Origin of the sequence: Microbulbifer sp. GL-2 (assembly GCF_007183175.1) — a bacterium.
GTDB lineage: Bacteria > Pseudomonadota > Gammaproteobacteria > Pseudomonadales > Cellvibrionaceae > Microbulbifer.
Genome location: NZ_AP019807.1, coordinates 519,045 through 633,324, shown reverse-complemented (window position 1 = coordinate 633,324; position 114,280 = coordinate 519,045). Strand labels below are relative to the sequence as shown.

General features: G+C 49.1%; 123 protein-coding genes, 1 tRNA gene and 3 pseudogenes (2 of these 127 only partly in view). 82 read left to right on the top strand and 45 right to left on the bottom strand.

The window, feature by feature from the left end:
• The 4 genes from GL2_RS02855 to GL2_RS02840 all read right to left on the bottom strand — a co-directional run.
• Positions 1–1,690, bottom strand: partial view of a TonB-dependent receptor gene (locus GL2_RS02855; protein ID WP_143729210.1) — the 5' portion only. It extends 911 nt beyond the left edge of the window; only the first 1,690 of its 2,601 coding nucleotides appear in the window; its start codon is at positions 1,688–1,690; the stop codon falls past the left edge of the window.
• A gap of 281 nt (positions 1,691–1,971) precedes the next feature.
• Positions 1,972–4,839 (bottom strand): TonB-dependent siderophore receptor, encoded by a 2,868-nt coding sequence (locus tag GL2_RS02850; protein WP_232053747.1) that lies wholly within the window; start codon positions 4,837–4,839, stop codon positions 1,972–1,974.
• Positions 4,840–4,943: 104 nt separating this feature from the next.
• Positions 4,944–6,005, bottom strand: a complete 1,062-nt coding sequence (locus GL2_RS02845; RefSeq protein WP_143729209.1) for a FecR domain-containing protein — start codon at positions 6,003–6,005, stop codon at positions 4,944–4,946.
• Positions 6,006–6,288: 283 nt separating this feature from the next.
• Complete coding sequence (locus GL2_RS02840; RefSeq protein ID WP_143729208.1) at positions 6,289–6,807, bottom strand: RNA polymerase sigma factor; 519 nt, start codon at positions 6,805–6,807, stop codon at positions 6,289–6,291.
• Positions 6,808–7,040: 233 nt separating this feature from the next.
• On the opposite strand from GL2_RS02840, the gene dnaX reads away from it, so the two are divergent.
• The 10 genes from dnaX to GL2_RS02790 all read left to right on the top strand — a co-directional run bounded on the left by dnaX (position 7,041) and on the right by GL2_RS02790 (position 15,784).
• A complete protein-coding gene (gene dnaX, locus GL2_RS02835) occupies positions 7,041–9,032 on the top strand; it encodes a DNA polymerase III subunit gamma/tau (protein WP_143729207.1) in 1,992 nt (663 codons plus the stop codon).
• Between the two features lie 60 nt (positions 9,033–9,092).
• Complete coding sequence (locus tag GL2_RS02830; RefSeq protein ID WP_143729206.1) at positions 9,093–9,437, top strand: YbaB/EbfC family nucleoid-associated protein; 345 nt, start codon at positions 9,093–9,095, stop codon at positions 9,435–9,437.
• A gap of 30 nt (positions 9,438–9,467) precedes the next feature.
• On the top strand, positions 9,468–10,076 hold the full coding sequence (gene recR / locus GL2_RS02825) for a recombination mediator RecR (RefSeq protein WP_143729205.1): 609 nt from the start codon (positions 9,468–9,470) through the stop codon (positions 10,074–10,076).
• Positions 10,077–10,081: 5 nt separating this feature from the next.
• Entirely contained in the window at positions 10,082–11,212 is a 1,131-nt protein-coding gene (gene rnd / locus GL2_RS02820; RefSeq protein WP_143729204.1) for a ribonuclease D, read from the top strand.
• Entirely contained in the window at positions 11,209–11,496 is a 288-nt protein-coding gene (locus GL2_RS02815) for a YcgL domain-containing protein (RefSeq protein WP_143729203.1), read from the top strand. The genes rnd and GL2_RS02815 overlap by 4 nt, the downstream gene beginning before the upstream one ends.
• An 8-nt stretch (positions 11,497–11,504) precedes the next feature.
• Positions 11,505–11,954 carry a YcgN family cysteine cluster protein gene (locus GL2_RS02810; protein ID WP_143729202.1) on the top strand — a complete coding sequence of 150 codons (450 nt, stop codon included), beginning with the start codon at positions 11,505–11,507 and terminating at the stop codon, positions 11,952–11,954.
• Between the two features lie 55 nt (positions 11,955–12,009).
• Positions 12,010–12,390, top strand: a complete 381-nt coding sequence (locus tag GL2_RS02805) for a hypothetical protein (RefSeq protein ID WP_232053746.1) — start codon at positions 12,010–12,012, stop codon at positions 12,388–12,390.
• A 445-nt stretch (positions 12,391–12,835) separates the two neighbouring features.
• Complete coding sequence (locus GL2_RS02800) at positions 12,836–13,516, top strand: YEATS-associated helix-containing protein (protein ID WP_143729201.1); 681 nt, start codon at positions 12,836–12,838, stop codon at positions 13,514–13,516.
• A 139-nt stretch (positions 13,517–13,655) separates the two neighbouring features.
• A complete protein-coding gene (locus tag GL2_RS02795; RefSeq protein WP_143729200.1) occupies positions 13,656–14,501 on the top strand; it encodes a MoxR family ATPase in 846 nt (281 codons plus the stop codon).
• Between the two features lie 101 nt (positions 14,502–14,602).
• On the top strand, positions 14,603–15,784 hold the full coding sequence (locus GL2_RS02790; RefSeq protein WP_143729199.1) for a VWA domain-containing protein: 1,182 nt from the start codon (positions 14,603–14,605) through the stop codon (positions 15,782–15,784).
• Positions 15,785–15,851: 67 nt separating this feature from the next.
• Here GL2_RS02790 and GL2_RS02785 read toward each other — a convergent pair whose 3' ends face one another.
• A complete protein-coding gene (locus tag GL2_RS02785) occupies positions 15,852–17,345 on the bottom strand; it encodes a peptide MFS transporter (protein ID WP_143729198.1) in 1,494 nt (497 codons plus the stop codon).
• Positions 17,346–17,494: 149 nt separating this feature from the next.
• On the opposite strand from GL2_RS02785, the gene hrpA reads away from it, so the two are divergent.
• From hrpA to GL2_RS02750, 7 genes are all read left to right on the top strand, one after another.
• Positions 17,495–21,409 (top strand): ATP-dependent RNA helicase HrpA, encoded by a 3,915-nt coding sequence (hrpA, locus tag GL2_RS02780; protein WP_143732768.1) that lies wholly within the window; start codon positions 17,495–17,497, stop codon positions 21,407–21,409.
• Between the two features lie 237 nt (positions 21,410–21,646).
• Complete coding sequence (locus GL2_RS02775) at positions 21,647–21,970, top strand: hypothetical protein (RefSeq protein ID WP_143729197.1); 324 nt, start codon at positions 21,647–21,649, stop codon at positions 21,968–21,970.
• Positions 21,971–22,108: 138 nt separating this feature from the next.
• Positions 22,109–22,906 carry a DUF692 domain-containing protein gene (locus tag GL2_RS02770; RefSeq protein ID WP_232053870.1) on the top strand — a complete coding sequence of 266 codons (798 nt, stop codon included), beginning with the start codon at positions 22,109–22,111 and terminating at the stop codon, positions 22,904–22,906.
• Positions 22,887–23,672, top strand: coding sequence for a DUF2063 domain-containing protein (locus GL2_RS02765; protein WP_143729195.1), 786 nt, complete (start codon positions 22,887–22,889; stop codon positions 23,670–23,672). Before GL2_RS02770 ends, GL2_RS02765 begins: the two co-directional genes overlap by 20 nt.
• Before the next feature lie 172 nt (positions 23,673–23,844).
• Positions 23,845–24,750 carry a VacJ family lipoprotein gene (locus GL2_RS02760; RefSeq protein ID WP_232053745.1) on the top strand — a complete coding sequence of 302 codons (906 nt, stop codon included), beginning with the start codon at positions 23,845–23,847 and terminating at the stop codon, positions 24,748–24,750.
• A 38-nt stretch (positions 24,751–24,788) separates the two neighbouring features.
• Positions 24,789–25,967 carry a PP2C family protein-serine/threonine phosphatase gene (locus tag GL2_RS02755; protein WP_143729194.1) on the top strand — a complete coding sequence of 393 codons (1,179 nt, stop codon included), beginning with the start codon at positions 24,789–24,791 and terminating at the stop codon, positions 25,965–25,967.
• A 210-nt stretch (positions 25,968–26,177) separates the two neighbouring features.
• Entirely contained in the window at positions 26,178–26,696 is a 519-nt protein-coding gene (locus tag GL2_RS02750) for an STAS domain-containing protein (RefSeq protein ID WP_143729193.1), read from the top strand.
• 95 nt (positions 26,697–26,791) lie between these two features.
• On the opposite strand, the gene GL2_RS02745 is transcribed toward GL2_RS02750, so the two are convergent.
• From GL2_RS02745 to GL2_RS02725, 5 genes are all read right to left on the bottom strand, one after another.
• Positions 26,792–27,253: a TerB family tellurite resistance protein gene (locus GL2_RS02745; RefSeq protein WP_143729192.1), complete on the bottom strand. Its 462-nt coding sequence runs from the start codon at positions 27,251–27,253 to the stop codon at positions 26,792–26,794.
• On the bottom strand, positions 27,234–28,229 hold the full coding sequence (gene tal / locus GL2_RS02740; RefSeq protein WP_143732766.1) for a transaldolase: 996 nt from the start codon (positions 28,227–28,229) through the stop codon (positions 27,234–27,236). The genes GL2_RS02745 and tal overlap by 20 nt, the downstream gene beginning before the upstream one ends.
• A 55-nt stretch (positions 28,230–28,284) precedes the next feature.
• On the bottom strand, positions 28,285–29,262 hold the full coding sequence (gene dusA, locus GL2_RS02735; RefSeq protein ID WP_143729191.1) for a tRNA dihydrouridine(20/20a) synthase DusA: 978 nt from the start codon (positions 29,260–29,262) through the stop codon (positions 28,285–28,287).
• A gap of 1,272 nt (positions 29,263–30,534) precedes the next feature.
• A complete protein-coding gene (locus GL2_RS02730; protein WP_143729190.1) occupies positions 30,535–31,743 on the bottom strand; it encodes a glycerol-3-phosphate dehydrogenase/oxidase in 1,209 nt (402 codons plus the stop codon).
• Complete coding sequence (locus GL2_RS02725; RefSeq protein WP_143729189.1) at positions 31,727–32,419, bottom strand: glycerophosphodiester phosphodiesterase family protein; 693 nt, start codon at positions 32,417–32,419, stop codon at positions 31,727–31,729. Before GL2_RS02725 ends, GL2_RS02730 begins: the two co-directional genes overlap by 17 nt.
• Positions 32,420–33,001: 582 nt before the next feature.
• Between GL2_RS02725 and GL2_RS02720 the strand changes: the two genes are divergently transcribed.
• Complete coding sequence (locus GL2_RS02720; protein WP_143729188.1) at positions 33,002–33,685, top strand: fimbria/pilus periplasmic chaperone; 684 nt, start codon at positions 33,002–33,004, stop codon at positions 33,683–33,685.
• Positions 33,686–33,773: 88 nt separating this feature from the next.
• Here GL2_RS02720 and GL2_RS02715 read toward each other — a convergent pair whose 3' ends face one another.
• Genes GL2_RS02715 through GL2_RS02705 form a run of 3 tightly spaced genes read right to left on the bottom strand, consistent with a single transcriptional unit; the run spans position 33,774 to position 37,818 of the window.
• Positions 33,774–34,733 carry a hypothetical protein gene (locus tag GL2_RS02715; RefSeq protein ID WP_143729187.1) on the bottom strand — a complete coding sequence of 320 codons (960 nt, stop codon included), beginning with the start codon at positions 34,731–34,733 and terminating at the stop codon, positions 33,774–33,776.
• Positions 34,720–37,239: a TcfC E-set like domain-containing protein gene (locus GL2_RS02710; RefSeq protein WP_143729186.1), complete on the bottom strand. Its 2,520-nt coding sequence runs from the start codon at positions 37,237–37,239 to the stop codon at positions 34,720–34,722. The genes GL2_RS02715 and GL2_RS02710 overlap by 14 nt, the downstream gene beginning before the upstream one ends.
• Before the next feature lie 54 nt (positions 37,240–37,293).
• On the bottom strand, positions 37,294–37,818 hold the full coding sequence (locus GL2_RS02705; protein ID WP_143729185.1) for a hypothetical protein: 525 nt from the start codon (positions 37,816–37,818) through the stop codon (positions 37,294–37,296).
• A 279-nt stretch (positions 37,819–38,097) separates the two neighbouring features.
• Between GL2_RS02705 and gltX the strand changes: the two genes are divergently transcribed.
• Positions 38,098–39,573: a glutamate--tRNA ligase gene (gene gltX / locus GL2_RS02700; protein ID WP_143729184.1), complete on the top strand. Its 1,476-nt coding sequence runs from the start codon at positions 38,098–38,100 to the stop codon at positions 39,571–39,573.
• Between the two features lie 161 nt (positions 39,574–39,734).
• Positions 39,735–39,810, top strand: a tRNA-Ala gene (locus GL2_RS02695).
• Between the two features lie 132 nt (positions 39,811–39,942).
• Here GL2_RS02695 and GL2_RS02690 read toward each other — a convergent pair.
• The 14 genes from GL2_RS02690 to GL2_RS02625 form a co-directional block, all read right to left on the bottom strand.
• Entirely contained in the window at positions 39,943–41,166 is a 1,224-nt protein-coding gene (locus GL2_RS02690; protein WP_143729183.1) for a tyrosine-type recombinase/integrase, read from the bottom strand.
• Positions 41,167–41,197: 31 nt separating this feature from the next.
• On the bottom strand, positions 41,198–41,443 hold the full coding sequence (locus GL2_RS02685) for a hypothetical protein (RefSeq protein ID WP_143729182.1): 246 nt from the start codon (positions 41,441–41,443) through the stop codon (positions 41,198–41,200).
• On the bottom strand, positions 41,436–42,368 hold the full coding sequence (locus tag GL2_RS02680) for a hypothetical protein (RefSeq protein WP_143729181.1): 933 nt from the start codon (positions 42,366–42,368) through the stop codon (positions 41,436–41,438). The genes GL2_RS02685 and GL2_RS02680 overlap by 8 nt, the downstream gene beginning before the upstream one ends.
• Positions 42,365–43,093, bottom strand: coding sequence for a hypothetical protein (locus GL2_RS02675; RefSeq protein ID WP_143729180.1), 729 nt, complete (start codon positions 43,091–43,093; stop codon positions 42,365–42,367). Before GL2_RS02675 ends, GL2_RS02680 begins: the two co-directional genes overlap by 4 nt.
• Positions 43,093–43,539 (bottom strand): hypothetical protein, encoded by a 447-nt coding sequence (locus GL2_RS02670; protein ID WP_143729179.1) that lies wholly within the window; start codon positions 43,537–43,539, stop codon positions 43,093–43,095. Before GL2_RS02670 ends, GL2_RS02675 begins: the two co-directional genes overlap by 1 nt.
• Positions 43,526–43,783: a hypothetical protein gene (locus tag GL2_RS02665; protein WP_143729178.1), complete on the bottom strand. Its 258-nt coding sequence runs from the start codon at positions 43,781–43,783 to the stop codon at positions 43,526–43,528. The genes GL2_RS02670 and GL2_RS02665 overlap by 14 nt, the downstream gene beginning before the upstream one ends.
• Before the next feature lie 248 nt (positions 43,784–44,031).
• Positions 44,032–44,298: a hypothetical protein gene (locus GL2_RS02660; protein WP_143729177.1), complete on the bottom strand. Its 267-nt coding sequence runs from the start codon at positions 44,296–44,298 to the stop codon at positions 44,032–44,034.
• 90 nt (positions 44,299–44,388) lie between these two features.
• Positions 44,389–45,072, bottom strand: coding sequence for a hypothetical protein (locus GL2_RS02655; protein ID WP_143729176.1), 684 nt, complete (start codon positions 45,070–45,072; stop codon positions 44,389–44,391).
• 31 nt (positions 45,073–45,103) lie between these two features.
• Entirely contained in the window at positions 45,104–45,550 is a 447-nt protein-coding gene (locus GL2_RS21805; protein ID WP_232053744.1) for a phage antirepressor KilAC domain-containing protein, read from the bottom strand.
• Positions 45,550–45,858, bottom strand: a complete 309-nt coding sequence (locus tag GL2_RS02645) for a DUF6378 domain-containing protein (RefSeq protein ID WP_197736515.1) — start codon at positions 45,856–45,858, stop codon at positions 45,550–45,552. The genes GL2_RS21805 and GL2_RS02645 overlap by 1 nt, the downstream gene beginning before the upstream one ends.
• Entirely contained in the window at positions 45,855–46,157 is a 303-nt protein-coding gene (locus GL2_RS02640) for a hypothetical protein (protein ID WP_143729175.1), read from the bottom strand. Before GL2_RS02640 ends, GL2_RS02645 begins: the two co-directional genes overlap by 4 nt.
• Positions 46,154–46,345, bottom strand: a complete 192-nt coding sequence (locus GL2_RS02635; RefSeq protein WP_143729174.1) for a hypothetical protein — start codon at positions 46,343–46,345, stop codon at positions 46,154–46,156. Before GL2_RS02635 ends, GL2_RS02640 begins: the two co-directional genes overlap by 4 nt.
• Positions 46,342–46,680: a LuxR C-terminal-related transcriptional regulator gene (locus tag GL2_RS02630; RefSeq protein ID WP_143729172.1), complete on the bottom strand. Its 339-nt coding sequence runs from the start codon at positions 46,678–46,680 to the stop codon at positions 46,342–46,344. The genes GL2_RS02635 and GL2_RS02630 overlap by 4 nt, the downstream gene beginning before the upstream one ends.
• Before the next feature lie 197 nt (positions 46,681–46,877).
• Positions 46,878–47,498 carry a helix-turn-helix domain-containing protein gene (locus GL2_RS02625; RefSeq protein ID WP_143729171.1) on the bottom strand — a complete coding sequence of 207 codons (621 nt, stop codon included), beginning with the start codon at positions 47,496–47,498 and terminating at the stop codon, positions 46,878–46,880.
• A 164-nt stretch (positions 47,499–47,662) separates the two neighbouring features.
• Between GL2_RS02625 and GL2_RS02620 the strand changes: the two genes are divergently transcribed.
• The 33 genes from GL2_RS02620 to GL2_RS02465 all read left to right on the top strand — a co-directional run bounded on the left by GL2_RS02620 (position 47,663) and on the right by GL2_RS02465 (position 77,246).
• On the top strand, positions 47,663–47,932 hold the full coding sequence (locus GL2_RS02620) for a Cro/CI family transcriptional regulator (RefSeq protein ID WP_143729170.1): 270 nt from the start codon (positions 47,663–47,665) through the stop codon (positions 47,930–47,932).
• A gap of 271 nt (positions 47,933–48,203) precedes the next feature.
• A complete protein-coding gene (locus tag GL2_RS02615) occupies positions 48,204–49,241 on the top strand; it encodes a PriCT-2 domain-containing protein (RefSeq protein WP_143729169.1) in 1,038 nt (345 codons plus the stop codon).
• On the top strand, positions 49,238–50,992 hold the full coding sequence (locus GL2_RS02610) for a DUF5906 domain-containing protein (protein ID WP_143729168.1): 1,755 nt from the start codon (positions 49,238–49,240) through the stop codon (positions 50,990–50,992). The genes GL2_RS02615 and GL2_RS02610 overlap by 4 nt, the downstream gene beginning before the upstream one ends.
• 331 nt (positions 50,993–51,323) lie before the next feature.
• A complete protein-coding gene (locus tag GL2_RS02605) occupies positions 51,324–51,782 on the top strand; it encodes a hypothetical protein (RefSeq protein ID WP_143729167.1) in 459 nt (152 codons plus the stop codon).
• Between the two features lie 197 nt (positions 51,783–51,979).
• Positions 51,980–52,357, top strand: a complete 378-nt coding sequence (locus GL2_RS02600; RefSeq protein ID WP_143729166.1) for a D-Ala-D-Ala carboxypeptidase family metallohydrolase — start codon at positions 51,980–51,982, stop codon at positions 52,355–52,357.
• Complete coding sequence (locus GL2_RS02595; protein ID WP_143729165.1) at positions 52,357–52,725, top strand: 3TM-type holin; 369 nt, start codon at positions 52,357–52,359, stop codon at positions 52,723–52,725. The genes GL2_RS02600 and GL2_RS02595 overlap by 1 nt, the downstream gene beginning before the upstream one ends.
• Entirely contained in the window at positions 52,722–52,925 is a 204-nt protein-coding gene (locus GL2_RS02590) for a holin (protein ID WP_143729164.1), read from the top strand. Before GL2_RS02595 ends, GL2_RS02590 begins: the two co-directional genes overlap by 4 nt.
• Positions 52,922–53,659, top strand: a complete 738-nt coding sequence (locus GL2_RS02585; protein WP_143729163.1) for a hypothetical protein — start codon at positions 52,922–52,924, stop codon at positions 53,657–53,659. Before GL2_RS02590 ends, GL2_RS02585 begins: the two co-directional genes overlap by 4 nt.
• Before the next feature lie 96 nt (positions 53,660–53,755).
• Positions 53,756–54,277 carry a hypothetical protein gene (locus tag GL2_RS02580; protein ID WP_143729162.1) on the top strand — a complete coding sequence of 174 codons (522 nt, stop codon included), beginning with the start codon at positions 53,756–53,758 and terminating at the stop codon, positions 54,275–54,277.
• Positions 54,249–56,246: a terminase gpA endonuclease subunit gene (locus GL2_RS02575; RefSeq protein ID WP_172621035.1), complete on the top strand. Its 1,998-nt coding sequence runs from the start codon at positions 54,249–54,251 to the stop codon at positions 56,244–56,246. The genes GL2_RS02580 and GL2_RS02575 overlap by 29 nt, the downstream gene beginning before the upstream one ends.
• Complete coding sequence (locus GL2_RS02570; protein WP_143729159.1) at positions 56,247–56,462, top strand: primosomal replication protein PriB/PriC domain protein; 216 nt, start codon at positions 56,247–56,249, stop codon at positions 56,460–56,462.
• On the top strand, positions 56,462–57,943 hold the full coding sequence (locus GL2_RS02565; RefSeq protein ID WP_143729158.1) for a phage portal protein: 1,482 nt from the start codon (positions 56,462–56,464) through the stop codon (positions 57,941–57,943). Before GL2_RS02570 ends, GL2_RS02565 begins: the two co-directional genes overlap by 1 nt.
• 9 nt (positions 57,944–57,952) lie before the next feature.
• Positions 57,953–59,995, top strand: coding sequence for a ClpP-like prohead protease/major capsid protein fusion protein (locus GL2_RS02560; protein WP_143729157.1), 2,043 nt, complete (start codon positions 57,953–57,955; stop codon positions 59,993–59,995).
• 93 nt (positions 59,996–60,088) lie between these two features.
• Positions 60,089–60,460, top strand: coding sequence for a DUF2190 family protein (locus tag GL2_RS02555; RefSeq protein WP_143729156.1), 372 nt, complete (start codon positions 60,089–60,091; stop codon positions 60,458–60,460).
• Between the two features lie 7 nt (positions 60,461–60,467).
• Entirely contained in the window at positions 60,468–60,764 is a 297-nt protein-coding gene (locus GL2_RS02550) for a hypothetical protein (protein WP_143729155.1), read from the top strand.
• Positions 60,765–60,964: 200 nt separating this feature from the next.
• Entirely contained in the window at positions 60,965–61,843 is an 879-nt protein-coding gene (locus GL2_RS02545) for a hypothetical protein (protein WP_143729154.1), read from the top strand.
• 92 nt (positions 61,844–61,935) lie between these two features.
• Positions 61,936–62,097, top strand: a complete 162-nt coding sequence (locus tag GL2_RS21395) for a hypothetical protein (protein WP_172621034.1) — start codon at positions 61,936–61,938, stop codon at positions 62,095–62,097.
• Between the two features lie 28 nt (positions 62,098–62,125).
• Positions 62,126–62,344, top strand: a complete 219-nt coding sequence (locus GL2_RS02540; RefSeq protein ID WP_143729153.1) for a hypothetical protein — start codon at positions 62,126–62,128, stop codon at positions 62,342–62,344.
• A 490-nt stretch (positions 62,345–62,834) separates the two neighbouring features.
• Positions 62,835–63,077, top strand: coding sequence for a hypothetical protein (locus GL2_RS02535; protein WP_143729152.1), 243 nt, complete (start codon positions 62,835–62,837; stop codon positions 63,075–63,077).
• A gap of 16 nt (positions 63,078–63,093) precedes the next feature.
• Complete coding sequence (locus tag GL2_RS02530; protein ID WP_143729151.1) at positions 63,094–63,912, top strand: BRO family protein; 819 nt, start codon at positions 63,094–63,096, stop codon at positions 63,910–63,912.
• Between the two features lie 241 nt (positions 63,913–64,153).
• Positions 64,154–64,498, top strand: a complete 345-nt coding sequence (locus GL2_RS02525) for a DUF6864 domain-containing function (protein ID WP_143729150.1) — start codon at positions 64,154–64,156, stop codon at positions 64,496–64,498.
• Positions 64,498–64,818: a hypothetical protein gene (locus tag GL2_RS02520; RefSeq protein ID WP_143729149.1), complete on the top strand. Its 321-nt coding sequence runs from the start codon at positions 64,498–64,500 to the stop codon at positions 64,816–64,818. The genes GL2_RS02525 and GL2_RS02520 overlap by 1 nt, the downstream gene beginning before the upstream one ends.
• Positions 64,819–64,906: 88 nt before the next feature.
• Positions 64,907–65,314 (top strand): hypothetical protein, encoded by a 408-nt coding sequence (locus tag GL2_RS02515; RefSeq protein WP_143729148.1) that lies wholly within the window; start codon positions 64,907–64,909, stop codon positions 65,312–65,314.
• Between the two features lie 26 nt (positions 65,315–65,340).
• Positions 65,341–65,754: a phage tail tube protein gene (locus tag GL2_RS02510; protein ID WP_143729147.1), complete on the top strand. Its 414-nt coding sequence runs from the start codon at positions 65,341–65,343 to the stop codon at positions 65,752–65,754.
• A gap of 2 nt (positions 65,755–65,756) precedes the next feature.
• The gene (locus GL2_RS02505) at positions 65,757–66,182 is read left to right on the top strand and encodes a hypothetical protein (RefSeq protein WP_143729146.1); all 426 of its coding nucleotides are present in this window, start codon (positions 65,757–65,759) and stop codon (positions 66,180–66,182) included.
• A complete protein-coding gene (locus tag GL2_RS02500) occupies positions 66,182–66,448 on the top strand; it encodes a phage tail assembly protein T (protein ID WP_143729145.1) in 267 nt (88 codons plus the stop codon). The genes GL2_RS02505 and GL2_RS02500 overlap by 1 nt, the downstream gene beginning before the upstream one ends.
• A gap of 3 nt (positions 66,449–66,451) precedes the next feature.
• Positions 66,452–68,674: a phage tail length tape measure family protein gene (locus GL2_RS02495; protein ID WP_143729144.1), complete on the top strand. Its 2,223-nt coding sequence runs from the start codon at positions 66,452–66,454 to the stop codon at positions 68,672–68,674.
• 4 nt (positions 68,675–68,678) lie between these two features.
• Positions 68,679–69,074, top strand: a complete 396-nt coding sequence (locus tag GL2_RS02490; protein WP_143729143.1) for a hypothetical protein — start codon at positions 68,679–68,681, stop codon at positions 69,072–69,074.
• A 2-nt stretch (positions 69,075–69,076) separates the two neighbouring features.
• A complete protein-coding gene (locus GL2_RS02485) occupies positions 69,077–74,614 on the top strand; it encodes a hypothetical protein (RefSeq protein WP_143729142.1) in 5,538 nt (1,845 codons plus the stop codon).
• 8 nt (positions 74,615–74,622) lie between these two features.
• Positions 74,623–75,006, top strand: a complete 384-nt coding sequence (locus tag GL2_RS02480) for a hypothetical protein (protein ID WP_143729141.1) — start codon at positions 74,623–74,625, stop codon at positions 75,004–75,006.
• 199 nt (positions 75,007–75,205) lie between these two features.
• Positions 75,206–76,546, top strand: coding sequence for a hypothetical protein (locus tag GL2_RS02475; protein ID WP_143729140.1), 1,341 nt, complete (start codon positions 75,206–75,208; stop codon positions 76,544–76,546).
• Between the two features lie 92 nt (positions 76,547–76,638).
• Positions 76,639–76,848 (top strand): hypothetical protein, encoded by a 210-nt coding sequence (locus tag GL2_RS02470; RefSeq protein WP_143729139.1) that lies wholly within the window; start codon positions 76,639–76,641, stop codon positions 76,846–76,848.
• 122 nt (positions 76,849–76,970) lie between these two features.
• The gene (locus GL2_RS02465) at positions 76,971–77,246 is read left to right on the top strand and encodes a DUF1488 family protein (protein WP_143729138.1); all 276 of its coding nucleotides are present in this window, start codon (positions 76,971–76,973) and stop codon (positions 77,244–77,246) included.
• Positions 77,247–77,355: 109 nt separating this feature from the next.
• On the opposite strand, the gene GL2_RS02460 is transcribed toward GL2_RS02465, so the two are convergent.
• From GL2_RS02460 to GL2_RS02450, 3 genes are all read right to left on the bottom strand, one after another.
• A complete protein-coding gene (locus GL2_RS02460; RefSeq protein WP_143729137.1) occupies positions 77,356–78,228 on the bottom strand; it encodes a potassium channel family protein in 873 nt (290 codons plus the stop codon).
• A gap of 75 nt (positions 78,229–78,303) precedes the next feature.
• Complete coding sequence (locus GL2_RS02455) at positions 78,304–78,543, bottom strand: hypothetical protein (protein WP_143729136.1); 240 nt, start codon at positions 78,541–78,543, stop codon at positions 78,304–78,306.
• Positions 78,544–78,597: 54 nt separating this feature from the next.
• A complete protein-coding gene (locus tag GL2_RS02450) occupies positions 78,598–79,281 on the bottom strand; it encodes a hypothetical protein (RefSeq protein ID WP_143729135.1) in 684 nt (227 codons plus the stop codon).
• 61 nt (positions 79,282–79,342) lie between these two features.
• On the opposite strand from GL2_RS02450, the gene GL2_RS02445 reads away from it, so the two are divergent.
• Positions 79,343–79,831, top strand: a complete 489-nt coding sequence (locus GL2_RS02445; protein WP_143729134.1) for a DUF1524 domain-containing protein — start codon at positions 79,343–79,345, stop codon at positions 79,829–79,831.
• A 50-nt stretch (positions 79,832–79,881) separates the two neighbouring features.
• Entirely contained in the window at positions 79,882–80,190 is a 309-nt protein-coding gene (locus GL2_RS02440; RefSeq protein WP_143729133.1) for a hypothetical protein, read from the top strand.
• Between the two features lie 64 nt (positions 80,191–80,254).
• On the opposite strand, the gene GL2_RS02435 is transcribed toward GL2_RS02440, so the two are convergent.
• The 3 genes from GL2_RS02435 to GL2_RS02425 form a co-directional block, all read right to left on the bottom strand.
• Positions 80,255–80,560, bottom strand: a complete 306-nt coding sequence (locus GL2_RS02435; RefSeq protein WP_143729132.1) for a hypothetical protein — start codon at positions 80,558–80,560, stop codon at positions 80,255–80,257.
• Positions 80,557–81,021 (bottom strand): hypothetical protein, encoded by a 465-nt coding sequence (locus GL2_RS02430; RefSeq protein WP_143729131.1) that lies wholly within the window; start codon positions 81,019–81,021, stop codon positions 80,557–80,559. The genes GL2_RS02435 and GL2_RS02430 overlap by 4 nt, the downstream gene beginning before the upstream one ends.
• Positions 81,022–81,201: 180 nt before the next feature.
• On the bottom strand, positions 81,202–81,540 hold the full coding sequence (locus tag GL2_RS02425) for a helix-turn-helix domain-containing protein (RefSeq protein ID WP_143729130.1): 339 nt from the start codon (positions 81,538–81,540) through the stop codon (positions 81,202–81,204).
• 246 nt (positions 81,541–81,786) lie between these two features.
• On the opposite strand from GL2_RS02425, the gene GL2_RS02420 reads away from it, so the two are divergent.
• The 4 genes from GL2_RS02420 to GL2_RS02405 all read left to right on the top strand — a co-directional run bounded on the left by GL2_RS02420 (position 81,787) and on the right by GL2_RS02405 (position 86,055).
• A complete protein-coding gene (locus tag GL2_RS02420; protein WP_143729129.1) occupies positions 81,787–81,996 on the top strand; it encodes a hypothetical protein in 210 nt (69 codons plus the stop codon).
• Between the two features lie 117 nt (positions 81,997–82,113).
• The gene (locus GL2_RS02415; protein WP_143729128.1) at positions 82,114–82,503 is read left to right on the top strand and encodes a LexA family transcriptional regulator; all 390 of its coding nucleotides are present in this window, start codon (positions 82,114–82,116) and stop codon (positions 82,501–82,503) included.
• A 617-nt stretch (positions 82,504–83,120) separates the two neighbouring features.
• On the top strand, positions 83,121–85,118 hold the full coding sequence (locus tag GL2_RS02410; protein WP_143729127.1) for an ATP-binding protein: 1,998 nt from the start codon (positions 83,121–83,123) through the stop codon (positions 85,116–85,118).
• 313 nt (positions 85,119–85,431) lie between these two features.
• A complete protein-coding gene (locus GL2_RS02405; protein WP_143729126.1) occupies positions 85,432–86,055 on the top strand; it encodes a Type 1 glutamine amidotransferase-like domain-containing protein in 624 nt (207 codons plus the stop codon).
• An 84-nt stretch (positions 86,056–86,139) separates the two neighbouring features.
• On the opposite strand, the gene GL2_RS02400 is transcribed toward GL2_RS02405, so the two are convergent.
• The 7 genes and pseudogenes from GL2_RS02400 to GL2_RS02375 all read right to left on the bottom strand — a co-directional run.
• Entirely contained in the window at positions 86,140–87,363 is a 1,224-nt protein-coding gene (locus tag GL2_RS02400; RefSeq protein ID WP_143729125.1) for a tyrosine-type recombinase/integrase, read from the bottom strand.
• A 35-nt stretch (positions 87,364–87,398) separates the two neighbouring features.
• Positions 87,399–87,644, bottom strand: coding sequence for a hypothetical protein (locus GL2_RS02395; protein WP_143729124.1), 246 nt, complete (start codon positions 87,642–87,644; stop codon positions 87,399–87,401).
• Between the two features lie 18 nt (positions 87,645–87,662).
• Entirely contained in the window at positions 87,663–87,890 is a 228-nt protein-coding gene (locus tag GL2_RS02390) for a hypothetical protein (protein ID WP_020412063.1), read from the bottom strand.
• Positions 87,891–87,979: 89 nt separating this feature from the next.
• Complete coding sequence (locus GL2_RS02385; RefSeq protein WP_143729123.1) at positions 87,980–88,267, bottom strand: phage antirepressor KilAC domain-containing protein; 288 nt, start codon at positions 88,265–88,267, stop codon at positions 87,980–87,982.
• Positions 88,264–88,428, bottom strand: a complete 165-nt coding sequence (locus GL2_RS21390) for a hypothetical protein (protein WP_172621033.1) — start codon at positions 88,426–88,428, stop codon at positions 88,264–88,266. Before GL2_RS21390 ends, GL2_RS02385 begins: the two co-directional genes overlap by 4 nt.
• A 168-nt stretch (positions 88,429–88,596) precedes the next feature.
• A complete protein-coding gene (locus GL2_RS02380; protein ID WP_143729122.1) occupies positions 88,597–88,899 on the bottom strand; it encodes a hypothetical protein in 303 nt (100 codons plus the stop codon).
• A 184-nt stretch (positions 88,900–89,083) separates the two neighbouring features.
• Positions 89,084–89,329: pseudogene (locus GL2_RS02375) on the bottom strand (DNA-binding response regulator); the annotation flags it as partial.
• A gap of 222 nt (positions 89,330–89,551) precedes the next feature.
• On the opposite strand from GL2_RS02375, the gene GL2_RS02370 reads away from it, so the two are divergent.
• Positions 89,552–90,016 (top strand): hypothetical protein, encoded by a 465-nt coding sequence (locus GL2_RS02370; protein WP_143729121.1) that lies wholly within the window; start codon positions 89,552–89,554, stop codon positions 90,014–90,016.
• Positions 90,017–90,061: 45 nt separating this feature from the next.
• Here GL2_RS02370 and GL2_RS02365 read toward each other — a convergent pair whose 3' ends face one another.
• On the bottom strand, positions 90,062–90,436 hold the full coding sequence (locus GL2_RS02365; RefSeq protein WP_232053742.1) for a LexA family transcriptional regulator: 375 nt from the start codon (positions 90,434–90,436) through the stop codon (positions 90,062–90,064).
• A gap of 129 nt (positions 90,437–90,565) precedes the next feature.
• A complete protein-coding gene (locus GL2_RS02360; protein ID WP_143729119.1) occupies positions 90,566–90,736 on the bottom strand; it encodes a helix-turn-helix transcriptional regulator in 171 nt (56 codons plus the stop codon).
• Positions 90,737–90,832: 96 nt separating this feature from the next.
• Between GL2_RS02360 and GL2_RS02355 the strand changes: the two genes are divergently transcribed.
• From GL2_RS02355 to GL2_RS02325, 8 genes are all read left to right on the top strand, one after another.
• Positions 90,833–91,090, top strand: coding sequence for a YdaS family helix-turn-helix protein (locus GL2_RS02355; protein WP_143729118.1), 258 nt, complete (start codon positions 90,833–90,835; stop codon positions 91,088–91,090).
• A gap of 136 nt (positions 91,091–91,226) precedes the next feature.
• Positions 91,227–91,439, top strand: a complete 213-nt coding sequence (locus tag GL2_RS02350) for a helix-turn-helix domain-containing protein (RefSeq protein WP_143729117.1) — start codon at positions 91,227–91,229, stop codon at positions 91,437–91,439.
• A 67-nt stretch (positions 91,440–91,506) separates the two neighbouring features.
• On the top strand, positions 91,507–91,929 hold the full coding sequence (locus GL2_RS21385; protein ID WP_172621032.1) for a hypothetical protein: 423 nt from the start codon (positions 91,507–91,509) through the stop codon (positions 91,927–91,929).
• A 26-nt stretch (positions 91,930–91,955) separates the two neighbouring features.
• Positions 91,956–92,201: a hypothetical protein gene (locus tag GL2_RS21380; protein WP_172621031.1), complete on the top strand. Its 246-nt coding sequence runs from the start codon at positions 91,956–91,958 to the stop codon at positions 92,199–92,201.
• 52 nt (positions 92,202–92,253) lie between these two features.
• Positions 92,254–92,685, top strand: a complete 432-nt coding sequence (locus GL2_RS21800) for a hypothetical protein (RefSeq protein ID WP_232053741.1) — start codon at positions 92,254–92,256, stop codon at positions 92,683–92,685.
• A gap of 613 nt (positions 92,686–93,298) precedes the next feature.
• Positions 93,299–94,135 (top strand): hypothetical protein, encoded by an 837-nt coding sequence (locus tag GL2_RS02335; protein ID WP_143729116.1) that lies wholly within the window; start codon positions 93,299–93,301, stop codon positions 94,133–94,135.
• Positions 94,136–94,441: 306 nt separating this feature from the next.
• A complete protein-coding gene (locus GL2_RS21650; protein ID WP_197736514.1) occupies positions 94,442–94,642 on the top strand; it encodes a hypothetical protein in 201 nt (66 codons plus the stop codon).
• Entirely contained in the window at positions 94,642–94,830 is a 189-nt protein-coding gene (locus tag GL2_RS02325; protein ID WP_143729115.1) for a hypothetical protein, read from the top strand. Before GL2_RS21650 ends, GL2_RS02325 begins: the two co-directional genes overlap by 1 nt.
• Positions 94,831–94,938: 108 nt before the next feature.
• Here the strand turns inward: GL2_RS02325 and GL2_RS02320 are convergent.
• Positions 94,939–95,228 (bottom strand): annotated as a pseudogene (locus GL2_RS02320) (transposase); the annotation flags it as partial.
• Between the two features lie 446 nt (positions 95,229–95,674).
• On the opposite strand from GL2_RS02320, the gene GL2_RS02315 reads away from it, so the two are divergent.
• Positions 95,675–96,457, top strand: coding sequence for an ABC transporter substrate-binding protein (locus tag GL2_RS02315; RefSeq protein ID WP_143729114.1), 783 nt, complete (start codon positions 95,675–95,677; stop codon positions 96,455–96,457).
• A gap of 75 nt (positions 96,458–96,532) precedes the next feature.
• Here the strand turns inward: GL2_RS02315 and GL2_RS02310 are convergent.
• Positions 96,533–96,850 (bottom strand): annotated as a pseudogene (locus GL2_RS02310) (transposase); the annotation flags it as partial.
• Positions 96,851–97,002: 152 nt separating this feature from the next.
• On the opposite strand from GL2_RS02310, the gene GL2_RS02305 reads away from it, so the two are divergent.
• Positions 97,003–97,230 carry a hypothetical protein gene (locus GL2_RS02305; protein WP_143729112.1) on the top strand — a complete coding sequence of 76 codons (228 nt, stop codon included), beginning with the start codon at positions 97,003–97,005 and terminating at the stop codon, positions 97,228–97,230.
• 216 nt (positions 97,231–97,446) lie between these two features.
• Here the strand turns inward: GL2_RS02305 and GL2_RS02300 are convergent, their stop codons facing one another.
• Positions 97,447–97,755: a PepSY domain-containing protein gene (locus GL2_RS02300; RefSeq protein ID WP_143729111.1), complete on the bottom strand. Its 309-nt coding sequence runs from the start codon at positions 97,753–97,755 to the stop codon at positions 97,447–97,449.
• Positions 97,756–99,610: 1,855 nt separating this feature from the next.
• Between GL2_RS02300 and GL2_RS21645 the strand changes: the two genes are divergently transcribed.
• The 12 genes from GL2_RS21645 to GL2_RS02240 form a co-directional block, all read left to right on the top strand.
• Complete coding sequence (locus tag GL2_RS21645; RefSeq protein WP_197736513.1) at positions 99,611–100,057, top strand: hypothetical protein; 447 nt, start codon at positions 99,611–99,613, stop codon at positions 100,055–100,057.
• Between the two features lie 927 nt (positions 100,058–100,984).
• Positions 100,985–101,776, top strand: coding sequence for an ABC transporter permease (locus tag GL2_RS02290; protein WP_143729110.1), 792 nt, complete (start codon positions 100,985–100,987; stop codon positions 101,774–101,776).
• Positions 101,773–102,480 (top strand): ABC transporter ATP-binding protein, encoded by a 708-nt coding sequence (locus tag GL2_RS02285; protein ID WP_143729109.1) that lies wholly within the window; start codon positions 101,773–101,775, stop codon positions 102,478–102,480. Before GL2_RS02290 ends, GL2_RS02285 begins: the two co-directional genes overlap by 4 nt.
• 9 nt (positions 102,481–102,489) lie before the next feature.
• Positions 102,490–103,728, top strand: coding sequence for a hypothetical protein (locus GL2_RS02280; protein ID WP_143729108.1), 1,239 nt, complete (start codon positions 102,490–102,492; stop codon positions 103,726–103,728).
• 92 nt (positions 103,729–103,820) lie between these two features.
• Positions 103,821–105,455: a polysaccharide biosynthesis/export family protein gene (locus GL2_RS02275; RefSeq protein ID WP_172621030.1), complete on the top strand. Its 1,635-nt coding sequence runs from the start codon at positions 103,821–103,823 to the stop codon at positions 105,453–105,455.
• Positions 105,456–105,751: 296 nt separating this feature from the next.
• Entirely contained in the window at positions 105,752–106,690 is a 939-nt protein-coding gene (rfbA, locus tag GL2_RS02270; protein ID WP_143729106.1) for a glucose-1-phosphate thymidylyltransferase RfbA, read from the top strand.
• A gap of 68 nt (positions 106,691–106,758) precedes the next feature.
• Positions 106,759–107,307, top strand: a complete 549-nt coding sequence (rfbC, locus tag GL2_RS02265) for a dTDP-4-dehydrorhamnose 3,5-epimerase (RefSeq protein ID WP_143729105.1) — start codon at positions 106,759–106,761, stop codon at positions 107,305–107,307.
• Between the two features lie 139 nt (positions 107,308–107,446).
• On the top strand, positions 107,447–108,337 hold the full coding sequence (gene rfbD / locus GL2_RS02260; RefSeq protein WP_143729104.1) for a dTDP-4-dehydrorhamnose reductase: 891 nt from the start codon (positions 107,447–107,449) through the stop codon (positions 108,335–108,337).
• Positions 108,338–108,388: 51 nt separating this feature from the next.
• Positions 108,389–109,498, top strand: coding sequence for a dTDP-glucose 4,6-dehydratase (rfbB, locus tag GL2_RS02255; RefSeq protein WP_143729103.1), 1,110 nt, complete (start codon positions 108,389–108,391; stop codon positions 109,496–109,498).
• Positions 109,499–109,513: 15 nt separating this feature from the next.
• Positions 109,514–111,382: a glycosyltransferase gene (locus GL2_RS02250; protein ID WP_143729102.1), complete on the top strand. Its 1,869-nt coding sequence runs from the start codon at positions 109,514–109,516 to the stop codon at positions 111,380–111,382.
• Positions 111,383–111,392: 10 nt separating this feature from the next.
• Complete coding sequence (locus tag GL2_RS02245; RefSeq protein WP_143729101.1) at positions 111,393–112,628, top strand: glycosyltransferase family 4 protein; 1,236 nt, start codon at positions 111,393–111,395, stop codon at positions 112,626–112,628.
• Positions 112,629–113,331: 703 nt separating this feature from the next.
• Positions 113,332–114,280: the 5' portion of a hypothetical protein gene (locus GL2_RS02240; protein WP_143729100.1), read on the top strand. The gene runs 182 nt beyond the window's last position; only the first 949 of its 1,131 coding nucleotides appear in the window; its start codon is at positions 113,332–113,334; its stop codon lies beyond the right edge, outside the window.

The following is a 114,280-nucleotide window of genomic DNA, read 5'->3' as shown; positions in this document are numbered from 1 at the left end:
CACCTAATTTAGAGGTGACCTTATCATAGCTGGTGTCAATAACAGCCAGCCCTACATCACCTTCCTGTTCATATTCATCGTAGCGAACAGCGGCGTTAAGCTCAACATCTGCCGGAAGTGCGAGAATAAATTCTGCGTATGCAGAAGTCCGATCTTGAGTCGAGTAGACGTCATCGCCTCCAGAGCCACCAGAGACGCCCCCAAGGCCTGAGGTAATGTCACTGATTTGGTCAAAGCTGAATTGCTCAAGCTCGGCGCCAAGAGCAGTGCTCAGAGAGATGTCGCCATTGCTCCATAGCTCACCGCTAATGGTGGCATCAAAAATATCACGCTCCTGCACAGTTTCATAAGTTCCTGTATGAGCTGCTAGGGCGTAAAATTCAGATACGTATGCTAGGTAGTCATCAGCATTGCGCTCGGCAACATTGAGTACATCGAACTCTTCATCGTCAATCATCTGTTGGATGGTCGCATCGACAATCAAGTTCGTGCCGCGGACGTTTTCATTGGCAAGAGTATGCTGGTAATTAATGGAGTAATCCATACCGTTCAGTATGTCCAGTCCACCTTCAATACCGAAGACCAAGTCAATGTTGTCACGCTTAGTGTAGGTATCGCGATTGCCTAATGGGGCGGCGCGCATAGAGATGGCTATTTCTTCGCCAAATGGGTTAAGGGGATTGTCCGCCTCCATGGAGACAGTATTAGTACTTACTGGAGTTGGCGCAAAGCGTGTTTGACCTTCATTTTTATGTGCAGTAAGGCGAGCGTTGAAGGTCAAATCATCTGACAAGTCCAGGCGGTACTTTGTCATGATGGTGTCTTTGGTGGTTTCAGGAAAGAGCCAGGTTACGTCAGAGTAGGCATATAGACAGCGATCAAAGGTCCCCGGTGTAGTGCTCGCGATATTACCGCAGAGATCTCCTTGCGCGGATCCAATCCAGTCTCCGTCAGCATTTTCTACATTGGGGACAGGTGAGTAGCTTGAAGTTCCAAAAAGCTTTCCAACAAACTCAGTATCAGCAATAGAGTCTTCTGTGCTGTGTTCATACACAAAAACAAGAGACGATGTATCAGTAGAAGTACCGGCAGCAATCTCAATTTTGTTGCTATCTGCACCGTCAACGGATGTTGGACTGGAGGTGCTAGCAGTAACTGTTAAGCCGTTCACATCCCTCTTGGTAATAATGTTTACCACGCCCGCAACAGCATCAGAACCGTAAATAGCAGAGGCGCCGTCCTTGAGAATTTCAATGCGTTCAACCAAAGCCATCGGGATTTGGCTAACATCCTGAGTCTGACCTCCACCATAACCTAGGCCAGGCATGCGGCGGCCATCAATTAGTACGAGAGTTGCACCTAGACCGCGCAGGTTTACTTCCCGAGTGGTGCCAGCTCCAGACCCTTGTCCTGATGTGCCACGAAAGGAGCCAAAGCTATTGGCGCTCAGGTTCTGTAATACATCAGCTACAGTGGCATTGCCACTTAGGTCAATATCGCTGCGGTCGAGAACGGTAACTGGAGAGGTGCTTTCTACCTCTAGGCGCTTAATACGCGACCCAGTTACTACAACCTCTTCCACCAGGTCAGCGTCTTCTTGAGCGAAAGCAGGCATAGTCGGAACCATGATCGCTACCGCAGTAAGGCCTAAAGCGCCTTTGACGGCTGCAGATAGGAGATTCTTTTTCATTGTCAATCCTCTCTTGATCGTTGGATTTATAGTCTTTTGCCATAAGTGGCGATCGTTGAAAGTGGCTACCCCCAAGTGGCCACTTCCCTCCCAACACTATTCAAGACGATTGGCGTGGCAAAGCCCTCAAAAGTTTCGTATTTTTTTCCAATACTTCGTATTGGACGTTTTGACAGGTTATAAGAGGCTCTACTTAATATTGAAATTAGGGGGGTACTAGGGGTAAGTCTGGGGGGAGGGTTAAAAGCTAAATAAGAAGCCACCGAACCAGTAGCGTCCGGTTAAATCGTACGTACGATAGTCGTAGTTATTGTCTGTGGCGGTTGCCATGAGGGGGGGGGGCTATTGAGTAGATTGTTTACTCCAATTGTAAATCGGGCATTTGAAGTTTTGCTGAGGGCAAGTTGCAAATCTTGAGAGACCCAGCTGTCGATCTTACGAGTCACAAGGCTGTCACTCTGGATGTAAGACTCTTCCATACCTCCAACAAAGTGGACTGTGTAGCCTAGCTTCCAATTTCCATTGCTCCAGTAGGCTCCCGCATTGGCTTTCCAGTCGGGAAGTGATCCTACACCCCCCGTGGCAGTGTCCACAAAAGTACCAGCTAAGTCTTCTTCGGGTAATCCTTGAGCACCTTGATTCAAATACTGCAGCATATGACTCATATTCACTGCCAGGCTCAATTGACCTAGATCTCCTGGCTCTAAATCATAACGCAAGGCAATATCATACCCTCTGATATCTCGGCTTCCTTTATTAGTGCGAGTGGCAAGAATTTTAATGATCTCACCTTTATCGTCCCGGATTACTTTCTCGGGGAATATCCCCATATATGCATTTTGGTCGACCAGAAATTGTGGGCTGCTGCCTATTACGTCATCTTGCTTGATGTCGAATAGTTCAATGGCGACACTTAGCCCCTCTATTTGCGCGGGTGTCCAGCGAAGGCTCGCAGACAAGGTTTTTGATATTTCAGGGTTCAAGTCGGGATTTCCACCGAATTCTGTGAGGTATTGAATTCGGGCACTGCCTGCCTGCCCTGGGCAACCAGTTAGATTGTCTGCATTGTCACTTGCACAGGGGTCGAGGATAAACTCCTGGCTTTGATAGCCCTGCTGGTACATATCGGTGAGGGTTGGGGCCCTGAACCCCGTGGCATAGGCGGCTCTCAACTGTAAAGTGTCGGTAGGATTCCAGCGAATGGCTAGTTTCGGATTGTGTGTGCTACCAAAATCGCTGTAGTTGGAAAATCGAACTGCGCCATCCAGCCATAGCTTATTTTCTTTTATAGGGACTGAAACCTCAGCGAAGGCCTCTTTAATGGTACGCGATCCTTTGGCTGATCCCGGTGTATAGCCTCCGATAAATGAGAGGCCCTTGCTGTCATTGGAGTTGGAGGATAAGGCTTCATGGCGAACCTCAAAACCTGCTGCTGCAAGTATCTCTCCGGCCTCAATCTGCCCCAATATTCCATCAGAAACAAAGGTGAGTGACTCCATACGTGAATGATTGCGGGTGGAGCTTTGGCCGCGAATAAAATCCAATTGAGCGCTGTCAATACTTCCGCTGGGCCCGAACAGGTTTACTGGAACACAGCCACTGTTTGCGTTACATATATCTGGTCCCTTTAGGCTTAGGGAGAGTGCGAAAGGGTCAATTAAATTACTGAGTTTTTCAGTTTTGTCTGTGTGGTGGAAGGCAGTGCCCAGCTCCCATTGCCATTCGTTGTAAGTCCCTTTGATGCCACTGTTCAATCGCCAGGTGGTCGATTGGTTTGTTTGAACTCTGGGGCCCATCTCAATGATTCTTTTCCGGACATCAGTTATATCTTGATCAAATGGGTTGTAGATATTATCTGCCGCTATGGTTAGCTCTCCGTTATCAAAGCGGGTGAAAACCGGGGTAGGGGCATTGGTAGCTTCCGCAGATGTGTGTAGTCCCATGACTTCAGTAAACAGGAGAGTATTTTCATCCAGTTCGTAACTGGCAGAAAAATACCCTGAGCTGCTCTGTATTGGGGAGATGGCGGAAGTGTAGTCGTTATAATCGTACCGCTCCTCCTGTGACCAGTCCTGGTAGATCCCGCTTGAGGCGCTAGTGACTACCTGTCTGCTATCAAGGGCGATAAAGCCTTCAGGGATTGCCGAAGAGCGCTTATCGGTGCCCCCATCGTTGCGACTGTCAGCCGATTTCGACAGGCTGCGGTCGCGACTCATTACCGCCCCTTGCTTGTAGTGAGCCAGGCTTAACATCAGGTGACTACGCTCTCCTTGCCGTCCCCAGGCTAGGTGATGGGATTCGGTTTGGAGATCATTTTCCTGTGCCTGGCCGTAGTAACTATCTATTGATAGCCCTTCGAAGTCTCTACGGAGAATGATGTTGATTACCCCGGCAATGGCATCTGAACCATAGATTGCGGAAGCACCGTCCTTCAGGATTTCAACGCGTTCAACTAGTGACAGGGGAATGGTGTTGAGATCTGTGGCCTCCCCGTTGTATCCGTCCCCTATGATGCGGCGGCCGTTGATAAGGACTAATGTATTGCTTGCGGGGAGTCCGCGCAGGGATACGGTTGCTGTGCCGTTATCTTCCTGGCTGACGGAAGTGCTGGTTGAGTTTCCAGATATCGCAGGCAGGAATTTGAGTAGTCCTGCAATAGTTTGTGCACCTGTTAACTCAAGCTGTTCTCTGGAGAGCCGGTCTATTGGGGCGTAGCTATCCAGTTGGTAATGACGTAGGTGGCTGCCGGTCAGACTTTGCCCGGTAACAGTAACCTCCTCTGTCGGGGGCTTGATTGTATCCAGGGGCTCAGGGGGCTGTCCGCTGTCAGGCGTAACTGCGAAAGAGTTCGAGCTAATACGCTGGTAAGTAAATGGCAGGTCCTGAAGCAGTTGTTGAAGGGCTAGTTCGAATTGGCCGTCATCACTTGGTATGTCCTGCGCAGGCAATGCATAGCGGGATGCAGATGAAGTCTGTACCAGTACAGAAACCTTACATTGTTGGCCTAAGGATATTAGCGCTTGGGGTAGGGAGCCAGCCGGCAGTGAGATAGAGGGCTTTGGGCAGGAGCTATCAGCTGTACCAGTAGCTGGCAGCAGTAGTATTAAGGAGAAAAAGGCCCAATACTTTACCTTCAAGAGGGTGCCCATTTTTGTTGCATTCAGCGCCAAAATTGGCACTAAGGTGCTTATTACTATTTATAAGTGGGCGGCAATTTGCACAATAAACAACCGCCATTTATGACGGTTATAACCTAGTTGTGCTTGGGAGACAAGATAGTCAGGTTTGAGTTGCTGCGGTCTTGCTGCAATTGAAGTGCTGTGGCTATAGCTTCCAGAGTATTGTCCGGGTCGGAAATGGCGAAGGTCCCGGACACCAAGCGCCCTTCTACTTGAGGGGCGGCAGTCGCAGGTACAGAAAGATAACGATTTAACTCTTGCAGGGCCTCTTTGAGAGGGGTTTTCTCAAAAACGAGAAGACCTCTGGTCCAATCCGTGGCTTCCTGGGGAGAGGCCGGGCGTACATCACCCAGGCCGTGATCAGTGATGCTGACTTTCTGGTTTTTAGTCAGTCGGACTGACTCTGGAGACAGTCCGGGACTGGTCTCGGCCTCACTTACTGACACAGTGCCCTCGGTGACAGATACCTTGGTGCTTTCAGGGTTGAGCTCAACATTAAACTCAGTTCCCAGTACGCGAATATTGGCGCTGCCAGCAGAGACAGTGAAGGGTCTTGAAGTCTGCCGAGCGACCTCGAAGAAGGCTTCGCCACGAATAAGATGGGTCTGCCGCTCTTTACGGCTATAGCTTACACGCAGCTCAGTATTGGAATTCAATTTTACTTCTGAGCCGTCTGCAAGGTTCAGTGTGCGAATTTCCCCGAGCTGGGTGGTATAGATTTGTTGGCTGGATTTCCCAGTGTTTAACCAATCCAGGCTGATCCAGGCAGCAAGAAATACACCGCAGGTGGCCAGCCCTCCACTTAGGAGCCACTGGGGTGCCCCCCAGTTTCCGCGAGGTGACTTTCTAATATCTCTCACCTTTTGCTTTTTTTCATTGGCAGAACTGGAGGCTTGAGATGTTGGGGTACCCTCTGGGAAGAGCTGGTCAATAGGCATGTGTTCAAGTGCACCGAGGTCGCCCCAAAGCTCAGTAATTTCCTCAAAAGCATGGCGATTTTCGGCAGATGTGGACAGCCAGTTCGCAAATTGACGTTTATCAGCTGCACTGATGGTATCGGAGCGTAAACGCGCAACCCAAGCGCAGGCCTGGTCCAGGCTCTCTTCGCTTGTTGTTTGTTGTGCGTTGATATTCATAATTGCTCTGTTACCTTGAACTTAAGGGCTGTCTAACGGGACAATCGTGCCTAATTTTGGGTGCATCTTACTCAAATTTGTCTTATTTGTGCGATGCAGGCGGCTCAAACTTTCCCTTTGCAAAATAATCACAATGCTCAGGGTCACTTTGTCAGCAAAATATTCTGAAAGTGCCCTGGTTGGCAGAGTTGTTTGAGCCTTAAGTATTGTCCTTGCATGCTGAGACGGCCGAGCCGATGTCCCCCTCAACAAAATTTGAATCTTGCGGTATTGCTTGAAGAGTTTAACCGACCTTTTTCCTGCAGGCCTTGAGCGCCTGTAGAATATATTTCTCGACACTGCTGACTGAGATATTCATCTCGCGGGCAATTTCGCTGTATGAGAGCCCGCGGGTTCTGTGCAGGAGAAAAGCCTGACGGCATTTGAGCGGCAGTTTATCCATGGTTTCGTAGATGGACTGAAGCTGTTGGCGAGCAGCGAGGACTCTCTCTGGGGATTGGTGGTCAGCGTGGTCGTCACTGTGGGGTTCTCCATCGAGGGGAACTTGCTGGTTGATATACTCTACGTGTAGTTTGCCCCGGCGCAGCTGATCGACAGCCAGGTTGTTGGCAATTTGGTAAAGGTAAGCGCGGGGGTTATCCAGTTCCTTCTCATCACTGAGTTTCTGCAGGCGTAGGTAGGCGTGTTGTGCGATATCCTCGGCGTCGTCTGGGCTTTTGACAATGCGTGCAACAAACCTCACGAGGGCTTGGCCGTGCTCAGCAAACAGCTTTTCAAGAAGCGTCTTCCTGGCCTTATTCATTACTTATAGTTTTCCCCGTACCAAACTCGCTGTAGTTATGGACTGATTGTTCTTAGTGCGAGTTGGCGCACAGTTATAACATAAGCTTCGCTTCGGCTACGAGTGGCACAGATTGATCTGTGGGTTGTCGTTGGCTATTCGCTATGCGTAGGCGCCTATGCCGGTATAATGGCGCCCGCGCAGTGGCGCACGAGAATTGATTTTGCTGAGGTGTGCCGAGCACCGGAGACTGGATGAGCTATCAAGTACTGGCACGTAAATGGCGCCCGCGGCTGTTTCGGGAGATGGTGGGGCAGGAGCATGTACTCCAGGCGCTCATCAATGCCCTGGACAATGGCCGTTTGCATCACGCCTATCTGTTCGCCGGTACCCGGGGAGTGGGCAAAACCACCATAGCGCGGATTCTGGCCAAGTGCCTCAACTGTGAAGAAGGTGTCAGCTCTGAGCCTTGCGGTCAGTGTGCGACCTGTACAGAGATTGCGGATGGCCGTTTTGTCGATTTAATTGAAGTGGATGCGGCATCGCGCACCAAGGTGGAGGATACCCGCGAGCTACTGGAGAATGTTCAGTACGCGCCGACAAGGGGACGGTACAAGGTCTACCTGATCGACGAAGTCCACATGCTCTCCAACAGTTCCTTCAACGCCTTATTGAAGACCTTGGAGGAGCCACCACCTCATGTGAAGTTCCTGCTGGCCACTACAGATCCACAAAAGCTGCCAGTTACGGTGCTATCCCGCTGCCTGCAATTTAAACTAAAGAACATGAGCCCCGAGCGGGTTGTTGAGCATCTGCGCTTTGTTTTGGAGCAGGAGCAGGTACCTTTCGAAGAGGGCGCCCTCTGGCATCTCGGGCGCGCTGCCGATGGCAGTATGCGTGATGGCATGAGCCTCACAGACCAGGCGATCGCCTTTGGGGCGGGCAAAATCAGTGAGGCCGAGGTGCGTGGCATGCTCGGCAGTATTGATACCGGGCTGGTGTGGAAGCTATTGCAAGCCCTGGCTGATGTGGATGCAGTAGCGATATTTGCCGTGGTTGCGGAGCTTTCCCAACAGGCACCGGACTACAGCGCCGCTCTGGCAGAGCTGGCAGATAACCTGCACCGCCTGGCGGTTGTCCAGGTGTTGCCCCAATCGATAGATAACGCGCTGGGGGATAGAGAGCGGCTGCAGGCACTCGCCGCACAGATAGCCCCGGAAAATTTACAACTCTATTACCAGATGGCACTGCATGCCCGTCGAGACCTACCATTGGCCCCGGACCCGCGTAGCGGCTTCGAAATGGCCCTGCTACGTATGCTGGCATTTCGCCCGCAGGGGGTAGCGGATATTCCCAAGGCAGAGTTGCCAGGGGCTACAGCGGAGGGGCAGTCTGCCCCAGTATCGATGGAAACCCAATCTATCACCCCTCCGGCGGCGCAGGGGGTTACCGCGGAAAAAAAGTCTGAACTGGCCCCGCAGAGGCCTGAGGCCGTTGCGGTAGTGCCCGAGCCGGAGGTGAAGGTTCAACCGGCTCCGGCAGATGAAGGAGCGGTAATAGAGGCTGTAGGGGAATCTGTACACTCGACAGGGTCGAGCGAGAATTATTCGAAAAGCGAGCCTATCTCAATGGCCTGCCAGGCAGAGCAGGATCTCCAACCTGCTGAGGTTGCTGGAGAAGAGCAGGCTGCTGCAATACCGTCGCCAGGTCGACGCGAAGATGTTTTAGCTGAACTCCGTCAGCGTGTAGCGGAAGTGGAATTGTCTCCACTACCATCTGTTGTATCGCCGGAACCGCAGAGGCAACCGGTAACTACAGAAGCCACAAATACGCCGAAAGCGCGCTTCGATGCACTTACTTCTGGCAGCTGGCCGGTACTGTACCGGCAGCTGGGAATCAGCGGGATATTGCACTCTATCGCCCAGCACCTTGAGCTTGTAGGGCGCCAGGACAATATACTTTCCTTTACCTTGGATGAGTCCTACAGCAGCCTTTATGACGATGTGCACCAGAGGCGCTTGGGAGATCTGCTGGGAGATTTTTTCCAGCAACCGGTGGTGGCACAGATCCAGGTTGGGCTGGTGCAAGGCGGTACACCGGCACGCCTGGCAGCGGCGACTCGCGAGGCGCGACTTACCGCCGCTCGCGAAGCGTTAACTACCGACCCCGTGGTTCAGGAATTAGTAGTCGAGTTTAATGCGGAGTTGCAACCGGGCTCTGTCGAGTCCCTGGTCGAAACGGATTAATACATATTTGGATGCCTGATTTTCATCCGGGCGGTCACAAAACAGGAATAGAGGTTATTTATGAAAGGTTTGGGCGATTTGATGCAGCAGGCCCAGAAAATGCAGGCCGACATGCAGGAAAAAATGCAAAAGTTGCAGCAGGAATTAAGTGACCTGCGTGTATGTGGTGAGTCTGGTGCGGGTATGGTCAAAGTTACAATGAATGGTCGTCACGACGTAACTTCAGTCGAAATTGATCCGTCCCTGCTCACTGAGGATAAGGAAATGCTTGAGGACTTGCTGGCGGCTGCTGTGAACGATGCGGTACGCAGAGCAGAGGAAAAGGCCCAGGCGCTGCAAAAGCAGCAGGTGGGAGACCTCGCTTCGGGTGTCAATCTGCCCGAAGGCTTTAAATTCCCGTTCTAAAAGGCGGGCACCGAATCGAAATAGAGTTTTATGTTTAGTCCCCTGATCGAAGAACTGATCCGCGCGTTGCGCTGCCTGCCAAGTGTGGGCCCCAAGTCGGCACAGCGCATGGCGATGTACCTGCTGGAAAAAGATCGCGATGCAGCAGTGCTGTTGGCTCAGAGTCTGTCCCAAGCTGTGGAAAAGGTTGGTCGCTGTAATCAGTGCCGCACGCTGACCGAAGAACCCATTTGTGCGTTGTGTGATAACAATCGCCGCGAGCAGGACTCTCTGTGTGTGGTAGAGACTCCTGCGGATGTCCTGGCGATAGAGCAGGCCGGTAATTACCATGGCCGCTACTTCGTGCTGCACGGTCATCTTTCCCCGATTGATGGTGTTGGGCCTGCAGACTTGGGAGTTGAGCTGTTGGAGCAACGGCTCGCCAGTGAACCCCTGCAAGAATTGATTGTGGCTACCAACCCGACAGTCGAGGGAGAGGCGACGGCCCAATATATCGCCGAGCGAGCCAGGGTGCATGGTGTTGCCGTAAGCCGTATTGCCCATGGTGTCCCCATCGGTGGGGAGCTGGAATATATCGATGGCGGTACCCTGGCTCATGCCTTTAACAGTCGCATTTCTTTTTTCCCGCCTGCCGAGTGATACCGATGGTCGAGATAGATACCACTCCACGCTGGGTGGATACCAGCGAGCAGTTGGCTGCCCTGTGCTCTGAGTGGCGCCAGCAGCGCGCAGTAGCGCTGGATACCGAATTTATGCGCAGTCGCACTTTTTATCCACAGCCAGCCCTGGTACAGGTGGGCGATGGTAAGCATTGCTACCTGATCGATAATCTTGCGATTGAGGATCTTCAACCCCTGCGCGACCTATTGCTGGATACGGCTGTCACCAAGATCATGCACAGTTGCAGTGAGGATCTGGAAACCCTTGAGCGCCTGCTGGGGGCAGTCCCAGAGCCAATTTTCGATACCCAGATTGCCGCTGCTTTAAATGGCATGGGTGCCGGTTTGGGGTATGCAGCCACAGTACGTGAGCTGTTGAGCATGGAGTTACCAAAAAGTGAGACCCGCTCCGACTGGTTGCAGCGCCCCCTCAGTGAGGCGCAAAAAAACTATGCAGCCCTTGATGTTGCCTGGCTGCCATTACTTTATGGAGTCTTGCTAAAGCGCCTGCAGGAGTGTGGGCGCGAGGAATGGTTGCAGGAAGACTGCGCGGCCATTGTAACTGCAGCGCGCGGACCACAGGTGCCGGAACTTTATTACCAGAAAGTAAAAGGCGCTTGGCGTTTGCGTGGTACGCAGTTGGCGGCCTTACAGGACCTCTGCGCCTGGCGTGAGCGTGAGGCGCGTGTACTCGATATACCGCGCAACCACCTGCTCAAGGAAAATATTTGTATGACCCTGGCCCAGCAGTTGCCACGGCACAAAGGGGGGCTGAGCCAGGCAGGCTTTGAAGGGCGCGCACTCAGGGAGCACGGGGATAATCTGTTGCAGGTGATTTCCCGTGCTGTGCAGCGCAGCGATATGCCTGCGCGACTGCCGCAACCACTTAACCGCCAGCAGGGCGAAGTGTTGAAACAATTGCGCCAGCATCTCAGTGCCATCGCAGAACGCGAGGGCCTGCCAGCTGAAATTCTCATTCGCAAGAAAGAGCTGGAGGCCTTGGTACAGGCTACTAGTCCCAAGCTGCAGGGGCGGCTATGTGGTTGGCGGGCAAAAGTAGTTGGCGAACCCTTGCTTGATGCACTGCGACATCTGCGCAATGAGGAAATAAAATGAAAGTTGTATGTGATATTTATCGCAGTCCTAATAAAGAGGAAATGTACCTGTACGTGGACAAGCGCGAAGGGACCGCACGGGTACCGGAAAATTTATTGGAATTATTTGGCAGTCCCCAGCACCTGACCACCATGTTGGTGACACCAGAGCGTAAGCTGGCGCGTGCAAGTGCTGACAAGGTCCTGCAGGAACTGCGTGTGCGCGGTTACTATTTACAGATGCCGCCAGTAGCCGACTCTGAAATGAGTGAAATCGCATTGAAGAACAGCAAGCTGCAGCGCTGAGGCAGAAAATGGCTCAAAAGCCCTTTTGGCGGCGCAAGACACTAACGCAGATGAGTACTTCCGAGTGGGAAGCTCTCTGCGACGGCTGTGGACGCTGCTGTTTGCACAGTCTGGAAGATGAAGAGTCCGGTGAGGTATACAGTACCAATGTTGCCTGCCGCCTGCTTGATACCCACTCCTGCCGCTGTAGCCAGTACAGCCAACGCAAAGCGCTGGTGCCTGACTGTATACAGCTTCAGGTGGAGGATATTCCTGAGTTCAGCTGGCTGCCGCGTACTTGTGCTTACCGCTGTCTCTCCGAGGGGCGCCCGCTGCCGGAATGGCACCCCTTGATTAGTGGGGATGTTGAATCTGTCCACCTGGCTGGTATGTCAGTACGTGGCAGTGTAGTGAGTGAGGAGCTAGTACATCCGGATGATATGGAGGAGCATATTGTCACCTGGGTGGATGCTGGTTGAAGGGATGCCGTCGAATATCCTGTCGAGGGCGATGGAAAATTAGAGAAGAAAATAAATGTCAGAAGATTTTCAACTTGCCTGGATGGTGTATGCAGCTTCAACCCTGGTGGTGTTACTGGCCGGCTGGTGGTTTATGCGAAACTGGCGCTGGAGTTGGTTGCGCCGAACTCTGTTACTGGTTTCCGCGGCAGTGCTACTGGTGCCGGTAAAAATACCGGTTGCCGACTCGGTGGCAATGCCTGTGCTGCCTCTTTTTGTATACCAGATGCTATTTGAAGAAAATGGTGCAGCACCGGAAGTAACTGCAAATTTAGTGTTTTCCGCTGGGGGGGCATTAGCGGTTATGGTCGTTTGGGGCATTGTTGCTTTGCTGTTTAGGTATCGCCGCGATCGACGCAGTCGCTTCGATGATGACCCTTACTTCAACGAGCAGTAATCGCGAAAGCGCTCACATTTCGCTTAGTAACTGGTTTCATGGGCTAATAGGCGCAGGCGTCTGTCTACCTACTAGCCCTGTTTATATTTATTCTTTTATCGGATTTCGCAAGTTTGTTCTCCGTGTAATACCTCCTTCCATAGATCAAAGGCGCCACATCCCTTGTCCCGGGGTTCTCTCGCCGGTGACAGCTGCTATATCTATTAGGCTGCTTCCACGCTTGGCGTAAGGCCATACTGAATAATTGAACTATTGATATCAAATAATGACGTAGCCATTTCTGGAAATGCAGCTCACAAGAAATCTATAGGTCCATTTCACCGGCGACTGGTCAGTGGGTCCGGTTGTCGGATTTTCAGAAAAATATTGAAGAAGTGCCCCTGACGTGTACTTTTTCCGCCTAATTCTGCTGGCGGTGGCTGCCATTGACGGCTGAGGAACCCTGATGCTCGACCACCTGCTGATTCTCACCGCGGTAATGCTGGTTTCGGGCATTCTTGGCGGGCTGGTGAATTACTATCAGATGCTGTTTACCGAAGAGGACCCGGCCGGCCTCGCACGTTGCTTGATCATGGGGCTGTGCGGTGCCTTGATGGTGCCCATTTTCCTGAAGTTTACTCAAAGTGACCTGTTGATTGAGATTCAGGGGGACCCATCGCGCCTTTTGATTTTCACTGGCTACTGCTTGCTGGCCGCTATTGCCTCACGAATGTTTGTATTTAATGCCGCCCGCCGCCAACTTCGTGATGCCAGCATCGCCCGCGCCAGGGTTGAGAACCTGGAACAGGAGTTGCGCACTATGCAGCTTGAGATGATGCCATTGCTGGAACATGAAATTGAGGGTGATTTGGAGCAGGGACCGGCACTGGACTTTAATCAGATTCGCAAGCTGGATGAGAATGCCCTGCAAGTGCTCAACCTGCTCAATAGTGGCGAGTGTGTGTTCCGCTCTCTGTCCGGGATGGTGCAGGACAGTGGTATGGAAACCAACTCCGTTGCCCGCGCCCTGAACAGCCTGCTTGTGTTGGAGATGGTAGGTAAGATCCACAGCCACTTGGGCATCCGCTGGTATATCACAGGTAAGGGGCGGCAGGTTGTGCATCGCCGGAGTACCCAGGTGGCTTGATTCCTACCCCATACGTACTTCTTCAACCTACTCGGGCTGGTCATCCAATTTGATCGTTCCCGCCTCGCCTCCAACCCCGTTGATCAATTATCATTCGCTAAATCAGATAGATAGCGGCGAATACAGGATTGGAGTAGTCATGAAATTTACCGGTACTGACAGCTATGTAGCGACTGAAGATCTGCAGATGGCGGTCAACGCGGCAGCCACCCTGCAGCGCCCCCTGTTGATCAAGGGTGAGCCGGGCACCGGCAAGACACTGCTTGCTGAGCAGGTTGCACAGAGTCTCGGCATGCAGCTGATTCAGTGGCATATTAAGTCCACCACCAAAGCGCAGCAGGGCTTGTACGAATACGATGCCGTATCGCGCCTTCGAGATTCCCAGTTGGGGGTGGATAAAGTTCACGATATCGGTAATTACATCAAGCGCGGCAAGCTGTGGGAGGCCTTTGCGGCAGAGGAGCGCGTGGTATTACTTATCGATGAGATCGACAAGGCGGATATCGAGTTCCCCAACGACCTGCTGGTAGAGCTGGATCGCATGGAGTTCTTTGTCTACGAAACTGGCGAAACCATCAAAGCCAAGCACCGCCCCATCGTTATTATTACTTCCAATAATGAAAAAGAACTGCCTGATGCCTTCCTGCGCCGCTGCTTTTTCCATTACATCAGTTTCCCCGACCGCGACACCATGCGCAAAATCGTCGATGTGCATTACCCGGACATCAAGGGGCAGATGGTGGCAGAGGCCATGGATATTTTCTTCCAGTTACGCGAAGTTCCCGGCTTGAAGAAAAAGCCCTCCACCTCAGAATTAATCGACTGGCTCAAGTTGCTGATGGCAGATGATATTCCTGAGGAGGTATTGAAAAACCGTGATAATAGCAGTGCAATTCCACCTCTTTATGGAGCCCTGCTGAAAAATGAACAGGACGTCCATATGTTAGAACGTCTTGCATTTATGGCGCGTCGCGACAATCGTTGATGGGCCGGTTGTGTTACTTCAGGGAGAAAAAGTTATCTCCCTGAAGGTTTACCACCTGGCTAGGCCGTGTGTCTTTTTTCTTGTGCTGACTGCGAATTACTATGCTGATTGGCTTTTTTCTAAATTTACGCCGCTATAAATTGCCGGTATCCATTACCGAGCTGCTGGCACTGCTCGAAGCATTGCAACAGCGCTTGGTGTTTGCAGACCTGGAGGAGTTTTACTTCCTGGCGAGGGTCTGCCTAGTGAAAGATGAGAAACATTTCGATAAGTTCGATCGCGCTTTCGAGTCTTATTTCAAAGACCTGGAAACGCTGGATGATATTGTCGAGCAAATGATTCCTGAGGACTGGCTCAGGGCAGAATTTCTGAAACAGCTCACCGAAGAAGAAAAGGCGAAAGTCCAAAGTCTTGGTGGATTGGAAAAACTGCTGGAGGAGTTCAAGAAACGCTTAGAGGAGCAGAAGAAGCGCCATAGCGGCGGCAACCGCTGGATCGGTACCGGTGGTACCAGCCCCTTCGGTAACAGTGGTTATCATCCGGGTGGAATCCGGGTCGGCGGCAAAGGGCGTAATCGTTCCGCGTCAAAAGTATGGGAGAAGCGCCAGTTTAAGAACCTGGATGACAGCATCAGCTTGGGCACCCGTAATATTCAGGTTGCCCTGCGCAAGCTGCGTAAGTTTGCCCGTACCGGTGCTGCAGAAGAGTTAGACCTGGATAATACAATTTCTTCTACTGCACGTAATGCAGGTTTGTTGGATATCCAGATGGTGCCGGAGCGGCACAATGCGATAAAGGTGCTGATCTTTTTCGATGTGGGGGGCTCAATGGACCCTTATGTGCGAATCTGTGAAGAGTTGTTTTCTGCATGCCGTTCTGAGTTCAAGCATCTGGAGTACTTTTATTTCCACAATTTTGTCTACGAACATGTGTGGAAAGACAACCAGCGCCGCTTTAATGAAAATATGCCGTTGCTGGAGATTTTGCGCACCTATGCGAAGGACTACAAAGTAATCTTTGTCGGGGATGCCTCTATGGCGCCTTATGAAATTACCAGCCGTTACGGCAGTGTCGAGCACATGAATGAGGAGCCTGGCGCCGCCTGGATGGAGCGAGTCACCGAAACCTACAATAATTTAATCTGGTTAAATCCGGTAGGTGAGGAATACTGGCAGTACACGCCCAGTATTGGGATGACGCAGCGCCTGGTGGATGAGCATATGTATCCAATGACCCTGGAAGGGCTGGACAAAGCCATTGCCTACCTGGTTAAAGGACGCTAAATCTACGCGGATACTCTTTTTACAAAATCACTTCGGGCGGTCATTGATTGCCTGCCTGAAAATTTTCCTACTTGTCATTACCGCTGAAATGCTTTGGCGGTACACCGTCGTGATCGGCGGTGATACTTAGTTCCTCCTTGGTGGTTTCTCCCACCGTAATGTTAACTTTTTCCGCACCATGCATCCAATCCACCAGTTTCTCACGGATAAAATACAGAATAATCCCCGCAATGATTGCGGCCAGGGCCACACCGCCAAAAGTGGCCAAGGGACCGGAAACCCCTACCAGTTTGCCAATTTCTGCGGCACCCTTGTTAGCAATGCCGATAAAGGCAAACCATAGACCCATCATCAAGGATAAATAGCGCAGGGGTGATAATTTGGTGACTACCGAGAGCCCAATTGGTGACAGGCACAGCTCGCCGATGGTGTGGAATATATAAGCAAATACCAGCCACCATATACTCGCTTTTATGGTTTCGGAGTCGCCGATTTGCAATGCCGCACCGCACATGGAGAGGAAACCGATGCCGAGGAATACGAGGCCCAGGCTGAACTTGGCCGGCGAGCTGGGCTCCCTGTCACCCATGCCCACCCAGATACTGGCCATAATAGGTGCGAGAATGATTATGAAGAGTGGATTTACCATCTGAAGCCAGCTGGCGGGGATTTCCCAACCAAATACGTTCAGATCGGTGCGGTACTTGGCAAAGAGATTCATGGAACCCGCAGCCTGCTCAAAGCCGGCCCAGAAGATCACGATAAAGACACCAAGTACCAGTATTACTTTTATGCGATCGCGCTCTTCCTGAGTGAGGGGGCGGTGCTTGGCTGTCTCTTCTCTTTCCTGATTTTTGAGTTCCAGGTGGGCAGAGGGTTCTACTCCGATTTTACCAAGGTAACGCTTGGCCTGGGTTAATTGCAGTATTAGCCCTGCCAGCATACCGAGGCCGGCAACGAAAAAAGCCAGCTGGTAGTCAACTTTCTCCCCAATCCAGCCTACGACCAGGTAACCGAGGATGGAGCCCAGATTAATACCCATATAAAAAATGGTAAATGCCGTATCGCGGCGATGGTCTCCCTCTTCGTAAAGGTCTCCGACCATGGTGGAAATATTCGGTTTGAAAAAACCGTTGCCGATAATCAGCAGGGCTAACCCCAGCCACAGCATGTAAATCTCACTGCCATTGGGTAGCCAGGCGTGGGGAAAGCCGAGGGCGAACTGCCCCAGCATCATCAGAGTGCCGCCAAACATAATGCAGCGGCGTTGTCCCCAACGATTATCGGCCATCCAACCGCCGATAATCGGAGTCAGGTAGACCAGCATCGCGTACCAGCCCAGATAGCTAAGTGCTTTAGATTGTAACTCGGTGTCTGAGAGCTGCTCCCAGCCGAATACTGCCGCGGTAGCAGTGGAGGTCAGATAAAAGACGAAAATTCCGCGCATACCGTAGTAGCTGAGGCGTTCCCACATCTCGGTACCAAACAGCAGGAACAGCCCTTTGGGGTGGCCAAACAGCTGGCCGGCGCTGGCGGGAGGCTTGGGTTTGATCTCTTGCATAGTACTGCTCGCAAGGTGTGACCCGGAGGCTTGATAGTGCTTCTAAAATGACCTATATCCGCTCCAGTATAGTTGAGCGCCACCAAGTGATTTTCAGCACGGTTGCGAACTGGGGGTATAATCCCGCGTTTGCCACTTCTGTACGAATCATGAGTCACACCGAAGCAGAAAAAACACTGGGTGAGCTGCAGGCCCGTATCTCCGTCTGTATGGGACGCGATCGCTATGCTCTGCGCAGAACCATCAAGAATGTGCGCCGGCGCCAAAAAGAGGGGAAGCCGGTGGACCGTATACTGACCCAGCTCCAGCAACAGTTGCAGGGCTCCGAGGCTCTGGTAGAGGCCCGGAGGCGTAAACTGCCCGAGGTGCAATGGCCGGAAACACTGCCAGTGGTAGCGCGGCGTGAAGAAATAGCTGAGCTGATTGAAAAGAACCAGGTTGTAGTGGTCGCCGGAGAGACCGGCTCAGGTAAAACCACCCAGTTGCCCAAAATCTGTCTGTCTCTGGGACGCGGCATTTACGGTCAAATAGGTCACACTCAGCCGCGCAGGATCGCTGCGCGCACCGTGGCTAATCGTATTGCCGAGGAGCTGCAGCAACCGCTGGGTGAATCGGTTGGTTACCAGGTACGTTTCACCGATCACAGCACTGAGCATACCCATGTGAAGCTGATGACCGACGGTATTTTGCTGGCGGAAATCCAGCGTGATCCGCTGTTAAATAAATATGACACACTGATTATCGATGAGGCTCATGAACGCAGCCTCAATATCGACTTCCTGTTGGGCTATTTAAAAACTGTCCTGCCCAAGCGCCCGGATCTGAAGTTGATCATCACTTCCGCTACCATCGACTTGGAAAAGTTTTCCCGGCATTTTGATAATGCGCCCATTATCGAAGTTTCCGGTCGTACCTACCCGGTGGATACTCACTATCGCCCATCCTCTGACAGTGACGCAGACCTTACTGAGCAGGTAGTGACTGCCGTTGAGGAGTTGCTGCACGAAGAGAAGTCCAGTAGCCGCCGCGGCGGCGACATACTGGTATTTATGAGCGGTGAGCGGGAGATTCGCGAGTGTGCCAAGGCATTGAGAGATGCGCAGATCACGCAACTCGAAGTGCTGCCGCTATATGCGCGTCTTAGCCTGGCTGAGCAAGCTAAGGTGTTTCACGGGCACAAAGGCCGTCGCGTGGTTCTTGCCACCAATGTGGCAGAAACTTCTATCACGGTGCCGGGCATTCGCTATGTGATTGACCCTGGAACTGCACGTATTAGTCGATACAGTTACCGAAGCAAGATCCAGCGCTTGCCGGTGGAGCCGGTTTCCCAGGCCAGTGCCAACCAGCGTGCCGGCCGCTGTGGTCGGGTCAGTGCCGGTGTTTGTGTTCGCTTGTATGAGGAGAGTGATTTTGCCCAGCGCCCAGAATTTACCGATGCGGAAATTCTGCGCACAAACCTGGCCGCAGTTATCCTGCAGATGTTGCAGCTGCGCATCGGTGATATCCGTGAATTCCCATTTGTTGACCCGCCCGACCCGCGCCTGATTAATGATGGCTACAAGCTGTTGCAAGAATTACAGGCAGTCGATGGCCAGGGTAGGGTAACCAAGTTGGGCCGAGCCCTGTCACGTCTGCCACTGGACCCGCGTTTGAGCCGTATGCTGCTAGCCGGGGCGGACAACGGTAGCGCGCGTGAATTATTGATTATTGTCGCCGCTTTGGCAGTGCAGGATCCACGCGAACGCCCAGCGGAAAAACGCCAGGCAGCAGATGAAAAACACCGCCAGTGGCAGCACGAACAATCGGACTTTCTGTCCTTTGTGCAGTTGTGGGACGCTTTCGAGGCCCAGCGCCAGGAACTCAGCCAGAATCAACTGCGTAAGTGGTGTCAGAAAAACTTCCTTTCCTGGTTGCGTATGCGTGAATGGAGGGATATTCACCATCAACTACGGGTGGCCTGTCGCGATCTGGAAGTAAAGGAAAATAAAGAGCCGGCGGAGTACGAGGCTGTACACCGGGCCATTGTTATGGGGTTGCTCGGCAATATTGGTGCGCGCGATGAAAATAAGGAGTTTAATGGTTGCCGCAATCGGCGCTTCCATATTTTCCCTGGTTCTGGCCAGTTCAAAAAGCCACCGCGCTGGGTAGCCGCAGCTCAGCTGCTGGAAACCAGCCGTTTATTCGCCCATACGGTGGCGAAGGTAGAGCCGGATTGGATTTTGGCTGCAGCACAACACCTGGTTAAGCGTAATTATTTTGAGCCCCATTACGATACCCGTTCCGGCCAGGTAATGGCCTTTGAGAAGGTATCCCTCTATGGTTTGGTCCTGGTGGAAAAGCGTCGTATCCCCTACGGCAAGCTGGACCCGCAAACCGCGCGTGAAGTTTTTATTCGCCAGGCATTGGTGGAGCAGCGTTACCGCGGTAAGGGCCGTTTCTACAAGCATTATATAGACCTGCTCAAATCTCTGGAGGAGTTGGAAGCTAAGTCCCGCCGCCGGGATATCCTTGTGGATGATGAGGTGGTCTATCAATTTTTCGAAGAGCGAATTCCAGCGGATATTGTCAATCTCGCCGGTTTCGAGCACTGGCGAAAAAAAGTGGAATCCAGTGAGCCACAGCTATTATTTATTCCTCGTGACCTGTTGATGCAGCAGACTGCAGATCATGTGGGTGAAGCGCAATTCCCCGATGAACTGCAAGCCGGGGGCATTGTTTATCCGCTCAGCTATCACTTTGAACCCGGTAGTGTGGATGACGGTGTCAGTATCCAAGTGCCAGTAGCAGCCTTGCATCAGGTCCCGGCGGCGCGACTGTCCTGGCTGGTCCCCGGCATATTGCGAGATAAGTGTATTGCCCTGGTAAAAGCCCTACCCAAGCAATGGCGCAAACATTTCGTGCCGGTGCCTGCCGCGGTAGACAAGGCGCTGCCAAGACTGCGCGCAGACAATATCCCCCTTTGGCAGTCGTTGGCGCTGGAGTTACAGCGCCAGACCGCCCAGCAGTTACCGGATAGTGTCTGGGAATCTGCCGAGCAATCCCTGGAGGATTACTATCGCTTCAATATCCAGGTACTGGATGAAAGGGGCAAGCTGCTCGATCAGGATCGTGATCTTCCAGTATTGCAAGCGCGCTACCGCGATCGGGTGCAGCAGGGGCTGGCGGATGCAGGTAATAGCTTTGAGCGTGAAGGTATTACCGGCTGGGACTTTGGCGAGCTGCCGCAAACTCATATTCTCGACCAGGGCGGTCTCAAAGTGCGGGCCTACCCGGCATTGCTGGAGGCCAGGGACAGTGTCTCGCTGAAACTGTTGGATAACCCTGCTGAAGCGCGCCGTTTAAGCCGGGCGGGTATCTGTCGTCTGGCCTTGTTGCATTTGCCTGAAAAGGTGAAATATCTGCGCAAGGAGTTGTTGCGTGGTAAAGAGCTGGGGCTGTCGGCGGCTGACCTGGGCAGGCGCGATGAGGTGGTGGATGACATTCTGATGGCCGCAGTGCGTGAAGTCTTTTGGCCGAAGGAGGATTGGCCGCGCACTGAGACGAATTTCCTATCCGCCCTGGAAAATGACGGCGATCTGGTGGGGGTGGCCCAGGAGATTGCTGACCTGTTGGTCAAAGCGCTCGCTGTGCTGGTGCCTCTGCGAAAGCAGATCAAGCAGCAGAAAAACCTGGCGGTTGCCATGGCAGTGGGTGATATCCAGCAGCAACTGGCGGGTCTTTTCTATCGGGGCTTCCTGTTCGATACTCCCCTGGCGTGGTTGCGTCAATATGGACGATACCTCAAGGCGATCGCCCTGCGTCTGGAAAAAGCAGCGCTCGACCCAAATCGTGATCGAAAATTGCAGGCCGAGTACCACAAGGCTGCAGAACCCTATAGCGCCCAAGTCGACAAATATACGAATAGAGAGCTGGCGGCAGAGGCTCCGCTAAGGGAGTTCCGTTGGATGCTGGAAGAGTTCCGGGTATCCCTGTTTGCCCAGACCCTGAAAACACTCATGCCCGTATCCACTAAGCGCCTGCACAAGGCGTGGGCGGAGATTGAGGAAAAGGGGCTTGTTGGCTGATTCTCACTATTGGTATGGGATCACAAAAAAACTGGTTTCTTTATGTAATATTCTGGCGACCGCCTCGACAAATGTTATGAGAGTGGGCTACAGGCTTGAAACGGTGTGAGAATTTCACCGTAGGCTGACTGGTCTTAACAGATGACGGTTTTCCATCCCGCAGCATTATACTGGCGCGGGAGAAAAGAAAGTCTTTGGTACTTTTTATTACTCAGGGTATTAATTAGGAGATCCCTTATGAACAAGAAGCATCTTTCCCCGGTAGCAGCTGCAGTTGGTGCGGCATTTATTGCCTCTGCTGCGATGAATGTGTCTGCAACCACTGCTGAAGCCAATCCGTTTGCTGCCGCTGAACTGACTTCCGGTTACAACTTGGCGCTGGCTGATCACGACGATAAGAAGAAAGAGGGCAAGTGCGGCCACGACAAGAAGAAGGAAGGTAAATGCGGCGAAGGTAAATGCGGCGAAGGCAAGAAGAAAGAAGGTAAATGCGGCGAAGGCAAGTGCGGCGAAGGTAAGAAAAAGGAAGGCAAGTGCGGCGAAGGTAAGTGTGGCGGATAATTTAAAGCCATACACGATCGGGGCGGTATCGCGTTAAGGCGCCGCCCCGTGTTATTTACTTCAGTAAAAAATCGTACGAGGCACAGAGTAGTGCGAAATTATCCAGTGGAGGGGGCCGGTCTCGGACTGCGTCGCTCTATGATGGGAGAAGAGATGCCATCCGCAGTGGTGGATTTCTTTGAGGTAGCGCCGGAGAACTGGATTGGTGTCGGAGGGCGTTACGGACGCTGGTTTCGCGAGTTTACCGAACGCTACCCATTTATTCTTCACGGCCTGTCCCTCTCGATCGGGGCTCCAGAGCCGCTGGATATGGACCTGATTGGCTCCATCAAGCATTTTATTCGTGAGCACAATATCCGCTATTACAGCGAGCACTTGAGCTATTGCTCCGACCACGGACATCTCTACGATTTACTGCCGATTCCGTTTACTGAAGAAGCGGTGATGTATGTCGCCGAGCGGATTCGAATTGTGCAGGATGCGTTGGAACAACGCATCGCCATGGAAAATGTTTCCTACTACGCTGCGCCCGGCCAGGAAATGAGTGAACAGGCTTTCCTGAGCGCAGTACTGGAAGAGGCCGACTGTGATCTTCTGTTAGACGTGAACAATATTTACGTTAACGCCATTAATCACCGCTATGACCCCCTGGAGTTCCTGCGCGGACTTCCTTCGGAGAGAATGCGCTATGTGCATGTGGCGGGGCATTATGATGAAGCTGATGACCTGAAGGTAGATACCCACGGCGCGCCGGTAATTGATCCCGTATGGGAGTTACTGAGTAAGGCCTATGAAATTCACGGCGTAATGCCAACTTTACTTGAGCGGGATTTTAATATCCCCCCCCTGCCGCAATTGCTCGAAGAAGTGGGACATATCAAGACCATTCAGGCCAGTCATCAAGTAGAAGAAAATTATGTCCTCAGTCGCCGATAAGACCGATAAATTTCAGGGGCTGCAGAGGGATCTCGCTGCTCATTTGCGTGCCCCAGATCAATTTTTACCACCTCCGAAAATTGAAGAGCGGCGTCTGGCAATTTACCGGGACCTGATTTACAACAATATCGAGTCTTTTATCGCCAGCGGCTTTCCAGTGTTGCGCAGCCTGTATAGCGATGAGCCCTGGCACGAAATGGTAAGGGACTTTGTCCATCACCATACTTCTACCAGCCCCTACTTCCTGCAAATTAGTGAGGAATTTCTGACTTATTTGCAAAATGAGCGCGGACAAAGGGAGGGAGATCCTTCTTTTTTACTGGAGCTGGCTCACTACGAGTGGGTAGAACTGGCACTGGATGTAAGTACTGCCGAAATTCCCGCAAATCTCAGCCGAGAGGGAGATGTGCTGAACTCTGTGCCAGTGGTATCGCCTCTGGTTTGGAGTCTCAGCTATCGCTACCCCGTACACCGCATTGGTCCAATTTTCCAGCCGAAGGAGCCCGGGGAGAACCCCACTTTCTTACTGGTGTATCGCAATCGCAGTGATGAGGTGAATTTTATGGAAATTAATGCGGTGACTGCGCGCCTGTTACAGCTGGCTTCTGAAGAAGCAGCTACGGGAGAGCAGCTGTTGACACAAATTGCTGCTGAATTACCTCAGGTGGATAAAAACTCCCTGCGCGCTTTTGGAGTAGAGCTGTTGCAGAAGTTATTGGGCAATGGTGTTATCGCCGGGTTTAAAGCCGTACCAACTGCAGAATAGACGCCAAAAGGTTTAGCTTTTGGCGTCAATCTCGTTTCGAAACTCTACTGAGCTTGCCTGAAACTGCTCCATCTTTGACGAATCCCAGCTGCTATGCTGCCGAGGGTAGCTTACGATATGCGGGGGCGTTAGAATCCTTGGTCTTTGTATTTGATAGTAGAGGAGCAGGGTTTTGCTAGGACGCACAGTTATATCGCCCTGGTTGATTGCCGCACTGATTGTGGTTTCTCCAGTAGGCGTATCGGCGCAAGAAGATCCGTTTGGAGGGGCGGCAGCAGATACCGCTGTTCAAACTGGTACCAATGATCAGGATACTACTAGCAGCAGCGATGAAAATGGATCGCTGCTTGATGAGTATGGCTTCGACCCAGCAGATGAATTTGGCGGTGCGGAAGGTGAAGATTTCACTTTGCGCGACCCCTGGGAAGGTTTTAACCGTGCTGTATTCAGTTTCAATGACGGTGCTGATCGTTATGTACTGAAGCCTGCTGCGGTTAGTTATCGGCAGATTACCCCAATTTTTATGCAGCATGGTGTCAGTAACTTCTTCAGTAACCTGGGTGAGGTGACCAATACCTTTAATGGCGTGTTGCAGGGCAAGTGGGGGCAGGCGGGCAATGACGTCGGTCGCTTATTGATTAATACCACTGTTGGTATTGCCGGCCTTTTTGATGTAGCCAAACATATGGGCCTGGAAAAGGGCGATGGAGAAGACTTCGGCCAGACTCTGGCGGTCTGGGGTGTTCCCTCTGGACCCTACTTGGTACTGCCGCTGTTGGGCCCTTCCACCGTACGGGATACTCCAGCGCGGGTAGTGGATTACTACACTAATCCTTTGACGTATGTGGAACATGACCCCACTCGCTATACGCTGAAGGCAACTGATATTATCCAAAGCCGCGCCAGCCTGCTGAGAGCCGAATCACTGCTGCAAGGGGATCGTTACGTACTGCTGCGCGATGCCTATCTACAGCGTCGCGATTTCCTGATCGTCGATGGCGAAGTGGATGTGGACAATGCAACTGAAGCTGCAGAAGCGATTGACCAAGGTGAAGTTGAGGAGTCCAGTGACTACTGATCACTGGTTCATTTCTCTAATCCCACAAAAGGCCGCCCGTGGCTGGCCCCAGTAGCCTGCTACTGACAGATGACGAGCGCTCCCGCAGTTTCCTGCGTGGAGCGCTTTCGCGTCAGGGCTTCTCTGTGGCGGAACTCAGCAGCGGACAGCAGGGTATCCAGCAGTTTTCCCCGGGCCTTTATCAATTGGTGGCCGTAGATTTCCAGTTACCGGATATGAGCGGGCTGGAAGTGCTGCGTAAAATCAAGCGCCGATCTCCCGATACGGCTGTAATTATAATTTCCTCCAGTGGGGCGCTGGATGATGCCCTACACGCAATCCGCCTGGGAGCGTGCGACTACCTCCTGAAACCTCTCACAGAAGCTGCACAGATTGATCGTATTATCTGTCGTATCAGCGGGGAGGAAAGCCTTGCCCAACAGAATCGTGAATACCGGGAAGCCCTGGAGCTGCGCAATACTGAGTTGCGTGATCATGTGGAGTTACTGCGGCGCGATCAGGAGGCTGGTCGCCAGTTGCAGCAGCACCTGTTGCCGCGTACCCCTTATAGCTATCCTGGCGGAATTGGGGCCGCCTATCGACTGATCCCGTCTCTATACCTCAGTGGTGATTTTGTCGATTACGGCCTGTTTGGTGAGCGTTTCGTAGCGTTCTATCTGGTGGATGTGTCCGGGCACGGTGTATCGTCGGCGTTGGTCACTGCGCTGGTCAAACACAGCATTATGCACCACCTGCGCGAGCGCCCACTGTTCACGCAGTTGGAATCCCTGGGCAGTGACCTGCTGGAAATTCTCAACCTGATTAACCGGGAGCTTTTATCCACACATATGGGCAAGCACGCAAGTATGTTTGTCGGTGTGGTAGATACGGCCGCTAGGCAGCTGCACTATGCCGTTGCTGGGCAGATTCCCATGCCAGCTCTCGCTAGTGATGGCGGGGCGGACTGGCTGCCGGGCAAAGGGCGCCCCCTGGGTATTTTTGAACAGGGTGACTGGCAGGTGATGTGCGCTGAGCTTCCGCTCAGTTGGCACCTGGTGGCTTGCTCCGATGGTGTTCTGGAGCTGTTACAGGGAGATCTGCTGGAGAAGGAAGAGCGGCTTTTACAGATGATCGCCGAAACTGAGGGTGATTTGGAAAGCCTGTGCCAGAGCCTGAAAGTGGATACCTTTGGTGCCTTGCCAGACGATATTACGATCCTTACTCTCAAACGTAATTAGGACCAGCGTTTGCATCGACCATGTAGTCGAATTTCGTGCCCTAGCGCTCTTGTCAGTCCAGCCGGTCAGGAGTAAGCTCCGCCCACTTTATGCACAAAATTGCGCGAGGCGGCAAAACCACCGAGCGCGGCTTGTGTTCTCTACCAGTGAACTTTTGCCATCCGCCTGCACTTTCACCTCAAAGTGCGCTCGGGTGAGCCAGGGGTTGTTATGCAGTCCGGGCAAATTATGGTTGGGGCCCACCAGGGCGTTTACATCGTCAAGTTGATTGGCGATGTGCGACTCAACCTTTGTACTTCGTTTGATAGCTTCATCGACAACATGTTTGCTCGAGATGACTTTGCCGGCGTAGCTTTTGATCTACATGGCGCTGAAGGTGTCGATAGCACAACCCTTGGTTTGATGGCCAAGATCGCGATTCGCGCACAGGAGCGTGGTTGCCAAAAGCCATTGGTGTTCTCTGCGAACAAGGGGATCCAGCATCTGCTTGATGCGATGGGTTTTGACTCCCTGATGGAAATCAGCGATCAACAGCACGAATTCTCTGTGGAGACCAGGCCTCTGGTCTGCAACACCCCGGATGAATGTGCGGCACGGGAGAAAGTGCTGGAGGCACACCGCGTGTTGATGAGTATGAATGAGCAGAATGCGGAGACTTTCCGCGACCTGGTTCATACGCTGGAGCGCGAGTGTGAGCCCTTTGGCAAGCGTTCCGCCCACCTGCATTAGGCCAAGTAAGCCATACGAAATCCTTTAAAGCTTTTAGTGGCTTCTGAGCACCGCACCAGTCCACCGTGCTCTAAACCTCAGGCTCTCACTCTATACTAATCAGCTGCTTTCATATCCCGCGCTTCTGCCCTGGCTCTGGTAAACAGCCCGTGAGGTAGATAAATCAGCTCGGACACCCGCCGGATCAGATGCTCCTCGAAGGCCTCAATCACATCATCAGAAAAGGCGACCTGCCACATTTGGCGCACCAGCAGGTACTTGTCCTGTTCATTAAATTGATCGTTGACTGCCTGGGTAAACTCGAATAATGATGTGGCCTGCTCCCGCTGGTCTATGGCCTCATCGATGATTTGTGCGGCGCTGTGAACATCCAGCGCATAGTGTTGGCAAAGCAGGTGGGTGAGGGTATCGCGCTCACGTTGATCCAGTTTCTGGTCCACAGTCGCCACCTCAACCAGGAGGGCGGCACTGATCATACGCACGTCTTTCTCATCGTGCGCCTCTACATCGGCATTGCTGCCTATTTGTTCAAACAGCTTACGGATTTGTTGCAGCATCAGTTTCCTGTCGTCCCATCACTTGGCTTTGTAGCAGCATTTCGAGTCGCTGCTGGTCTTTGACAAAATTTCGGATGCCCTCGGCGAGTTTCTCTGTGGCCATGGCATCGCTATTGAGCTGGTAGCGGAATGTTGTCTCCTCCAGCCTTTGTGCTGGTCGGGCCAGAGGTTCGTTAATTGCCGGTAGACCGCTTACCAGTAATCCCTCGCTTTCCTCCAGGGACTGTAAAAGTTGAGGGCTTATGGTTAGGCGGTCACAGCCGGCCAAAGCTTCTATTTCACTGGTATTGCGGAAGCTGGCACCCATCACAATAGTGTTGTAGCCACGGGACTTGTAATAGTGGTAGATATTACGCACAGACAGTACACCGGGGTCCTCTTCACCACTGAACTCCTTACGCTCGCCGTTCGCCAGATGCCAGTCGAGGATGCGGCCGACGAAGGGGGAAATCAGGGTGGCACCGGCTTCAGCGCAGGCGATGGCCTGGCACAGGCTGAATAGCAGGGTCAGGTTGCAGTGGATTCCTTCACGCTCAAGGATCTCAGCTGCGGCAATACCTTCCCAGGAGGAGGCTATTTTGATTAACACTCGCTCCCGCTCCACGCCAGCGCGCTCATAAAGGGCAATCAGGTGTCTGGCGTAATCGATGGTGGCACGGGTATCGAAGGAGAGACGGGCATCTACCTCGGTAGAAACAACCCCGGGGACCAGTTGTAGTATCTCGGTGCCGATAGCTACGGCGAGCTTGATTGCCGCCAAACGGGCAATCTCGGCTGGACTGTGAGCCCCCTGATGGCGCCCAGCCCATTCCAGTGATTCACTGATCAGGAGCTTATATTGGGGAAGCTGGGCAGCTTTATATAAAAGAGACGGGTTGGTGGTAGCATCCTGAGGGCGATAGCGTCGAATGGCCTCAATATCGCCGGTATCGGCGACTACTTGGCTGCGCTGTTTGAGTTGTTCCAGCTTGTTCATCGCATCTCCCTCTATCATTGGTTGGCTTCCATTCCCGGCCGCAATAACCTGTGCGTCATGCGGCCTGGGTAACCAGTGTTAATGCTTGCTCTACTACTTCCGGTCCTGCGCCTTCCTTGTGGGCGTTTTCACTGAGGTGGCGGCGAAAACGACGTGCTCCTGGAACCCCCTGGAAAAGCCCCAGCATATGCCGGGTAATATGATTGAGGCGCTGGCCTCGCTGCATTTCATGCTCGATATAGGGCAGCATTTGCTCGACCACTTGGGTAGCATTTGGTCCCTCACTTTCACCAAAGAGAAGGCTGTCAACCTGTGCCAGTATCGCCGGAATTTGATAGGCGGCTCGACCTAGCATAACACCATCGACATGCTGTAAATGTTGCAAGCTCTCCTCCAGGGAGTTGATACCGCCATTAATAATGATCTGTAGCTGGGGATAGTCCTGTTTAAGCTGATAAACCATGTCGTAGTTGAGCGGGGGAATCTCTCGGTTCTCCTTCGGACTCAGACCTTTAAGCCAGGCTTTACGTGCATGTACGATAAATGTATCGGTGCCGGTGGCAGCTTGAGCCGTCACAAAGCGGGTTAGGCCTGGATAGTCCTCCATATCATCAATGCCGATACGGTGCTTAACCGTAACTGGGATGGATACCGCCTCGCGCATGGCGCTCAATCCTGCGGCCACCACATCTGGTTCGGCCATCAGGCAAGCTCCAAAACGGCCCGATTGCACGCGGTCGCTGGGACAGCCACAGTTAAGATTGATTTCAGCGTACCCCCACTCCTCGGCTATACGAGCACACTCGGCTAGTTCACCAGGGTCGCTGCCGCCCAGCTGCAGTGCGACGGGTTGTTCTGAGGCATCAAACTGCAGATGTCGTTCCCGGTCCCCAAACAATATCGCCCCGGTAGTCACCATCTCCGAATACAAGCGCGCACGTTTGCTCAACAAACGCCACATATAGCGGCAGTGGCGGTCACTCCAGTCGAGTAGTGGTGCGGTACAAAAGCGGTGGGGGCTGTATTGGGACATAAACTGCGGTATATAAGATTAACAAAAAACAGAGTAGCCCACCATTATATGGGATGTAAAATACAGGCTCAAAGGTGAGGTAGATGTAATTGGATCTGGAAAATTGGACAGGGTATTAATAAAAGAATCTACGGCATGTACATATGAAAACTTGTCCAGGCATCGCCCCTGCCTTACGGGTTATGGGGTAAAGAAAAACATCTTAGGTGCTTAAAATGAATGCCATAGGATTCTGTGATTGCAAAAATATTCAAGTGACATGGCATGGATGCGATTTCAACGTGGTGCCAAGGGCATGCCAATGAGATTACTGTTCTTCTAAAGTAGCTGCCTAGGTCTCTAAGTCAGGTACTAGAATTGAAGTTAGAATAAATTATTCATCGCTTCATCAAGAAGTTTCCCATGGTTCCAATAGTGCGATTTTTCATGAATGTGTGAATTGTAGTCAAGTTATACTTGTAACAACAGAGATCAATGGAAAGTTCTACAGGGCGTTAAATGTTAAACATCTTATTAGCAACTTGCTTTCTCTGGCTCGGTTATAGTTAACTTAAGCGGTCAGTCCAAAACTGAAAAGCACCATCGATGGAAAGAAAACTGGTGCCGGCTGGTATTCATTAAAAACTTAGATAGTAAGGCATGTTAGAGAGTGCCTCTATTAAAGGTATTCAGCCTGTAATAAAGCTGGAATAATAATTGATAAAAGGAGTTGGGTATGAAATGTAAATTAATAAGTCTGGGTGCCATAGTCGTAGTTTTAGGGGGTTGCTCTTCTCTGATGATGGAAACGGTTTCAAAGAGAGCACCTTTCGATCTAAATTGTAACGCACAGTCCATAGCGGTTCATCAATTGGGCACCAGGACTTATGGGGTTTCTGGATGTGATAAGCGCGCTACCTATGTTCTACAAGGGCCTTGTGCAGGTCCGGGAAGCCCTTGTATTGCGGTAATGAATTCTAATATAGAAAATATAGAAGAGGGTTAGTAGTAGCCATCACAAGACGGCAGGAAGTGTTGACATCCTTCCTGTTGTCAATTGCTATTAAGTGTTGTTGATATCTTCCGCGGTTGTCATTTTCAATAGATGTAACTATTAAAAGTACATTGCTCTGTTGGTTTCCGCTTTTCCGGTGGTGCCCCCTTGAAGTTCACCACTAATTTTCCCTCTTAATACACACAGTTATTCGCTATTGTGGTGGTAGCAAAATTTCGTTATGACTACTGCAGAATGATGAAAGTTGGTATGAAAAAATTTGAGTGTGAAAAGTAGTTCTAAAGGTTGCGTTCACGCTCAGAAGGGCTGGTAGCGTTGGAAGTCTCTGCGGCACCGCGTGGTGCGGGAGGCTCATCCTCCAGGGTAGCTTGAAGTTTACGGGCCAGTTTGCGCGCGGTGGCACGGTAACTGGTGAGCTTGCCGCCGGCAACGGCAAGAATACGTGGCTTGAGCTCATTATCGCAGCAGATCATGGATTCGCGTGAGCGGGCAAAGGGGCTTTTTTCCACCTCGGGCAAAACACGAAGGCCGGCGAAGCTTTCGCAAATATCCTCTGGTTGTAGGCCACGGGTCTGGGTAAAGTATTGTTGTACCGTGCGCAACAGGTAGGATTTTTCCTCTACCGTAGGGGCTACATCCCTTGGATCGCCACAATAGGGCCGTTCTGTAGTGCCCACCAGGGTTTTATCCTGCCAGGGCATTACAAAAACGGCACGCCCGTCACTGGCTTCCACATAGAAGATTTTGTTACCCAGGGAGAGCGGTAGCAAGATGTGGGTACCGGCAACTAGGTCAATTGGCGGGAGGGAGACAGGTGGCGAGCAGCGTGTATTGGTGGTGGCTACCCAGGGGCCGCTGCAGTTTACAAGGGCGCGAGTGTGCAATGTATTGAGCTTACCGTCGGCTACATAGTCAATTCGTACACCATCCTCTGTGACTTCTGCGCCGACTAGGCTTCCAGGACAGATTATTTGTGCGCCGTGGGCGATTGCGGATGCAACCACATCCCGGGTTAACGCAGCATCATCTGTTTGCGCATCGTAATAGCGGAATACAGCAAGCAGATCCTCGCGCTTTAAGCCAGGTAAGGTATCCCACTCGGACTTTGGCAGAGAGCGGAATCGCGAGTCGACGCTACGAATTCCGGAGAGTAAAGCGTATAGACTGAGTCCCAGTCTAACCATCCAGGGTGATCTTTTGCTGTTGCGGTAGACGGGAATATAAAAGGGGACCATACGCACCAGCTGGGGCTTATTGTCCAATAGCCAGCTGCGTTCGCGCAGACATTCATAGACCAGACGAAACTGCCCGCTTTCCAGATAGCGCAGGCCACCGTGAATAAGCTTTGAGGAGCGGGAGGAGGTCGCCGCAGCAATCCCTAGCTGTTCCAGGATGACCACTGAATGGTTAGCCTGAGCCAGTGCTTCGGCAGTGCCGGCGCCGAGAATGCCGGCGCCCACGACCAGAACATCAAAATCCGTAGACATCACTCGCTTCCCGGGAACGCATTAACAATGGCAGGTTACCGGTCAGGATATGGTGTGCGCCGCGCTTCCGCCACAGTACAGCTTCCTCTGTTGAGTTGATTTCGTAAACAACCCACTGCCAGGGGCCTGGCGGCAGCTCATCGCACTCGACAAAGCTGTTGCGGATAAGAAGATATTCGGGAGCGAGCGTCACAATATCTGCCGACAAGCAGCGAGAGACGCTGCTTACCTTTAGTGCGACTCTATGCCAGCCCATATTGCGGGCGGCGCGTAAACTGCGGCAGTCCTGGGTGAGAAGTGCAAAGGATTCTCGCTCATTGCGCATCAGCTCCAGCAGCTTTTCCACCGCGGCAGTAAAGCCGATTCCGGCTATATTGGCAGCAGAGATTCCCACAAACCAATCCAGGTGACGGTGGCAGCTGGCCCAATCTATCAGCTGGATAAAGGAGTTGACAGGCTGTCGGTGCAGCTGGGAGTCCCTCAGCTCGTGGAAGAAGTGCGCACGATTATCACTGGGTAGGTGCAGGGTGTCGCTGTGGAAGCACCAGGGCGTTCCATCCAGGCTGAAGCGGACATCGCACTGTATGGCACAGGCTCCCAGGTTATGTGCAGCTTCGAAGGCCGCGATAGTGTTCTCCGGTTGGCGGGTTTTGTCGCCTCGGTGTGCGATTAGCATGTGAATTAGGTCCGGGAAGCGGGTGTTATTGTCGGCTGGACTTGGGTACAGGTATGCACTGGCATCCAGAGGTATCTCTTTTCCGGGTTGAAACCGGGTCTTACAGGAAAAATAGACTGTGCCACGGTTGTTGCAAGCGTGGCGGGGTTGAAAAATTGGCGGTTGGACTGGGCCCAACTCGGGTTAGGTTGGAGGCCCTGTTTGTAGCCTGCACAAATACTGAGGTACTGTGGTGTAAAGAAGTATGGGCTGCCTTGAGAGATGTAACCTTGCTTTGGTATTGCTGGCCCTCGTTTCTGTATCTGACTCTATATACCTTGCAATGTGTGCCAGGCGACTTGGCTTCTGACAAAGGCCATGTCACCTTGAGATCACATCCAAGGCTGGGTGGCATGGGGTTGAGGGGCGCGCCGGTTACTTTTGGAGATAGGTCTGAGAATGACGACTCGAAATTCGTGACTCTATTATTAATAATCCAGGTAGACTGCCAGCAACTTGGCTTGCAAATAATGCCGACCTGCGCTTTCTCCTAGGGTAAAATGCCAGTTCCAGAATAATGAATTTCAACTTATTCACTTTCCTATGAAAAAACTGTTCCTTGCATTTCTATTGCTCATTTCCCAGTCTGCTCTCGCTGCCATGTCCCTGGACAAGGTTATCCTTTACCTGGATGACGCCCCTAGTGCCCGGGATGATATTGTCATTACAAACCCCGATGATGAGACCTTGTACCTGCAGACCGAGATTTTTCGGGTGGATAACCCGGGGCAGGAGTATGAGCAGCGGGTAAGGGTGGTGAACCCCGATGAATTCAAGCTTCTTGTCAGTCCAGCAAAGGCAGTATTGGCGCCTGGTGAGAGGCGGCGCTTCCGCTTGATGGCCCTGGATCGCGATCTTGAGGAGGAAAAAGTCTACCGGGTGACATTCAAGCCAGTTGTTGGGGAGATCAAAGCAGAGCAAACAGCCTTAAAAATCCTTGTCGCTTACCAGGCCTTGGTATTTGTGCAGCCAGCTAATGGGCAGTATAAGGTTGACCTTGTTGAAGATATGGGTAATTACCAGCTCACCAATAAGGGCAATATCAATATTGAAGTTGTGGAAGTTCGTCACTGCGCACTAGGTGGCGAGTGCCAAAAGCTGGATGCCTCGGGTCGTCTCTATGCGGGCACTAACCTTTCGCTTGGCGATGTACCAAATGAAGGAGAGCTGGAGGTATTGTTGCGAGGGCGTGAGAGCGAGCGAATTCGCTTTCCAATCAATAGCTGATGGGCTGTTAGTAAGCTCACTAGTTAGTTGTGGGTTTTTTCCCTGCCTGGATTTATGTCGAGGTTTGTAGCCTCTGGGATTTATTTATTTACTGGCTACTTACCGTGACAGTCAGGACGTCTGTATAAAAAGGCTCATTGGCATTTTCCCAATCCGAGGGAGAAACTGAAATATAGATTCTCGCATTGTCGGTAAGGCAGGTTTCATCTGTCTGACGGAAGAAGCTGCCAGGTACGTCGCCGAGCCCACTGGGTGCAATGCCGCTGGTACCCGATAAGTCATCAGAAAAAGTCACTGCGTAAGGTATATTCTCACTCGATCCACCCAACTCATAACTGCTGCTACCACCGCCTCCGGTACTGCCATTGCTGCTGCTGAGGTTAACGGTATAGCTGGAAAAGCCGATACCACCTACACAGAAGTCTTCTGATCCCTCGATGGCTTGTCCTAAAGTAATTCCTGAATTGCTTAGGTCAATATCTCCCAGGTTGCGAATAGTAATACTCGGCTCTACTTCCAGGACTATATCGAATTCTATGGTTTCGGTATCGATGGGAAAAATCCAAAAATATTGACTTAGCTCCATTTGAAAACTGCCAGAGTAGCGGCTGGAGGATGGAACTTGTGGACTAATTATTCCCACGGATAGAAGCGTGCTGGCATCGTTCGTTGTACCGTTAAATTCGCCGGCCAGAACTCCAGGGCTTAATGTCTCGGTAACGCCTCCGTTGGAAGTGAATGTTATAGAAATATCAATCTGCTCTCCATTGTCAGAGAAGAGTGAAAAAGTACTGCCGCTTAGTGTTGATACTTCTAAGTAATAGGACCAGGCGTTGCCGCGTCGATAGCTGCGTAAAGTGAACGGGATATCCTTTGGGTCTGTTTCGTAATTTAAAGTATGGGAGCCCCCAAGGTTACAGGTACGTAAACTGTCATTACTGGAGCAACCGGTTTGCGAATTGACAGGTACGTTTATCCCTACGAAAAGGAAGAGCGTCAACAAAATAGGCCAAATAGTTTTTTGTAAAAGTGCTTTAGTGCTGTACACCTTTTACCTCCGGGGTGTATTCAATTTGGCAAAGCGCGTGGGATTGCTCAATGGAGCCCAAATTAAGCCAGCCCTCTCCACTCGATTGGATTTTTATAGGAATGCGGCAATTGCTCCAGGTAATTTCCTCGGAGGGCAGGGTGTGCTGGTCACCGCTTATTTCCAGTTGGAAAACGCCGTATTGATCCGTAATGGTATTGTGCGCACCGATAAACACCTGAGTATCAGCTATTCCTTCACCTTCGTCGATCAAACGCCCTAAAACCAGGGTCTGGGGTAATACTTGATAGCTTGTTGAACTCACATTACCTGGATAAAGGGTGACGGTTTCTCTTTTCTCGCTAAAATCGAAGAAGCCTTGTTCAAGTGGACGCAGTGATAAATCATAACTTTTAAAGGATGGCAGATTGATAACAGACTTATCACCACCCTTGGCATAGCCACGCCGAACACCGTTTACCAGGACCTCAAAATCCTGTTGGTCACTGCCCTCAATGTCGACAATAACCGCACTTTCCAGGGTCCGTTCACCTCCCCAGGCAAACTCTTCACCTGTGGATATTAGATTGGTGCTAAATCCTCCCAGATAATTAATGGCATCGCCGGTTTCATCATCAGTGAAACCGACGGTGGTACTTACATAGCCCATATGGCCTGCCAAGTGGGTGCGGCTTTCCAAGTAATGTGCGCCCGACGCTTGTTCAACAGAGAGCTGTTGCTCAAACTCCGGTGCCCATAAGTCACGGTCACGCCAACGGGTATGAAAAGCCAGGCGTTCTCCACCAGTTTTATGATCACCATTTTCGCTGTGTAAATTGGCGGTGTGTTGCCAGTGATTTGATCGCAAGCGGAACTGGATACCCAGGCTGGTATATTGCTGCCCATCGGCGTCGCTGTGGGATATGCTGGCAATACCTAACCAGCTCGCGCTTTGAAAGAAAGTGCGGCGAAACTCCAAGGTTGTCAGTTTACGTGCTACTTCGGGAGTATCATCCAGGGTGAAACCGCCGGGTAATAAGCTTTGAACTTGATCTCGCTTACTAAAGCGCAGGGACAGTTGCCCGCCCAGGATTCCGCTCTGCAGTCTAAAGCTTCGCTGGGAGTAGCCACCGGGCAGAAGTCGATAAGTGTTATCCTCAGGTAACTGGTTTTTTTTCTCGAGCCTGGTCTCCATTGCGCTAATGGTTGCGAATGGGGTTTTTAGCAGTGCCTGTAGGCGGTGACCATTGCGTCCCTTGTTAGTTGTTACAAGGCTGGGGGAAAACTCCAGATATCGCCCTACCCAGCGCAGGCCAAGCTCTGCCAGATGTTGCTTTTCCGAGGCCGCTGCTGAAGCAAAAAGCCCTGTGCCGGTTGAAAGGCGGCGGGTAACGGAGCCTTGTAACAGTCCTTCATCATAGTGTTCAGGTAAAGTGCTGTTATTGAACGGCAGCGTGGGTAATCCTGCCTGGAAGCTCCACAACCACTCTCCCGGAGCGGGCAGCAATGAGTCCTTGGCAAAAAATTCTGCGGATTGGCTTAGTGCCCGACCGCTCTCATCAAAAGTGCGAATCTCCACTTCGTAGGCGCCGTGCGGCATGGTGGAGGTATTCAATAAACGGTTCCCGGCTTCCAATAGTTCCGTGTGAACCAGTTGTTTATCCCGATAAACCTCGACCCGCCCACGCACAGGCATATTAATTTCCAGCGGAGCACCCTGCTGATATTTGAGATCGGTGCGGCTTCGCTGTGAACTGCGCAACTCCAAGCCGTATAAGGTCTCTTGAGCTTTAAAGAAATTATGTCCACTTTGCGGCTGCAGCAACCCCAGTGAATAGGCTTGCCCGCGAAAATCCTTGCTCCAGTGCAAAGTGTGAAGTCGACTACCTTGTTCTGTTGCACTGGACCAGCGGCTGTGTAGGGCACTTTCGCCAAAACTGATAATGGTATTGCCGTTTAGTGTTCCGTGGTAACTACTTGGACCCCAGTCACTTTCGACACCGCTCCAAGTGCCGCTGATATTCTGTATTACAGAAAACCCACTGCTAGCTGCAGGTAGATAGGGGTCTTTTATAGCTGCTTGTTGTGGCAATAATTCGGGGGAAAAAAACAGGTCGAGCCGGTAGTTTTCCTCATCGTAAATAACCGCAAACTCTTCTGGCAGCAGATAGCCACAGTTAGTTTGCCTGGCCGAGTGGCAGATATATTGTGTATTTTTTGCCTGGTTTTTCCCCAGTAAAGAGAGCACCTGACCAGGCTCTTTTACTTCAGGCAGTAGGGCGAGTACAGACTGGGGGGAGTCAAAGCGAATATGGCTAGACTCTACTGAAACCTGTGCAGCCCCTATTTCCTGGCCACCATAATAGAGGTCAACTACAAGCTGCTGCGAAACCAGTAACGCATCAAACCCTTCCGGCGCTGAGGTCTCCAGCAGGAAAGTAGCCGCTGTAGCTGCTAGGGCATCAGAGTGAAAAGCTTGCGCCAGAAAAAATGCCAGCGCAAGCCATCTCGGATGACGTCCTGTCATAGAGAGCTTAGGGAGCTATTGGTGCGGTTGGGAGAACCCAACCGTTAGCCAATATTATTCGGAAGCTACGGTGATCATGAGGGTATCGGTATAGCTTGTGCCATCCAGTACATCAGAAGTCTGCCAATCAGCATTGGCGACTGTGATCTGGAATCTGGCGTTGTCCGTACCGGAGCAGGAAGCGTTATTGCGCTTTTGGTTGGTCAGGGCAACCCCCTGAGTGACAGTAGTGAAGCTGCCCGTGGTACTGTTGTCAAAGCCGACGCTGTAATTAACTTTTTGGCTTTCATCACTATTAATTAGGCTGAATTCAGTATCATTTTTGCCATCATTGCTTTCAAAGGTAATGCTAAAGGTAGGGAAGCCGAACCCCCCTACACAGAAACCGTCTTCACCAGTTGCATCGCTACCCAGTGTTGGATCTTCAATCAAAATGTTTTCAACACCGTCAATATCAATTGTTGCGTTGAACTTAAGTTCGATTTGGCTACTTTGATTGTCTGTAGCCGCCAAAGTAGTTGAGGAAATACTGAAAAGCAGGCCTGCTGCGACCAGAGAGCGAACTACTTTTTTTTGCATGGCGTGTCTTCCTGAGCCGTTAATTTATCGTTCTGAGAAAAAGCTGCTCGCGGAAACCCCTGCAAAACCGAGGGCTAATGCGTTAGTCAAGCTATTCCATGTTTATGGCGGCAATCATACTTTTTTCGTGATTCAAGTCACGTCAATTGTGTACTTTATTTGAACTGTGGCATGAAAAGCATCTTTTAGTTGAAAAAATGCCGCCTGGGCCCAGGGGCAAGCCAGCGCTATAATCCCGCGCCTTGAACAGTCCTTTATCCACCTTCTATCAGGTTTGTCATGACCGTAAGAACCCGAATTGCACCGTCACCAACCGGTGATCCCCATGTTGGTACTGCCTATATCGCCCTCTTCAACCAGTGCTTTGCCCGAGCACAGGGCGGCCAGTTTGTACTTCGTATTGAAGATACCGATCAACAGCGCAGCACCCCGGAATCCGAGAAAGCGATTCTAGACAGCCTGCGCTGGCTGGGTTTGGACTGGCAGGAAGGCCCCGATGTTGGAGGCCCTCACGGCCCCTACCGCCAGAGTGAGCGCGGTGATATCTACAAAACTCACTGCGACGAGCTGGTACAGAAAGGACATGCGTTCCACTGCTATCGTACCGCGGAAGAGCTGGAACAGCTGCGTGAAGGGTTGCGCGAAGCGGGCCGCACCTCTCTGAAGCCCTGTGATCTGGCTCTGCCGGAAGAAGAGGTAGAGAAGCGCCGCGCCGCCGGAGCGCCTTATGTTGTACGCATGAATGTACCTGAGAGCGGCACCTGTGTGGTGGAAGACCTGCTGCGCGGCACTATCGAGATTGACTGGGCGCAGGTAGATGCCCAAATTCTGCTCAAGTCCGACGGTATGCCCACCTACCACCTGGCGAATGTGGTAGATGATCACCTGATGGAGATTACCCATGTACTTCGTGGTGAAGAGTGGATTAACTCAGCGCCCAAGCACAAGCTGCTGTACGAGTACTTTGGTTGGGAGATGCCGATCCTCTGTCACCTGCCACTGCTGCGTAACCCGGACAAGACCAAGCTGTCCAAGCGTAAGAACCCCACTTCTATCCTCTACTACCAGCGCGCCGGGTTTATGCCCGAAGCCCTGCTGAACTACCTGGGGCGTATGGGGTGGTCCATGCCGGACGAGCGCGAGAAGTTCTCCCTCGAAGAGATGCTGGAGCACTTCGATATCCAGCGTGTCTCTCTGGGTGGTCCGGTATTTGATGTGGAGAAACTGTCCTGGCTGAATGGCCTGTGGATCAGGGAGCTGGAAAACGAACAGCTCGCCGATCGTCTCACTGAGTGGATGTTTAACCGCGAAAACCTGCTCAAGGTACTGCCACAGGCCAAAGAGCGAATGGAGACCTTCGGTGATTTTGCTCCTCTGGTCAGCTTCCTTGCCTCCGGCAAATTGCCTCTGACCGAGGAGAGCTTCAGCGGCAACAAGCTGCCCCTGGATGACCAGAAGAAACTGCTGCAATTTGCCCTGTGGCGCCTGGAAGCCCTGCGTGCCTGGGACAAAGACAGCATCTTCCAGGCCGTGAAGGCCCTGTCTACGGCAATGGAGATCAAGCTGAAAGACTTCAATGCCCCGCTGTTTGTCGCCATCAGCGGCACCACCGCCTCCTTCTCTGTGATGGAAGCCATGGTACTGCTAGGCCCCGACCTCAGCCGCGCCCGCCTGCGCCAGGCGATCGACGTACTCGGCGGCGCCGGGAAAAAAGTACTGAAGCGCTGGGAAAAAGAGTACGCAGGACTCAATTAAAGCTTTTCCACCTTTGCATGCTCCAGAAAGTGACAGCTTCTGAGGGCATGCAGTGTTGGCAGCTAACTAATTGATTAAAAAGTTATTTTTTCTGTTGACAGGTGTCTAAACCTTGCTAAAATGCGCCCCGCTTTCGACGGAAACGTCAAGCAACAAAATTTGGGGCTATAGCTCAGCTGGGAGAGCGCAACACTGGCAGTGTTGAGGTCAGCGGTTCGATCCCGCTTAGCTCCACCAAATTTCCCTTGTATATCAAGGGGTTGCGAGAAGAAGCTAACGGCTTCTTATCAAGTGAACACAAATTGAACACAAACGTGAACACAAACTCGCAGCAATAAAAAAAGGGCCTTTCTGGCCCTTTTTTTTCGTCTAAATTTTCCCTATCCAGAATTCCTTTCCAATTGCCTGCTCATCCAAGTAAATACTTATCTCTTCATAGTCGATGCCATGCCCGGCCTGATAAGCCTGTGTTACACGCTCATCAGTATGAGCCATTAGCTGCTGCACTGATTTCACGTCATACCCCATTCGCTTAAACCGATCAGAAGCTAAGCTTCGCACTTCGTGGAAGCTGGGCGGCGTTTGGCTTTTAGGTAGGTTGATATATAAGCCGGTAGCGTTGCGAACTTCGGTAAACATATCGCTGAGCCGGTCGGGGATTACCTGGCAAACATGCTCTTTAGTATTTCCCATTCTGCGCTGTTTGGGTGTGTGGCTAAGCACATAGGGGCAGCGGTAATTCCTAAGACTTAGTTCTCTGGCGTAGCTGATTAGCTTGCTGAGCTGTTGGTGAGTTTTCAGGTTAAAGCTTAAATGGCTAGCAGCAAGGCTGTTCCGTTGGGCTTCAGATTTATTAATCGTTTTGCGTAAATGATTATCTTGTATGTGCCTATCAAATCTTAGCTCGCAGATATCAGCCCTACGCATGGTGGTGAGCATACTAATACCCATGGCGATTTGAAGTGCTTCATAGCCAACTTCGCCTGCCTTTGCGTAAATGGCCCAATAGGCTTCTAGAGTGAGGCGCTGACGTTTTTTTATGGGCCTGCCTTTTTCCAGCAGTCGGGGCCGGTCGTCGGCAGTGGTAAAAGGGTTGCTATCTAGTTTGCATAACCCTTCCGCCATAAGGAAATTAAAGAATTTATTAAATTCAGCGCGGCGTGCGTGCTGTTGGTGATAACTAAGGGATTCCCACCATTTACGTAGATCGGTTAGCTTGGCTTTATGTATTGGGGTGGCTTCAAAATCTTCGCCAAAACGTTTTAGTGCATTGCAGCGATTGCGCCAACTGGCCTTGTTGGATAGGTGAGGGTCATTCTCCATACGCCATTCTATGTAGCGTGTAGCATGATACGCGAAGCTTGCTCTGTCGGGGGCTTTAACCGACTTTCGGTCTACCTCTGTGGTTGTGCCGCGCTGAGCATTCGCCTGCTCGGCCATGCGGATAGCGTCTTCAAGCGTGGCCGTGAAAACTTTGTCTGTTAGATCTGGGCGACGATAGCGCCAATAATTTTCTCGCTCACGGCAGTCAGGGTAGAGGTTTTCCGGTAGCGGGGTATCACCCCACATGCGGGTCTTTTTAGGTCTGGCCATTTCCTTGCTCGATTACTGCTGTTTTGTCTTATTAACCTGCCAGCAAGTCCATCCCGCTTTTGGGCTGGCTATCATTGGCAGAAGTATTTTGGGCTGGGGTTTTGCCGGTGTGGTCGCGTATGGCGAATCTGTCGGCGTCCACATATGGCTCCCCGTCAATGATCTGGCCGGGGATATGCTCGGCTTCGATCCAGTCTAGAATTTTCTCCTTACCTGGGCGGGAGCCTTTTTCGAATTGCTCGCGAGCCCAACTCGTCCCCTTTACCAGTTTACCCATTGGGCAGCCCTCCCTGGTGTACCAAAGCAAACCCCTGGCCGTTGCGTGTGAGTGCGCCTGCTTGCTGCAGGGCGTCGAAAACGGGTTTAACGGTTCTGTATCCGCCAGTGATGTCGTTGCTGATGTTGCGCAACACTGGCTCATTACCGAATTCACCGGCGCGGATACGTCGAGCTAGTTGCTGCTGTTTCTCGCTGAGGTGGGCGATGTGGTCTGGCTGTTGTTCTACTGTTTCGGGCTGTTGCAGCAGCGTTGCAGACCGTTTACCAACCGTTGCAGCGGCGTTAAACGCTAGTAACGCAACCAACCCCACTATGTCTGTGATGATTGCCAGCGCGAGGAAGCCGATATGCTGAAGCCGCGCGGGATCTGCGTTTAGGGTGTTGGCGAGGCTGTTGAAGGCGCTGTGAGTGCTGGGTGTATGCTCGATTGTGGATAGCTTTTCTATCAGCTGGGTGCGTTCAGTCTCTAATGTGGATAACTGGGTTGCGGTATTAATGGCGCGCTGGCGGTAGCCGTTGCTGGCATCGGTGTTGATCAGGCCGTTTAAGGTGTTTATTTGCTGTTGCAGACTGTTTAGCTGCTGTTGCAACGCTTGGTATTCCTGGCTGTTGCGGGTGCTGCGCTGTTGCTGTTCCTCGCTGTGGGTGGCGAGGAATCCAACGGTTGCAACAATGCTGATCACTACCAGCAGTGGCCAGAGGCAGAGCAGGGCATAGCCGCTCTTTTGCCCCTGGCAGCACAACCACAGGCCCAGCGGGGCGAAGCTAAATTTGCATAGCTCCAGGGCCACTGCGGTGGCACCTGCCACCAACTGCCCACCAATGCCGGCAGGCATGGATATCCACAGCTGCACCGTGAATGCCAGGCTAGTGCTGCAGAATATCAGGGCGGCGATACCGGTGAGGGATTGCCAAAGTTTCACGCGGCGGCCTCCGCCTGCTGCTCTACTCTGCGAAACTCAATTACCCATACCCAGGGGTTTTGATCCCAGCTGCCGGCGCCGTTGATGGATTCCCACAGGTTTTTAAATGCTTCGACGGGGTTGTCATACCAGCGCCACTGCGGCAGGTCCGGCCGAGAATCGGGGTGTAATTCGACACCGCCCCACTCCCGGTAGAGGCTATGCAAGCGTAAACCTTCGGCTTTCGCATCCTCTTTGCTGATGTCCTGAATACGCTCAACGCGAACGGTATTTATTTCTAAGGTGATACGGCTGGCCCAGCGTGGCATGTGGATTGAGGGTGTATCGTTTCCTTCCTGGGCTGATTTGGGCATGGTCCAGCTTTCAGCGATACTTTCATTTTCGAAGTATGTGAAACTGTTATCAGCTAAATACTCGACCCTCACACATCCGCAGTCGCAGGCGTCAATTGCGCACAAATCCGGCTTCCAGGTTTCTCGCACCCATAGGCGGTCACCCGGTTCACCCAAAGGGCAGTCGATGTCGACAAGTCTGCTTTGCCAGGCACTGTTGATCTCCTGATATAAGGAGCGGCCGGCAGGCAAACCACCAATTTGCTTGATAGCCTCCTCATCGCTTACGCCATTAAATGGCTGCGGATTTATCAGCCTGCGCGTTTGGGTTTTACGTCCATCCAGAATTGCCCGCACCATATCCCCATTAAATAAAATAGGTATTTCCTTCATTATGCTGCTATCCCTTTTTCCTGTTTACGATTTGGCAAAATCTCTGCTTGCCAGCCGTGGTCTTTGTAGTGATTGGGGTTGGCCTTGCTTTGGATGGTGTCCAGCTCTGGGCGTACCAGCTCGGCCAGATCGTTTAGGCGGACTCCACGCGCCTCGAACTCTGTTGATTCGCTATAGAAATCACCCTCTGGGCTCTCGCATTCGACAAATACCGTCACTTGCCAGTGGTGTTGCCAGTTCAAGATTTCGTGTTGGTAATCAGCGCGGGCAATTTCTCCCACTGACTCGAAGAGGCGGCGGTGGGTGATTTTTAAAATGGGATCGCCATCGGTATCCAGGCCAGTGCTACTGCGCGCGGTGAGGATTAGGCCATTCAGCCAGTGATTTACCCGGCGGGCGTGTTGGGCCTGTTTACTCATGGGTTTGCGGGGTTTACGCTTGGCCACTGCTATCTTCCTCTAGTGGATGTCCTGCGCAGCGTCCAGAGGAGTCCATGTTGTCGCAACCGCTAAAGAAGCTAAGTCCTTTCTCCTGCTGTTTGCGGAGAAAATGCCGTACCTCATTTGGAGACATTTCTCTTCCGCTTTCTGCATCCTGCAAAATCCCATCTAGCCACCTATCGGATTTCCTTAGCGCGCCTTGGATATCAATGCATATATGGCGAGTTACTCCAGATATAAAATTTGTCATGCTCTTCACCGAATTCTTTTATTAATTACCTCTACCCACTTAGCCCGCGCGAGGCGGGCTTATGGAGTTATTTAGGGTTCGCGAATGTGTTAATTCACTTGCTCAGTTCAACTCTAGGGGTGTTACCCCTGCGCTATCATTTTGTTTTGTCCTCGGTTGGGTGTAATAATTGGTTAATTAATTGGGCCTAGCCCTGCACCCACTTAGCCCGCACTGGGCGGGCTTAGAAAGCTGGTTTTTATTTAGGGTTAGGTGACTTGCGATGCTTCGGTCGCTTTTGAGTGAGGGCAATCTGTGGGTTTGTCCTCGGTGATTTTTTTATCTTTGATTCGATAAATTTTTGCTGTATCGGTTTTCTTGTCGAAGATCTGCGCCCACTTTGTGAAGGGGTCATTTTTGGCAATACGCTCTACCTCTTCGTAGGCTTTCTCTACGGTAGCGTAAGAGCGTTTAAAATCTTTAATGCCACCCATCATTAAGTTGTAGGTGCCGGTGAATAGTGCGTATCTATCCATGAGGTTCTCCAATTAATTAAAATTGGGCTCCGTACCGGCAGCCCTAACGGTTACAGCTGACTGATGCGCCTGGAGCGCGGGTAAAGGTTTTTAATCGTAATCGAGGTAAATTGAATCGCCGTAGACTTCATCTATACCGGTTATCAACGTTCGTCGGGCGTATAGCTTGAATAGTTCACCGGGAAGCCCGTAATTAGCTGTGTGCGCCTGTACTCCTCTTCTAAAGTTTTTGCCATCCTCTCGGAGAATCGAGATATAGTGATGCTCTTCATTGCGGTCCTTATAAAGTGAAATCTCGACATTATTGAATGAATATTCACCGTGGAGGATTTTCACATCTATAAAATCTTCGGAACGCTTCCACTCCAGTATTATTTCTTTATGCTCATTGCGAAGATGCTGTTCTTGCCATTCCTCTTTAATAAGTTCTAAGAACTCTTTAGATGTCATTACGGATGGAACAGGTTTTAGAGCCTTATCAAGTAGTGGTTTTAAATGCGCGCCTGCTTGATCATGTAGAGCTTTGATGTACAGCTCACCGATCATGTCGGTAATATATTTGTTGTACTCGGGCAGGGTTATTTGATTTGTGCAGATAGAGATTTTATCTTCAATAGCTTTTTTGAGGGATTTTCCAAAATCACTGTATTCGCGGAGTACTGAGTCTAGAATTCCAACAATCGTTGATTCAACTTTTGAGTCGATAGACTTTTCCAGTTTTCCGCTGTCGATGTACTTGCCAAGACTTTCAGTGACGAGTTTCTGTAGTTCCATTTTTCAATCCTTTGTGTATGTTTATTGGTTTTTAGCTGGCTTGAGGGATAGTTGGCTTTTCAATAAGATCGCGAATCCAAACTATGCCTTTGGCCGTTACCAGTGCGGTAATGTACTGTGCTGTCACAGGCCCCCTGTTGAATTCAGAGGTTTTGGGAACTAAAAGTCTTTGCCTGACAGCATATTTCGTTGGCGAATTGCGCATAGGTTCACTCTCGTGCAATAAACCATTTTCACGCATTACTTTCAGAAGATTGTTTCTGCCTATTTTTACTGCTCGGGCAGCTTGGGTAATGGTGAGTAGCTTTTCTTTTTTCATATTGCCTCCTGAATTATTTTTCTGTTCTGGAGATTGGCCTTGAATACTTTCGGAAAGCGTGGCGATCTGCTCGCACATACCCTCTCTTTCACTTTCCAGCAGTTTCAATTTGCTGCTTAGTTCCTCGTAGAGGTCTAAGATTCGCGAGAACTCGCTCACTACTGGGCCCTGGCTTTTGCGGCGGCTTCACCGCCTAGGGCGAAATAAGCTGCGCCGTCCTCATAATCGTCTGCCACAAATACGCCACAGCTTGCGCGTGATTGTTTGAGGAGCACCATAAACATCCAGCCTTGCTCTTCGGTGAGGCAGTGTCCGTACAGGGCATTAAATGCGTTTACGGTTTTGACCATGGAGCGCTCGCCGTCCTCGCTGTCGCGTTGCTCGGCACGGTCGCGCATGTGTTGGACGCCCTTTTCCAGGAAGGCAGGGGCGCTGTAATCCGGTGGTGAAAATTCTTTTGTGCTCATGCGGCTTTCTTCCTCTGAGTTTCCAGGTGTTTCCATTCGCAGTAGAGGCTTTGGAATTTTTTGTCACCATCCTCAATTACGTTTTGTGGTGATTTGCCGTGGTAGCGCAGGTTGATAACGTTGATGGCGTGCCAGAAGTTGTCGCCGTCGAGCAATGAGAGTTCCGCAATAGGGAGCGAAAAATCGTTGCTATTCCAGGCGGAAAGTAAAACCAATGCGGCAGCTTTGCTGGCACCGGAATATCCGTTGGCGACGGTGAGCAGGGTTTCCACGCTGTGGGCGTGGTTGATCTGGTTCATGCGGCGTCACCTCCAAAGGGTGGCCAGTCGTTGGTATTTACTGGCCGTGCAAAAGTAGGTTTTGGCTGTACCAAGCGGATGCGCTGAGATTTCTGGTTGCCACAGTCGATCAATGCAATACGACGCTTGAGGTGGTCGATATTGCTTTTACTCATGGCAGTTGGATGTACAAACACGATGGCGCTCATGCGAAGTTCTCCCGGTTGCGGATGCGAATAGTTCGAACTGTGGGGCGGCGTTGGATGCGGGTACGCAGTTGTTCCTGTGCATCTGAACCAATGCCGTTAAGAACTGAGGCGATCAGGGCGAATTGAATTAATCCGTGTTTTACCGCTTTAGCCACTGCGTCTGTGCTGTTGCGGGCGTGCAGCTTGTAGAAGCACTCAGCCAGCAAATTGGTGACGTTGGCCACAGAGCACCGCATGGCCTGGGCGGTTTCGCGATTGGATAGCCCTCTGGCGCGGTGCGTCAGCGCTTCGGCCTGGCGTGGGGCCAGTGATCTGAGGTTGGCGGTGGTGTGCATTTGAGCGCCCTGTCCTTGGTTGATGCTCAAAATATAAGGAATGTAATAATTCAGGTCAATAAAGAATTTTATAATTTGGCGTGTAGGATGCCGTTGCATCCTGGGAGACATTGAAGAGGGTGGGGGTTGTGAGGTGGGAAATACGAGTTAGAAGTTGTTTGACGAGATCCTAGCTATTTGGATTGGGTCAATGATGGCTATTTTTTTCTGGTCATGATTCGGATGTTTTGCTTCAGGTGCTCTGCAAGGTCATGATCAAGTGAGCCATCTTGGATTTTTTCTTTGATTAGCTTTACCAGCTCTATGAAATCTTTCTGCAGTGGCTTCTCTAGGGCTTCGTCACTTTCTTCAAAATCCCCTAAGTGTTCATTATCAAGGTCTATGGCATCAGCAATTTCATCGTGGGGATAGTCAAGCCAGCCTTGTGGATGCTGAAGTGGGGGCTCTATCCGTCGAGCTAAACGGTTCGTTATCGAGATATTCCCATCTAGTACTTTCTGAAGACCGCCAGGGATGACACTCTCAAGTCTTTGGCTAATCAATTCTTCTCCGTGAATATCAATCTCCAATTGGAGATTGCGGAGGCGAATATCTTCAATGCTTTCACCATGCATTTTTCCTCGACCGCTGGTAAGCCAATGCGCGTCAACTCCCAGGGCGCGGGCGATGGGGATGAGTGAGGTGCCTTTGCGAGTTCTGCCGCTCTCTAGCTGGCTATAGGCCGGCTGAGTAATCCCGGCGGCCTCGGCAACCTCAGTTTGACTGAGCTTGGCAGCTTTTCTAGCGAGTTTTAATCGACTTTGTATTGAGTCGGTCACGGTTTCCCTCTTTGAGACTAGTTATACGCCACGATTGATAGGCTTCAATTCAATAATATAAATTTCCTTATAGTCCCGGCTAATACAATTTCTTATTGACCTGACTATAACGTTTTTTATATTCTCGCTCAGAACTTACCTGTAACAGCATTTTGTGAGCACCTATGGACGATACCAATGAGGTATATGGCCCAGTTCGAGACTTGGTGGCTTTCTTTAAGTCGCAAGCGAAGGCGGCCAAGGCTTTGGGGGTAGAGCAACCCACTATCAGCAATTGGCTGAGAAAAAAGACTGAGGTGCCGGCTGTTGAGGCTCTGCGCGCTGAGCAACTGACAGGCGGTGCGGTTCGGGCTGAGGATCTTTGCCCGAAGCTTGCAGGGCTTTACGTTTTTGCTGATCAACAAGGAACGCCAGAAGTTCAGCAGGCAAGCTGAGCGGGTGCGGGTTAGTTTCAGAAACCAGAATAACGATCATTTTCAATTCCCCATTTTATTGTCTTGCCATTTTGTTGTTTATGGGATGGGGCGTTAATCAGGTGCGGTAGATGGGTATTTATACAGGTTTCTAACGGATACCCACAGGAAGGGCCGGTGAGGGATACCAATCCGGCCCGCTTTAGAGACAGCGGGAAAGACTGCTGACAGCCGGGAAAGACCGGCGCTCTTCACTGCGCCTTGGGCGCTTCTGTATTAGGGGGAATTCTCTATGTACGAACAGTGCACTATGGATGATGTGCGCCGTGCGCTCACGTTTGTTCTCGATTATGCCGTGCGTGATACCTGGGTTGAGATGGGTATGGCGATTAAAGCGGAGTTTGGTGATTCCGCATTTGATATCTGGGATGAATGGAGCCAGCAAGCTGACAACTATTGCCCGCGCGCGGCGAAAAGCACCTGGAAAAGTTTCAAGCGTTCTGCCGGTGGTATTGGTATCGGCTCACTGTTCGCCAAGGCGAAGGAGGGCGGATATAAATTTGAGCGGCGAGAATTAACGCCAGAAGAAAAGGCTGCATGGGCTAAGGAAAAAGCAGCTAGGGAAAAGCAGCGGGCCGAGGATATCCGCAAAGAGGAGGCTGAGGTGGCTGCGTGGTATGAGGCTGTAAAACAGCAAGCGCAGGCAATCTGGTCAGAATTAAAACCGGCAGGGCGCAGCAAATACCTGGGGGTAAAAAAAATTGGTGCGCATGGGGTTCGTTTTTTTCGTTCTGCACTGTTGCTAGTTGAGCGGGTAGATCATTTAGAGAGAATTGCGCAGCATGAAAAAATATCTGAGTTCTTTAAGTTGCCGAAAGAGGAGCGTCCGAAATTCCACTATTTCAAGAGTGGGTATTTTGCGGTTCCTATGACTGATGTAGATGGTGTGATTTGGAATCTACAAGTTATCACGCCAACCGGCAAAAAATTATTTCTGCGCAATGGGCGTAAGTCTGGGCTGTATGTGCTCCTTGGGAAGATGGACCCACGCAAGCCATTGATATTGGTTGAGGGGTTCTCTACCGGTGCTAGCGCGCATGAGGCCACGGAGTGCCCGGTATTAATCTGTTTTGATTGTGGCAACTTGATGCCGGTGGCTCTGTTAGTCCGCGAGCGCTTCCCTGATCAGAATATGGTATTCGCTGCTGATAATGATCTGCACTTAGATATAAATGATGGTGTGGTGAAGGCGAATGCAGCTGCAAGAGCTGTGGGTGATGCTGCTGTTTGGGTTCCCTCTCTGAAGGAAGAAATGGAGGAGGCCGCGTGAGTAAGGGCAAGAAAAAAGGATTTGATTTTAATGATATCCACTGTCGTTACGGATTGGAGGAGGTGCGGCGGCAGTGGGGTGTCTTTATGGAAAATGTGGTGTTCTTCCCCCGTCCCCCATCCTCTGAGGAGCCCGCTGTGGCTCCTGCGGAATCCCCTACGCAGTCTGATGCACCGCCGTTTGACGAAATACCGCCTGAATATTCTGAACCTGTTAGTGGGTCTATAGATTCTCCCGTACCCTCTATAACGGCAGAGGCGCGCGAAATTACTCTGGAGGATGCGAAAAAGCGCTTCGCTTTGATTTCAGGCACTACCAAAGTATGGGATGAGCACCAGCACAAGGAAATGAAATCTGCTGCATTTAAAGCTGAGGTAGGCACAGAGATATATAAGCAATTCATGGATGCTGGCGATAAACGCAAGGTGCTTGAGCTGGATGTACGACGGTTTATATCTGCGCGCCAGGCCGCCACAAAGGGGGAGGGGGGAGTGGGTGAAATGCTGGATCGTTTCACCTACTTGGAGGTCAGTGATACTGCCTGGGATGCGCGCCGCAGAGATATTGTGCGCTTGCAGGATATCCGCCATGCCTACCCGGACTCTTATGATATTTGGTATCGCCATCAGAATCGGCGCAAGGTAGATAAAGAAAATCTGGTTTTTGATCCTTCACGAAGAGTTGATCCAGATACGCATATAAATATGTTCAGAGGGCTTCCGCTTAAGCCTAGGCGTGATGACGATAAGTGCCAGAATATCCGGCATCTATTGTGGCAGTTGACCAATGAAGATAATGATATTTTTGAGTGGATGATTCGCTGGCTTGCATATCCGCTGCAGCATATGGGCTCTAAAATGGGCTCTGCGATATTAATGCACAGCTCGGTACATGGATCAGGCAAGTCTTTGCTATTTGATGAAGTGATGCGGGCTGTATATGGAGAGTATTCGCAGACTCTCGGCCAGCAGCAAATGGAGGGGCAGTATACAGACTGGATGTCTAACCTACTTTATGGGGTATTTGAGGAAATATTTTCACGCTCCAATAAATACTCACATCAGGGTGCACTAAAACAAATGATCACCGGTAGAACGGTGAGGATTGAGAAGAAGTTTGTGAGCGGCTGGGAAGAGGCAAATTATATGAATGCTGTCTTCCTGTCGAATGAAATTTTACCATTCCCGGTGGAAGCCTCAGACCGGCGTTTCATGGTGGTATGGCCAGAAAAGAAGCTCTCTGAGAAAATAAAAAACGCGGTTCTATATGAGTTGGAAAATGGCGGTGCTGAAGCTTTCTATGCCTGGTTGCTGCAGGTCGATCTAAAGGATTTTACTACTCATACTGAGCCGCCCATTACTGCTGCGAAACAGAGTTTGATTGATTTTGGGCTTCCCAGTTGGGAGCGTTTTCTGAAAGAATGGCAAGCTGATGAGCTTGACGCGCCTTATTGCACTTGTCTAACCAATGACCTCTTTTACGCTTATGTGCAGTGGTGTAAGGAGTCTTATGCAGGTTCGCCACTTAGGCGAGATAAGTTCTTGCAGAATGCAGCTCGCACATTAGATCGAAAACCTAATCGTTATTATGATTCTCCTGGTGGTTTCGGGAAACCAGCAAAGAAAAGTGTGACAGGCACGTTTTTCTTTGTCCGCGATTTGCCAGCTGGGAAAACTCAGCATGAATGGTTGTCGGGGTGTGTACGTCATTTTCGGGAGAGTATTGGTGCATTTACTGAGGTGCAGCAATGATTCCTCGGAGTCTTTCAGAGGGCTTTCGGAGAGGTAACCAATACCCCCTCCGAGACTACAGCCCGCGCCACGTCTTACTTTGCGCGATTTTCGGAGAGCACGGGGCCTTTTCGCGCGCGCACGCGTGCGCACATGTGCGTGTATTCTCTTCGGGGATTTTTCGGCTCTTAAATTTTTTTCGTGCGCGTGAGGCGATATGTCCCCGTGCTCTCCGAAATTGAATCAAAACCTAATAGCCATGCGGGCTGCAGTCTCGGAGGGGTATATTTTTGTTCTCCGTAATGTATCCGTAGGTATCCGTTTAAAGGAATTAACCAGAAAGGGTGTTGAGATGATTGAGCGAGTAGAAAAGCGTTTGCTTGATTGGGCGCTTCAGGTGATTGGAAGTATGGCGCGGCAATATAAGTCGCCGATGGCTGCGATTATGGAGAACGGTGTGAACTCTTCATCTTCTGGCCAGTGGACCAATGAGATACGGGTGAGCCCGATAACCTACAGGGCTCGAAGAATTACCGCCAATATGCGTGCAGGCAGTGGCCAGGGGCAGCGAGGCAAGGGGCCAGTGGTGTTAATTGATGAGGAGCCTATGGAGGTTGAGGGTGCTGTGCGCAAATTGCCAGAGATTCTTAGGCAGGTAGTAAAAGTGCAGTATTTACGGGAGGGCCTATCTGCTAAGGGTAAAGCGAAGGCCGCTGGTGTTTCAGTTCCTACCTATTACCGCCACCTTGATGCTGCCCATGTTTTATTAGATGTGGAGCTATTTGGTTCGCAAGGTCCAAGAGTGGCGTAAATATTTTGAATTTAGGGGTTTACATCCGTGATAATAAAATATTAAATATAGGCAGCCTGCCATAGGTGGGTAAGAAGAAACCCGGCTCCCCCAGCCGGGTTTTTTCGTTTCTGAGGTTTTATTTTCATTGCTTATTCTTTCCTGTACTTAGCGGCGCTCTTTTGGGCGCCTTTTTTTTGCTTAAATGTTGAGGCTTTATGTTCCAGAACGACTATTTCATAGAGTCGGAATTGGCCTGTCGTTGTTGTGGCAAAAATCATTTCAAAGATGAAACGCTTAGACGGTTAATTCGAGTTAGGGAGCGATATGGCAAGCCGATGATTATTAATTCCGGCTACCGTTGCCCAGCTCATAACGCCAGATTAAATGCGACCATGACCCATGCCACCGGGCAGGCTGTTGATATTTCTGTGGCTGTGAGCGGGGCGCACAAGCTTATGAAAATTGCCTTAGAAGAGGGTTTCACTGGTATAGGGGTGAAACAGAAAGGGCCGATCAAAAGGCGGTTTATCCACTTGGATGACCTTGATTCTATTTCTGGCGAGCGTGCGCGCCCTACGGTGTGGAGCTACTAATGATTTCAGCTATATCCAACTTGCTCGGCAAGGTCATAGACAAGGCATTCCCAGATAAGACAGAGGCCAATCGACTAAAGGCGCAGGTGGATTCAAAGTTAATCTCAATGGACCTGGAGGAGCTGAAAGCGGCTACTCAGGTAATCACTGCAGAAGCTAAGGGAGAATCATGGCTACAAAGAAACTGGCGGCCAGTAACAATGCTCACGTTCGTGGGGCTGATCGTGGCTCAATGGCTGGGGTGGACAGCTCCAAACCTCAGCGAAAGTCAGGCTCTTGCTCTTCTGGAAATCGTAAAAATCGGCCTCGGTGGTTATGTCGTGGGGCGCAGCGCTGAAAAAGCGGTGAGGGCTTGGAAGCAGTCATGACACTTCAGGATGCTCTGAGAGAAATAGCGGATAAGGCTGGCTATATGACTGCCATTGGTGCTGGAACTTTTGCGGGTTGGCTTGCAAACAACTGGCTTGGGCTTGCGGGTGTACTGATCGCTGCGGTTGGTCTGGTGGTGAATTGGTATTACAACCATAAGCGCTTGAAGCTGCAGGAGCAGCAGGGTGAAGACTCATGACGGTTAATGTCAGCATTGATACTTCAGCGTTTGATAGTGCATCTGCCGAGTTACAGCGTCAGCTGCCTTATGCTGGCTCTGTAGCCTTGAACAATGTGGCCTTTAGGATTCGAGGGGAAGAGCGTTCTGCAATGGGCCGGGTTTTTATGAACCCAGTCAAGTTAACTCTGAATTCAGTTCTGATAGATAAGGCGACCAAGCGCTCTGGTCGTGCCAAAGTATATATCCGTGATCATGCCACCAAAGGCACAGCGCCTAGTAAATACCTGGCGCCGGCGGTGTTTGGCACTAGCCGTAATGAAAAACGATTTGAGCGGGCGCTGCGCTTTGCTGGCCTGCTACCTGCGGGGATGTATGCAGTGCATGGTGAAATGGCGAGGCTGAATAAACACGGCAATATCAGCGCGGGCACTTACAACAAGATCTTATCCCAGGTCAGGGCCAACTCTGACTCAACGCAAAACGCTACCGATAGTCAGCGCAGTAAATCCAAGCGCGGTATTACCAAGGGTTACTTTGTCGGAAAGATTGAGGGCACCTTGGGAGTCTGGAAAAGGGTAGGGTACAAGCGTCGTAGGTCGGTTCAGCCCATTCTAATCTTCGTTAAAAAGAAACCAGAATACCGCAAGCGTTTTCCATTCTTTCAAATTGCTGAGGGCATAGCCCGAAAGCACATCCCGATCGAGCTGGAAAAGGCGATGGAGCGCGCACTGGCAACCGCCAAGCGACGCTGAATTACACTTCAATGGGTCCTCCTGAGAAATCCGGCGCACGGGTAATTCGGACCCCGTTTTTTTAACAGCTATCTGAAATCTCCTAGGGGTTATACCTTGACTGGAAACCTATCACTTGATGATCAGGCTACTCAGTCGGGCTTTGCTCGCTTGGTTGGTACTTCACAGCCGGCGATTGCAAAGCATGTGCAGGCTGGGGTGCTGACGAAGGGCGCCAACTTTGGTGTTTGGCTTCAAGAATACTGTGAAAGGCTGCGGATTGAAGCAGCAGGCCGTCAGATAAATGATGCTCGTAAAGAAAAAGATCTGGCTGATGCAGATAAGGCAAGGCTCAGTGCGGAGAAATTGAGGCGCGAGTTCTACCGGGAAGATAAGTTGATACTTGATATTGAGTCAGTTCGCCAAGCTATGGTGGAGTGGACGAAGGTTGGGAAAAATGAATTTCTAGGGGCGTGCGATAACTTAATTATTGCGATAGAGAGTCAGTATGCAATTACCATCGACCGTGACCCCCTACAGCCAAACATTGACGCTGCCCTCAGAACTATTGGTAGTTACGAGATCGAATCTCTCGCGCCTGGTGAAGGAGGTGCGGGAAGCCTGGATACCGCAGCCTAAAGTGCCATTGATTGAGTGGCTGCCAGACAATATCAAACTGCCATCTGAGGATAGCGACAACGCCGGCTATTACCGCAACGATTATGTGCCTTATTTCTGGGGCGTGATGCACGCGCTGGATAGTCCGGTGTCGTGGATGGTAGTGATGCAGAAAGCCGCACAGATTGGCTGGACGGTTCTGCTGGCCACCGATATCTGCAAATGTGCCGCCACCGATCCAGCCCGTATCCTGATGCTGTTCCCAAAAGATGAAAAGGGCCGGCAGTTTATGGATGAAAAGCTGGTGCCGATTATCGAAGGGTCGCCAGCAGTAAATAAGGTGATCGATGTTACCACCAGCCGCAAAGGGGGCAGCCGCACGACGCGGAAGAAATTCCCCGGCGGTGAAGTACGCACCATTGGCTCCAACTCAATCTCCAATGTGAAATCTACTTCAGCCCGTCGGGGCTATGTGGAGGAGCCGGACGATACCAACAAAGATGTCGGCGATCAGGGCGATTCTATTCGCCACCTGCGCGAACGCCTCAAGCGCATGCGTAATAAAAAATTAGTTATCGGTGGTACGCCAGCGGTAGCGGGTCTTTCCCAGGTGGAGCACTACATCAAGCTCGGCACCATGCGGGTGCTGCCAGTGACCTGTCACGACTGTAGCGAGTCTCATGTACTGGACTGGGAAAACGTCAGCTGGCTGGAAAAAGAGGGCGGCACTCCGCACCCGGTATTTGGCCTGCACCAGCCAGAAAGCGCGGTGTATAGCTGCCCGCACTGTGGCAGTGTCTGGGATGACTACCGCCGCCAGGCCAATATCCTACAGACCTGTAAAACCGCGCAGGAAAATGGCGATGACTTTGCCGGCTGGGTAAAAACCCAATGCAGCGAGGATTACGCCGAAGATGAAATCGAACCGATAGAAACCTTTATGGAGCTATCGGAACTCTATGTGTGTATCCCCGGCACCGGTCTCGCCGATGTGGTGCGGGATTTTCTCGAAGCCGAACACGAAGCCAAAAGCGGCGATGAGTCTGCGCGCATCGTATTCCAGAACAACAAACTGGGCCGGCCTTATCAATATGCCGCCAGCCGTCTGCTGGACCATGAAAAACTGCAAGAGGCCGCAGAGGATTACCCGGAATTATTTTGTCCTGCCACTGGCCTGCTGGTAACGGTCGGCATCGATGTTCAGCATGACCGACTCGCTATCACCATTCGAGCCTTTGGCCGTAATGAAGAAAGCTGGCAAATGTTCTGGGGCGAGATCGATGGCGATACCGCCGACAAGAAAGATGATTGCTGGGCTGCCCTGGATAAGCTGGTGTTCCAGAGCTTTGAGCATGAGCGCTTCGGCGAGATCCGCGCAGCAGCGGTGAGCATCGACTCCTCCGATGGTGGCACCAGCAACGCGGTGTATCACTGGGTGCGAACCCGCGATAAAAAATATCGCGGTGTGCTGGTGATGGCGATTAAAGGTGACAGTAATGACTTCGGCACCAAGGAAATTTTTAACCAGCCCCGGCAGGTGGATTTTAATAATCCCAAGCGTCGCACCAAGGCAGACCGCTTTCAGGTAAAGGTGTATATGGTTGGCACCCACAAAGCCAAAGACCTAATGGCCAAGCGTTTACTGGGCACCAGCGCTTATATGCACAGCTGCAAGCATGTGCGGCAGGACTACTGGGAGCAGGTCACCGCCGAAGTCAAAGCCCCCAGTAAGAAAAACCGAGGCAGGGAAACCTGGCAGCCGCGCCCCGGCCGGCCCAACGAGGGCACCGATACCGAGGTCTACGCTCTGCACGCAGCCCATGCCATGGGTATGCATAAATACAACGAGAAAAAGTGGTCCACCATCGAATCGCGCCTGGGCCAGCGCACCCTGTTTAGCGAACCTCAACAAAAACCCGAACAACCCAAGCCAGCTGCAAAACAACCACGGCGGCCATCACAGCCTGCCGGTTCCCTACTGGATAGTTAAATGTCGAAAACCGCACAAGCCATGGTCGACCTCTATATCGAGGCCGAGATAGACGTGCTCGCCGGAAAAACCACGGTGATTAATGGACGGCAATTTACCGCCGAGAACCTGCAGGAAATCCGTGCTGGCCGGCAGGAGTGGGAAGGCCGCGCACTTCAAGAAACATTAAAGGCTGCCGGCAAACGCCGTGGGCCCGCCTACGCGAACTTTAACTAATGAACAAACTGGATTCTGTTATCGGGTTCTTTGCCCCCGAGGCCGCCCTGCGCCGTGTGCAAGCCCGGCGCGCCCTGGATATTGCCGCCGCCTATGAAGCTGCGCGACCTAGCCGACTCAGAAAAAACCCCGGTGATAATCGAAGTGGCGATCTGGTGGTTGAAGGCAGCGTGGAAACCCTGCGCGGCCAGGCCAGGCACCTGGAGCAAAACCACGATTTTGCCTTTGGCATTCTCACCACCCTGGTGAACAACATCGTTGGCCCACGCGGTATTGATGTGGAATTCCAACCCAAGACCTGGGACGGCGATATCCATGAAGGTCTCGCCAGCCAAATGAATGACGCTTACCAAGAGTGGGCGCGGCGCCCGGAATGTACCCGGCAATTCAGCTGGGCCAAATCCCAGCGGCTTTTATGCAATACCTGGCTGCGCGATGGCGAAACACTGCTGAGGCACCTGCAGGGCTCGGTACCCGGCCTAAAGCACCGCACCCCGGTGCCTTACACCATCGAATGCCTGGAACCGGATTTTCTGCCGGTGGATTACAACGATCCCAGCAAACGCATCGTACAGGGCATCGAAAAATCCGCCTGGGGCGAAGCCAAAGGTTTTTGGCTGTACGACGAACACCCTGGCGCCTCGCTGAACTGGCGCATGAAACGCAGGCGCCACAGCGCTGACAATATCGAGCACCTGAAGTTTGTGCGCCGTCTGCACCAAACCCGTGGGGTTTCTATTTTTGCCGCGGTAATGAATCGCCTCAACGATATTAAAGACTATGAAGAAAACGAACGCGTCGCCGCCAAGATTGCCTCGGCCATGGTGGGTTTTATCCAGAAGGGCAGCCCTGATACTTATGACGCTGATTCTTATGATGAGAATGGAAACCGCACTCTGGATATCCGTGCCGGTGCCATCTATGACGATCTACGTCCTGGGGAATCTGTCGGCACTCTCCAAAGTAATCGCCCCAGCGGCCTGCTAACCCCCTTTTTAGAAACCATGCACCGTATGGCTGCCGCCGGCACCATGGCCAGCTTTAGCAGCATCAGTAAAAACTACAACGGCACTTACAGTTCACAGCGGCAGGAACTGGTAGAGCAGTGGGCCAATTACGAAACCCTCAGCCTGGAATTCTGCGCAGAGATTGTGGAGCCGGTCACCCGGCGCTGGGTGCAGATGGGCCTACTGGCTGATGCTTTTAAAGTGCCCGCTGATGTTGACCCGGCAACCCTAATGCACGTCGATTTTATTACCCCGGTGATGCCCTGGATTAATCCAGCCCACGAAGCCAGCGCCGATGAAACCCTGCTGGAAAATGTACTGGTCAGCCCACAGCAGACCATCCGCCGCCGTGGCAAAAAGCCGGACGATGTGATTAAGCAAACCGCTGCCTGGCAGCAAAAGCTGAAAGAAAACAAGATCACCACCCCAACCAAACGCGAAGCCGTACCCGCACAAGAAACTCAATCTGAATAGGAGGCAGCCATGCCGAATAAATCCTGGTACAGCATCACCGCTGCCGCAAATAACACTGAAGCCGATATCTATCTGTACGACTCCATCGGCTACTGGGATATGACTGCCAAAGACTTTGCCCGAGATCTCAAAGCCCTCGGTGATGTCAGCAAGATCAATCTGCACATTAACTGCCCCGGCGGCGATGTGTTCGACGGCACGGCTATTTACAACCTGCTCAAAGATCATAAAGCCGAAGTGGAAACCTGGATTGAAGGCATCGCAGCCAGTATGGGCAGTGTAATCGCCCTCGCCGGGGATACGGTTCATATTGCCGAAAATGCCTATTACATGGTGCACAACCCCAGTGCCGGTGTCCGAGGTGATGAGCGTGCCCTGGAAAAGACCAAGAGCCTGCTGGCAAAAGTCAAAACCACCATGAAAAGCCTGTATTCCTCACGCACCGGAATGTCCGATGAGGAAATCAGCCAAGTGATGGATGACGAGACTTGGTATACCGGCGCTGAGGCGGTAGAGGCCGGCTTTGCTACCGATACCACAGCAGCAGTGGAAATGGCTGCAAGCTTCAGTGCTGATCACTTAAACCAATTCAAACATACCCCTCAAGCCATCAGCGCATTAGTTGCTCTGGGGGCAGATTCCGTTCGATTCCCGTCTGCAGTTGCAGGCAACCCAACCCAAACCAAGGAAGCGCAGACCATGCCTAAATCCAACCCCGGACAGCCGGGTGCAACCACCGACAACGGGGTTACACCAGAAATGAAAGCCCAGATTGCCGCCGATGCCAAAGCGCAATTTGCAGCCGATGAAAAGCAACGCAAAGACGATATCAAAGCCGTATTTAAAGGTTTTGAAGCACAGAGCACCGTCATGCAATCCTGCCTGGATGATATGGAGTGCACTGCGGAAAAAGCCAAGGACCAGTTACTCACAGCTCTGGGTAATCAAACCCCAACCCCAGTACAAAGCTACAGCGTGGTCGTGCAGGAAGGTGAGGGTATTAAACGCATTAAAGCCGATGCAGAAAATGCCATTGCCATGCGCGCCCTCGGTGAAAAGCGCACCGAAGGCAACGAGCTTACCGGCTACACCATGATGGAGATTGCCCGCATTCTGATGCAGGCCCACGGCCAGAACCTAGCGGGTCTGGATAAGATGGGCATTGTTGCAGCAGCCTTTACCCACAGCTCTGGAGACTTCGCCACGGTCCTGGGTAATATCGCCAATAAATCGATGCTGAAAGGTTACTCAGAAGCGGCAGAGGTTTTTCCGCAGTTTACCGCCACCGGTAACTTGAGCGATTTTAAGATCGCCACCCGCACGGATCTCGGCACCTTCCCCTCACTGCGCCAAGTGGCACCGGGTGCAGAATTTAAATATGTCAGTATCGGCGAGCGTGCCGAAACCGCCGCCCTGGCCACTTACGGGGAAATGTTCTCTATTACCCGCCAGGCGATTATTAATGACGACCTCGGAGCCTTCACCCGCATCCCACAAAAAATGGGCCTTGCTGCGGTCCGTACCGTTGGAGACCTGGTGTTTAGCATCCTGCTCAACAACCCACAAATGGCCGATGGCAAAGCCCTGTTCCACACCGACCACGGCAACCTCGCCACCAAGTCTGGTATCAACACCGCCAGCATCGACGCCGCACGAGTATTGATGGGCAAACAGAAGGACGGCACCGCCTTCCTGAATATCCGCCCCAAATTCCTGCTGTGTGATATTGCCGACGAGGGTGCCGCAAAGGTAGCGCTGGAATCGGAATTTGAAGTGGGTGCATCCGAGAAATCCAACACTGTACCCAACAGCGTGCGCAATATTGCTAGCGTCCTCTCTGATGGTCGCCTTAGCGGTCATAACGGTTGGTACCTCAATGCTGACCCGGTAGCGCACGACACTATCGAAGTTCTCTACCTGGATGGCCAGCAGGCCCCAGTGCTGGAACAGCAAAACGGCTGGAATATTGACGGGGTGGAATTCAAAGTGCGCCTCGATGCCGCCGCCAAAGCCTGGGATGCGAAAGGCATGGTGAAAACGCCCAAAACCTAATACCTACTAATACCTCAACCCAAATCAAATTTGAAAGGGCCGCAACACGCGGCCTTTTTACTTTCAGTTATTAACCCAATCGAGAGAAAGAGAATGGCTACGAATTTTGTGCAAGACGGACGCATGCTGGATGTCACCAACAACACCAGCGCGGTGATTACCTCTGGCCAGGTGTTAGCAGTAGGCGCAGTGCTGGGGGTAGCGATGGATGATATCGCCGTGGGTGAAACCGGCGTGCTCGCCATTGATGGCGTATTCAGCGTGCCCAAGGTATCCGCCGCAGAGATCAATCAGGGGGAAACCCTCACCTGGGTGGTTGCCTCCAGCGCATTCGATAGTAATGCAGCCACCGCAGCCACTGGCGATATCACCGGCCCTACCGCCTTTGCCGCAGAGGCAGCCGGTAATGGCGTTACCAGCCTAGCGGTCAAGTTTACCGGCGTACCGGGCACCGTGAAGGCCTAGGTGAAGCATGGATCTGGACCAACGAGCCGCAGAGCGCGCGTTTCGCAAATGGGGCAAGGTCGCTACCTATGATGATGGTAGCGGCGGCGAGCCTATTGATTGCCGTGTGATAAAAGATCAGGAGGTTGACGAGTTCGAGGAAGATGAGCGCGTGCGGGTACCGCGTGTTGAATTGAGTCTGCTGGTGAGTGAGGTGGGGGCTTATAACGCAGAAGCGGTGATTACCCTTGGTGGTGTGGCGTATCAGGTGCGCAAGCGGCTGGCGGATGATGGGGTGGTTTGGCGGGTGCTGGTGGATGGGTAGCCTGAGTGGGTGGGGCAGTACAGGATTTATGATTACCCTGATCATTTTTTCAGATGGGCCGGCAGTGTTAAGTGGCCGAATTCTATAAATTTACTAGAAGAAGATGGCGTGTTGGCGTAAATTTGTATCAGAAATAGTAGTCAAGATAATAGTGGTCATGATGATCACTATATAAATGTTATCTGAACTAGGAGGTTGGGATGCAAGGAGTATGTCGGCTTTGCCAATCTGAATCGGCGTTAAAAGAAAGTCATTTCATTCCAAAGTTCATTGGAAAATGGGTAAAGAAAACAGGTGTTACTGGCTACCTTCGGGAAGGTAACGAAGTTCATAAGCGTGCTCAGGATATCGCGAAAGAGTATTGGCTTTGTGGAGGTTGTGAAGAGCTGTTTTCAGACTGGGAACGAGAGTTTGCAAACAAGGTTTTTTATCCATTTGCAGATAAAGGTGAATCTGTAGCAAATTATGGTGAATGGATGTCAAGGCTATGTGCATCGTTGTCTTGGCGAACTCTTACATATATACGTAGTAAGAATGAAGCCGAGAAAAAATCTGACGAGTACAACAAATCTCTCGATGTTGCTGAGCAACACTTGAAGAAATTTTTACTGGGCGAGGAATCGAACTTATACCAGTATGAGCAACATGTATTTCCGCTAGAACGAATTGAGTCTACAACAGAAACAGGGTTGCCACCAAATATCAATAGATATTTTTTGCGTACAATGGCGATGGATATTATTGGCAACTCAAAAGATTTATACATATACACAAAACTCCCCAGTTTCATTATTTTGGGAATAGTTAAAGCAAGTGATCTGAAAAAGATGAGATCTAGCAGAATAGCCATTAAACACGGAAAGATTAGGCCAAGAGAATATTGGTGGCCTGATGGTTTTATCAATTACATTGTTGAGAAGGCCCAGGCAGTATCAGATGCATACGACCAAATACCAGAAAAGCATAAAGCTAGTTTTGATGAGTACATAAGGAAAAACCCGGATAAAGCGGCAAACTCAAAATTATTTGAGGCGTTCAGCTATGATCACGATCAGTTTGGAAAAAAAGTATTCAGATAACAAATTGCTGCTAGGGCCAAACCTACGCTGTGCTTCGGATTGCCCCAGGGCGCGACGTTCTATTTTACCCAGTCCAAAGATAAGGAGATAGCATGGATTATAAAAGTGATGATAAGAAACTAGAGATTAACGTTAACGATTTAGCTTCTAGGGTCTTAAAGATGTCTGATGAAGACCTTTCCAAGTCCGTTGACTATGCAGAGCTTCAAACTGTCATGCTGGCAATATTAGATCTACGAAGACAAATCGATTAACTGCATTTTTCAGCAGAAGGAGTTGTGTATGTCAAAAATCATTGTTAATGAATCAGAATTCATTGATGCTATAAATGAAGAACTTCAGAATCACCCTTCTTATGAAGAAGGTATGAAGGTATTTGGAGTTCCAGAAGGTGGAACTAGGTTGAGTGGTTATGATTGGAGTGGTCCAGATAGTATGCTTGGAGTTCTAGCTCAGGTAGTTGCAGAGGTTAACAAAAAATACGAGTTAGAGGTTTCCTAAATGCGATTTAAAAATATAACAAGGCGCTCGAAATGGGCACAAAACGCCTAGCGGCTTTTCGGTCCATTTAGCTTAGCGTTAACCGCTACTAACCCCTGAATAACAATAAAAAACCCCATCAGTCACCGCTGGTGGGGTTTTTTATTGCCTGCGAAAGCCAGCTGTATAGAAAACCATATAATTGGAGTGATTAAACGGAGATTGGGATAGGGGTAGCCTAACCTCAGGCTGAGGGCTTGACAGCTCCCTGCGGGTTGGTGGACACTGGTAAGACTAGAACTTATTAGCGGTTACCGCACCCGACAGCCTCGCGGTTTTTTTGTGCCTGCAATTTGGCACGCCTAGCTTTTATAGCCGGGTCGAGAGGCGTAATACAAGACCCCTTCTGGGGGAATAGGCCCGGAGCTTCTGATAAGGCTCTAGTTGAGACCCGGCTGCCAGCTACTAACTGGCAGCCGCTAGAAACTAAAACTTATCAGGAAGCCTTCCCATGGCCGATTCCCAATTAATCTCCAAGATTGATCACTCTCACCGTGCGCTACCGCCGGCTCAAGTCCAGCAGTTACGCGAAATACAGTATTTAAACATGGCCCGCCAGCGCATTCTGGAATGGCCCGATTCCCCCGTAAAAAACGCCGCACTCAATGCCCTTTGTGGCGAAGAGGGCGCGGTTCTGGATGGCCTGACCTACGCCGCCGGACAAATAGTTAGCCGGCGGAATACTGAACATTAACCACAGGAGAGTGATTATGAGTAATGTGATTCCATTTGATTTCAAAAGTCATCAAGTTCGTGTCGTTGAGCAAAATGGTGAGCCGTGGTTTGTGGCTAAGGATGTGGCCGAAGTGCTTGGGTATTCCGATGCTCAAGCAATGACAAGAAAGCTTGATGAGGATGAATTTCAAAACCGACAGATCGTCGGTTTTGGAAATCGTGGTGTGAACCTCATCAATGAGGCGGGTTTGTACTCGGTAATCCTGACAAGCCAGAAAGTTGAAGCCAAAGCGTTCAAACGCTGGGTAACTCATAAGGTTCTGCCCAGCATTCGAAAGACGGGTCAATACGGTGAACCTAAAGAAGAGTTGTCAGGTGACAAGCTGCTGGTAGTGGCCAATCGCTCATTTGGAGCTGCTCACGGATTAGCCAAGCGAATGGGCATGAAGGGTAATCAGGCAATCTTACTGGCCAATCGGGTAGTGGAAGAAACCACCGGCATCAGCCCAATGAAGCTGATGGGGGTAACCCACCTGGAGGCTGAGAATAACGAACCTCTCTACACGCCATCGGAGTTGGGTAAAGCGTACGAAATGAGTGCGCGTGAATTCAACGCCATCCTACAGCGAATGGGACTTCAGAAGCATGTGGAATATAAGCCACGCAAGAAGCGCTGGGAGCTAACCCCAAAGGGTGAAGAGTTTGGCCGTTATTGCGATACCGGTAAGAATCACTCCGGTGGCGCTCCAGTGCAGCAGCTCAAATGGCGTAAGGCAGTATTGGAAGAGGTTGCTCGGTACGCGGAACAGCTGCGGGATAAGTTGCCAGGGGGCTCCTTCCTCAAAGTAGTTTAAGTTTCACGGCGGCCATGAGCGTGAATACAATACCGCAAGGAAATAGCGCTCGCCCACTTTTCATTCTCCTTTGGGTGTTCAATGGCTGCTGTCTTTTTATTGGTAGATGGGTAAGGACTATGAGTGGGAGGGAGGCCTACAAGTACTTCAATAAGCTCCCCAGTTGAACGTAGTATCAAATAATTGTCACTCCGATGTTACTATTCGGCGTTCTCAAAGTTTTAGATGGGGGAGCAGAAGAATGAAAATCTACCACGGTGATTTTAGGATCATAGAATCTGGGACATTGGAAAGCTCAGATTTGTCTGATACAAGGTTTGTTTTATCAGAATCTCCTTTATTAGAAGTGATTTTTCGAATCTCACTAGAAGGTAAGGAATCTAGTGTTGATCTAGATTTGTTAAATCCTAATACCTTAGCGATTGTCTTCAGCAATCCGGATGGAGTGTCATTTGGTCCCGCTGAACCAATAAGAATTGGTCACTTGAATGGTAAACAGTTATTCGTTTTATTTCGTACATCATTGAGAGGAGGTACTAGCAGCTATGGCTTAGAGTACACCTTCTATACCAAGGAGGTTAGCTGATGGAACAAACAGCATTTGATGTGCCGCCTCCTTCTTCTGAAACTCGTATTACTTTAGAGCAAGTTAAGGTCGAACTCGAGCACGATAAAGCAAAAAGAGAGTTAAGCATAAATTTCAAGCAAAAGATTCTTGAAAAATTTCTTTCAGAAAGTTTTTTCGCATTTGTAATTACGTTAGTGGTTATTGCGGTTGGCATCTCATATATGTATGTTGACACAGTGGAAAAGGGTGATATTGAAAGTTTTTGGAAATTGATTCTTCCAGTTATAACTACTTATTTGGGATATGCTTTTGGTAAAAGAAGACAATCCACAAGTTAATTGAAATATGCAAACCTATTAATTCTTCATGGTTCCCAAACCCGCACTAGCGGGTTTTTTTATGCCCAAAATTCATGGAGCAATCCCAATGACCCAACGCATCACCATCCGAGATGCTGTACAGGATGAGTTACAGAACCTCAGCGGCTACTTCTTCCCACCCCCTGGCACCACAGAAGAAATTGATTCAGTAAATCTACCAGCCATTGTGGTGGGCTTTGCTACCGAAAACACTGGCCACGAAATGCATGGCGGCACCAGTCGGCAATTGGATCTGACCATTGCTGCGTTAGTAAAGAGCGATGGCGATATATATGCCGCACTGGATCAAGCGGCTGCAGATATTGAGAGCACATTGCAGGATGCCTCTCTGGATGGCAGCTGTGACTTATTCCTACTCAGCCAAACCCAGTTTGCCCTGGATCAGGATCACCCACTGGGCGAGGTTCGATTGACCTATACAGCCCAGTACTCCACCGAACCCTCAGCCCTTTAACTAAACAACTCAATAAGGTCTTAGCTATGGCACAAGGTTATAAAACAAAATTTTCCCGCAGTGATGATGGCACTTCCTATACGCCAGTGGCGGGCATGTTGGATATCGACCCCGGTGAGGAGTCACGCGGTTCTGTTGAGATGACGCCGATTGATGGCACCAGCGGATATATGGACTACGACCCTTCTGGCTTACGCGATGCCGGTGAGGTCTCCATTACCTTGATTTGGAATGAGAGCGACAGTGGCCAGCAGGCTTTGCGTGCTGATTACGATTCAGATACCAATAAACATTATAAAATCGAGTATCCCGAGGGTACCACGGTGGAATTAATCGCCCATATTACCGGCTGGGGTAAGGCGGTGCCCAAGGATGACAAGATTACCCGCACCGTGAAGTTCAAGATTTCCGGTAAACCCACAGTAACCGCAGGTAGCTAATCATGAATTCTATTCCTACCCCTATTTTAGAATCTGAAACTGTTTTATTTGGCCAGCAGAAAGTAGAGCTGTTTGAGCTGAGCGCTTACCATCGCTGTGAATATCTGCAGAAGACTACTGAAGATATTCCACTGCCGCAGGATGAAGAGGTACCCGAAACCGAACTGGAAAACTTCGGCCAGCTTTGGGCTTTCCGGTTGGGAGAGGTGAGCAAGAAATTGCTGCTGGTAGCCTATGCGATTTGGATGAAACCAGACTGTCAGGAATCACTGGAGCAGATCCATCAGGGTTTAATTCGCAGTGTGACTCCTAAGTTGATTGATGTGCTTTATGTGCCTGCGGCCAAGTTATCCGGTCTCTATGTAGAAGCATCCACTGAGGGAGAGAGCAGCGAACCAGAAAGCGAGGATACCGAAAAAAAAGGTTAGTGCCGGGTTTCTACTTTGCCCGGCAGCTCGCGCGGGATTTTAACCGTCCCGATTATTTCAACATGTTGCGCTCCATGAGTTCTACCGAGTTCGACCACTGGTATGGATATCACTCTGAGCGTCCCCTAAATACCGAAGTCCAGCAGTGGCAGCTAGCCCACATTGCCGCCGGCACACTGGGGGGCAAAGTCTCTAACTTCCTACCTCAGCCGCACAAGCCAAAAACCGTGCAGCAACAAATCGCAATCTGGAACTCCATGAGCTGAGCAATGGCAAAACAAACTTCCATGGCCACCATGGTGGCAAACCTGGAGCTGCGCTCCACTCAATATAAGCGGGAGATGGCCCAGGCCGCCGCGCGCAATAAACAGCTCACCCGCGAGATAAAGTCCACTAGCGCCGCTGGTGATGTTTTCGGTCGTTCGATGCGCGGTGCTGCTCAGGGCGTCGCCGCGATTGATGGCCCCTTGGGTGGGGTTTCCGGTCGAGTCGGTGCGCTCAATGGCCTGCTGACTACTGGTGCGGCCAGCTGGGCACTGCTTGGTGCCGGGGTGGCCGGTGTTACCGCTGTTTTCTATAAGAGCATCCGCGCTGCCGAAGCGATGGAGCGGCAGCAGCTCAAGATTGAGGCGCTGCTGAGAGCAACGGGTAACGCCAGTGGGCGCACCGCGCAGGAGTTGGATGAACAGGCGCGATCGGTGGCTCGCAATACCCTGGCCAGTGTTTCCGGTATCCGCGATGCGCAGGGTGTGCTGCTTACCTTCAAGTCAGTGCAAACCGACGTGTTTGACCAAGCCATTGTGCTATCGCAAGACCTGGCAGCGGTAATGGGTGGCGATGCCAAAAGTGCAGCGTTACAACTTGGTAAGGCGCTGGAAGATCCAGCAAGCGGCCTGACAGCACTGAAGCGTTCTGGAGTTTCGTTTACCGAGACAGAAAAAGAACAGATCAGGACTATGCAGGCGAGCGGCCAAGTGGCCGAAGCGCAGCGCTTCATCCTGGCCAAGCTGGCGCAACAGGTAGGCGGGGCTGGCTCTGGTGAAGCGGGCGGGCTTGCAGGGCAGGTCGATACTCTAAGCCAGAACTGGCAAGAGTTTCTGGAGGCCATGGGCAGGACCGAGGAGGCCTCCAAGAGCGTTGGCTTTGTGGCCGACACTGTGAGCTGGTGGCGCACCGTGTTGATGCCAACGGAAGCCGAGAAGAGCGCAGATAAATATTTCGAGCTGCAAGATAAGTATGTCGCGCATCAGAAACTACTGGAGAAAGCGACCGCTCAAGGCGTAACGGTACAAATTGAGCAACAGAGTTACTGGGTAGAAAAATACCGCGCACAGCTGCAGGAACTCAAAGCCGCAGACCTGAAAGCGGCAAAATCTCAGCGGGAGGAGCGGCGGAAAACGACAGAAGCAGCAGCCGCATACAACGAGCAGGCAGAGCGGGACCGCGCGGCGGCTGAATTGAAGCGTCAGCAAGATACGGGCTCTCTGCAGTTGAGTCAGCTGGATCAATTTCTCGCCGACCAGAGCGGCAAGATTCAACTGGATCATGAGCAGCGACTGCAACAAATTGCCGCGTTACAAATTTCTGAACAGGAACTTAGAAAGCGAGGTTTCGAATCTACCGAGGCATTGAGGGCTGAATATGCCGAGCGCGAGAAAGCACGCTATCAAATGGCCCTGGCGGAAGAGCAGGCGCGCTCGGAGAGTGGTGAAGGCGATGGTAACCAAGCTGGTGCCGATGGCCTTACTGAAGCAGAGCGCCAGCGTATGGTAGCCCGCCTGGAAACCCTGCAGCTTTCCTGGCTCACCGAGATGGAACAACTGCAGGTGCAGCAAGATGAAGAAATGGCGCTGCTGGATCGGGCATTCGCCAGCAAGCTGATAGCTCACGATGACTACGAGCGGAAACTCACCCTGTTGGAAGCTAAGCACGCAAAACAGCGGCAAAAGCTCGAGCAGGCTTCCAACAAAAGCAAGCTGAAAATGTTTACTACCGGTGCCGGGCAGATACTGTCTGCCGCCGCTGCCTATAACCAAAAAGCGGCAAAGGCAGAAATGGCTATGGCTGTTTTCTCTACTGGAGTCTCGTTAGTAAAGAATATTGCTAAAGCTTCAGAGATCGGTTTTCCACAAAATATTCCAATGATCGCCGGGGCTATCACTCAAGGGGTGCAGATTGCCGGCATGTTGTCATCGCTGAAAGCGCCCGGCGGCGTATCTGGTGATGCCAGCGCACCCAGCATGAGTACCGGCGGTGCGGTAGCAGCCACACCATCAGAGAGTTTTGCCAGTTCTGGTAATGATGGTTTTGTGGAGGGGGAACACCGACCGTTGGGCATGGTGGTGAATCTTAATGTTAACGGCGATTTGGTCGGTGACAATGCCGAGACTGTGGCTGGCAAGGTAGCTCCAATATTGACTTCCATGTTTGCCGAAGAGGATTTAGTAGTAATCCCCAATGATAGTCGTCAGGCACAGGAACTAAGGGGGTAGGGTCATGTTAATTCAATACACTCCAACACGTTCTATTGTCGGTGATGGCAGTAACTATCAGATTGAAGCCAAGCTAAAACGCTACGATTGCAGCGACCGCCCCGAAGGTAAAGAGCACAAAGCGCTCAGTGGCAAAACGGAATACACAGTTTACCGGCTTGAGGAAGAGTACCTTTGTCAGACGGTACCGCTAATACTGACTTATACAGATTTGGCCCGTTGGCGGGAGTTTAAAAGAAGCTGTGCTTTCGGTGAGTTTTTTACCTTCGATGCCTATGGCACGGCTGCTGCTGCCGATTTTCCGCAACAAGTGCAACTCAAATATAAATCCTTCAAAGAGCAGCGCCAGAAAGATGGCCGCTTTATTTTCTCTTTCACTACCGTCCAAGTCATAGCTTAATCATGCGCAACAATTCAGAAATTTTTGACCTGTACAACCGGGGGGCTCAGCGTGAGCTGCGTTTGGTCATCGAAATCGGCTACGACCTGCCGCTTTACATTACCAGCCACAACGATATCCCCGGCCTGCCGTTAAACGTGATTCTGGGCACCTTAAAAAAGTGCAGTGCAACCAGCCAGAAACTCATTCCAGAGCAAGGCTTGGCACAGATCGGCGCTATCTCGTTTGAAGTGGTGGATATCGGTGGCCAGCTGTCCTATGTGCTGCGCGACGAGCTGGAGCAGGGCAACGGTATTAAGGGCCGCACGGTACGCTTATATCAGGGCTTTGCCGGGCTCGACTGGGATGAGTTCCGCCTGGAGCAAACCCAGATTGCCGAGGAATCCATTTCCTACGCTGAGGGCGTGTACCGGGTACGCTGCCGGGATATTCAGCGTGAAATGCGCCGCGATATTTTTGTACCTAATACCACGCGCCTGGCTGCGAATTTCGCTAAAGCTGATACCACTCTGCAGGTATTCGATACCAGCAGCTTTGAAGCCAATCCGCATACGATTGCCTATGGTGATGCCCCTGGCCAATTCGTGTATTACCTGAAGATTAAATATCAGGACGGCTTTGAAATTGTACGCGCAAGCGGCAAAACTGGCAGCAGCTTTACCAACTGCGCCAGGGGTTTGTTCGGCACCTTTGCCCGCGATCATGAGTTACCCGAAGACAGCGACGACGAAAGCGGCGTAGAGGTTGAGGAGTTTATCTACCTGGAGGGCCCAGGCCCGCAGCTGGCCTATGCACTGTTGACTGGAAAGATTATCGGCACCAATAACGTACTGCCCAGTAATTGGCACCTGGGTATAGATCCCGCTTTCGTGGTGCTGGATGAATTCCAAAACATCGGCGCCGACTGGTACAAGCCCAGCGACAACAGCAAAGGCAAGATCCTGCGCTTCGATGGCCTGGAAAAAACCGATGGCAAGAAGTTTATCGAGACCGAGATCAATCTATTACTCGGTGCCTTTATGCCGGTCAATGCCGCCGGCCAGCTGGGCTTTCGTCGCATGGCTGGGGTGCTGGCTGAATCCGGCACAGTAGCAACTATCGGCCCCGATGATGTGAAAAGCCTGGGCGAACTCAAATACAACCTGGCCGGGGTGCGCAATATCTTCTCGGTGCAGTGGAGCTGGTTTGAGCAGCCGGGCTTTGATGGCAAATTCCTGCGCTCTAATAATTTAATTGATGCGGATTCTGTTGCTGTGCATGGCGAGGCGAAACAGCACAGCTTGAAGTTTCGTGGCCTGCACAACTCCCGTCATACCTATACCACAATTAAAAACACTTTTGATGCTCTGCGCGATCGTTTCGCCGGCCCACCTTTAAGCCTCCGATTGGGACTATTACCAAGTAATAACGACCTGGAAGTGGGCGATATTGTGCGGGTGAGCTTGCCGCAATTACGTGACCACTCTATCCGCGGAGACAGGCCCTACGATTTTAATTTTACCAGTGACAATGAAGGCTGGATTGCCCGCGACGGTATCGCCACGTCCAGCGTCAGCGGTGGTGTGCTTGCAGTAACCGTAAAAGGGGAAAACCCCTGGATCAGTCGCGAGTTCTCGCCGACTTTTTCTGGGGCGGATATCCCCTTTGTTAAAATACGGGTGCGGCGTACCAGTGATGAACCGATCGCCAAAGGCTGGGGCTGTAAGGTATTTTTTAGACACACACAGAGCACGGTGTATTTTTCTGATGGTGCTGATCAGATTTTGGATTTGATCGACCGGCTGAATGCCAATAAAGGCGAGTGGCACGAAGCTACGGTAGACCTCTCCCAAAATACCGATTGGAACGGCAACCAGATCGAGCTGGTCCGCGTGGATATCGGTAACGATTACATAGCCGATTATAGCTATGAGGTGGACTATATCCGCCTGCTGCCGGCCCTGGGCCTCGATGAGTACAGCCTGGATCGCGCCATGGAAGTGCAGCGCATAAGCATCGATCAGGTCAGCGGTGCGGTCTCGGTAGATCTATTCGGCAGCTATCAGCCCGCCGGCATGATTGCCGATCAGCCCGAAGGCAGCAGCACTAACGGCGAATTACCTGATGCCTGGTATAACGCCGAAGGTACAGCCATGACCGCCAGTGGCTTGAGTATCGATGCCAGTGGATTTTTAACCGCAGATGGCACCCTATACGGTGCGGATAACAGCCGAACGGTTTTTTATTACCTGGGGGATTTAACTATCCCCGCCGGGCGCGTGCTGTTTGTTGCCGATAATGTCGAGCTGCGTGTGTGCGGTGTATTGCAGATCGATGGCAGTTTACGTGGTGTACCCAGTAACGGCGGGGTAGGGTTTCTCGGTTCCTGTCGCGGCGGTGGAGGCCGGGTTGCAGGGGCGGAATACACTAACCGCTATATCTACAACCGCGTGCGCGGCAAAGTCGTTACCGGTCGCAACGCGGTGATGCCGCCGCTAAACATCGAAAATAATGCGGGGGATTTACAGGGTATTCCTGACGACCTGCGCGGCACTGGCGGCGCCAGTGGCGGCAAGAGTATGAAATACCTGCGCGGCGATCGAAGCTATGAGCCGGTAGGCATTGGCGGTGCTGGCGGGCAGGGTGGTGCCGGTCTCGTGGTGATTGCACGCGGTATCGCTATCGGCGTCAGTGGCACAATCAATACCACCGGTGGCGATGGCGCCCCAGGACGGGCGATTGATGGTAGCCCTTTAAGCGTGGCCGGCGGCAGCGGCGGTGGCGGCGCACCTGGTGGCATGGTGCTGCTGGTAGACGGCACCCAGAACCCGATGCCGGTGCTCAGCAATAATAAAATCGTCGCCTGCTATGGGGAAAGTCCCAGCACACCCGGACGCGCAGGGCAGGGCGGTAATTGCCTGGGTACCAACGCCGCACGGGTTCTTTTTGTACCCAAGTCGCGCACGCCCTATACCGACTATGAAGACCCAGCGCTTGCCCCAGAAGTACAGCAGGCCATCGACAAAGCCGAAGCGGCACAGGCAGATGCTGAGGCCGCACTGGCGGATCTGGACAATATCGCCGCCGATGGGGTGCTGCATCAAAACGAAAAGCTCATTGTTATTCGCGAGTATGCGCAGCTATTGGCAGAGCAAACGGGTATTGAAGCCCAGGCTGATGGCGCTGGCCTGGTAATCGAAAAAGGCAACTACACCGGCAACCTGGCCGCACTCACCAGTTACCTGGGCGGACTGTCTCCAACCTGGAACGATACCGCAGCCAGTACTTCGATAAGCCGCACCATTTGGAATATCAATTGGGAAGCGGCCTATAGCGCGCGCCAGGGTTTGCTCAATGCCATCGCCCAGCAAGCACGGGAAGCGGGTATGGTTGGGGCCACGCTGCAGTTTCAGTGGGATGGCCGGCCATCCGGGTTGCTCTGGCCTACTAATACCAACTATGCCGGCGGCACTAAATATTCGTTTAACGCGATTGCCGGAAAAGGGTTTATCCATGTACTGGCATACGATGCCGAGGGTGGTCCGCGCGTTGGTTTGAATGGTGTACAGGTTGGGGTAATGAGTGGGCCGAATGATGCCAGCCAGTGGTACTCCTTCCCGGTCACTCTGCAGGCCGGTGCCAATGAAATCTCTATCTGGGCCAACGCTGCAGACGGCGGCACCTATGGGGGCATTGTGGTTACCCTGGGCGGTAGTGGTGACCCTGAGGCCCTACTGGGTGTGTCTGCAGCGGATGCCAAAGCAGAAGCCGCTGCGAATGCAGCCGAAGAAGCACAGACTGATGCCACTGCCGCACTGCTGGACCTCAACAATATTGCTGCAGATGGAAAGTTGCATCCGGCAGAAAAATTAACTGCAGTACGTGAATATAACCAGATCCTGGCAGAACAGGTAGATATCGAGGGACAGGCCAATAGCTACGGCATCACCATCGAGAAAACCAATTACAGCGGTGCAATAACTGCTCTTTCCATTTATCTCACCGGTGCCGCAGTAAATGACACTTCAACTTATACAAGCATTGATAGGAGCACCTGGAAAGCCAAATGGCAGGCGGTATACAGCACACGACAAAAGGTTCTAATTAAGATCGATCAAATTGCCGGTTCGCGTGCAGATTGGGAAGGCGTCTTTGGACTGAACAAACCCGAAGACGGTGCCACTAACGGCGCAACACCACAGGAGCGCGCACAAATACGCTCCATGCGTAATACCTTTTTAGAGGATTTTTCTGATAGTAATTATTCCGATTACTGGGAGCAAAGCGCAGGCTCTGGCACTCTAGGATATTACCCTGGCGGCAGCAGTAGTATTGGCGGTGGCGCTGCACGTTTTTACGATTATGTGCGCATCAGCCACCGGGAAAAAATTCCCTTTGATCCCAGCAAGCTGTACCGCATTGAAGCTAGGGTTTATGTGTATAGCAATGGCGATGCTGACCGCACCATGTATGCGGGCCTGGCTGGATATGATGCAGCAGGCAATCTTTGCAATGCATCCGGTGCAGATAGCGTGGGCAGTCAGCACTATGTACTGGGCAGCGGTCTAAATCTGGTAGGGCAAAGTTGGGAGACGCTGGTGGCCTATGTCAAAAGCAATGCTAGCGGAAATGCCGAGTACAGCGGCACGAGGGGTGCCAACCACATAGGCGCCCCGGCTAAACTGCAGGCCAACGTAAGATTTATTTCTCCGCTGTTTTATTGTAATTACCTGAACAAAATCGGCTCAACGCTGATTGACTATGTGAAAATCGATGTGGTGGAGGTTCAGGATCAGCGCAATCTGCCGATGATTCAATCCAGTATTGCAAGCCTGCCCACCAGTACCGCACTTTCCGCTAGTGATGCAGGCAGCACTGCAAGGATTGATATTGCCTCGCACTCGGTGCAGTTCGGTTTTGGCACCATCAGCTATAACGCTGGCAGCATTACTGGGCTGTTGTTTAATACGAGGTATTACGTGTACTGCGATGACCCTGAACAAAAAGGCGGCGCGGTAACCTATTACGCGACTACAAATTTCTCTACATTGGCTGCCGGCAATTGGCGCCGCACAGTGGGCAGACTTACAACGCCCTCGAATGGTGGCAGTTCAACACGTCCCCCGGGCGACTGGTGCGTTGCTGCAGGTAGTTGGCTGCGCGAAGGTTTAATAGCGGACAACTGCCAAAGCGGCGACCTGATCGACTGCTGGGATACCGGCGACGAGGATACCCACCTAAGCCCCATTGTCGGCGCGGTAGATGCAGAGCCAGAAATACCCTGCATATTACTCACCACAGAAAGCGGCGCCCAGGTTATTTGCAGCCGCGAAACCCCCGTTACCGACCGTGAAGGCCGTGTCTATGAAGCGCAGAACTGCCAGGGCGTTGAACTGGGGGTTTTGCATAAAGAAAAGCCGCTCACTTGGGAAAGCGTCGAACGGGTCGAGTGCGCCGGCCTGCGTACCGTGTACAAAATCTCTGTGGGCGGTAAGAGCTACGCCGCCGGCATCAATCCATTACATCGGGTAATCACCCACAACGGAGTCCATAAGCCATAGGAGGCAATATGCCCAGCTTTTCCCCAAAAACTGTGCCGAATCTGGAGGCCTGGCAGTTCGCTTACACCATCGACGACGGCCACAGTGCCGGCACTATTGTGCGTGCAACAGTAACTCAGAAAGCCGAAGCCGCAACCCCTGAAACCCCCGCAGCCGCCGTACTGAAATGCACCATCGCCGTGATTGACGACCAGAACACCGTGCAAACTGACGGCGCTGGCGACCCAATGACCAGCGTTTATGTCACCACTAAAACCCTGCAAACCGATGGCGGCGAAGCGGTAAACGTCGCCGACCATGTAGCGGGCCTGGTGTCTGATTGCATTGTCGAAGTGGCCAACCGTCTGGCTGTGCATAGTTCGATTGCGGCTATGGCGATTCCTAGCGGGTAAAATCATTTCCCTTTAGAGACCTAATCTGGCACTGTTCACATCGGTAAATTGTCGGTAGATTTCTTTTATCACCAATCTCTTGGTGGACAAGAGGCGACAGATATTACTTTCAGCTGGCAGTTCTTTTCCTGGTGGTTAACTGATGCGCTACAAAGCTGAATGCGGGAAATGAAAAAAATATTTTAAGGAAACATCAATAATGTTAAAAAGATTTTTATTGGTAATGCTGGTTCCATTATCAGTGGCTGCAGAAGTTCCTTCAGACTATGATGTTGTGAGTGCTTATCAAATTGAGAAGGAAACATGTAAGCCAACTGTATACTATGTAAAGAATAAAATTTCAGGTATTGTTCGTGCGATAGAATTAGAAAATCCTTGTAAGATTGTGGATTTTTCTAAAGAAGGGGGTGACACTACTCCACTCAATTGGAGTAGCTACAATACCGGTCAAATCTCAAAGCAAAGTTCACTTACCAAGCAAAGCCTGACTGATTGGAAAATTTTGAGTGAAAACGGAGACTGCTTCTCAACAAGTTATCGGCTAAGCAATGCAAAAACTCAAGAGGTTGTCACTACTACAGTTGAAGATACTTGTAAAAAAATTGATTTCTATCATAACAAAGAAATTAAACATGATTATGTTGTTTCTTCGCAGGTCGCTAGAATTATAGGCAAGGATACAGAAATGGGCTGCGATATCGTTGTTAGCGATAGCTCCGCTCTTGTTGAAGCCATAAATACAGCAAGCCCTGATAATAATGGATACCAAATTTGTTTGCAGCCAGGGGCATATAAAGCATTCAAAATAGAGGGCAAGCAGAATATTTCATTTGCTGCTGTCAACGGTATGGCAAGCATTGTAGGCGATCTTCCACTCATTGATTCCAATACACAAAGTGGTGCTGTTGAAATATTAGACTCTAAGAACATTGATTTTTTTAATATCAATATTCAAAATTTACACGTCTATCGTATTCACCCGGAAGACCCCTCGGCAACAGGCACAGCTCACCAGGTTTCTAGAGCTCTAAATATCCGTGATTCACAGAATATTGGTTTCTATTACTCCAATATTGAGAGCGAAGGCAAGCAAACTGTAAGAACACTCAACTCCTCGGTGATACTAAAAAATACAAGCATTAGCTGCTATTATTTCTGCGTCGATGGTTCTTATTCAAATGTCGATATCTTGGATGCCCGTATAAATACTTTGAATAAAGTATTTCCTGGAGATACGCATTCAATTTTTTGGACTAACTACTCTGATTTCAATATCATAAATCTTAATGTCAATGCTTTATCAGGAAAGGGGCTTTTTGCGGGGATAGCCAACCCGGACAGAAACAAAATAATGATTAGTGGAGATACAGTAATAAAAGGCGATTTATACGGGTGGGTTATAAATCATTTTAATTACTATGGCATTGAAGTTGTGTTATCCGGCACGGAAGGAGAGTCTTACCCTGTAATCGCTGATTTTTACAATGATACCTACAGATCTGGCGGGCCCTCTTACGGAAGTCGAGTTATAAAAAATTAAAAGTACTCGGTGGTTCCACTGATTATAGTGATCCCCCCACCCCAATTTTTGCGCGATGAGGATGCAGTGGTTAGGCTATCCTCCTACATAGGATGGTAGTAATAAGCGAAAATAAAAGTGAGGGCGTTGAAGGTTTGGTGCAAAGCGTCTATGTCACCACCAAATCCCTACAGACGGATGGCGGCGAAGCGGTAAACGTCGCCGACCATGTAGCGGGCCTGGTGTCTGATTGCATTGTCGAAGTGGCCAACCGCCTGGCTGTGCATAGCTCAATTGCGGCTATGGCTATACCGAGTGGGTAGTTAGCTGGCGGTAATTACAACGTATCGGTGTGACTTTTGGGTTGAATAATGGCTTGCGTGATCATACTTACTTCAGGCGTGCGTTAATTTTTAAGATTTAATCAGTTTGAGAAGGACTTTTTATGTACGAAATGGTTGAAATCAGAGATGAAGAATCAAAAGGTCTCATTCTTTTTTCTCTTATAAACCCTAAAAAAGAGAAAATCTGGAGGTTTTCCATCACTCGTGAAGCACTTAATGATCACTTTCAGACAGAGGATAGCTTTGAAAAAGCGAGGGAAAACTTCGAATTAAATAGGGATTTCGTACTGAAGCGTGCTGAAGCTGTAATAGCTGCGGGAGCTTTTGATGGTGAAGGAGTTTATTTGTTAGAAGGGAAAACAATTAATCTCTTTTAGTTTCAGTTGTTCGCCTTTTCACTCAGTATGTACGGATTGATTGCGGCGATAATGATTTCTTGCTGATAAGCCGGGATTTTATCCCGGCCAGTATATAAAATGGGCTTGCTTATGCTGGGTGAAGCTCCAATGTTTTTCCAGATTGAGGGTGAAGTTTCTTGATGTTTTCAATATAAAGATCTTTGTCGCGCCAGCCATCAAAACCCCCTTTATTAGTCAATATATCCTCTACCAGAACCTTGATTAAGGGGATAAGGAATCTGTCATTTTCATCTCTAAATTTTATAATATTTGCTCTTTGTCTCATTAGGGCAAAAAATTTATCTGCTTTACTATCAGTAATAGAGATATTTGCAGTTCTAAACTCCACGTCATTGGTGAAGTTTAAAAAGTACCATTTGATATGGTTGCGCAGCTCCTTATCATTTTCAAGTTCCACACAAAGTTTTTTTAGTTTCTCATCTTTATTGTCGTAGAAGTAGTTGCGCATATTTTCTGTTGTAGGGGAGGTAGTCAGTCGCCATTCACCATCACCTTCTCCCTTAGTAGCATAAACACAAATGCTGGCAAGGTTGGATCTGAGGTCATCATAACTTCTTAGTAATTGTTCTACTAAAATTTCTCGCTGAAAGAGTTCTAGGTTTCTTGTTCTTCTTTCAGAGAGTGAGTTAAGAAATATCCCAAAAATTACTATGCTAAATAGAACCTCAACAATTGTGGAAAGTTGCCCTATCCAGTCAGTAGGCTTTATGTCGCCGTAACCAAGGGTTGTTGCCGTAACAACGCTAAAGTAGAAGCTTTCGAAGAGCCCTATTTCCTCAGAGTGGGAGCTGGAGCTAGCGTGATCGATAAGATTAAAGAGCCAATAAATTAGCGTAAAGGTTATGATATTTGCTAAATAGGCATAGAGAAAGAACTTAGGATCAGCCTTTAACGCTGAGGTATACCATTCTTTTATTTTCTTTTTAAATTCTTTAGCCATAAATATCCTTATTGATCAAAATTCTATATGTTTATGATTCAGTTACTGTTATAGGATCTTAAATAACTGAATATCTTATCTAGGTTCTTGAGCTGCCGGTTTATAAGTTGCTCGCGTGTCGGCCTTGATACTGCCGCTATAGATACATAACAGCCGCCACATTGCATAGGAGATATTTTTCTCGCTGCTGGTTAGCTTGCGCACTTGGGGGTTAGACATATAGCCGAGTAGCGCCGCCGTCTGGGTACCGGTTAATCCGGGCAGGCTAATCTCCGCCGGGGTAGGCGGCTCAAAGCCGGCATCTTTCCTCCCCAAGCGAGCAAGCTGGGGGGAAAAGAGAGACCGCCCGATGAATTGCTATGTACAAGGTTATGAGGGTTCTCTCAACTCCATTCTCTTTTTCTTGAGAAGCTCTTGGTAAGCGTTCCACGGATCTATTGATTCAGATGACGGGTCTTGTTGTCCTACATCCGTTGCACACCTTAGTGATAGCTCATACCTCTCGGCTAAATCGTCAGAGTAGTCCGAAGTCATAGCCGCAGGATATTTTGCAAGTCTGAATACTTTTCTTAGTTCATCATTGTAATAGTCACGCTCTAATAGTCGGTCTGTTTCCCCGCTATCCCAGCGAATATATGTCTTTTCTTGAAGTCCCTGTAAATGCAAAGGAATTAATAATGTAGATATGATTTCATCTGCTCGGATTTCTTTATAGGCGCACCAGTGTGTAGTTATTGATATAATTCCGTTTAGTAAAATAAGATCGCAAGCTAGTGTAGCTTTAACACTTTGGTTGATATCTTGCCGGGAGTAAATTTCAATGAAACCAACTTCATCTACTACAATTTTTTCAATAAATTTCCAGAAGCTCGGGTGTGATGTTCCATCATAAAATGATACTTGGCCATTAGAATCGGCTAATAATCTATTTAGTTGAGCGGTAAAAAAATGTGCTGATACATTTTGAGCGATACGGCTTGCTTCGTGCAAATCTAACCTTGAAACATCCTTTCGTGTATAAATGTCTCCAAAAAAGAAATCCTTCTTTTTCATGGTTTGCTTCCTTTTATTGATAATTGGGGGACATAATACCATTTTGATATCTAAAGTTTATATGCGTTTACTAACTTTATTCATCCTGGCAGCAGCACTAAACGGCTGCGACGAACCTGAGACCTACGACCGTCAACAGTGGCTCCCCCGTTGGTCTGATGCCGATGGAGATTGCCAGAACACTCGCCAGGAGCTATTGATTCGCCTCTCCCTGGCCCCAGTGACCTTTAGCAATGAAAAAGCCTGCACCGTGGTGTCCGGCTTATGGATGGACCCCTATACCGGCCAGTTTTTCCAGAAGGCCTCGGATCTGGATGTTGAACATATCGTCCCACTTTCATGGGCTCATAAGCACGGCGGTGCCAATTGGACGCGGGAACAACGCCGCACCTTCGCCGAAGACCCGGCCAGTCTGTGGCTGGTGGATGATGGTCACAACGAAAGCAGGGGCGATAAAGGCCCCGGTGAATGGTTGCCCCCTTACCTGCCGGCTCGCACTATTTATACCCAGCAGTTTCAGATCATTGCTGAGAAGTATGGGCTGATGTGATCAGTTGAGGTAAGGTCCCATACTCCAATGCAAAATAAAGGGGCAAAGCAATGTATGCTGTAAGTTCGTTCATTGGTTGGTGGAAAAAAAGAAAAAATATAGAAAGAAAGTCGCTCTCAAGTTTGTCTAGTAAGTGGGCAGTGTTGATTGGTGTAATCTGCTTTTTGGTTGCGGCTTACTTTGGGTGGGCGATTAAGAGTGTCCTTCCTGAGGCTATTAAAGTAACAAATCAGGCTGGATGGTCTTGGGAGGCGTTAGGCTTTTGGATATTCGCAGGAATTTTTGGTAGCGTAATTTGGGTCTTTGGCTGTGTGGCTGCTCGTTGTCATACAACCCTTTACGATCGTTGGTTTCTTTAATGTTTTGGTAATCTGCATTCGCAGCTACCACTTTGCTGGTAGCTGCTTATATTGAGCTGTGCGGTTATTCGGAATCTGATGCCTTATCCCACTCTGCGCTATAGCCATTTGCTTTTAAATAGGACCTGAAAGTTCCCATCAGATATTCACTCCACTCTTGCAAGTTGGCCTCTCCACATATTTCTGCAGAGTTTTTTGAGTCCTCCACTAGAGCGTCAACCATTTTCCAGTAAAACTTTGTGAGACTGGTTGCTTCTTCTGAGCTAGCCACTTTCCCTTTATGGAGAATGTTAACAATATCTGGACTATCAAACTCATTCGCGTAGTGCAGGGCTATTTCTTTTTCTTTCTCAAATCGATATTCAATCATAAAGCGTCTTGCACCTCCCTTATGACAGACATTCTATCTGCCAACTCCATCAGTTTTGTTCTTAATTGCGTGGCAGTCATTTTTTCATCTACAGTGAGAAAGGCGTGTTCTCGGTCTTTCTCGTCTATGACAAACTTTAAGCCTTTGGGGACATGGCAGTTTTCAATAACCCAATAAACATCGACGGGATTTCCATCGGACCACTTTTTCTTCAGCTTGTACTTATCTTTTAGGTGTTGCCAGCGCGCAGAAAATGATAGTCCCATCTGTGGGTGAGGTAATACCCACTGTTTGCACTGAGAAAATAGGTAGTCTTTTTCTCGTATGTTGTTATAGGTTTTTCCCTGCTTATCGTCCATGTATAAGGTGGGATGTTCTCCCCTCATTGTTGGACGTGCAAAGAAGCCTTCGAGGCTCTTAACATACTCTCTTATGTCTTGAATGATTCGAAACTGCTCCATGTTTCCCTCAAAAATATTAGGCGCTTCCTTGACTCCTTAGGTCTTAGTGTGCGATCTGCGTACGCCCTCAGTAAAGGTAAGAGTCAAGCAAGATGAAAGTCCATTAGCCGGAGAGTCTAATCACTATCCTTCTGGCGATCAAATCTACCAGTAGAAACCCAAAGCTTTATTTGGTATTTATCAGAGCTTCTTCCATAATTGGTACGCATTTTCGATAGTGCGATGGATTAAGAGCTGAAACGTTGGGGGCAGCTGTGTGTAGAATCGTGCTATCAATGGTGGGAATGGAATCTGTGCAAAGTGGTGCCTTAGTTCCACTCCGTACACATCTGCTAGAGTGATACCCACCGCCTCGCACCATATCGGCAACAGCTCTGCTGGAATGCGCTGAGCCCCTGTTTCCATTTTCGAAATCTGCGAGGGTGTAAGCCCCAGCTTTTGGCTCAGCTGTGCCCCCGTCATCCTTTCCCGTTTCCTTGCTTCGCGCAGGCGCTTGCCCAGTGTGCCTGGCTCAAACATCAACTATCTGCCGTATCCTCACGTAATCCCATAAATTTCGATTTTAGAAATCCTGCAGCATTTTGCATTGCTAAATTAGAAATAATCCAGAATATCTATTTAAGAACTGTGATTTAGCTAGTAGCTTTGGGATGTTTGTCGCCAAAGGCCCGAATAAAGCACTGAATGGACTCAACGGTGACAAGCCGCTGCTACTTAGTTCTTTTGTAGCTGTGAGGGTTTTGTAGTTCCTACAGGAGGTGGACCATGCCAATGACTGCTCATATACAACAACTTCACCACATCAACAATCTATGTGCCGGCCTGGAGTGGGTTGCGGATTGTCCGAATCAGCCGGCCCGTAAAGCCTTGCTGCAGCTTATTGGCGAGGAGGTAGGGCAGGTGCTTCAAGGCGTTATCTTCGCTTATGAGCAAAAGAACCCAGGGGGAGGACCTGCAATTGAAGAGGCAGCCTGACTGCTTTGCAGAGCCGGTGCCGTGAGTGGTGCCGGCCTCATAGTCACTCATTCCCCTTGTCTATTGGCTGCCTGTAGCAATAAACTGTATATATATACAGTATTTAGGTATCCCAGTATGGAGCTTTCCCCACTCTTTGGCCACGGCGTTTCCTGTGGCTTCCCTTCACCCGCTGATGACCACAAGGAGGCGGCCCTAAGCCTGGATGAGCACCTGATCACCAAGCCTGCGGCAACGTTTATGGCGCGGGCGAATGGGGATTCTATGATGGGGCTGGGCATCTTCGATAAGGATCTGTTGATAGTCGATCGCTCGTTGACCCCTGCCCATGGCGATGTGGTTGTGGTGGCCCTGGATGGCCAATTAACCTGCAAGATCCTGGATCTCAAGCGAGGACGGCTGCTATCTGCGAATGGCCGGTATCGGCCTATACCAGTCTGGGAGGGGCAGGAGCTGATTGTGGAGGGAGTCGTCAAGGCATCAGTGCGCTATCACCGCCAAAAGTGAGATAGCTTGCAGTGCAAAACAATATATTTTCTGATTAAAATCAATGGGTTACATTTGTGTATGGTGAATGCTGGCAGTGTTGAGGTCAGCGGTTCGATCCCGCTTAGCTCCACCAAATTTCCCTTGCTTATCAAGGGGTTGTAGAAGAAGAGAAATTGACTTCTGTAAAGTGTACATAAACTGTACATAAACCCGCACACAAACTTGCGGGGATGAAAAAAAGGGCCTTTTAGGCTCTTTTTTTTCGTCTAAAATTCCTATCTATCAAGATTCTATTTCTGTTGCCTCTTTACTCTAGGCAGATTGCTAGGCTTGATTCTTCTTAGAGCTTCCCTCTGCGCCCTTAAAACTAGGTCAAAAGTAACTTGGTCTACCTCTAAAAAGCTCTGGTCTATTGGCTTTTAAATTACGATCAGAAGAGATGAAAGCAGTAAAAACTTTGGTTTTGAGAAGACTAACTTTACTCAAGAAGTACCTTTGTGCTAATTAAAAACGGCTAAATGACTTACTTAGATTATTTCCATTTTGGAGCTTGAGGATGTTGAGTAAGGTGATATAAAGATACTTCTCCAAGCTTAACTTCTAGGCACAGCCAGCGCTATAGATAAAGGATTATCATGAGTAACGTCAATATAAAAAGAGCCATAGATAATATTCGTGCGGGGACTAGTGTTTATACACCCATTGTGGAAGTCGTAGTCAATGCGATTCAAGCAGTTGAATCAAAAAAAATAAGTAATGGCATCATAGATATTACGGTAAAGCGAGATTGTCAGGCTGACCTAGTTGATTCAGTATCAGAAATAGAGGGATTTGAAATTGTTGATAATGGTATAGGTTTTACTAATAAAAATCGTGACTCTTTTGATACTTTTTACTCGGCTCATAAAATAATGGAGGGAGGAAAGGGGTTTGGTCGATTTACTTGCTTGAAGTATTTTGAAAATGTGGAAGTGGAAAGCACATTCTATAAAGATGGGGAGCTGATCGATAGATTTTTCGAGATGGGGAAAGAGTATGAAATAATTGTAAATGAAAAAGTTAAGAAATCTAAACGAAATAACACAGGGAGCAAGATAAAACTTGTAAATTTCAAAAGAAAAAAATTTCCAGAGAAAAAGCTGCAAACTATAGCAAGGATTTTGGTTGAGCGGTTGTTGCCATTTTTCGTTAGTGAAGATAAATGCCCACCAAAAATTGTACTTCGAGAAGAAGATGAGTCAGAAGTGATTATCCTTAATGAGTATGTAGAAGCTCAAGGGAAAATACATGAAATAAAGGAGGCGAGTGGCAACTTTAATATCAAAGGTAACAATAAAGAAGAGTGTTTTATAGCAAGGGTGTTTAAGTTTTATTCGCCTAGAGGGCAAACAAGTAAAGTTAGTCTGGTGGCGCATAGAAGAGAAGTCACAAGTGTTTCTCTACATAAGTATATTCCAGAGTTTATTGATGAATTTTTTGATAGGAAGATTACTGGCGAAGAGCTGGTGGAAAAGAATTTTATCCTCAAGGTATACGTTTTTAGTGAATACTTAGATAAGAATGTATCTCTGGAACGTGGTGGTTTTGAATTTCAAAAAGAAAGCGATACAATTTATGGTATATCTCAGGTTGATATTGAAACAAAATCATCGGAGTTAGCCCGGTTAGCTGTGAACTCAGAGGTTCAGGCTAGATATGAAAAAAAGAAAACCAAAGTAAATAAATACGTGCAGGAAAAAGCTCCTTGGCATATGAGTGTGTTAAATGAAGTTGATTTGACTGATATGCCATATAATGCAAGTGATGAACAAATAGAAACTAAACTGCAAAAGAAAAAGTATGAGCTAGAGATTCAGGTCAGAGCTGAGGTAAATAGTATTTTGGAAAAAGGTGAGCCTGCAGACCTTAAAGAAAAAGCATCTGACATGGTGAGAAAGATTTCTGGATCCGCTAAAAATGATCTTGCTCATTATGTTGCTCTTAGGCGCAGTGTTATTGATCTGTTTGAAAGAAGTTTGCAGCTTGAAGATGATGGTAGCTATTCTTCTGAAGGTATGGTTCACGATATTATCTTTCCAAGGAGGGGTGACACAGATTCAATTCTATTTGAAGAACATAATCTTTGGCTGATAGATGAAAGGCTAAATTTTACTGAGTACCTTTCTTCAGATTTACCCCTGAAGGGAAGACAAGATAGACCAGACCTTCTTGCGTACGATCAGAGAGTTGTTTTTCGGGGTGAAAACGAAGCGACAAACCCGGTCACAATATTTGAGTTTAAAAAGCCTCAGCGTGATGATTTTGTGAATCCATCTTCTCGTGAGGATCCCGTTCAACAAGTCGTGCGATACGTAAGGCGACTTCGTTCCGGTGATTTTAGAACTCCTCAGGGTAGAGAAATTATGATTTCTGAGAATACCCCATTTTATGGATTTGTTGTTTGTGATATGGCAAAAAAAGTTAGGTCCTGGCTAGAGGAAGAGAAGGATTTTAAACCTATGCCAGATAGGTTGGGTTACTTTAAGTGGCATGAAAATTTAAATTTATATATTGAAGTCATTGGCTGGGATAAGGTTTTAAAGGATGCTTCAATGAGAAGTCGAGTATTTTTCCATAAGCTCGGTATAGTTTAGTTTGTTGAATAATTATTTGGTGTGTCTGAAGCAAAGTTATCTACCTTGTAATAGTAGGGTGTTTTATGAGAGGTTGATATATAAGCTGATAGTTTTACGTGCTTCGGTAAATATACCAATTTTTCGATCGAAACCTATCTGTTAGATACGATCTTTAATCTTCCTTGTATGTTGTCTAAGTGCATAGTGCAGTGGATAGCGATAATCTGATAGTTTAATATATGTTGCTCTACCTCTATTGAGTTCCGACAAGATTTTACAGCTCTCCTCAAAGGACAGTTGATTAGATTTATACGTTAAGGGATTAAAACACATGACCAAACTGTTTTTGACCTCATACCTCGCTGAGGTTGCTGATTTAATTGGAAGGTATGAGGAAGGTCTTGAAGGGAAGACAGTTACATTTATTCCAACTGCAAGTATTCCAGAAGAGATTGATTTTTATGTTAATGATGCAAGGCAGGCCTTCGAAAGGTTGGGCCTTGCTGTGGATAACTTGGATATATCCACAGCCTCGATCAGTGAGATTGAAAATAAACTTAAGAACAATGAATACATTTATGTGACTGGCGGCAATACGTTTTTTCTGCTTCAAGAGCTCAGACGGAGTGGGGCAGATAAAATCCTACTGGAGCAGGTAAAATCCGGTAAAACGTATATTGGTGAGTCGGCAGGTTCTGTCATACTTTCACCGAATATTGCGTATATCCAGGAGATGGATAATGCCGATGCTGTAAAGGGTTTAGAGTCTTATGAAGGGCTGAACCTTGTGGATTTCTACCCATTACCTCACTACGGAAATCAACCTTTTAAGGATGCCGCTGAGCATATTCTCTCTAGCTTTTCCAATGAGATAAATCTCTATCCTTGCAGTAATAACCAGGTGATTGCTGTTGTTGATGGCAGTGCTGAGCTTCTAACCGTAGAAGGTGAGTAAGTTCGCTCTGCTCGTACTAACTTGGGTTGATACCTTGAGCTGAGTGAGTACCGAAATTGTTAAAAGGGCTTTTCTAGCCCTTTTTTAAAACTCTCGACCGATTGCCTGCTCATCCAGGTAAATAGCAATTTCTTCGTAATCGATTCCATGCCCAGCTTGGTAGGCTTGGGTAACGCGCTCGTCAGTATGGGCCATTAGGTGTTGTACATCCTTCACGTTATATCCCATCCGTTTAAACCGGTCAGAGGCGAGGCTTCGAACTTCGTGGAAACTGGGTGGAGTTTGGTTCTTGGGTAGGCTGATATATAGGCCAGTAGCGTTGCGGACTTCAGTGAACATATCGCTAAGTCGGTCGGGGATTACCTGGCAAATATGCTCTTTAATTTTTCCCGTCCGGCGTTGCTTAGGTATATGGCTCAGTAGGTAGGGGCAGCGAAAGTTTCTAATGCTCAGTTCTCTTGCCCGGCTAATAAGTTTGCCTAGCTGCTGATGTGTCGTCAGGTTAAAGCTTAAGTGGCTGGCTGCGAGGCTATCTCGTTGGGCTTCGGACTTGTTAATTGTTTTACGTAGATGATTGCCCTGAAGATGCTTATCAAAACGCAGCTCGCAGATATCAGCGCGGCGCTTAGTGGTGTGTCCGTTTTTGATGGGTAGGATCATACTGATACCCATGGCCAATTGAAGTGCTTCATAACCAAGCTCGTCAGCTTTCTCATAGATAGCCCAGTAGGCCTCAAGGGAGAGGCGTTGTCGTTTCTTGGTGGGCTTCCCTTTTTCCAGTAGGCGAGGGCGGTCATCTGCGGTGGTAAAGGGGTTGCTATCGAGTTTGCATAAACCCTCTGCCATTAAGTAATTAAAAAATTTATTAAGCTCTGCACGGCGTGCGTGCTGTTGATGGTAGGTAAGGGATTCCCACCATTTGCGTAAATCAGCCAGTTTGGCTTTGTGTATGGGGATAGCCTCGAAAGCTTCGCCAAACCGCTTTAGGGCGTTACAGCGGTTGCGCCAGCTGGCTTTGTTGGATAAACGCGGGTCATTCTCCACTCGCCATTCTATATAGCCTATGGCGTGATAGGCAAAGCTTGCTCTATCTGGAACCTTGATCGGTTTTCTTACTACTTGCTTGCCGCGTTGAGCATTGGCTTGCTCGGCCATTCTTATGGCGTCTTCAAGCGAGGCTGTGAACACTTTATCTCTAAGGTCTGGGCGGCGGTAGCGCCAATAGTTCTCTCGTCCCCGTGGGTCCGGGTAGAGATTATCGGGTAGTAGAGTGTCGCCCCACATGCGGGGCTTTCTGGGTCTGGCCATTTCCTTGCTCGACTGCAGCTTTGTTGGTGTTGTTCTTAGCCTGCCAGCAGGTCTAGCCCGCTTTTAGGCTGGCCATCGTTGATGGCGGTATTCTGAGCTGGGCTTTTGCCGGTGTGATCGCGTATGGCGAATTTGTCGGCATCGACATAGGGTTCCCCGGCGATGATTTGGCCGGGGATATGTTCGGCAGTGATCCATTCAATGATTTTGTCCCTACCAGGGCGAGAGCCTAATTCAAATTGCTCTCTGGCCCAGGTAGTGCCTTTAACTAGCTTACCCACAGGGCAGCCCTCCGTGGCTTATTCAGGTAAAGCTCGTTCCTTTAGTTCACCATTAACAATGCTATAGCTGGTGAATGTATCGGTTTCTTTATCGAAGATTTGTACCCAGTATTTGAAGCGTTTTTCTTTGGCAATTTGCTCTGCTTTTTCCTTCGCTTCTTTTAGGGTTTCTGCTGATTGCCGGAAATCTTTAGCACCACCCATTAGTAAGTTATAACTGCCGCAAAATAGTGCATACCTTTTCATTGGATTCTCCCATTTAAAAAAAGGGGCTCCGTACCGGCAGCCCAAGGATGGTTACCTCTGGCTGAATGCGCCGGGGCGCGGTTAAATCTTTAGCTGGCCCGGGGGATGGTTCCTTTTTCGATTAAGTCCCGAATCCATACCATGCCTTTGGATGTAACCTTGGTATTAATGTATGGGACCTTAACTGGGCCGCGGTTGTATTCAGCGTTTTCTGCAACTAACAGCCCCTGTTTTACCTCGGTCTTTGTGGGTGAGTTACGCATAGGTTCACGGCTGTGCAAAAGGTCATTATTGCGCAGCAGTTTCAACAGGTTATTCCTACCCATTTCCAGCGTTCGGGCGGCTTGAGTGATTGTGAATAGTTTTTCCTTTTTCACGCTGCCTCCTGGTTATCCACAGTTTGTTTTGGGGGCTGACCTTGGATAGCTTCAGAGAGCGCGGCTATCTGCTCGCGCATGCCGTCTATTTGTAACTGCTGGGTTTCTACCGTGGCCATCAGGTCTTGGGTGATTTGTAACAGCTGGGAGAATTCATTCATGGCCTGTGCCTACCACTTTCTTGAACTTTCTTTCCCGGCCTATTGCCGGCTCCCAGTACTTGCAGAGCTGGCAAGCCCAGCCGCGTAATAACAGCTTCCCGTTAAATACTGGCTCTGCGAGTTTTCCACAGAGAGGGCAGCGTATTCTTGGGAGCTGCTGGGCCTGATTCACGCTGCTCCCTTCCTTTGGGTTTCAAGGTGAGACCATTCGACACAAAGACTGCGAAACTTTTTCTCGCCATGCGCAATGACGTTTTGGGGTTCTTTACCTTGATAGCGAAGGGTAATTACGTTGAGCGCGTGCTGATAGTTATCCCCATCCAGTAGAGCAAGTTCGGCAACGGGGACCGTGAAATCATTGCTATTCCAGGCCGAAAGCAATACCTGTGCAGCAATTGCGCTAGCGCCGGAGTAGCCGTTGGCTATGGTAAGTAGGGTTTCCACGCTCTGTTTTGGGCTGAAATTACTCATGCCGCATCACCTCCAAACGGAGGCCAGCCATCACCCTGTGTAGGTCGAGCCAAAGCAGGTTTTGGCTGCGCTGATACCGTGTTGCGGCCTTTATGATTTGCGGCAACGATTGGCCCGGTACAACTATTTGGGCGTTTGATACCGCGTTGAGTTTGAGTTGTTGGGAGTACATAGACTGTGGCGGTCATACGATGCCCTCGCGGTTATTGCGGGTGCGGAGTGTTCGAATAGTGGGGCGGTGTTGGATGCGGGTGCGTAATTGCTCCTGTGCATCCGCACCAATACCGCTGAGAACTGAAGCGATTAGGGCGAACTGAATTAATCCATGCTCTACCGCTTTGGCCACCGCTTCAGTGCTGTTACGGGCATGCAGCTTGTAAAAGCATTCCGCCAGCAAGTTGGTGACATTGGCTACAGAGCACCGCATAGCTTCGGCGGTCTCTTTGTTGGAAAGCCCACGGGCGCGGTGAGTTAATGCTTCAGCTTGGCGCTAATGACCTTAGATTACGTGCTGTGTGCATTTTGATGCCCTGTCCTTGGTTGATAATCACAGTAGCCGAAAGCTAACCGTTCGATCAATAGCCGTAAGTTAATATTTTTAAAAGCTGCTCTCCTTGATATGCTCAGTGCGCGCTTATCACGGAGGATAAGAATGAAAAAACTAAGACATGCAGTAGTAGGAGTTCTGCTGGTGGCTGGCCTTGAAGGTTGTACTGTAATGAATGAAGCGCCAGCAATAATTAGTGAATACTTTGCCTTGGAGCACTTCTCTAGTAAGCAAGAGGTGTTGAGTAAGGTGAAGCAGGCATTGTTGTTGGATGGGTTTCAGATACGGTCTGCTGATCTAGAAGCTGGTTATATCTCTACATCCCCAAAAAACTGGAAGCTCACGCCGGAGCAGGCCAATTGTGGTGCAAACAAGGGAATAGATTTTTTAGAGGATAATTACACCAAGATCGAAGTAGCTTTTAACGTGGTTGTTGATGATAAAGCTGTGATTGTTCGTTCAAATATTCAGGGCGAATACTTGCCGGAGGAACCAGCTCAGGATCTCACTTTGAATTGTGTTTCTCGCGGCGTTATCGAGGTTGAGATGGTTAAAAAAATACTGATGTGATTCCCAGTGTTCAAAAAGGCCCGCTTAGGCGGGCTTTTTTGTGTCTTACTCAGGGGTATAGGAGCCAATGATTACACCGCAAAACGATATATCCTTGCCTGTAACTTCCATCGGGGAATAGGTTGGGTTGATGGGGCGTAGATAAATATGGCCCATGTCTTCTGCATAGCTTTTGAAGGTGACCTCACCATTTATTTTGGCGATAACTCGGCAGCCATTGGTCAGAGGTTTATCAGGGTCGACAAAAATGATTGTCCCTTCTGGATAAGAGCGCTGGCCTGGGTAGGGGCTAGTCATGCTATCACCATTCACTCGTAATGCGTAAGCCCGGTCTGAGTGAGCAGCGGGGCAGGGTAACCAAGCTTCGGCTTCCCCAGGCTCTAGTAGGTCTACGGCTTCACAAAATGCTCCCGCCTGCACCCAGCTAATCAGTGGGATTCTTCCTTGGATTCGTGGTCCTTGCGTAACATTGCTTCCCTCCTTGACGCCTAGCTCACCAGGTCCACTGCCGGCACCGGTAAGCAGCCAATCTACAGATACTTCGAGAGTTTATGCAATCCGTGTGGCGGTGTTCATGTGTGGCAGCTTTTCGCCGTTGCGGTAGCTCCAAATAGTTACGGTACTTACATCAAACAGGCGCGCTAATGCTTCTTGCGTGTCTTCCACGCCAGCATGAGCGACTGCCTGTTTAAACCGCTTTGCAAAGTCAGGATGTTTCATGAAGACATATTAGCTACAAGTTAATTAATTAGCGGCTATTAATTTTGGGTAGCCGAAAGTTAATACTCGGGCTATTGGTGGCAAGGAGGGGCCGAGATGACCCAGAAAAGGAACAACTCAGTACTTGATGAAGCTGTGAGGGTGTTGGGGTCATCAGCCGAACTGGCGCGGGCTATTGTAGTTTCACCAGCTTTTGTCTCCCAAATGCGTAGCGGGGCGAAGGCGATACCTCCAAAACTCTGTAAAAAAATCGAGCTAGCTACCCAGCGGGTTGTTACCCGTGCTCGCCTGCGCCCTGATGTATTTGGTCCTTTGGACGACCAAGTAAGTATTGAAATCCAGCAAGCAAACTAACTAGGCATAAGTTTGCTGGTAAAACCTGAAGATCAATCATTTTCAAATCCCTCTGTTGCGACATGATGATTCTGCTGTTTGAGGAGTAGGGCGGTAATCCGGTGCGCTATATGGAAATTTATACAGGAGGTGCGTAGTGAGCTTTGAAGCTGCGGCATGGGCCATTAAACGCAGGACCAGAACACCAACAGCAAAACTGGTTTTGATTGCGTTGGCCGATTGCCATAACAGTGACACGGGGCAGTGTGATCCGGGTAACTCTTACCTGGCCGACGTCGCGCAATGCACAAAGCGCTCGGTGATTAATGCCATCGAAGAGCTGGAAGAATTGGGCTACCTGAGTGCCTAAAAACCCAACGAGCGCAGGACCAATTATGACCTCTTTTTACACGTAAACCGGTGCAATGATTTCACCGGTGAAAATAAAACACGAACCGGTGAAATCTGTGCACCCAACCGGTGAAAATGACAACACGTCCTTCTCTATAGAACCAGTAAGAACCAATAAGAAGCCAGTAGAGAGAGGCACAGTTCCAAGTCGCGCCAACCCCAAACGCGGCACTCGCTTGCCTGGAAACTGGGTTCTCACGGACAAATTCCGCATCGAAGCCCAACGCCTCCGCCCAGACCTGATCCACCGAATCCACGACATTGCCGAAAGCTTCCGTGATTACTGGATATCCCAATCCGGCCAGCGGGGCGTAAAACTCGATTGGCTCGCTACCTGGCGCAACTGGCTAAAACGCGAGAAGTACTTCGCACCTCAACCCCGGGCGTCAGGGCAACAGCGAACACGAAGTCTCAGCGCAGTCGAAATCGCAACGGATACCAACTGGTAAAACCCAATCACCAAGGAGAGCTCACCATGTGCACAGTCACCATCCCAGAAGCCATAGCAAGGATTTCCACCACCAACCCCAGCAGCCCGCTGGCCGTATTCCGCACCAAGTACGCTCACCTCGTGGAGGTTGTGTTCGCGAATACGTTAGTTACCCAATTCTGGATAAACCAGGGTCATATAAATTACCTGGGCACCTATCACCGCGACAATTTGTATGCGGCCGAAAGGCGATTTCAGGATTATTACGAGAGCATGCCGAAGGCAGCGTGACGGGGTGTGTGGTTGGTTTTTGGTTGCTTGAAAATTGCTTGGGGGGCATGACATGAAATTCGAAAGTGCTAGACAAGCATGGCACGACGCCTTTGATAGCTCCACAGCTGCATTTGATTATGAAGCCATGGGCGGCAGAAGTACGGTTTCCTCAGCTGGGAGAGGGCGAAAGGTTGTAATTTGCGGAGAAGTGCAAGGCAGGGCCAACCAAGTTATTTGCCGGGTTGCAGCCCCAACAGTAATTGCGAAAGAAACTCCCGGAGCTAAGGACCGCGGCAACCGCATCATGGATGCCTGTGAAAAGGGGTTAATCCAAGATGTAGTCGCCAAGCTGCGAGTGAATGACTCGTTGGCTTACTGCTGGGGCATGGCTGCCTATGCGCCACCGGCAAAAAGATTTAAAGAGCGGGCGGCGCTACTGCAGTATCTGATGTCTGAATTCGACAAGTGGGAGGAGCCGCACCCGAGGGATAAGGTTAGCTAACTGGCGTTATTTTGTATTGGTGCGTGTGCACTGCGCGATGTAAATAGCCGATTAATAGAACTGGGCCATGCGCGGACAATTTTAGGGTGTGACAAAAAACGTTGGGATAGGGAGTGGGTGAAGATTTGGAAGTGCTTGCAGCGGCGTTTGGACCCTTTACCCGCAAGAGCTTTAGGGTCTGTTTCTGAGGTTGTGCAGGAGTACAGAGGGCGGCTTAAAGCCGGTTTTTTTGTGCCTAGATGTTAATAAGCTTTACTGCCATTGATAAATTTTTGCAGGTCTAAACCACACTTATATCTATATCTATATCTATATCTATATCTATATCTATATCTATATCTATATCTATATCTATATCTATATCTATATCTATATCTTTTTGAGTGGCTATTCCGCAAAGTGTGATCAGGTGCTAGGTTTTTATGTGTAATATTTGTATTAAATCCAATGAGTGAGAAAGGTTCTGCTCGTGAAATTTTGATTTTTTTTACTTGGTAAGATCGTACCGGAAAAAGATGATAAATTAAAAGTAGTATGATTTACTTGGTTTTAGGTGTGTTATAAGCTTCACATTTCTCTAATGTAGTTAATCAATATTTATTAATGGATTTTTATGTTTTTTAGAAATACCGTAAAAACAATAGCTGTTTCTGTGGCCCTATTAGCCTTCGGCGCGCAAGCTAAAACGTTCAAGTATGAACTTCAAGATCTGCATTCATCAGGTGCGGACATACAATACCCGGGGCTTGATTTGAATGGGGCTAGTTCCGCAACGTTGACCATTGATCAAGCGGACCAGGATTCCTCCCCTGTAATTACTTCGCTAGAAATTAATTTCCCTTCTGCATCAAATCTGTTAGTGAAAAACTTCAAGCAGCTTCCGGGTTCTGCGGCTCGTGCGTCGGTCAGTAATGCTTGGGTGTACCGCCAAGTTAATGTTGAAGTACATGGTTTTGATATTGAAAATCCAAATGATCAAATGATTAACATTGACGGTTATGTATCTGAAGCTGATAGCTTTATTGGAAGCGGTCAATCTGATAATTTGGGGGGGAGACTATTTCATGCCGCCGGGAAATTGGTTGATGTGACTCCGAGCAAAATTGTTGATGTTGAATGGCTCACAGTCAACGATGATCGACTCAGGTTATCACTTAGGAGCAATCCAATCTCTATTCCTGATTCTAACTTTGGTGAGATGGCTTTTGCTATCGATTCTCTGTGGCTTGGAAAAGGGGAGGAAGTTCTGTATTTTCATGCACCCTTTGGTGATGAAACAAAATTTATTGAACCATATATGTTAGAGGTTTCAACAATTACTGGGCCTGATGGGGATGAATACTCCATAAGAATTTTAGCTAAAGATATGCACGGTAATGAATTTCCAACGCCAGATTTACCTCTGAGGCACCTGCTTGAAGATGCTTACGATTTTATACCTGTTCCTTAATTTTTATTAAGAGCTAAAAAGTATTTATTTGTTTTAGTTTAAACCCTAAATAAAATTGCTGTATAGTTACGATTGTTTCGTGACGCTTTTAACCCGCCCTGTGCGGGTTTTTTCATTTCTGGTGATTCCATGTTCGATAATGAGTATTTCACAAACGCAGAGTTATCTTGCCGTTGCTGTGGTAAAAATCACTTCAAGAATGGAACGATCAGGCGCCTAATTCGAGTTCGTGGGTATTATGGCAAGCCAATGGTGATTAGCTTCGGTTAGCGCTGCCCAGCTCATAACACCAGAATAAATACCACCATGACCCATACCACCGGGCAGGCTGTTGATGTCTCTGTGGCTGTTGGCGGGGCGCATCAGCTTATAAAAATTGCCTTAGAAGAGGGTTTCACCGGTATAGGCGTGAAGCAGAAAGGGCCAATCAAAAAGCGGTTTATCCACTTGGATGACCTTGAGTCAATTCCTGGCGAGCGTGCGCGCCCTACGGTGTGGAGCTACTAATGATTTCAGCTATATCCAACCTGCTCGGCAAGGTCATAGACAAGGCATTCCCGGATAAGACAGAAGCCAATCGCCTAAAGGCACAGGCAGATTCAAAGTTAATCTCAATGGACCTGGAGGAGCTGAAAGCGGCAACCCAGGTAATCACTGCGGAAGCTAAGGGAGAATCATGGCTACAAAGAAACTAGCGGCCGGTAACAATGCTCACATCCGTGGGGCTGATCGTCTTTCATTGGCTGGGGTGGACGGCTCCAATCGAATTTGAGAAATGTGCTTAGAGAGGTGTCTGGTTAGGTTTGACCACAACACAAGAGAGCGGTAGCCTTTTTTAGTTTCTCTTTCTCCCGCTCTAGTCGATTAATCCGGGCCTCAAGCTCCTGGGTTTTCTGTTGCTCCGATGTGAGCACTTTACTGGCAGGGGCTCACCGCCTCGTTCAGCCTCAAGCTGCTTTACCCATCGGCGGATGCCGGTGGTGCCGACATCCAGTGACCGGGCCGTTTCCGAAATCGAATAGCCCTGATCGACGACCAGACGGGCAGCATCTAATTTGAACTCAGGAGAAAAAGATCGACGTTGTTTACTCATTGAACACCTCTGTCTCAGGCGGAGACTTTACCCCCTAAATTGGTGTCCGGGTTTAGTAGACCACTACAGAACGACTTTGCTCTTCAGGAGTGTATGCTGATCTATTAAAGAAATATGGTGTATCAGAAAAGGCAAATGTATGTCCGTAAAATAGTATGTTAGTTGGAGATTCAATGAACGAAGTACGGTAGTGATTCTTCTTGCTGGTATTGACCACTAGCTACAAATTAAATACTCGGAGCAATGTTTATCTATCAATTTTACACGCCTGAATAGCCTTTAAGGTGTCACCAATTCCCCAATTGTTGACATCCTAATCACCATTAATAGAGTTTAATAATGAAAGTTGACGCCAGGTAGTGTGTCATGGCGATGTAAGGTCCGTACTATGGCCTAATCTACTATCTAGAGATTCACTACTTTTCGTGTCATCACTGAGTATTGTTATGCAAAATAAGAACTTAAGGAAGCTTTTTCTGCTCGCTATTCTATTTGGCTATACATTACGGGCTTTTGCGGCGATGCCATCGGATTCGATGAAGTTAAATGTTGCGATAGAGAAAGATGCGCCACCTTATGTGGATAATCGTGCGGAGCGCGGGCTTGAGGTGGATGTAATATTGAAATCCCTCCCTGGCTATTCAATAACCTTCATACAGATGGGGTGGGGATATATTCCAGATGCTATGAATAAGGGGGTTGCAAATGCAGAAGCAAATGCGATCAAGCATGAAGATCCTGATAAATACTATTACTCAAACTATTATATTGGATTTGTGAATTATGCGATCAGTCATAAAGGGAAAGATTATAAAATTGACAAAGTGGAGGATCTTGTTGGACACGATCTCATCGTTTGGAAGAATGCGCATCTGGTTCTAGGGCCGGAGTTTAAACGTCTGTTCTCCCCAGGAGCACCAGGAAGAAAGAATTATGTTGAGGCACAAAATTCAAAGAATCAAGTTCTAGATTTCTGGAAGAACCCAGATTCTGTAATTATTGTCGATAAAAGCATATTTATGAACTTTTCCATCATAGAGGGTCACTCAATGGATGAGGTGAATATCCATAAGATATTTCTGCCGGTTACTAAGTTTAAAATGGCATTTAAGGAAGAAAAACCTAGAGATGATTTCAATAATGGATTGGCCCTTCTTTGCTCTAATGGCGTGTACGCCAAGCTACTGAAAGAGTATGGTGTTCCAAAAAAGGCAAATGTGTGCCAGTAAGTGTGTGTATTATTGGAGTTTCAAAAGACTGAGTACGGTAGAGGATCTTCTCGGTGACAAGTTAACCAGTATACTTAATCGGGCTATTAGCACGTACGATTCATCTCGTCGGACATCAAGAGAGCGGTAGCCTTTTTTAGTATCTTTTTCTCCCGCTCTAGTCGATTAATCGGGCCCCAAGCTCCTAGAATTTCTGTTACTCGGATGTGAGAGCTTTACTGGCTGGGGCTCACCGCCTCGTTCAGCCTCAAGCTGCTTTACCCATCGGCGGATGCTGGTGGTGCCGACATCCAGTGACCGGGCCGCTTCCGAAATCGAATAGCCCGGATCGACGACCAGGTGGGCAGCATCTAATTTGAATTCAGGAGAAAAAGATCGACATTGTTTACTCATTGAACACTTCTGTCTCAGGCGGCGACTTTACCATCTAAATTGGTGTCCGGATTTAGTAGACCACTACAGTATTTCCTGACAAGGCAGAAGCTAACCGGCTTAAAGCGGAGGTCGATGCTAAACTAATTACGATGGACTTGGAAGAGCTCAAGTTGGCCACCCAGATAATCACTACGGAAGCTACAGGTGATTCATGGATACAGAGAAACTGGCAACTACTAACAATGCTCACGTTCGTAGTACTGATCGTGGGTCACAGGCTGGAGTGGATAGCGCCAAGTCTTGGCAAGGAGCAAACCCTCGCCCTTCTAGAGATAGTAAAAATCGGCCACGGTGGCTATGTCGTGGAGCGAAGTGCTAAGAAGGCTATCAAAACCTGAAAACACACCTACTAGGGCGCTGGCATCTTTGTAAAAGTATCTATATTGCATAGATAGACGGCGTAATAACTCTATTTTCTGAGTTATCTACTTGGAATTTTATACAAAGATAGAAGCAGCTAGAGGCTTAGCTGCTCTCTAGAATATTCTTTTTGGGAATAAGGGGTTGTAAGGTTTGAGAATGTACAGGCTAGCTCCCTGCTAGACTGTGTGTATTCAATTTCTAACAATATCCTCGGCGAGAACCGTTCCCGAAAATGGGTCTATTTCTAATACGTACAATATATTTCGCTGGTTTACTATGTAAGCTTTTATGAGCCAGTGACCATTTTCCAACTCTACACTCTTGGGCGTATAGCCTTGCTGTTCCAATATGGTCATTATGGAGGACAGTGGCAGTGTACCGTAAGGTAGAGTATTCGAATATGAGGGCTTGAAATCCAACTGAGAAGTTTCATTGGCGATAGTATGATTAAATACCGCTATGACGGCAAAGGCCAAAAAAAATTTATTACCAATTTTCATCAAATAATACCTCTTCTTGTTGAACGTTTTTCTTGGCGACCAATTGAATGGACAATAGGCCATCCACTTAGTTTCGACCTTTATAAATTAAGTTTCATATTTAAGCATGGGAGTATTTATAACCCAATCAGTTGAATACTGGCACCTAAGTAAAAGTATCCCCATTACCCAGATAGTTAGCATCATACTTTTAGCTGTTGGCTTATTTGCTTGGGGTTCTGATTTGTAGAGTTGGGTAGGAGAAAATATCCATGCAATAAACATGAGTCAGCCATGGGTGACCTGAAAAAAAGCATCTAGCTGAACTCAAAGATGAAATAAAAAATAGGCTCCAGTATATTGAAAGTAAGCTAGACTGGTTGGTTGAGAGGGGATTGTCGGTACTATTATTCACTTTCCATTTTCTCCTGGATTATTTCTATTTTTTATTGGGTCTTCAAATTTTCGTGCTAAATGGATAGCCTCCCTTTTGAGGTATATCTACTATTAGTTATCTAAAGCGCTATTTTTGTAGCACGTTTTTTTGGATTTTGAAAAAAGAGAGAGCTTGCTAATTTCAATGTCTTAATGATTTTGTTTATGGGCATCTTGCTTGGCTTGTCAAATTAAATAACCATGATTATAAAAATAGTGTTAAGTCAATCTGGCATATGGTTCCCATAGCATCAAGAATAACTATCAAAAATGTTAGCTATATCAAAAAAATCAAATTTATAGGGGGAGTAGCCGCCACAACTAATAGTTTTTAGTTGACTTTGATGGTAACACTCTGGTGGGGCTAATAATGAGAGGTTGTGAACAGTTTAGTTAAATATTACGGAAGTCATATATGTTTGCGTTAGTTCTTCGTTGATTACTTCAAGCAGGATTATCTCTAAAAATTTGCTGAGAACTGCATTGAAGTAGATGCCTAATTGGTATTGTAATCAAGATAATTTCGAGTTTTAGGTGCTGAGTAAGAAAAGATCTGATGAAAGTCAGTATTAGCATTGATACCTCAACGTTTAATCGTGCTTCTTCTGAGTTACAGCATTAGCTGTCTTATGCAGGCTCGTTAGCTTTGAACAATGCGGCCATTAGGATTCGCGGGGAAGAGCAACCTACAATGGGTCCTATAGTTATGAACCCAGTTAGTTTAACCTTGAATTCAGTTCTGACAGATAAGGCGACCAAGCGATATGCTAGCCTGTTACCTGCTGGTATATATGTTGTTCCTGGTGAGGGGTGAAGCTAATTAAGCATGGTAATATTACAAGGAGCACTTACAGCAAGATCTTGTCCCAGGTCAGTGCTAGCTCTGCCCCTACGTAAAACGCTACCAATAGCCGGTAGCCGGCGCAGTAAATCCAAGCCAGGAGCAACCAAGGGTTACTTTGTCGAAAGATTGAGGGCATCTTGGAAGTTTGACAAAGGGTAGGGTACAAGCATCTTAGATCGGTCAGGCTCACCCCAATATTTGTTAAAATAAACGAGAAAACCCCAAGCGTTTTTCATTCTTTCGAATTATTGCCCGGAAGCGCATTCCCAATGAGTTTGAAAAGACAATAGACCGGGCGTTGACAACCGCGAAGCAACGCTGAACTACACCTCGAAGGGTCCTCCTGAGAAATCCGGCATACGGGTAATTCCGCCCAGTTTTTCAGCTATCTGAAATTTCATAGGGGGTTATATCTTAGCTGACAACCCATTACTAGACGATCAGGCCACTCAGTCGGGTTTTTCTTATCTGGTTGGAAGCTCGTGGCCGGCAATTGCCAAGCATGTGCAGGCGGGGGGGGGGCCAAAGAGCGCTGCTTACCTTATTTGGTTGCAAGCCTATTGTGAAAGACTATGCCTTGAAGCTGCAGGCCGACAAGTGAGTGGAGCCCGCAATCGCCGGGATATGGCTCAGGCGATTGAACTTGAAGCAAAAGCACAATTGAAGATGCGCGATCTGTACAAGCAGAATCAACTGATTGTCGATATCGAGTCTGTACGCAAGGCGATAGTAGAGTGGGCCACCATTGGAAAGAATAAATTTTTAGGAGCGGTGGAAAGTATCGTTATTGCTATCGAGAACCAGCAAGCAATTACCGTCGACCACGAACCCTTACAGCCAAACATTGACGCTGCCCTCAAAGATATTGGCAGTTACGAGACTGAATCTGAAGATGCTAGTGGAGGAGGTGCGCCCGGCCTGGATACCGCAGCCTTAAACCGCGCTGATAGAGTGGCCGCCGTACACATTGTTGCTGCTCTTCTCGGCAGCGTTGTCGATGTCGCTAGGCTGTGGGGGGCACTGTATGTATGGGCCTTTACTTAACGGCGGCTGGCTTATCTACATGTCGATGGCGTCCATACACGGCTGTGGATAACTGCGAAGTGGCATTCGTATCTTTCAGAACTGGAGAACTTGTACCAATTAGGGCTGGGTTTCATATGAGCAGGAAGTAAGGAGGGGTAGATGAGTTTCCATAACAATCTTTGTAATTGGCTTATGGACACTTTTTCAGGGAAAGGTTGGGTAATTTTGGCGTTCTTTAATAGAATGCAATCGATTGCATTGCGATTGAGCAGTATAGAGTTCTACGGCTAGTTTCTTGTTGTTCTCATCGTATGCTCAAATTTTAGACTCATCTCTGCTGGTTAATAGCGGAATCGGTTGCTGCTCATTTCTAAGTACAATTTAACTGGAAAGGAATTGGTCTGATGAAGAAATCCTTTCTTTAGGAAAAGATGCCATTAGAACGGCCTAAGGCCCTAAATTGGCTGGGCCAGTTCGCATTCAAGTAGTTACTGTTCGGAATTTGTCCAGAACGCACTGTGAAAGAGAATGGATGATAGGCAATCTTCACAGAGAAGATTATCCAATGGTGACAGTGGCTGTGGGCACATTGAGTGCGGCATTTAAAGGGTGTACCTTTTCAGACTGTCTAGTCCGAATCCAGAAGAGTAATGTAGGAAAGTACGTAATGGCGCGTAATTAATTTGCCGGGACGCCGGGGCGAGGCTGCGATAGCATGCTCCGCTGAACTAGGAAGTGACTGGCGTTTTCAGGAAGATTCGCTATATACAGTGTGTATACCTAGTATTTTTCACGCTAACAATAGTGAGCAGGGCATCAAGCACACTCCTGCATGGGCTGTTGCAATGTGAAGCAAATCCCACCAAATGGATTTGAGCTTATTATCCCAGTTTGAGGCCTTAGTTGGCGTAGAACTGGTTCACATATATCCAAGAAAAAACTGATATGGATTCCACAGTTCAACGCTCAGTCTGGCAGATCCAGCGCGATGTGATTCATGCGCTAGTGGTGCGGGAGATGAAGACCCGCTTTGGCAAGTGGCGGCTGGGCTACGCTTGGGTGCTGCTTGAGCCATCACTGCATATGATGGTGCTAGTAGCGATTTTCAGCCTGATAAGAAATGATTTTTACCCGGGAATTCCGACGGCTTTGTTCATGCTATCAGGAATTGCACCCTTTCTTTGTTTTAGCCACTGCTTCGGGAAGGGACTTGCTGCTATCGAGCCGAATCGAGGATTGTTCAATTATCGACAGCTAAGACCGTTTGATGCAGTTTTAACTCGGGTGATGTTGGAGTTTGCCATTTACTTGGTAGCCTTAACGGCGTTACTGGGTGTGCTGGCATGGTTTGGAATATCGGCTCGTTTCAACAACTTTTTGTTGTTGGTGGTTGTTAATATTCTGTTTTTCTGTTTCTGCCTAGGACTCAGTTTGGCGCTCTGCGTTGTTGGGGAGAAACTCCCTGAAGTGGCAAAGATGTCTCCAATAATCATACGGCCGCTATATTTCCTATCTGGGGTTTTCTTTTCTTTGGATCAAATCCCAAAGGAGTATCACCCTTATCTGGTATGGAACCCACTTCTGCATGTCATTGAGCTAACTCGAGAAGGTCTGTTTGTTGAGTACCATGGGGCATTTGGTAACCTTAATTACTTGACATTTATTTCCGTCTCTTTCCTTGCTTTTGGTTTATTGACCTATAGGGCGAATTGGCGTGATCTGGTGCGAAGCCAATGATCAAGCTTGAAAACCTTACCAAGTCTTACCGTACTCCGCATGGGCGTAAGGTGCTGTTTCACAACGTGAACTCAATTTTTCCAGAAGGGAAAAATATCGGGATTCTAGGACGCAATGGTGCGGGTAAATCAACGCTGTTGCGTATTATGGGGGGAATTGATTACCCCGATTCTGGTCGGGTGGTAACTGACCAGAGAATTTCCTGGCCAATGGGGCTTTCCGGTGGCTTTCAGGGCAGCCTGACTGGGCGCGATAACGTAGCTTTTGTCTGTGGAATACATGGTATTTGGGCTGGAGAGCAACGCAAGATCATGGACAGGGTTCAGGACTTTGCAGAAATTGGCGATTATTTTGATGCCCCGGTAAAAAGTTATTCGTCAGGGATGCGTTCTCGCCTCGCATTTGGGCTCAGTATTGCAGTAGATTTTGATACTTACCTGGTTGATGAGGTGATGTCTGTGGGCGATGCGCACTTTAAGAGAAAGTGTGAAGAAGTGATCGCGGAGAAGCGAAAAACCTCAACATTTATTATTGTTGCGCATGCAATGCCATTGCTAAGAAAAAACTGTGATGTCGGTATTTACCTTGATGCCGGTGAGCTGACAGTCTTCGATACAGTGGATGAGGCCATTGAAGAATACCAGGGCGAAAAACCTAAGCCCCAGCCCCAAAATAGCGCAGCTAACACGGCTCTTAAAGTATAGAAATTGATTATGGAAGCTAGAGAATCGCTCAAAATGGAGCCAAATCAGGATTTCACTAAGGATAAAGCGAAGAATACCCTTAAGAGAGCTTTGAAAGCCTTAAAGCAATGGGTGGGTAAGAATACGGTCACGAGAAGTGTTGTAGCAAAGAGCCTTTTTCATCGTTGGCGTGGAATTATACTATTCGTCGCCTTGCCGCTGATCGTCGTCAGCTCTTACTATTTTTTCTGGGTTTCAGAGCGCTATGTAAGCAGTACTCAGCTAATAGTAAAGGACAGTGGTTCCAGCCAGGTAGCTTCTCCGGCTTTGGGCTTCCTGGTGCCAGGAGTTGGAACGGACAATCAGGATGCCTTTCTGGTGGTGAACTATATCCAGTCCCTGGACATGGCCCTATACCTGGACGAACAACTGAAGCTAGCGCAATACTACCAAAGTGACCGCCATGACTTGTTTTCAAGGTTGGCTGTAGATGCTACCCAAGAGGACTACCTCGAATATTACCGGAGTCATATCGGTGTTGGCCACGATGAGACCACGGGCATTATCACAATTGAGATGCAGGCTTTCGACCCTACTTTTGCTCAACTTCTGGTAGAAACGGTTACACAAAAATCTGAAGACTTTGTGAATGCAGTAAGTAATCAGTTGGCGGACAAGCAGGTTACTTTCGTAAAAACTGAAGTGGAACTGGCACAGGGCAAGTTGCGTAGCACCAAACAGGAAATTCTGGATTTCCAAAATAGTAATAATGTGGTTAGTCCTGAGGAGTTGACGAAAGGCATTAGCAGTATTATTCAAGGGTTAGAGGCTCGCCTGGCAGAACAGCGAGCTAATCTCACTGCGGCTAAAACCTACCTGAATACAGATTCCTCACAAATTGTTTCCATGATGGCCGAAATTGGTGCGCTGGAGAAGCAGATTGAAATGGAGAAAGTTCGTCTTGTTGGTATAGGTGATGAAGAGGGTGAACAGCGCCTTAATACTCTTGGGGCTCACTTTCAAAATCTGGAGCTGGATCTTCAATTTGCTACTGATGCCTATGCAGCTTCCTTGAAGGCGTTGGAGGCTGCACGAATGGAAGCCTCCGGAAAGCTGAAGCATTTAATGGTAGTAACTCAGCCCTCAATGGCAGAAGAAGCTGAATACCCGCACAAGCTTTATAATCTGGCAAGTCTCGCCATAATACTGTTAATGCTTTACGGAATAGTAAAAATGCTAATTGCTAGCATTCGTGACCATAGAGTGTAATTTCAGACTTGAATGTTTGGAACACTCAGCTGAACTGGCGAATGCCGCCCCCCACTTACTAAGTTAATTTTCATTTATAAAGAATGACGCAAATGATTACAGGGACAATAAAGAACTTTGGTTTAGGAGTAGGGCTACTTTTTTCACTTGCCTGTGTGCAGGCTGTAGCACTGGAAACGCAACTGATAGATGATGTTGAATCTACCGAATTGCCACAGACAGGTGTGCCAGTTTTTGGTGAGTCGCTCTTTCAGGGGGCCTTCAAGGATCAGCCGTTTAGCGGATTCAACCCTGACTATCGCATCACTATCGGAGACCAGATCAACCTGCAGCTATGGGGTGCATATAGCTTCAGTGCCACATTACCCGTTGACCCCAAAGGTAATATTTTTGTGCCCGAAGTTGGGCCTGTCCACGTTGCCGGGGTAAAAAATGGCGAGCTGAATGATTTTGTCCTGCGTCATGTAAAACGTGTGTTCAAGAATAATGTGCAAGCATATGCCAACCTGGAAGCCAGTCAGCCAGTAAAGGTGTTTGTTACTGGCTATGTGAATAACCCAGGTTTGTACAACGGTTTCAGTTCAGACTCCATTCTTTATTACTTGGACAGTGCCGGTGGTATCGATGCTCAAAGCGGTAGTTTTGTCGACATCAAAGTCATGCGCCAAGGGGAAGCGATACAGGGAGTGAATCTGTATAACTTTCTGGTCGACGGCATTATGCCAGCCCTCCAGCTTCGCAATGGTGATGTTGTCGTAGTCGGCGGACGCCATGGCTCGGTAACTGTAGAGGGCGCGGTTCAGCAGGCTGCGCAAATGGAGTTCAGCGGGCCCTATACCCAACTTGGTGAGATGTTGCTTGTCGCCCAGCCAGACCCACAAGCCAATTTTGCCCGAATCACTCAAGTTATAGATGGAATTCAGCAGGCAAATTACATGCCGCTTGCGGACGCAATGACGACACGGTTATATCCCGGAGCACAAGTTGAGTTAGTACGGGATAATGATATTGAGTCTATTTCGATAAGCGTATCAGGCGAGCTGGATGGCCCTGCTACCTATGTGCTCCCTTATGGGGCAACACTCAATGAATTGTTAGATCAATTGAGTTTCCGTGGTAATGCTGATGTAGATTCTATTCAGCTGTACCGCAAAAGTGTCGCCGAGAGGCAGCGAGTAGCTTTAGATCGCTCACTAGATGCTCTGCAAATGGAAGTGTTGACACGGCAGCCCAACACAGATCTGGAAAAATCGGCACAAAAAGATAATGCCATGATGATCCAAAACTTCATCAAGCAGGCTCGTAAGGCAGAACCCAGAGGGCAGGTAGTCATTGCCAATAACCCAAATGCTGCTGAAATGTTGCTGGAGGATGGTGACGAGCTTGTAGTACCCTTAAAATCATCAACCGTATCCATTGTGGGAGAAGTGATATTCCCCACCTCCCTTGTTTTCAATAAAAAGCGCACACTGGATGATTACATCGAGCTAGCGGGTGGCTTCGCAAATAATGCCAATCGCGATGAGCTCGTGATTTTGCACCTTGATGGCACTATCAGCCGTATCGATGATCGAGATTTTGATAATCGCCTAGGAGATCGTCTACGCCCTGGAGATGAAATTATGGTGATGCCAAAAATCCAATCCAGTGAACTACAAGTGACTAAAGATGTTACAGAGATACTGTATCGTATCGCAGTTGGTACAGCCGCAGTTCTATCCTTCTAAATTGGTACGCAGAACCAGTTATTTTTATTCATATTGGCTTCGTTATTGCAGAATTATTGCAAGGGTCTGTTAATTCAGGCCCTGCCTGTTGTTTTGAATAGGATTTTCAATGGATGTAGACGCGTGTAATACCGTTTCCACTAATTGTATGTAACCATGCACGTCGAAATTTTTTCAATAAATTTTGACAGATAATCGTATTCTATTCAGCCAAGTAGACCAGACCGATAACCCCGAATTTATCTCTGAGGGGCTGTGCTGGACCAGTAAAGAGCGTAAATTCAAGGGTGGGCAAAATGGTAGTAAAGGGATCTTCCGAAAGAAAGGGAATAATTCTGGCCGGTGGCTCGGGTACACGTTTGTACCCTTTAACAAAAGGTGTAAGTAAGCAGTTAATGGCTGTTTATGATAAACCGATGATTTACTACCCTCTGACAACTTTGATGTTGGCAGGTATCAAGGATATTTTGATCATTACTACCCCAGAAGAACAGTGCCTATATCAGCGTTTACTGGAAGATGGAGCACAATGGGGGATCAATATTTCATACGCTGTACAGCCCTCACCAGATGGCCTTGCTCAAGCCTTTTTGATTGGCAGAGAGCATGTGGGGAATAAAAATAGTGCGCTTGTTCTGGGTGATAATATTTTTTACGCACAGAATTTCAGCCAGGTACTTCAACATGCTGATGCAAAAGAAACTGGTGCTACTGTATTTGGCTACCGGGTAGCAGATCCGCGCGCTTATGGAGTTGTTGAGTTTGATCGTGAAGGTAGAGCGATAAGTTTGGAAGAAAAGCCTGAGAATCCAAAATCGAATCATGCTGTTACCGGTCTGTACTTTTATGATAAGCAGGTCTGTGATATTGCCCAGGATATTAAACCCAGTGACCGTGGCGAGCTGGAAATCACGGATATAAATAAAGTATATCTTGATCAGGGGCAGCTTGATGTGGAGCGCCTGGGGCGTGGTAGTGCTTGGTTAGATACTGGTACTCACGATAATCTGCTGGAAGCCGCGCATTTTGTTCAGACCATTGAGCGCCGTCAGGGACAAAAAATTGCCTGCCCGGAAGAGGTTGCTTACCGAAAAGGATTTATTACTGCTGAGGAGCTGGAAAAGCAAGTTCATCCGTTAATGAAGAGTGGATATGGAAAATATCTGATGCAGTTACTGACAGAAAGTGGTGAAGGTTCATCCCTGAATGCTCGCCGTTATGCGGCAAGCTTTTAAATATAAAATTTAAATGACGGCTGAACGCCATAATATCTAGGATTATTGCTCAATAGAAATGAAGCTGTATGAATATTATTGAAACTGCAATCCCTGATGTGAAAATTATTGAGCCAAAAGTATTTGGAGATGAGCGCGGCTTCTTCTTTGAATCTTTCCGTGATGATGTTTTTCACAGGGAGTGTGCTGAAAGGATCTTTGTGCAAGATAATCACAGCAAGTCGTCGCAGGGGATATTGCGAGGGTTGCATTATCAAACAGAGCAAACCCAAGGGAAATTGGTGCGAGTGACTCACGGTGAGGTTTTTGATGTTGCCGTTGATCTACGTAAAAGTTCATCTACTTTCGGTGAGTGGGTTGGTGTTTACCTATCCGCTGAAAACAGGAGACAGCTTTGGGTGCCGGAAGGCTTTGCGCATGGATTTTATGTCACCAGTGCGTCTGCAGAATTTGTATACAAGTGTACAGATTACTATGCACCACAGTATGAACAGTCGATTCTCTGGAATGACCCGAAATTGAATATAGAATGGCCTCTGGTTTCAGGCATGCAACCACAGCTCTCGCAAAAAGATCGTGATGGTGAATATTTTCAAGATGCCATGTATTTTGCTTGAGTTAGAGTTCTAGCTTCTTTAAAAAGTGTGTAAACACCTTCCTCTGACAGTAATCCCGTCTGGTCGATTCGGCAATTTTTATCGAAGCGACTAAAAAAGTCGCTAGTAGCTTATTTATGGGCAATCAAAAGAGATACCTATGAGAATTTTAGTGACTGGGAAAAATGGACAGCTAGCTTCGGAGCTTCAGCAGCAGTGCCCGGTAGAGTATGAGTTGGTACCTCTGGCCAAGGATGAATTAGATATTTCAAATAAGGCGGAGGTGATGAATATAGTTGAACGGATCCGTCCAGATGTCATTATCAATTCGGCCGCTTATACGGGGGTAGATAAAGCTGAACAAGAGAGAGATACAGCCTTTGCGGTGAATACGTTAGGTGCTGAAAATCTAGCCTTCGCCTGTAAGCATTTCAATGTACGCCTTTTACATGTTTCGACAGATTTTGTTTTCGATGGGGCAAAATCCTCTCCCTATTTAGTGTCAGATGCCGTAAGCCCGGTTGGAATCTACGGAGCTAGTAAGGCTGAAGCTGAGACTGCTATTCGGAACATACTTCCTGAAGCAATAATCCTGAGGACGTCTTGGGTATATGCAGCTCACGGAAATAATTTTTCCAATACCATGTTGCGTCTAATGAGCGAGCGAGATCAACTTGGAATAGTCGCTGACCAGATTGGGACACCGACTTGGACCGGTACTATTGCAGAAGTACTTTTTACTTTGGTCGGAAAGCAGGAAGTATATGGTATTTATCACTGTACAGATCTCGGTGTGGCCAGCTGGTACGACTTTGCTGTTGCAATCTTCGAAGAAGGAAAAGAAGTTGGTCTGATACCAGCTGAAAAGGGACTGGTAATTAAAGCTATTACAACAAAAGATTATCCAACCCCAGCCAAAAGGCCCGCTTACAGTGTGTTGGACAAGACTCGACTGGTTGAGGAATTGGGAATCGAGTTAAGACACTGGCGAGCCTCCTTAAGGCTAGCCTTTTCCCGTAAGGCCAAGGGGCTTCAGTCTGAAGAGCTCTGAGCTGTAACCCTAATCTGAAATTCAAAAATTGTAATCAATAGCGACCCGAAAATGAAAAACTTACTGGTAACTGGTGGAGCTGGTTTTATAGGTGCCAACTTTGTGCACTACTGGATGAAAACTTATCCACAGGATAAAGTTTTCGTGCTGGATGCACTTACTTATGCGGGCAATCTCGCTAGCTTGAATCCAGTAAAGGACAATCCGGGTTTTAAGTTTTATCAGGGAGATATTTGTGATACTGCAGTGGTAGAGACCCTACTTAGGGAGCATCGTATAGACATATTGGTGCATTTTGCTGCAGAAAGTCATGTGGATCGCTCCATTAGTGGGCCCGAAGCATTTATTCAGACAAATATTATTGGTACCCATAGTTTACTCAAAGCGGTTAAAAAAGTATGGCTTGATGAGGGCCTTAATAAGGAGACTCATCGTTTCCATCATGTCTCAACAGATGAAGTGTATGGCACCCTGCAAGCGGATGAACCAGCATTTAGCGAAACTACTCCATACGCACCCAGTAGCCCTTACTCAGCCAGTAAGGCTGCATCTGATCACTTGGTGCAAGCTTACCACCATACTTATGGATTGCAGGTAACCACCAGCAACTGCTCGAACAATTATGGACCCTATCATTTTCCGGAAAAACTGATCCCACTAGTGATCACCAATATCCTGCAGGACAAACCACTGCCGATCTACGGTGATGGCCAACAAATTCGAGACTGGCTTTATGTAGAAGATCACGCACGAGGTATCGACCTGGTGATTACAAAGGGGCAGCTGGGGGAGTGTTATAACATCGGTGGAATTAATGAATGGGCCAATATCGACATTGTCAAATTAATCTGCGAGCTGATGAATCGAGAGTTTGCAGAAAACGCCACACTCGCTGACAAGTACCCACATGCCTTATCCGTCCTGGAAGGGAAAGCTCAGAGCTTAATTACTTTTGTGGAGGATAGAGCGGGTCACGACCGCCGTTATGCCATTGATCCGCAAAAGTCTAATAGCGATCTTGGATATAAGCCGCAGGAAAGTTTTGAGACTGGCATCCAAAAAACACTGCAGTGGTACTTGAGAAATGATGACTGGTGGACAGCAGTGATGGACGGTAGTTATCGACAGTGGATAGAGCAGCAATACAGCACCGCCGGATAAGGATTGGAATAGACCATGGGAATCAAAATACGAAAGCGCTTTAATGCTACCGACGCAACTCCGGTTAAGGCGTTCTCAGAGCAGGTGCGAGTTTGGGTAGATGTTTGTGGAGTTATTGGTGGACGGCATCTTTTGATTCAAGGCTGGGCGTTCCACCCTGAGCACGACTCATTAGAGTTTTGTCTCGAATATAGTGGCGGAGAAGAGGATACCGATGCCCAGGGCATTGAAGAGCTCAATTACTTTACTCTGCGAACTACCCGGTTGGATGTAAACCGACATTTCGGTTTCGACGGTAGCAGCCGCTGGGGTTACAGTTTGTTGGTGGAGTGGCCCTACGATAGACCGGTAGACAACAGTTTCCTACGCATGACTTTAAGTGCTGCCCGCGAGGCCAAAGAGGTAGAGCTAAAGCCATTTGTAGAGTTGAGTGGTGAAGAATTGTTTGGCCACTGCATGACCTGGCGTACAGCGGAAAAGGCAGAGTTGCTGAATGTGATGTTCAAAAGCATGGGCAACAAAATCTTCGAAATCCCTGGATTAAAAAAACTGGAGGAAGGTCAACTCCAATCCAAGATCAGCTGGCACTGGGACAGTATCCTGGCTGTGCCCGGCCATGGACTATTTCTATCCGGCTGGCTACTTGATGGCCAGCTAGATCTGGCAAATCTGGTACTGCGAACTACTGATGGCAGTTACAGCCAAAACCTGCTTGAGGAGGCCGCACGTTTTGCTCGCGCAGATGTTTTGGAGGCCTTTGCCGGCAGAGCTGAGCCGAGTTACAAGGCGGGTTTCTTCACCTGGGTGTCTATGCCGCACCTGATAGAACGGGCGCACCTGGAGCTGCTGTTCTTCACCAAAGAGGGCAGCCTGGGTGTTATTCCTTTACAGCAGGTCAATGTCCGTCAGGACATTACCCAGGCCAGCCAGCAGGTACTGGTGAACTTCAATGTAGATGGTCGCGAATACCGGAGTAACATGCGCAAACATGTAGGGCCGGCCCTGTCTGCGCTCTGGTCGAATAGACGTGATCTCTTGGAGGAACCACATGTCGAGGAATTGCAGTTTGGACAGGAAGTTAAAAATCCCAAACGCAGCGTAATAGTGCCACTGTACGGCCGCTACGATTTCCTACTGCACCAGATAGCCCAGTTTACCGAGGATGCCGATTTTGCTGAGACAGAACTGATCTACGTTCTGGATGACCCCAGGCTCTACGACGCTTTTATCCCATTCTGTTTCGACACCAGCATGCTGTTCCCGGTGGGCTTCAAGGTGATTTACGGCGGCCGCAATCTGGGCTATGCCGGAGCCAATAACCTGGGGGCGCGCTACGCCACTACTGATAAATTGGTCCTGCTTAATTCGGATATTATTCCGAGTTGTAGCGGTTGGCTATCACGTATTGAACAAAAGGCGGCCTCACTGAAAGATGTTGGCGTGGTCGCGCCAAAATTGGTGTTTGACGACGACACCATCCAGCATGTGGGAATGAGTTTTTCCAAGAGCGTGCAATTCGGTAACTTGTGGCTGAATGAGCATCCGGGCAAGGGCAATCCGGAATGGTTGGTGGATATTGATTCAGTGATGGAGTCACCGGCAGTTACCGGTGCCTGTATGTTTATCAGCAAGGCCTTGTACGATTCTGCCGGTGGCCTTGATGAGACCTATGTGCTTGGAGATTTCGAGGATTCTGATCTCTGCCTGAAGTTGCGCAAGGCCGGCTACCTTCACTATGTGCTTGCAGATGAGAAACTCTATCATCTGGAGCGAATGTCACAGAACCTGTTTGAAAACCGCGATTGGAAATTCAAGATCACCTTGTATAACGCCTGGCAGCATACCGAACGCTGGGGAAGTCTGATTGAACAGCTGGTGCGTTAAGGAATTATCGATGACAGAGCAAAGAATACTGATTATTTCACACGGTCACCCGGATCACAGCAAGGGTGGTGCAGAAGTGGCTGCCTATAACCTATTTAAGGAATATGAGCGGCAGGGGTTGGATACTGTATTTTTAGCGCGTACCGATCATCCTTCCCATGGCGGTTCCGCTTTTTCCACTATTAACTCTGACAAGGAAATACTTTTCCATACCCATATGTCGGACTTTTTCTTGTTCCAGTCAGGTTGTAAAAAGCATGTATGGCAGGAGTTCCGCGCACTGTTGCAGCGTTACAGACCGACAGTGGTACATTTTCATCACTATATCCACATGGGATTAGAGTTAATTCGTGAAGTTAGGAACACGTTGCCCAATACACGTATTGTAGTGACGCTGCACGAATACCTGGCTATCTGCGCCAATAATGGCCAAATGGTCAAGCCTGGTAAGCAGATGAAGCTTTGCTACAAGTCTTCACCAACTGAGTGCGCACGTTGTTTCCCTGAGCGCTCTGCGGCGGACTTCTTCCTGCGCGAGAAATATATCAAGTCTATATTCAACTTGGTGGATATGTTTGTATCGCCTAGCTATTTTCTGATTGATCGATACAAAGCCTGGGGAATTCCTGAAGAGAAAATGGTAATGATCGAAAATGGCCAGCCTGAGACTGAAACTCCGGAACCACGACAGCTAGCCGAAGGTGAGGGGCGTGGCCGCTTTGCATTCTTCGGGCAGATCAACCCATTTAAAGGCGTAGATGTATTGCTGGAAGCCTTCAAGCTGCTGCCAGAAGATTTTCAAGAGAAGGTTCACTTGGATATTCACGGCGCTAATTTGCAAGGTCAAACTGAGGAATTCCAAGAAAAGATTCACAGATTATTAGAGGATCTCGGTGACCTGGTTACCCTGCACGGCTCTTACGAATCCCATGAAATAGGCCGGCTGATGGAGCAAGCTGATTGGTTGATTATTCCTTCGGTATGGTGGGAAAATTCCCCGATGGTGATTCAGGAAGCTTTCAACCATGGGGTGCCGCTAATCGGTAGTGACATTGGTGGAATGGCTGAGAAGATTGTCCATAATATTAATGGGATTCACTTTAGGAAAAATAATCCACTTTCATTGTCCAAGGTGATTGAAAAAGTATCCGGTTTTAAGGGCAAGTGGGATGTATTGGCTGGTTCAATAATAAAGCCAATTACTGTAAGTGATTGTGCGAGAGCCCATCTTTCCGATATATATTAAGCTGACTTAGGTTTTGAATAATTCACAAAGAAAATTTTATTTCAGACTGAGTCATTATAATGGATGTTGTGCTGGCCCAGTAGGGTGGTTAGTTTGAAACGTTATTTGGAGTGGTTGGTTGTGTGTGGGTATGTGCCTACCCACATCTACCGAAAAAGTAATAATAAAATAGGTTATTCCAAATGGATTTCATGGATTGAGAGTTTGATTGCTTAGCTGGTCTGTATCGATTTGCTAATTATTTTACAGGGCATTGTTATTGCGGAAGACGTTGAGTTTTTCAAACTAATTTTATCCTTACTTTTAATAAGAGTTGAGTGCTCAAAAAATTGTCAATTCTGAAGTTTTAGTTGGATTAGTTGGTGGGTATAGATGTAATGCTCATTAATTGTGCTGAATTATGTTGATGGAGTATCATGGTAAATTTAAAAATCTTTGGTTTGCTAAGGCGATTTACGAAATGTGATTCTCTGGGTTATATGATAACTCCAGTTGCGTAATTTGCTTTTCTGATTTTGACTTCCGTTTATTAATTTGGTGGGTTTATGTTTTTAAGCTGTTCTCGTGAAAAAATGTTTCAGGTTGATCTTCAATCTATTTTTTCGATGTTTGGAGAGGAGAAGGATGGGGCCGGACTCGAGGTGAGTATAGGGGGGGTATTACAGCCCTTAGATTTTCTCTTCAAGAGGAAAATAGCTTCCATTTGAATTCTGTAAAATTTTATAATAAATCTGGGGGTGAGGTCTTTTGTGATGAGGCAAATATTGCTTTCTCTCATAGTTCTATCTATCGCGATGATGAAAAATACAGTGGTAAAAATTTATTGAATCAAGATGCAGGCTCAGTTTACCACTCAAAAAGAGAGCTTTGCCCATGGGTTGAGATGAGATTTGAAAAGCCTGTTTCCCTGGGGAAGATAGTAATATCTAATTCCAATAAAAAATACTATTTTAGAGCGTATAGTATTTTAGTTGAAGTAGAGCGCTCTCAAGGTGAGGGTTGGGAAGAAGTCTACGACAACTGGCAGTTTATGAAATTGCTTGAATGTCAGATCAAAAAATCGCATAGCTTTACAGAAGAATCTGAGCGATCTATTACATTGGCGCACCTTTATGCAGTTTTTTATTGTGTTGAAAGATTGCAGTCCTTAGTCTCAAAAGCACGTATTATAGATTTAAGGCTGGCTGAAGCCTTAATTAGGGAGGCAAGCAAGGTATTATCTGCTGATGGTTTTGGTTTTACACATCATGGAATAAACAGAACATTTTCTCATTTTTCGGAGGCTGAAAAATCAGAGATGGTTTCCGAGTTGGTTGATGTGATGGATCTATTAAAAGAGAAGTTTGACTTGGATTCATTCTTGACATCAGGAACTTTATTGGCCCAAGTGCGTGACAAGAAACTTCTGGGGCATGACGATGATTTAGATATTTGCTATTTTTCTAAGTTTACTGAGGAAAAGGATGTTTTGCGTGAGAGATCCTGGTTGTTAAATTCTTTGAATGAGCTTGGCTTCAAAGTACATCTTGCTTCACGAGGAACTCACTTACAGATGGGGATGAAGAGTGGGGTTGGTCTGGATCTCTTTGTGGCTTTTAAATGTGGAAATTTTGTAGACATTAGCCCACTCCCTAGAAGTCGTATTCTTTATC

Bases quoted from the DNA above. Each gene is read 5' to 3' on its own strand.
- GL2_RS02850 (WP_232053747.1), bottom strand. From the start codon at position 4,839: ATGGGCACCCTCTTGAAGGTAAAGTATTGGGCCTTTTTCTCCTTAATA.
- GL2_RS02845 (WP_143729209.1), bottom strand. From the start codon at position 6,005: ATGAATATCAACGCACAACAAACAACAAGCGAAGAGAGCCTGGACCAG.
- GL2_RS02840 (WP_143729208.1), bottom strand. From the start codon at position 6,807: ATGAATAAGGCCAGGAAGACGCTTCTTGAAAAGCTGTTTGCTGAGCAC.
- dnaX (WP_143729207.1), top strand. From the start codon at position 7,041: ATGAGCTATCAAGTACTGGCACGTAAATGGCGCCCGCGGCTGTTTCGG.
- GL2_RS02830 (WP_143729206.1), top strand. From the start codon at position 9,093: ATGAAAGGTTTGGGCGATTTGATGCAGCAGGCCCAGAAAATGCAGGCC.
- recR (WP_143729205.1), top strand. From the start codon at position 9,468: ATGTTTAGTCCCCTGATCGAAGAACTGATCCGCGCGTTGCGCTGCCTG.
- rnd (WP_143729204.1), top strand. From the start codon at position 10,082: ATGGTCGAGATAGATACCACTCCACGCTGGGTGGATACCAGCGAGCAG.
- GL2_RS02815 (WP_143729203.1), top strand. From the start codon at position 11,209: ATGAAAGTTGTATGTGATATTTATCGCAGTCCTAATAAAGAGGAAATG.
- GL2_RS02810 (WP_143729202.1), top strand. From the start codon at position 11,505: ATGGCTCAAAAGCCCTTTTGGCGGCGCAAGACACTAACGCAGATGAGT.
- GL2_RS02805 (WP_232053746.1), top strand. From the start codon at position 12,010: ATGTCAGAAGATTTTCAACTTGCCTGGATGGTGTATGCAGCTTCAACC.
- GL2_RS02800 (WP_143729201.1), top strand. From the start codon at position 12,836: ATGCTCGACCACCTGCTGATTCTCACCGCGGTAATGCTGGTTTCGGGC.
- GL2_RS02795 (WP_143729200.1), top strand. From the start codon at position 13,656: ATGAAATTTACCGGTACTGACAGCTATGTAGCGACTGAAGATCTGCAG.
- GL2_RS02790 (WP_143729199.1), top strand. From the start codon at position 14,603: ATGCTGATTGGCTTTTTTCTAAATTTACGCCGCTATAAATTGCCGGTA.
- GL2_RS02785 (WP_143729198.1), bottom strand. From the start codon at position 17,345: ATGCAAGAGATCAAACCCAAGCCTCCCGCCAGCGCCGGCCAGCTGTTT.
- hrpA (WP_143732768.1), top strand. From the start codon at position 17,495: ATGAGTCACACCGAAGCAGAAAAAACACTGGGTGAGCTGCAGGCCCGT.
- GL2_RS02775 (WP_143729197.1), top strand. From the start codon at position 21,647: ATGAACAAGAAGCATCTTTCCCCGGTAGCAGCTGCAGTTGGTGCGGCA.
- GL2_RS02770 (WP_232053870.1), top strand. From the start codon at position 22,109: ATGATGGGAGAAGAGATGCCATCCGCAGTGGTGGATTTCTTTGAGGTA.
- GL2_RS02765 (WP_143729195.1), top strand. From the start codon at position 22,887: ATGTCCTCAGTCGCCGATAAGACCGATAAATTTCAGGGGCTGCAGAGG.
- GL2_RS02750 (WP_143729193.1), top strand. From the start codon at position 26,178: ATGCAGTCCGGGCAAATTATGGTTGGGGCCCACCAGGGCGTTTACATC.
- GL2_RS02745 (WP_143729192.1), bottom strand. From the start codon at position 27,253: ATGCTGCAACAAATCCGTAAGCTGTTTGAACAAATAGGCAGCAATGCC.
- tal (WP_143732766.1), bottom strand. From the start codon at position 28,229: ATGAACAAGCTGGAACAACTCAAACAGCGCAGCCAAGTAGTCGCCGAT.
- dusA (WP_143729191.1), bottom strand. From the start codon at position 29,262: ATGTCCCAATACAGCCCCCACCGCTTTTGTACCGCACCACTACTCGAC.
- GL2_RS02730 (WP_143729190.1), bottom strand. From the start codon at position 31,743: ATGTCTACGGATTTTGATGTTCTGGTCGTGGGCGCCGGCATTCTCGGC.
- GL2_RS02725 (WP_143729189.1), bottom strand. From the start codon at position 32,419: ATGCTAATCGCACACCGAGGCGACAAAACCCGCCAACCGGAGAACACT.
- GL2_RS02720 (WP_143729188.1), top strand. From the start codon at position 33,002: ATGAAAAAACTGTTCCTTGCATTTCTATTGCTCATTTCCCAGTCTGCT.
- GL2_RS02710 (WP_143729186.1), bottom strand. From the start codon at position 37,239: ATGACAGGACGTCATCCGAGATGGCTTGCGCTGGCATTTTTTCTGGCG.
- GL2_RS02705 (WP_143729185.1), bottom strand. From the start codon at position 37,818: ATGCAAAAAAAAGTAGTTCGCTCTCTGGTCGCAGCAGGCCTGCTTTTC.
- gltX (WP_143729184.1), top strand. From the start codon at position 38,098: ATGACCGTAAGAACCCGAATTGCACCGTCACCAACCGGTGATCCCCAT.
- GL2_RS02690 (WP_143729183.1), bottom strand. From the start codon at position 41,166: ATGGCCAGACCTAAAAAGACCCGCATGTGGGGTGATACCCCGCTACCG.
- GL2_RS02685 (WP_143729182.1), bottom strand. From the start codon at position 41,443: ATGGGTAAACTGGTAAAGGGGACGAGTTGGGCTCGCGAGCAATTCGAA.
- GL2_RS02675 (WP_143729180.1), bottom strand. From the start codon at position 43,093: ATGAAGGAAATACCTATTTTATTTAATGGGGATATGGTGCGGGCAATT.
- GL2_RS02665 (WP_143729178.1), bottom strand. From the start codon at position 43,783: ATGACAAATTTTATATCTGGAGTAACTCGCCATATATGCATTGATATC.
- GL2_RS02660 (WP_143729177.1), bottom strand. From the start codon at position 44,298: ATGGATAGATACGCACTATTCACCGGCACCTACAACTTAATGATGGGT.
- GL2_RS02655 (WP_143729176.1), bottom strand. From the start codon at position 45,072: ATGGAACTACAGAAACTCGTCACTGAAAGTCTTGGCAAGTACATCGAC.
- GL2_RS02645 (WP_197736515.1), bottom strand. From the start codon at position 45,858: ATGAGCACAAAAGAATTTTCACCACCGGATTACAGCGCCCCTGCCTTC.
- GL2_RS02640 (WP_143729175.1), bottom strand. From the start codon at position 46,157: ATGAACCAGATCAACCACGCCCACAGCGTGGAAACCCTGCTCACCGTC.
- GL2_RS02635 (WP_143729174.1), bottom strand. From the start codon at position 46,345: ATGAGCGCCATCGTGTTTGTACATCCAACTGCCATGAGTAAAAGCAAT.
- GL2_RS02630 (WP_143729172.1), bottom strand. From the start codon at position 46,680: ATGCACACCACCGCCAACCTCAGATCACTGGCCCCACGCCAGGCCGAA.
- GL2_RS02620 (WP_143729170.1), top strand. From the start codon at position 47,663: ATGGACGATACCAATGAGGTATATGGCCCAGTTCGAGACTTGGTGGCT.
- GL2_RS02615 (WP_143729169.1), top strand. From the start codon at position 48,204: ATGTACGAACAGTGCACTATGGATGATGTGCGCCGTGCGCTCACGTTT.
- GL2_RS02605 (WP_143729167.1), top strand. From the start codon at position 51,324: ATGATTGAGCGAGTAGAAAAGCGTTTGCTTGATTGGGCGCTTCAGGTG.
- GL2_RS02600 (WP_143729166.1), top strand. From the start codon at position 51,980: ATGTTCCAGAACGACTATTTCATAGAGTCGGAATTGGCCTGTCGTTGT.
- GL2_RS02595 (WP_143729165.1), top strand. From the start codon at position 52,357: ATGATTTCAGCTATATCCAACTTGCTCGGCAAGGTCATAGACAAGGCA.
- GL2_RS02590 (WP_143729164.1), top strand. From the start codon at position 52,722: ATGACACTTCAGGATGCTCTGAGAGAAATAGCGGATAAGGCTGGCTAT.
- GL2_RS02585 (WP_143729163.1), top strand. From the start codon at position 52,922: ATGACGGTTAATGTCAGCATTGATACTTCAGCGTTTGATAGTGCATCT.
- GL2_RS02570 (WP_143729159.1), top strand. From the start codon at position 56,247: ATGTCGAAAACCGCACAAGCCATGGTCGACCTCTATATCGAGGCCGAG.
- GL2_RS02565 (WP_143729158.1), top strand. From the start codon at position 56,462: ATGAACAAACTGGATTCTGTTATCGGGTTCTTTGCCCCCGAGGCCGCC.
- GL2_RS02560 (WP_143729157.1), top strand. From the start codon at position 57,953: ATGCCGAATAAATCCTGGTACAGCATCACCGCTGCCGCAAATAACACT.
- GL2_RS02555 (WP_143729156.1), top strand. From the start codon at position 60,089: ATGGCTACGAATTTTGTGCAAGACGGACGCATGCTGGATGTCACCAAC.
- GL2_RS02550 (WP_143729155.1), top strand. From the start codon at position 60,468: ATGGATCTGGACCAACGAGCCGCAGAGCGCGCGTTTCGCAAATGGGGC.
- GL2_RS02545 (WP_143729154.1), top strand. From the start codon at position 60,965: ATGCAAGGAGTATGTCGGCTTTGCCAATCTGAATCGGCGTTAAAAGAA.
- GL2_RS21395 (WP_172621034.1), top strand. From the start codon at position 61,936: ATGGATTATAAAAGTGATGATAAGAAACTAGAGATTAACGTTAACGAT.
- GL2_RS02540 (WP_143729153.1), top strand. From the start codon at position 62,126: ATGTCAAAAATCATTGTTAATGAATCAGAATTCATTGATGCTATAAAT.
- GL2_RS02535 (WP_143729152.1), top strand. From the start codon at position 62,835: ATGGCCGATTCCCAATTAATCTCCAAGATTGATCACTCTCACCGTGCG.
- GL2_RS02530 (WP_143729151.1), top strand. From the start codon at position 63,094: ATGAGTAATGTGATTCCATTTGATTTCAAAAGTCATCAAGTTCGTGTC.
- GL2_RS02525 (WP_143729150.1), top strand. From the start codon at position 64,154: ATGAAAATCTACCACGGTGATTTTAGGATCATAGAATCTGGGACATTG.
- GL2_RS02520 (WP_143729149.1), top strand. From the start codon at position 64,498: ATGGAACAAACAGCATTTGATGTGCCGCCTCCTTCTTCTGAAACTCGT.
- GL2_RS02515 (WP_143729148.1), top strand. From the start codon at position 64,907: ATGACCCAACGCATCACCATCCGAGATGCTGTACAGGATGAGTTACAG.
- GL2_RS02510 (WP_143729147.1), top strand. From the start codon at position 65,341: ATGGCACAAGGTTATAAAACAAAATTTTCCCGCAGTGATGATGGCACT.
- GL2_RS02505 (WP_143729146.1), top strand. From the start codon at position 65,757: ATGAATTCTATTCCTACCCCTATTTTAGAATCTGAAACTGTTTTATTT.
- GL2_RS02495 (WP_143729144.1), top strand. From the start codon at position 66,452: ATGGCAAAACAAACTTCCATGGCCACCATGGTGGCAAACCTGGAGCTG.
- GL2_RS02490 (WP_143729143.1), top strand. From the start codon at position 68,679: ATGTTAATTCAATACACTCCAACACGTTCTATTGTCGGTGATGGCAGT.
- GL2_RS02485 (WP_143729142.1), top strand. From the start codon at position 69,077: ATGCGCAACAATTCAGAAATTTTTGACCTGTACAACCGGGGGGCTCAG.
- GL2_RS02480 (WP_143729141.1), top strand. From the start codon at position 74,623: ATGCCCAGCTTTTCCCCAAAAACTGTGCCGAATCTGGAGGCCTGGCAG.
- GL2_RS02475 (WP_143729140.1), top strand. From the start codon at position 75,206: ATGTTAAAAAGATTTTTATTGGTAATGCTGGTTCCATTATCAGTGGCT.
- GL2_RS02470 (WP_143729139.1), top strand. From the start codon at position 76,639: ATGGTAGTAATAAGCGAAAATAAAAGTGAGGGCGTTGAAGGTTTGGTG.
- GL2_RS02465 (WP_143729138.1), top strand. From the start codon at position 76,971: ATGTACGAAATGGTTGAAATCAGAGATGAAGAATCAAAAGGTCTCATT.
- GL2_RS02460 (WP_143729137.1), bottom strand. From the start codon at position 78,228: ATGGCTAAAGAATTTAAAAAGAAAATAAAAGAATGGTATACCTCAGCG.
- GL2_RS02450 (WP_143729135.1), bottom strand. From the start codon at position 79,281: ATGAAAAAGAAGGATTTCTTTTTTGGAGACATTTATACACGAAAGGAT.
- GL2_RS02445 (WP_143729134.1), top strand. From the start codon at position 79,343: ATGCGTTTACTAACTTTATTCATCCTGGCAGCAGCACTAAACGGCTGC.
- GL2_RS02440 (WP_143729133.1), top strand. From the start codon at position 79,882: ATGTATGCTGTAAGTTCGTTCATTGGTTGGTGGAAAAAAAGAAAAAAT.
- GL2_RS02435 (WP_143729132.1), bottom strand. From the start codon at position 80,560: ATGATTGAATATCGATTTGAGAAAGAAAAAGAAATAGCCCTGCACTAC.
- GL2_RS02430 (WP_143729131.1), bottom strand. From the start codon at position 81,021: ATGGAGCAGTTTCGAATCATTCAAGACATAAGAGAGTATGTTAAGAGC.
- GL2_RS02425 (WP_143729130.1), bottom strand. From the start codon at position 81,540: ATGTTTGAGCCAGGCACACTGGGCAAGCGCCTGCGCGAAGCAAGGAAA.
- GL2_RS02420 (WP_143729129.1), top strand. From the start codon at position 81,787: ATGCCAATGACTGCTCATATACAACAACTTCACCACATCAACAATCTA.
- GL2_RS02415 (WP_143729128.1), top strand. From the start codon at position 82,114: ATGGAGCTTTCCCCACTCTTTGGCCACGGCGTTTCCTGTGGCTTCCCT.
- GL2_RS02410 (WP_143729127.1), top strand. From the start codon at position 83,121: ATGAGTAACGTCAATATAAAAAGAGCCATAGATAATATTCGTGCGGGG.
- GL2_RS02405 (WP_143729126.1), top strand. From the start codon at position 85,432: ATGACCAAACTGTTTTTGACCTCATACCTCGCTGAGGTTGCTGATTTA.
- GL2_RS02400 (WP_143729125.1), bottom strand. From the start codon at position 87,363: ATGGCCAGACCCAGAAAGCCCCGCATGTGGGGCGACACTCTACTACCC.
- GL2_RS02390 (WP_020412063.1), bottom strand. From the start codon at position 87,890: ATGAAAAGGTATGCACTATTTTGCGGCAGTTATAACTTACTAATGGGT.
- GL2_RS21390 (WP_172621033.1), bottom strand. From the start codon at position 88,428: ATGAATGAATTCTCCCAGCTGTTACAAATCACCCAAGACCTGATGGCC.
- GL2_RS02380 (WP_143729122.1), bottom strand. From the start codon at position 88,899: ATGAGTAATTTCAGCCCAAAACAGAGCGTGGAAACCCTACTTACCATA.
- GL2_RS02370 (WP_143729121.1), top strand. From the start codon at position 89,552: ATGAAAAAACTAAGACATGCAGTAGTAGGAGTTCTGCTGGTGGCTGGC.
- GL2_RS02360 (WP_143729119.1), bottom strand. From the start codon at position 90,736: ATGAAACATCCTGACTTTGCAAAGCGGTTTAAACAGGCAGTCGCTCAT.
- GL2_RS02355 (WP_143729118.1), top strand. From the start codon at position 90,833: ATGACCCAGAAAAGGAACAACTCAGTACTTGATGAAGCTGTGAGGGTG.
- GL2_RS21380 (WP_172621031.1), top strand. From the start codon at position 91,956: ATGTGCACAGTCACCATCCCAGAAGCCATAGCAAGGATTTCCACCACC.
- GL2_RS21800 (WP_232053741.1), top strand. From the start codon at position 92,254: ATGAAATTCGAAAGTGCTAGACAAGCATGGCACGACGCCTTTGATAGC.
- GL2_RS02335 (WP_143729116.1), top strand. From the start codon at position 93,299: ATGTTTTTTAGAAATACCGTAAAAACAATAGCTGTTTCTGTGGCCCTA.
- GL2_RS21650 (WP_197736514.1), top strand. From the start codon at position 94,442: ATGACCCATACCACCGGGCAGGCTGTTGATGTCTCTGTGGCTGTTGGC.
- GL2_RS02325 (WP_143729115.1), top strand. From the start codon at position 94,642: ATGATTTCAGCTATATCCAACCTGCTCGGCAAGGTCATAGACAAGGCA.
- GL2_RS02315 (WP_143729114.1), top strand. From the start codon at position 95,675: ATGCAAAATAAGAACTTAAGGAAGCTTTTTCTGCTCGCTATTCTATTT.
- GL2_RS02300 (WP_143729111.1), bottom strand. From the start codon at position 97,755: ATGAAAATTGGTAATAAATTTTTTTTGGCCTTTGCCGTCATAGCGGTA.
- GL2_RS02290 (WP_143729110.1), top strand. From the start codon at position 100,985: ATGGATTCCACAGTTCAACGCTCAGTCTGGCAGATCCAGCGCGATGTG.
- GL2_RS02285 (WP_143729109.1), top strand. From the start codon at position 101,773: ATGATCAAGCTTGAAAACCTTACCAAGTCTTACCGTACTCCGCATGGG.
- GL2_RS02280 (WP_143729108.1), top strand. From the start codon at position 102,490: ATGGAAGCTAGAGAATCGCTCAAAATGGAGCCAAATCAGGATTTCACT.
- GL2_RS02275 (WP_172621030.1), top strand. From the start codon at position 103,821: ATGATTACAGGGACAATAAAGAACTTTGGTTTAGGAGTAGGGCTACTT.
- rfbA (WP_143729106.1), top strand. From the start codon at position 105,752: ATGGTAGTAAAGGGATCTTCCGAAAGAAAGGGAATAATTCTGGCCGGT.
- rfbC (WP_143729105.1), top strand. From the start codon at position 106,759: ATGAATATTATTGAAACTGCAATCCCTGATGTGAAAATTATTGAGCCA.
- rfbD (WP_143729104.1), top strand. From the start codon at position 107,447: ATGAGAATTTTAGTGACTGGGAAAAATGGACAGCTAGCTTCGGAGCTT.
- rfbB (WP_143729103.1), top strand. From the start codon at position 108,389: ATGAAAAACTTACTGGTAACTGGTGGAGCTGGTTTTATAGGTGCCAAC.
- GL2_RS02250 (WP_143729102.1), top strand. From the start codon at position 109,514: ATGGGAATCAAAATACGAAAGCGCTTTAATGCTACCGACGCAACTCCG.
- GL2_RS02245 (WP_143729101.1), top strand. From the start codon at position 111,393: ATGACAGAGCAAAGAATACTGATTATTTCACACGGTCACCCGGATCAC.